The organism is Nocardioides sp. Soil805 (assembly GCF_001429625.1).
Taxonomy (GTDB): domain Bacteria; phylum Actinomycetota; class Actinomycetes; order Propionibacteriales; family Nocardioidaceae; genus Nocardioides.
Genome location: NZ_LMSU01000003.1, coordinates 399128 through 511558 on the forward strand (window position 1 = coordinate 399128; position 112431 = coordinate 511558).

General features: G+C 71.4%; 111 protein-coding genes, 1 tRNA gene, 1 pseudogene and 1 riboswitch (2 of these 114 only partly in view). Of the genes and pseudogenes, 47 read left to right on the forward strand and 66 right to left on the reverse strand.

Translation table 11 applies throughout. From position 1 onward, the window contains the following. On the reverse strand, window positions 1–1447 hold the 5' portion of the coding sequence (locus tag ASG94_RS16800; protein WP_056927612.1) for a DNA gyrase/topoisomerase IV subunit A. 1061 nt of this gene lie to the left of the window's left edge; the window shows 1447 of its 2508 coding nt (coding positions 1–1447); its start codon is at window positions 1445–1447; its stop codon lies beyond the left edge, outside the window. A gap of 88 nt (window positions 1448–1535) precedes the next feature. Here ASG94_RS16800 and ASG94_RS16805 point away from each other — a divergent pair, with 88 nt between their 5' ends. The 4 genes from ASG94_RS16805 (at window position 1536) to ASG94_RS16820 (ending at window position 7025) form a co-directional block, all read left to right on the forward strand. After that, window positions 1536–4241 carry a bifunctional acetate--CoA ligase family protein/GNAT family N-acetyltransferase gene (locus ASG94_RS16805; RefSeq protein ID WP_056927613.1) on the forward strand — a complete coding sequence of 902 codons (2706 nt, stop codon included), beginning with the start codon at window positions 1536–1538 and terminating at the stop codon, window positions 4239–4241. A gap of 26 nt (window positions 4242–4267) precedes the next feature. Beyond that, a complete protein-coding gene (locus tag ASG94_RS16810) occupies window positions 4268–4843 on the forward strand; it encodes a DUF5998 family protein (RefSeq protein WP_056927614.1) in 576 nt (191 codons plus the stop codon). Beyond that, entirely contained in the window at window positions 4840–5988 is a 1149-nt protein-coding gene (locus ASG94_RS16815; RefSeq protein WP_056927615.1) for an alkaline phosphatase family protein, read from the forward strand. The genes ASG94_RS16810 and ASG94_RS16815 overlap by 4 nt, the downstream gene beginning before the upstream one ends. Window positions 5989–6080: 92 nt before the next feature. Then, window positions 6081–7025, forward strand: coding sequence for a class I SAM-dependent methyltransferase (locus tag ASG94_RS16820; protein ID WP_056927616.1), 945 nt, complete (start codon window positions 6081–6083; stop codon window positions 7023–7025). On the opposite strand, the gene ASG94_RS16825 is transcribed toward ASG94_RS16820, so the two are convergent. Further along, a complete protein-coding gene (locus ASG94_RS16825; RefSeq protein WP_056927617.1) occupies window positions 7022–7675 on the reverse strand; it encodes a thymidine kinase in 654 nt (217 codons plus the stop codon). The genes ASG94_RS16820 and ASG94_RS16825 overlap by 4 nt on opposite strands. Window positions 7676–7729: 54 nt before the next feature. Here ASG94_RS16825 and ASG94_RS16830 point away from each other — a divergent pair, with 54 nt between their 5' ends. Then, window positions 7730–8554, forward strand: coding sequence for a sulfurtransferase (locus tag ASG94_RS16830; protein WP_156411646.1), 825 nt, complete (start codon window positions 7730–7732; stop codon window positions 8552–8554). 203 nt (window positions 8555–8757) lie between these two features. Beyond that, the gene (locus ASG94_RS16835) at window positions 8758–10125 is read left to right on the forward strand and encodes a carboxypeptidase-like regulatory domain-containing protein (protein WP_056927619.1); all 1368 of its coding nucleotides are present in this window, start codon (window positions 8758–8760) and stop codon (window positions 10123–10125) included. Between the two features lie 53 nt (window positions 10126–10178). On the opposite strand, the gene ASG94_RS16840 is transcribed toward ASG94_RS16835, so the two are convergent. From ASG94_RS16840 to sepH, 3 genes are read right to left on the reverse strand one after another with little or no spacing between them, the layout of a single operon-like run. Continuing rightward, on the reverse strand, window positions 10179–11021 hold the full coding sequence (locus ASG94_RS16840; protein WP_056927620.1) for an MOSC domain-containing protein: 843 nt from the start codon (window positions 11019–11021) through the stop codon (window positions 10179–10181). A 9-nt stretch (window positions 11022–11030) separates the two neighbouring features. Then, the gene (locus ASG94_RS16845; protein WP_056927621.1) at window positions 11031–13040 is read right to left on the reverse strand and encodes an SDR family oxidoreductase; all 2010 of its coding nucleotides are present in this window, start codon (window positions 13038–13040) and stop codon (window positions 11031–11033) included. A 19-nt stretch (window positions 13041–13059) separates the two neighbouring features. Further along, window positions 13060–14106 (reverse strand): septation protein SepH, encoded by a 1047-nt coding sequence (gene sepH / locus ASG94_RS16850; protein ID WP_056927622.1) that lies wholly within the window; start codon window positions 14104–14106, stop codon window positions 13060–13062. Window positions 14107–14237: 131 nt separating this feature from the next. Here sepH and ASG94_RS16855 point away from each other — a divergent pair, with 131 nt between their 5' ends. After that, window positions 14238–14873, forward strand: coding sequence for a trimeric intracellular cation channel family protein (locus tag ASG94_RS16855; RefSeq protein ID WP_056927623.1), 636 nt, complete (start codon window positions 14238–14240; stop codon window positions 14871–14873). A gap of 1 nt (window position 14874) precedes the next feature. Here the strand turns inward: ASG94_RS16855 and ASG94_RS16860 are convergent, their stop codons facing one another. The 6 genes from ASG94_RS16860 to ASG94_RS16885 all read right to left on the reverse strand — a co-directional run bounded on the left by ASG94_RS16860 (window position 14875) and on the right by ASG94_RS16885 (window position 22425). After that, window positions 14875–16188 carry a D-arabinono-1,4-lactone oxidase gene (locus ASG94_RS16860; RefSeq protein WP_056927624.1) on the reverse strand — a complete coding sequence of 438 codons (1314 nt, stop codon included), beginning with the start codon at window positions 16186–16188 and terminating at the stop codon, window positions 14875–14877. Window positions 16189–16344: 156 nt separating this feature from the next. After that, window positions 16345–17232, reverse strand: a complete 888-nt coding sequence (locus tag ASG94_RS16865) for an HNH endonuclease (RefSeq protein WP_162260829.1) — start codon at window positions 17230–17232, stop codon at window positions 16345–16347. Beyond that, the gene (locus tag ASG94_RS16870; protein ID WP_056927626.1) at window positions 17213–17800 is read right to left on the reverse strand and encodes a hypothetical protein; all 588 of its coding nucleotides are present in this window, start codon (window positions 17798–17800) and stop codon (window positions 17213–17215) included. Before ASG94_RS16870 ends, ASG94_RS16865 begins: the two co-directional genes overlap by 20 nt. Window positions 17801–18280: 480 nt before the next feature. After that, window positions 18281–18646: a cupin domain-containing protein gene (locus ASG94_RS16875; protein WP_056927627.1), complete on the reverse strand. Its 366-nt coding sequence runs from the start codon at window positions 18644–18646 to the stop codon at window positions 18281–18283. Beyond that, on the reverse strand, window positions 18647–21418 hold the full coding sequence (cphA, locus tag ASG94_RS16880) for a cyanophycin synthetase (protein WP_056927628.1): 2772 nt from the start codon (window positions 21416–21418) through the stop codon (window positions 18647–18649). Next, the gene (locus ASG94_RS16885; RefSeq protein ID WP_082624274.1) at window positions 21415–22425 is read right to left on the reverse strand and encodes a cyanophycinase; all 1011 of its coding nucleotides are present in this window, start codon (window positions 22423–22425) and stop codon (window positions 21415–21417) included. The genes cphA and ASG94_RS16885 overlap by 4 nt, the downstream gene beginning before the upstream one ends. Window positions 22426–22458: 33 nt before the next feature. On the opposite strand from ASG94_RS16885, the gene ASG94_RS16890 reads away from it, so the two are divergent. Next, window positions 22459–22998, forward strand: a complete 540-nt coding sequence (locus tag ASG94_RS16890; protein WP_235537304.1) for a SixA phosphatase family protein — start codon at window positions 22459–22461, stop codon at window positions 22996–22998. A 19-nt stretch (window positions 22999–23017) separates the two neighbouring features. Then, entirely contained in the window at window positions 23018–23770 is a 753-nt protein-coding gene (locus tag ASG94_RS16895; protein ID WP_235537305.1) for a putative protein N(5)-glutamine methyltransferase, read from the forward strand. On the opposite strand, the gene serB is transcribed toward ASG94_RS16895, so the two are convergent. Both serB and ASG94_RS16905 read right to left on the reverse strand, forming a co-directional pair. Continuing rightward, the gene (gene serB / locus ASG94_RS16900) at window positions 23748–24968 is read right to left on the reverse strand and encodes a phosphoserine phosphatase SerB (RefSeq protein WP_056927629.1); all 1221 of its coding nucleotides are present in this window, start codon (window positions 24966–24968) and stop codon (window positions 23748–23750) included. The two genes, ASG94_RS16895 and serB, sit on opposite strands and share 23 nt — an antisense overlap. A 35-nt stretch (window positions 24969–25003) precedes the next feature. After that, the gene (locus ASG94_RS16905) at window positions 25004–25738 is read right to left on the reverse strand and encodes a hypothetical protein (protein ID WP_056927630.1); all 735 of its coding nucleotides are present in this window, start codon (window positions 25736–25738) and stop codon (window positions 25004–25006) included. Window positions 25739–25799: 61 nt separating this feature from the next. Here ASG94_RS16905 and ASG94_RS16910 point away from each other — a divergent pair, with 61 nt between their 5' ends. From ASG94_RS16910 to ASG94_RS21825, 4 genes are read left to right on the forward strand one after another with little or no spacing between them, the layout of a single operon-like run. Continuing rightward, the gene (locus ASG94_RS16910) at window positions 25800–26600 is read left to right on the forward strand and encodes an ABC transporter ATP-binding protein (RefSeq protein ID WP_056927631.1); all 801 of its coding nucleotides are present in this window, start codon (window positions 25800–25802) and stop codon (window positions 26598–26600) included. Window positions 26601–26629: 29 nt separating this feature from the next. Next, entirely contained in the window at window positions 26630–27091 is a 462-nt protein-coding gene (locus ASG94_RS16915; protein WP_056927632.1) for an NfeD family protein, read from the forward strand. A 53-nt stretch (window positions 27092–27144) separates the two neighbouring features. Continuing rightward, window positions 27145–28329, forward strand: coding sequence for an SPFH domain-containing protein (locus ASG94_RS16920; RefSeq protein WP_056927633.1), 1185 nt, complete (start codon window positions 27145–27147; stop codon window positions 28327–28329). 7 nt (window positions 28330–28336) lie between these two features. Then, window positions 28337–29095 (forward strand): sulfite exporter TauE/SafE family protein, encoded by a 759-nt coding sequence (locus ASG94_RS21825; protein WP_056927634.1) that lies wholly within the window; start codon window positions 28337–28339, stop codon window positions 29093–29095. Window positions 29096–29116: 21 nt separating this feature from the next. On the opposite strand, the gene ASG94_RS16930 is transcribed toward ASG94_RS21825, so the two are convergent. Further along, complete coding sequence (locus ASG94_RS16930) at window positions 29117–30070, reverse strand: alpha/beta hydrolase (protein WP_056927635.1); 954 nt, start codon at window positions 30068–30070, stop codon at window positions 29117–29119. Window positions 30071–30173: 103 nt separating this feature from the next. Between ASG94_RS16930 and ASG94_RS16935 the strand changes: the two genes are divergently transcribed. Genes ASG94_RS16935 through ASG94_RS16955 form a run of 5 tightly spaced genes read left to right on the forward strand, consistent with a single transcriptional unit; the run spans window position 30174 to window position 32886 of the window. Beyond that, entirely contained in the window at window positions 30174–31016 is an 843-nt protein-coding gene (locus ASG94_RS16935; protein ID WP_056927636.1) for a YbaB/EbfC family nucleoid-associated protein, read from the forward strand. A 27-nt stretch (window positions 31017–31043) separates the two neighbouring features. Continuing rightward, window positions 31044–31352 (forward strand): hypothetical protein, encoded by a 309-nt coding sequence (locus ASG94_RS16940; RefSeq protein ID WP_056927637.1) that lies wholly within the window; start codon window positions 31044–31046, stop codon window positions 31350–31352. A gap of 31 nt (window positions 31353–31383) precedes the next feature. After that, on the forward strand, window positions 31384–32094 hold the full coding sequence (locus tag ASG94_RS16945; RefSeq protein WP_056927638.1) for a hypothetical protein: 711 nt from the start codon (window positions 31384–31386) through the stop codon (window positions 32092–32094). A gap of 1 nt (window position 32095) precedes the next feature. Further along, window positions 32096–32455 (forward strand): hypothetical protein, encoded by a 360-nt coding sequence (locus tag ASG94_RS16950; RefSeq protein ID WP_056927639.1) that lies wholly within the window; start codon window positions 32096–32098, stop codon window positions 32453–32455. Window positions 32456–32475: 20 nt separating this feature from the next. Beyond that, window positions 32476–32886 (forward strand): hypothetical protein, encoded by a 411-nt coding sequence (locus ASG94_RS16955; RefSeq protein ID WP_056927640.1) that lies wholly within the window; start codon window positions 32476–32478, stop codon window positions 32884–32886. 65 nt (window positions 32887–32951) lie between these two features. On the opposite strand, the gene ASG94_RS16960 is transcribed toward ASG94_RS16955, so the two are convergent. Continuing rightward, window positions 32952–34541 carry a catalase gene (locus tag ASG94_RS16960; RefSeq protein WP_082624275.1) on the reverse strand — a complete coding sequence of 530 codons (1590 nt, stop codon included), beginning with the start codon at window positions 34539–34541 and terminating at the stop codon, window positions 32952–32954. Window positions 34542–34659: 118 nt separating this feature from the next. Continuing rightward, window positions 34660–35076: an ankyrin repeat domain-containing protein gene (locus ASG94_RS16965; RefSeq protein WP_082624276.1), complete on the reverse strand. Its 417-nt coding sequence runs from the start codon at window positions 35074–35076 to the stop codon at window positions 34660–34662. 79 nt (window positions 35077–35155) lie between these two features. Between ASG94_RS16965 and ASG94_RS16970 the strand changes: the two genes are divergently transcribed. From ASG94_RS16970 to ASG94_RS16985, 4 genes are all read left to right on the forward strand, one after another. Beyond that, complete coding sequence (locus ASG94_RS16970; RefSeq protein WP_156411647.1) at window positions 35156–36259, forward strand: PP2C family protein-serine/threonine phosphatase; 1104 nt, start codon at window positions 35156–35158, stop codon at window positions 36257–36259. Between the two features lie 149 nt (window positions 36260–36408). Beyond that, the gene (locus tag ASG94_RS16975; protein WP_056927642.1) at window positions 36409–37788 is read left to right on the forward strand and encodes an NAD-dependent succinate-semialdehyde dehydrogenase; all 1380 of its coding nucleotides are present in this window, start codon (window positions 36409–36411) and stop codon (window positions 37786–37788) included. Between the two features lie 112 nt (window positions 37789–37900). Further along, window positions 37901–38491 carry a GNAT family N-acetyltransferase gene (locus ASG94_RS16980; protein ID WP_056927643.1) on the forward strand — a complete coding sequence of 197 codons (591 nt, stop codon included), beginning with the start codon at window positions 37901–37903 and terminating at the stop codon, window positions 38489–38491. Continuing rightward, entirely contained in the window at window positions 38488–39324 is an 837-nt protein-coding gene (locus tag ASG94_RS16985) for a phosphotransferase (RefSeq protein ID WP_056927644.1), read from the forward strand. The genes ASG94_RS16980 and ASG94_RS16985 overlap by 4 nt, the downstream gene beginning before the upstream one ends. A 15-nt stretch (window positions 39325–39339) precedes the next feature. Here ASG94_RS16985 and ASG94_RS16990 read toward each other — a convergent pair whose 3' ends face one another. The 3 genes from ASG94_RS16990 to ASG94_RS17000 are packed head-to-tail and all read right to left on the reverse strand — an operon-like array spanning window position 39340 to window position 41930. Then, complete coding sequence (locus ASG94_RS16990) at window positions 39340–40299, reverse strand: ABC transporter ATP-binding protein (protein ID WP_056927645.1); 960 nt, start codon at window positions 40297–40299, stop codon at window positions 39340–39342. A 1-nt stretch (window position 40300) separates the two neighbouring features. Beyond that, on the reverse strand, window positions 40301–41140 hold the full coding sequence (locus ASG94_RS16995) for an ABC transporter permease (RefSeq protein ID WP_235537306.1): 840 nt from the start codon (window positions 41138–41140) through the stop codon (window positions 40301–40303). Beyond that, the gene (locus ASG94_RS17000; RefSeq protein WP_056927646.1) at window positions 41133–41930 is read right to left on the reverse strand and encodes an ABC transporter permease; all 798 of its coding nucleotides are present in this window, start codon (window positions 41928–41930) and stop codon (window positions 41133–41135) included. The genes ASG94_RS16995 and ASG94_RS17000 overlap by 8 nt, the downstream gene beginning before the upstream one ends. A gap of 151 nt (window positions 41931–42081) precedes the next feature. Between ASG94_RS17000 and ASG94_RS17005 the strand changes: the two genes are divergently transcribed. Further along, window positions 42082–43779 carry a PQQ-binding-like beta-propeller repeat protein gene (locus ASG94_RS17005; protein ID WP_156411648.1) on the forward strand — a complete coding sequence of 566 codons (1698 nt, stop codon included), beginning with the start codon at window positions 42082–42084 and terminating at the stop codon, window positions 43777–43779. Between the two features lie 55 nt (window positions 43780–43834). On the opposite strand, the gene ASG94_RS17010 is transcribed toward ASG94_RS17005, so the two are convergent. Next, window positions 43835–44356 (reverse strand): YbhB/YbcL family Raf kinase inhibitor-like protein, encoded by a 522-nt coding sequence (locus ASG94_RS17010; protein ID WP_056927648.1) that lies wholly within the window; start codon window positions 44354–44356, stop codon window positions 43835–43837. A gap of 84 nt (window positions 44357–44440) precedes the next feature. On the opposite strand from ASG94_RS17010, the gene cobA reads away from it, so the two are divergent. Together cobA and ASG94_RS17020 are read left to right on the forward strand one after the other, a co-directional pair. Then, on the forward strand, window positions 44441–45679 hold the full coding sequence (cobA, locus tag ASG94_RS17015) for a uroporphyrinogen-III C-methyltransferase (protein ID WP_200958159.1): 1239 nt from the start codon (window positions 44441–44443) through the stop codon (window positions 45677–45679). Window positions 45680–45713: 34 nt separating this feature from the next. Further along, a complete protein-coding gene (locus tag ASG94_RS17020) occupies window positions 45714–46517 on the forward strand; it encodes a TrmH family RNA methyltransferase (protein WP_056927650.1) in 804 nt (267 codons plus the stop codon). A gap of 340 nt (window positions 46518–46857) precedes the next feature. Here the strand turns inward: ASG94_RS17020 and ASG94_RS17025 are convergent, their stop codons facing one another. The 3 genes from ASG94_RS17025 to def are packed head-to-tail and all read right to left on the reverse strand — an operon-like array spanning window position 46858 to window position 48711. Continuing rightward, window positions 46858–47262, reverse strand: a complete 405-nt coding sequence (locus tag ASG94_RS17025) for an NUDIX hydrolase (protein ID WP_056927651.1) — start codon at window positions 47260–47262, stop codon at window positions 46858–46860. Between the two features lie 55 nt (window positions 47263–47317). Beyond that, on the reverse strand, window positions 47318–48112 hold the full coding sequence (locus ASG94_RS17030) for a TrmH family RNA methyltransferase (RefSeq protein ID WP_056927652.1): 795 nt from the start codon (window positions 48110–48112) through the stop codon (window positions 47318–47320). Further along, window positions 48109–48711: a peptide deformylase gene (def, locus tag ASG94_RS17035; protein WP_056927752.1), complete on the reverse strand. Its 603-nt coding sequence runs from the start codon at window positions 48709–48711 to the stop codon at window positions 48109–48111. Before def ends, ASG94_RS17030 begins: the two co-directional genes overlap by 4 nt. 96 nt (window positions 48712–48807) lie before the next feature. Here def and ASG94_RS17040 point away from each other — a divergent pair, with 96 nt between their 5' ends. Beyond that, entirely contained in the window at window positions 48808–50187 is a 1380-nt protein-coding gene (locus ASG94_RS17040; RefSeq protein WP_156411649.1) for an acyl-CoA dehydrogenase family protein, read from the forward strand. Further along, window positions 50187–51401, forward strand: a complete 1215-nt coding sequence (locus ASG94_RS17045; RefSeq protein WP_056927653.1) for an acyl-CoA dehydrogenase family protein — start codon at window positions 50187–50189, stop codon at window positions 51399–51401. Before ASG94_RS17040 ends, ASG94_RS17045 begins: the two co-directional genes overlap by 1 nt. 106 nt (window positions 51402–51507) lie before the next feature. Here the strand turns inward: ASG94_RS17045 and ASG94_RS17050 are convergent, their stop codons facing one another. Continuing rightward, a complete protein-coding gene (locus ASG94_RS17050) occupies window positions 51508–51795 on the reverse strand; it encodes a YiaA/YiaB family inner membrane protein (RefSeq protein WP_056927654.1) in 288 nt (95 codons plus the stop codon). 97 nt (window positions 51796–51892) lie between these two features. Between ASG94_RS17050 and ASG94_RS17055 the strand changes: the two genes are divergently transcribed. From ASG94_RS17055 to ASG94_RS17065, 3 genes are read left to right on the forward strand one after another with little or no spacing between them, the layout of a single operon-like run. Further along, window positions 51893–53371 carry a pyridoxal phosphate-dependent decarboxylase family protein gene (locus ASG94_RS17055; RefSeq protein ID WP_200958160.1) on the forward strand — a complete coding sequence of 493 codons (1479 nt, stop codon included), beginning with the start codon at window positions 51893–51895 and terminating at the stop codon, window positions 53369–53371. Between the two features lie 15 nt (window positions 53372–53386). Next, window positions 53387–54001 carry a hypothetical protein gene (locus tag ASG94_RS17060; RefSeq protein ID WP_056927655.1) on the forward strand — a complete coding sequence of 205 codons (615 nt, stop codon included), beginning with the start codon at window positions 53387–53389 and terminating at the stop codon, window positions 53999–54001. Window positions 54002–54012: 11 nt separating this feature from the next. Beyond that, window positions 54013–55449 carry a GuaB1 family IMP dehydrogenase-related protein gene (locus ASG94_RS17065; RefSeq protein ID WP_056927656.1) on the forward strand — a complete coding sequence of 479 codons (1437 nt, stop codon included), beginning with the start codon at window positions 54013–54015 and terminating at the stop codon, window positions 55447–55449. 47 nt (window positions 55450–55496) lie between these two features. On the opposite strand, the gene ASG94_RS17070 is transcribed toward ASG94_RS17065, so the two are convergent. Then, window positions 55497–57326, reverse strand: a complete 1830-nt coding sequence (locus tag ASG94_RS17070) for a BCCT family transporter (protein ID WP_082624277.1) — start codon at window positions 57324–57326, stop codon at window positions 55497–55499. Window positions 57327–57426: 100 nt separating this feature from the next. Between ASG94_RS17070 and ASG94_RS17075 the strand changes: the two genes are divergently transcribed. Beyond that, a complete protein-coding gene (locus tag ASG94_RS17075) occupies window positions 57427–57981 on the forward strand; it encodes a nucleosidase (protein ID WP_056927755.1) in 555 nt (184 codons plus the stop codon). Here ASG94_RS17075 and ASG94_RS17080 read toward each other — a convergent pair. Continuing rightward, window positions 57965–58555 carry a LysR family substrate-binding domain-containing protein gene (locus tag ASG94_RS17080; RefSeq protein ID WP_235537307.1) on the reverse strand — a complete coding sequence of 197 codons (591 nt, stop codon included), beginning with the start codon at window positions 58553–58555 and terminating at the stop codon, window positions 57965–57967. The two genes, ASG94_RS17075 and ASG94_RS17080, sit on opposite strands and share 17 nt — an antisense overlap. Before the next feature lie 23 nt (window positions 58556–58578). On the opposite strand from ASG94_RS17080, the gene ASG94_RS17085 reads away from it, so the two are divergent. Genes ASG94_RS17085 through ASG94_RS17100 form a run of 4 tightly spaced genes read left to right on the forward strand, consistent with a single transcriptional unit; the run spans window position 58579 to window position 61840 of the window. Next, a complete protein-coding gene (locus ASG94_RS17085; RefSeq protein WP_056927657.1) occupies window positions 58579–59190 on the forward strand; it encodes an HAD family hydrolase in 612 nt (203 codons plus the stop codon). Window positions 59191–59208: 18 nt separating this feature from the next. Beyond that, window positions 59209–59400 (forward strand): hypothetical protein, encoded by a 192-nt coding sequence (locus ASG94_RS17090; protein WP_056927658.1) that lies wholly within the window; start codon window positions 59209–59211, stop codon window positions 59398–59400. Next, window positions 59321–61096 (forward strand): MFS transporter, encoded by a 1776-nt coding sequence (locus tag ASG94_RS17095; protein WP_056927659.1) that lies wholly within the window; start codon window positions 59321–59323, stop codon window positions 61094–61096. The genes ASG94_RS17090 and ASG94_RS17095 overlap by 80 nt, the downstream gene beginning before the upstream one ends. Before the next feature lie 30 nt (window positions 61097–61126). After that, on the forward strand, window positions 61127–61840 hold the full coding sequence (locus ASG94_RS17100) for a DUF2652 domain-containing protein (RefSeq protein ID WP_056927660.1): 714 nt from the start codon (window positions 61127–61129) through the stop codon (window positions 61838–61840). Window positions 61841–61873: 33 nt separating this feature from the next. On the opposite strand, the gene ASG94_RS17105 is transcribed toward ASG94_RS17100, so the two are convergent. Continuing rightward, window positions 61874–61959: transfer RNA gene (locus tag ASG94_RS17105), tRNA-Leu, on the reverse strand. Window positions 61960–62037: 78 nt separating this feature from the next. Here ASG94_RS17105 and ASG94_RS17110 point away from each other — a divergent pair. Then, complete coding sequence (locus ASG94_RS17110; protein ID WP_056927661.1) at window positions 62038–63372, forward strand: M20/M25/M40 family metallo-hydrolase; 1335 nt, start codon at window positions 62038–62040, stop codon at window positions 63370–63372. A gap of 105 nt (window positions 63373–63477) precedes the next feature. Here ASG94_RS17110 and ASG94_RS17115 read toward each other — a convergent pair whose 3' ends face one another. Then, entirely contained in the window at window positions 63478–63705 is a 228-nt protein-coding gene (locus ASG94_RS17115; RefSeq protein WP_056927662.1) for a DUF5703 family protein, read from the reverse strand. Next, window positions 63705–64652, reverse strand: coding sequence for an aldo/keto reductase (locus ASG94_RS17120; protein ID WP_056927663.1), 948 nt, complete (start codon window positions 64650–64652; stop codon window positions 63705–63707). The genes ASG94_RS17115 and ASG94_RS17120 overlap by 1 nt, the downstream gene beginning before the upstream one ends. Before the next feature lie 76 nt (window positions 64653–64728). On the opposite strand from ASG94_RS17120, the gene ASG94_RS17125 reads away from it, so the two are divergent. Then, the gene (locus tag ASG94_RS17125; RefSeq protein WP_056927664.1) at window positions 64729–65553 is read left to right on the forward strand and encodes an undecaprenyl-diphosphate phosphatase; all 825 of its coding nucleotides are present in this window, start codon (window positions 64729–64731) and stop codon (window positions 65551–65553) included. Here the strand turns inward: ASG94_RS17125 and ASG94_RS17130 are convergent. Together ASG94_RS17130 and corA are read right to left on the reverse strand one after the other, a co-directional pair. Next, window positions 65519–66775, reverse strand: a complete 1257-nt coding sequence (locus ASG94_RS17130; RefSeq protein ID WP_056927665.1) for an MFS transporter — start codon at window positions 66773–66775, stop codon at window positions 65519–65521. The two genes, ASG94_RS17125 and ASG94_RS17130, sit on opposite strands and share 35 nt — an antisense overlap. After that, entirely contained in the window at window positions 66766–67743 is a 978-nt protein-coding gene (gene corA / locus ASG94_RS17135; protein WP_056927666.1) for a magnesium/cobalt transporter CorA, read from the reverse strand. Before corA ends, ASG94_RS17130 begins: the two co-directional genes overlap by 10 nt. 32 nt (window positions 67744–67775) lie before the next feature. Between corA and ASG94_RS17140 the strand changes: the two genes are divergently transcribed. Genes ASG94_RS17140 through mshC form a run of 4 tightly spaced genes read left to right on the forward strand, consistent with a single transcriptional unit; the run spans window position 67776 to window position 71135 of the window. Next, window positions 67776–68504: a histidine phosphatase family protein gene (locus ASG94_RS17140; RefSeq protein WP_056927667.1), complete on the forward strand. Its 729-nt coding sequence runs from the start codon at window positions 67776–67778 to the stop codon at window positions 68502–68504. Between the two features lie 10 nt (window positions 68505–68514). Then, a complete protein-coding gene (locus ASG94_RS17145; RefSeq protein WP_056927668.1) occupies window positions 68515–69096 on the forward strand; it encodes a DUF3090 domain-containing protein in 582 nt (193 codons plus the stop codon). Between the two features lie 7 nt (window positions 69097–69103). After that, window positions 69104–69877: an SCO1664 family protein gene (locus ASG94_RS17150; RefSeq protein WP_056927669.1), complete on the forward strand. Its 774-nt coding sequence runs from the start codon at window positions 69104–69106 to the stop codon at window positions 69875–69877. Between the two features lie 19 nt (window positions 69878–69896). Continuing rightward, window positions 69897–71135, forward strand: a complete 1239-nt coding sequence (mshC, locus tag ASG94_RS17155; RefSeq protein WP_056927670.1) for a cysteine--1-D-myo-inosityl 2-amino-2-deoxy-alpha-D-glucopyranoside ligase — start codon at window positions 69897–69899, stop codon at window positions 71133–71135. Here mshC and ASG94_RS17160 read toward each other — a convergent pair whose 3' ends face one another. Next, window positions 71136–71981, reverse strand: a complete 846-nt coding sequence (locus tag ASG94_RS17160) for a PAC2 family protein (protein WP_056927671.1) — start codon at window positions 71979–71981, stop codon at window positions 71136–71138. A gap of 415 nt (window positions 71982–72396) precedes the next feature. Here ASG94_RS17160 and metH point away from each other — a divergent pair, with 415 nt between their 5' ends. Continuing rightward, entirely contained in the window at window positions 72397–76080 is a 3684-nt protein-coding gene (gene metH, locus ASG94_RS17165) for a methionine synthase (protein WP_235537314.1), read from the forward strand. Here the strand turns inward: metH and ASG94_RS17170 are convergent. From ASG94_RS17170 to ASG94_RS17180, 3 genes are all read right to left on the reverse strand, one after another. Beyond that, entirely contained in the window at window positions 76062–76751 is a 690-nt protein-coding gene (locus ASG94_RS17170; protein ID WP_056927673.1) for a histidine phosphatase family protein, read from the reverse strand. The genes metH and ASG94_RS17170 overlap by 19 nt on opposite strands. 23 nt (window positions 76752–76774) lie before the next feature. After that, complete coding sequence (locus tag ASG94_RS17175) at window positions 76775–77176, reverse strand: hypothetical protein (protein WP_056927674.1); 402 nt, start codon at window positions 77174–77176, stop codon at window positions 76775–76777. A gap of 81 nt (window positions 77177–77257) precedes the next feature. Continuing rightward, the gene (locus ASG94_RS17180) at window positions 77258–78091 is read right to left on the reverse strand and encodes an SGNH/GDSL hydrolase family protein (RefSeq protein ID WP_235537308.1); all 834 of its coding nucleotides are present in this window, start codon (window positions 78089–78091) and stop codon (window positions 77258–77260) included. 215 nt (window positions 78092–78306) lie between these two features. Between ASG94_RS17180 and mptB the strand changes: the two genes are divergently transcribed. Further along, window positions 78307–79740 carry a polyprenol phosphomannose-dependent alpha 1,6 mannosyltransferase MptB gene (mptB, locus tag ASG94_RS17185; protein ID WP_082624280.1) on the forward strand — a complete coding sequence of 478 codons (1434 nt, stop codon included), beginning with the start codon at window positions 78307–78309 and terminating at the stop codon, window positions 79738–79740. On the opposite strand, the gene ASG94_RS17190 is transcribed toward mptB, so the two are convergent. Together ASG94_RS17190 and ASG94_RS17195 are read right to left on the reverse strand one after the other, a co-directional pair. Further along, window positions 79689–80825 carry a glycosyltransferase gene (locus ASG94_RS17190; protein ID WP_082624281.1) on the reverse strand — a complete coding sequence of 379 codons (1137 nt, stop codon included), beginning with the start codon at window positions 80823–80825 and terminating at the stop codon, window positions 79689–79691. The two genes, mptB and ASG94_RS17190, sit on opposite strands and share 52 nt — an antisense overlap. A 4-nt stretch (window positions 80826–80829) precedes the next feature. Then, window positions 80830–81951, reverse strand: coding sequence for a glycosyltransferase family 4 protein (locus ASG94_RS17195; RefSeq protein WP_056927677.1), 1122 nt, complete (start codon window positions 81949–81951; stop codon window positions 80830–80832). A 322-nt stretch (window positions 81952–82273) separates the two neighbouring features. Here ASG94_RS17195 and ASG94_RS22465 point away from each other — a divergent pair. Further along, window positions 82274–82658, forward strand: a pseudogene (locus ASG94_RS22465) (IS1380 family transposase); the annotation flags it as partial. A gap of 43 nt (window positions 82659–82701) precedes the next feature. Here the strand turns inward: ASG94_RS22465 and ASG94_RS17205 are convergent. The 8 genes from ASG94_RS17205 to ASG94_RS17235 all read right to left on the reverse strand — a co-directional run bounded on the left by ASG94_RS17205 (window position 82702) and on the right by ASG94_RS17235 (window position 88701). After that, the gene (locus ASG94_RS17205) at window positions 82702–84012 is read right to left on the reverse strand and encodes a hypothetical protein (protein ID WP_156411651.1); all 1311 of its coding nucleotides are present in this window, start codon (window positions 84010–84012) and stop codon (window positions 82702–82704) included. Beyond that, window positions 84012–84311 carry a hypothetical protein gene (locus ASG94_RS17210; protein ID WP_056927680.1) on the reverse strand — a complete coding sequence of 100 codons (300 nt, stop codon included), beginning with the start codon at window positions 84309–84311 and terminating at the stop codon, window positions 84012–84014. Before ASG94_RS17210 ends, ASG94_RS17205 begins: the two co-directional genes overlap by 1 nt. A 116-nt stretch (window positions 84312–84427) precedes the next feature. Then, window positions 84428–84916 carry a hypothetical protein gene (locus tag ASG94_RS17215; RefSeq protein WP_235537309.1) on the reverse strand — a complete coding sequence of 163 codons (489 nt, stop codon included), beginning with the start codon at window positions 84914–84916 and terminating at the stop codon, window positions 84428–84430. Window positions 84917–84977: 61 nt separating this feature from the next. Continuing rightward, on the reverse strand, window positions 84978–85391 hold the full coding sequence (locus tag ASG94_RS17220; RefSeq protein WP_056927682.1) for a single-stranded DNA-binding protein: 414 nt from the start codon (window positions 85389–85391) through the stop codon (window positions 84978–84980). A 121-nt stretch (window positions 85392–85512) separates the two neighbouring features. Further along, entirely contained in the window at window positions 85513–85833 is a 321-nt protein-coding gene (locus ASG94_RS21410; protein ID WP_082624282.1) for a hypothetical protein, read from the reverse strand. A 122-nt stretch (window positions 85834–85955) separates the two neighbouring features. Next, entirely contained in the window at window positions 85956–86621 is a 666-nt protein-coding gene (locus ASG94_RS17225) for a hypothetical protein (protein WP_056927683.1), read from the reverse strand. A gap of 273 nt (window positions 86622–86894) precedes the next feature. Further along, window positions 86895–87935, reverse strand: a complete 1041-nt coding sequence (locus ASG94_RS17230) for a DNA polymerase III subunit beta family protein (protein ID WP_056927684.1) — start codon at window positions 87933–87935, stop codon at window positions 86895–86897. 442 nt (window positions 87936–88377) lie between these two features. Then, window positions 88378–88701, reverse strand: coding sequence for a GYD domain-containing protein (locus ASG94_RS17235; protein ID WP_200958161.1), 324 nt, complete (start codon window positions 88699–88701; stop codon window positions 88378–88380). A gap of 593 nt (window positions 88702–89294) precedes the next feature. On the opposite strand from ASG94_RS17235, the gene ASG94_RS17240 reads away from it, so the two are divergent. Continuing rightward, complete coding sequence (locus ASG94_RS17240; RefSeq protein WP_156411652.1) at window positions 89295–89903, forward strand: hypothetical protein; 609 nt, start codon at window positions 89295–89297, stop codon at window positions 89901–89903. Between the two features lie 211 nt (window positions 89904–90114). On the opposite strand, the gene ASG94_RS17245 is transcribed toward ASG94_RS17240, so the two are convergent. The 19 genes from ASG94_RS17245 to ASG94_RS17335 form a co-directional block, all read right to left on the reverse strand. Further along, a complete protein-coding gene (locus tag ASG94_RS17245) occupies window positions 90115–91833 on the reverse strand; it encodes a type IV secretory system conjugative DNA transfer family protein (protein WP_082624283.1) in 1719 nt (572 codons plus the stop codon). Next, on the reverse strand, window positions 91830–92294 hold the full coding sequence (locus ASG94_RS17250; RefSeq protein ID WP_056927687.1) for a hypothetical protein: 465 nt from the start codon (window positions 92292–92294) through the stop codon (window positions 91830–91832). The genes ASG94_RS17245 and ASG94_RS17250 overlap by 4 nt, the downstream gene beginning before the upstream one ends. Continuing rightward, entirely contained in the window at window positions 92291–93370 is a 1080-nt protein-coding gene (locus ASG94_RS17255; RefSeq protein ID WP_056927688.1) for an ArdC-like ssDNA-binding domain-containing protein, read from the reverse strand. Before ASG94_RS17255 ends, ASG94_RS17250 begins: the two co-directional genes overlap by 4 nt. After that, window positions 93367–94839, reverse strand: a complete 1473-nt coding sequence (locus ASG94_RS17260; protein ID WP_056927689.1) for an ATP-binding protein — start codon at window positions 94837–94839, stop codon at window positions 93367–93369. Before ASG94_RS17260 ends, ASG94_RS17255 begins: the two co-directional genes overlap by 4 nt. 23 nt (window positions 94840–94862) lie before the next feature. Next, entirely contained in the window at window positions 94863–95270 is a 408-nt protein-coding gene (locus ASG94_RS17265) for a hypothetical protein (RefSeq protein ID WP_156411653.1), read from the reverse strand. Window positions 95271–95584: 314 nt separating this feature from the next. Further along, the gene (locus ASG94_RS17270; RefSeq protein WP_056927758.1) at window positions 95585–97048 is read right to left on the reverse strand and encodes a DHA2 family efflux MFS transporter permease subunit; all 1464 of its coding nucleotides are present in this window, start codon (window positions 97046–97048) and stop codon (window positions 95585–95587) included. A gap of 107 nt (window positions 97049–97155) precedes the next feature. Next, window positions 97156–97701, reverse strand: coding sequence for a dihydrofolate reductase family protein (locus tag ASG94_RS17275; RefSeq protein ID WP_200958162.1), 546 nt, complete (start codon window positions 97699–97701; stop codon window positions 97156–97158). Then, window positions 97686–98261 (reverse strand): TetR/AcrR family transcriptional regulator, encoded by a 576-nt coding sequence (locus ASG94_RS17280; RefSeq protein ID WP_056927692.1) that lies wholly within the window; start codon window positions 98259–98261, stop codon window positions 97686–97688. The genes ASG94_RS17275 and ASG94_RS17280 overlap by 16 nt, the downstream gene beginning before the upstream one ends. A gap of 414 nt (window positions 98262–98675) precedes the next feature. Beyond that, entirely contained in the window at window positions 98676–99425 is a 750-nt protein-coding gene (cobS, locus tag ASG94_RS17285; RefSeq protein ID WP_056927693.1) for an adenosylcobinamide-GDP ribazoletransferase, read from the reverse strand. Beyond that, a complete protein-coding gene (gene cobT, locus ASG94_RS17290) occupies window positions 99426–100496 on the reverse strand; it encodes a nicotinate-nucleotide--dimethylbenzimidazole phosphoribosyltransferase (RefSeq protein WP_082624286.1) in 1071 nt (356 codons plus the stop codon). Continuing rightward, entirely contained in the window at window positions 100493–101038 is a 546-nt protein-coding gene (locus ASG94_RS17295) for a bifunctional adenosylcobinamide kinase/adenosylcobinamide-phosphate guanylyltransferase (RefSeq protein ID WP_056927694.1), read from the reverse strand. The genes cobT and ASG94_RS17295 overlap by 4 nt, the downstream gene beginning before the upstream one ends. Then, the gene (locus tag ASG94_RS17300; RefSeq protein WP_082624287.1) at window positions 101029–101982 is read right to left on the reverse strand and encodes a cobalamin biosynthesis protein CobD/CbiB; all 954 of its coding nucleotides are present in this window, start codon (window positions 101980–101982) and stop codon (window positions 101029–101031) included. Before ASG94_RS17300 ends, ASG94_RS17295 begins: the two co-directional genes overlap by 10 nt. Continuing rightward, window positions 101979–102617, reverse strand: a complete 639-nt coding sequence (locus ASG94_RS17305; protein ID WP_056927760.1) for an adenosylcobinamide amidohydrolase — start codon at window positions 102615–102617, stop codon at window positions 101979–101981. Before ASG94_RS17305 ends, ASG94_RS17300 begins: the two co-directional genes overlap by 4 nt. Beyond that, window positions 102614–104059: a cobyric acid synthase gene (locus ASG94_RS17310; RefSeq protein WP_056927696.1), complete on the reverse strand. Its 1446-nt coding sequence runs from the start codon at window positions 104057–104059 to the stop codon at window positions 102614–102616. The genes ASG94_RS17305 and ASG94_RS17310 overlap by 4 nt, the downstream gene beginning before the upstream one ends. Continuing rightward, entirely contained in the window at window positions 104056–104631 is a 576-nt protein-coding gene (gene cobO / locus ASG94_RS17315) for a cob(I)yrinic acid a,c-diamide adenosyltransferase (RefSeq protein ID WP_056927697.1), read from the reverse strand. Before cobO ends, ASG94_RS17310 begins: the two co-directional genes overlap by 4 nt. Continuing rightward, window positions 104628–105395, reverse strand: coding sequence for an ABC transporter ATP-binding protein (locus ASG94_RS17320; protein ID WP_056927761.1), 768 nt, complete (start codon window positions 105393–105395; stop codon window positions 104628–104630). The genes cobO and ASG94_RS17320 overlap by 4 nt, the downstream gene beginning before the upstream one ends. Continuing rightward, on the reverse strand, window positions 105392–106441 hold the full coding sequence (locus ASG94_RS17325; protein ID WP_200958163.1) for a FecCD family ABC transporter permease: 1050 nt from the start codon (window positions 106439–106441) through the stop codon (window positions 105392–105394). The genes ASG94_RS17320 and ASG94_RS17325 overlap by 4 nt, the downstream gene beginning before the upstream one ends. A 64-nt stretch (window positions 106442–106505) precedes the next feature. Then, the gene (locus ASG94_RS17330) at window positions 106506–107456 is read right to left on the reverse strand and encodes an ABC transporter substrate-binding protein (protein WP_056927698.1); all 951 of its coding nucleotides are present in this window, start codon (window positions 107454–107456) and stop codon (window positions 106506–106508) included. 49 nt (window positions 107457–107505) lie between these two features. Then, window positions 107506–107651, reverse strand: a riboswitch (adenosylcobalamin (AdoCbl) riboswitch). Between the two features lie 15 nt (window positions 107652–107666). Next, complete coding sequence (locus ASG94_RS17335) at window positions 107667–108524, reverse strand: aminotransferase class I/II-fold pyridoxal phosphate-dependent enzyme (RefSeq protein ID WP_056927699.1); 858 nt, start codon at window positions 108522–108524, stop codon at window positions 107667–107669. Window positions 108525–108660: 136 nt separating this feature from the next. On the opposite strand from ASG94_RS17335, the gene ASG94_RS17340 reads away from it, so the two are divergent. Further along, entirely contained in the window at window positions 108661–109236 is a 576-nt protein-coding gene (locus ASG94_RS17340; protein WP_056927700.1) for a histidine phosphatase family protein, read from the forward strand. 54 nt (window positions 109237–109290) lie between these two features. Here ASG94_RS17340 and ASG94_RS17345 read toward each other — a convergent pair whose 3' ends face one another. Further along, window positions 109291–110253 (reverse strand): GlxA family transcriptional regulator, encoded by a 963-nt coding sequence (locus ASG94_RS17345; protein ID WP_056927763.1) that lies wholly within the window; start codon window positions 110251–110253, stop codon window positions 109291–109293. 111 nt (window positions 110254–110364) lie between these two features. On the opposite strand from ASG94_RS17345, the gene ASG94_RS17350 reads away from it, so the two are divergent. Next, the gene (locus ASG94_RS17350; RefSeq protein WP_235537310.1) at window positions 110365–110964 is read left to right on the forward strand and encodes a DJ-1/PfpI family protein; all 600 of its coding nucleotides are present in this window, start codon (window positions 110365–110367) and stop codon (window positions 110962–110964) included. A 148-nt stretch (window positions 110965–111112) separates the two neighbouring features. On the opposite strand, the gene ASG94_RS17355 is transcribed toward ASG94_RS17350, so the two are convergent. Further along, window positions 111113–112431: the 3' portion of an FtsX-like permease family protein gene (locus ASG94_RS17355; protein ID WP_156411655.1), read on the reverse strand. Its footprint extends 1855 nt past the window's final position; the window shows 1319 of its 3174 coding nt (coding positions 1856–3174); its start codon lies off the right edge, out of view; its stop codon occupies window positions 111113–111115.

The following is a 112431-nucleotide window of genomic DNA, read 5'->3' on the forward strand; positions in this document are numbered from 1 at the left end:
CGGCCAGCTCGTCGGAGACGACCTTGCGGAGCATCTTCTCGTCGGCCAGGATCGCGTCGAGCTGCTCGATGGTGCGCAGCAGCTCGTCGCGCTCCTTGTCGAGCTCGAGCTTGCTGAACTTCGTGAGCCGGCGCAGCGGCATGTCGAGGATGTAGTCGGCCTGGATCTCCGAGAGCTCGAAGATGTCGATGAGGCGCTCCTTGGCCGCCGCGGCGTTGTCGGAGGACCGGATCACCTGGATGACCTCGTCGATGTCGAGGATCGCCAGCAGGAGGCCGTCGACGAGGTGGAGGCGGTCGGCGGCCTTAGTGCGGCGGAACGCCGAGCGGCGGCGTACGACGTCGAAGCGGTGGCCGAGGAAGACCTCCAGCAGCTCCTTGAGCCCCAGCGTGCGCGGCTGGCCGTCGACGAGCGCGACGGTGTTGATGCCGAAGGAGTCCTCCATCGGGGTCAGCTTGTAGAGCTGCTCGAGCAGGGCCTCGGGGACGAAGCCGTTCTTGACCTCGATGACCAGTCGCAGTCCGTGGCTGCGGTCGGTGAGGTCCTTGATGTCGGAGATGCCCTGCAGCTTCTTGGACAGCACGAGCGCCTTGATCCGCTCGATGACCCGCTCGGTGCCGACGCCGTAGGGCAGCTCGGTGACGACGATGCCCTTCTTGCGGGGCGTCACGGCCTCGACCCGGGCGGTGGCGCGCATCTTGAACACGCCGCGACCCGTCTCGTAGGCGTCGCGGATCCCGTCGAGGCCGACGATCTTGCCGCCGGTGGGCAGGTCGGGGCCCGGGATGAAGCGCATCAGGTCGTCCAGCGACGCCTTCGGGGAGGTGATCATGTGGCGCAGCGCCTGCACGACCTCGACGAGGTTGTGGGGGGCGATGTTGGTGGCCATCCCGACCGCGATGCCGGTGGTGCCGTTGACGATGAGGTTGGGGATCGCCGACGGCAGGACGACCGGCTCGGTCTCGCGGGAGTCGTAGTTGGGCTTGAAGTCGACGGTGTCCTCGTCGATGGAGGCGGTCATCGCGGCGGCCGCGGGCGCCATCCGGCACTCGGTGTAGCGCATCGCGGCGGGGGAGTCGTCGGGCGAGCCGAAGTTGCCGTGCCCGTCGATCATCGGCAGCCGCATCGACCACGGCTGGGCCATCCGGACCAGGGCGTCGTAGATCGCGCCGTCGCCGTGCGGGTGCAGCTTGCCCATCACCTCGCCGACGACGCGAGCGCTCTTGACGTGGCCGCGGTCGGGGCGCACACCCATCTCGTCCATCGTGTAGAGGATGCGCCGCTGGACGGGCTTGAGGCCGTCGCGGGCGTCCGGGAGCGCGCGGGAGTAGATGACCGAGTAGGCGTACTCCAGGAAGGAGGACTGCATCTCGTCACCGATGTTGGTGTCGAGGATGTGCTCCTCGAAGTCGTCGGGCGGGGGTGGTGTCGTGGTACGCCGTGCCATGACGCCATTGTCCCCGTACGGCGTCCCCGGGCCACGCGGGGCGCGCCGCGTGGAGGTCTCGGGCTGGCGGGACCGGTAGATTTCAGGTGTGACCGAGACGCAGGCCCAGCAGGCCACCCCTCCGCCGCGTCACTGGGAGGCCGACGTCCTGCTGCGTGACGGGCGGACAGCGCACATCCGCCCGATCCAGCCGGGCGACGCCGAGCTGCTGGTGGAGTTCTACGCCCGGGTCTCCGACGAGTCGAAGTACTACCGCTTCTTCTCCCCGATGCCCCAGCTGTCCGATCGGGACGTCAAGCGCTTCACCGAGGTCGACTACGTCACCCGGGTCGCCTTCATCCTCACCGTCGCCGGCGAGATGATCGCGGTCGGGCGCTACGACACGATCGAGGCGGGCAAGGCCGAGGTGGCCTTCCTCGTCGAGGACCGGCACCAGGGCCGCGGGATCGGCCAGCTCCTGCTCGAGCACCTCGCCCAGGCCGGCCGCGAGCGCGGCATCGACCGCTTCGTCGCCGAGGTCCTGCCCGACAACCAGGCGATGATCCACACGTTCAAGGACGCCGGCTACCAGGTCAAGAGCGCCTACGACGAGGGCGTCATGGAGCTCGAGTTCCGCATCGACCCCACCGACACGGCGCTCGGGGTGATGGAGCAGCGCGAGCACCGCGCCGAGTCCGCCTCCATCGAGAGCTTCTTCCGGCCCAGGTCGGTGGCGGTCATCGGGGCCAGCCGGCGCCAGGACACCATCGGTCGCGCGCTGGTGCGCAACCTCGTCCTCGGGGACTTCACCGGGCGCGTCCACGTCGTCAACCCGAGCGCCGACTCGGTGGCCGGGATGCCGGCGTACAAGACGGTCGGGGAGATCCCCGGCCAGGTCGACGTGGCGATCGTGGCCGTGCCGGCCGAGGCGGTGCAGGACGTCGTCCTGGACTGCGCCGCCAAGGGCGTGCACGGTCTGGTCGTCATCTCGTCGGGCTTCGCCGAGACCGGCGAGGAGGGCCGCCACCGCCAGCGCCGCCTGGTCGGGCTGTCCCGCTCCTACGGCCTGCGGCTCATCGGCCCCAACGCGCTGGGCATCATCAACACCGACCCCGACGTCTCGCTCAACGCCTCGCTGTCGACGCTCATGCCGCCACGGGGTCGCGCCGGCTTCTTCTGCCAGTCCGGCGCCCTCGGCTCGGCCATCCTGGAGAAGGTCAACAACCGGGGCCTGGGCCTGTCGACCTTCGTCAGCGCCGGCAACCGCGCCGACGTCTCGGGCAACGACCTCCTGCAGTACTGGGAGGAGGACGACGCGACCGAGGTCGTCCTGCTCTACCTCGAGTCGATCGGCAACCCGCGGAAGTTCTCCCGCATCGCCCGCCGGGTGAGCCGTCGCAAGCCGATCATCGCCGTCCGCTCCGGACGCAGCACCCAGGGCGTCCCGATGGGCCACGCCGTGCGCAAGATCGCGGCTCCCTCCCAGGCCGTCGACGCGATGTTCCGCCAGGCCGGCGTCATCCAGGTCGACACCCTGGAGGAGATGTTCGACGTCGCCCAGCTGCTCGCGCACCAGCCGCTGCCCCGCGGTCGCCGGGTGGCCGTCGTCGGCAACTCCGACGCGCTCGGCCTGCTCGCCGCCGACGCGGCCACCAGCGTGGGCCTCGTGGTCAACAAGCAGGTCGCGCTCGGGGCCGACGCCGGCGCCGAGGACTTCGAGGACGCCCTCGACGCCGCCATCGACGACCCCGAGGTCGACGCCGTGGCCGCGATCTACATCCCGCCCCTCAACATCTCGGGCGAGGACGTGGCCAACGTGCTCGCCGCCGTGGGCGAGCAGTCCGACAAGCCGATCGTCTCCACCTTCCTCGGCGCCGAGGGCGTGCCGGAGCTGCTGCGTGTCCCGGACGTCGCGGGCTCCAGCGCGGGTCGCGGCTCCGTCCCGTCGTACCCCGCCGTCGAGGCCGCGGTGCGGGCGCTGGCACGCGTCGTCGAGTACGCCGTGTGGCTGCGCACCCCGGACCGCGCCCACTCCGACGAGGCACTGGTCGACCGCGCGGCCGCCCGCCGGTTCGTCAACGAGCTGCTGATGCACCACCCCGACGGCAAGGACCTGTCCTTCGGCGAGCTGCGCGACCTGCTCGCCTGCTACGGCATCGACCTGTGGGACACCCGCTCCGTGGCCACCCTGGAGGAGGCGCTCGCGGCCGGGGAGGACCTCGGCTTCGACGTGGTCCTCAAGGCGACCGCCGACCACCTGCGGCACCGCCCCGACCTCGCGCACGTGTGGCGCAACATCGACAACGCCGCGGAGATGCGCGACGCCTGGGAGACCCTGAGCCGGGTCATCGACTCCCCGGAGCGGGCCGGCTTCGTGGTCCAGAAGAACGCGCCCCCCGGAGTCCCGGTGGGGATCTCCTCGATGGAGGACCCGCTCTTCGGCCCGGTGCTGTCCTTCGGCATCGGTGGCCCGCTCACCGAGCTGCTGGGGGACCGGTCGTTCCGCATCCCGCCGCTCGCCGAGCACGACGCCCAGGACATGGTGCGCGAGATCAAGGCGTCGCCGATCCTGTTCGGCTACCGCGGATCGGAGATCGTCGACGTCGTCGAGATCGAGCGGCTCGTACGCCGCGTGGCCCAGGTCCAGAACGACCTGCCCGAGGTCCGCGCCCTCGAGCTGCCCCTCGTGCTGGCCGGCGCCTCGGGAGCCTCGGTGCTCGGCGGCTCGGCACGGATCGAGCCGGTGCTCGACCCGCGCTCCGACTGGTTCGTGCGCCGGCTGTCCACACCGCCGGGCGACACCATGCCCGACTGAGGGACCCGCGTGACAGGATGCGTCGCATGCGCACCACCAGGCGAGACGCGGGAGCGCTCCGCGTCGCCATCGACCACACCGGCTACTACCCCGAGGTCGTGACCGACGGGGTCTTCGCGGCCGTCGCCGGCGAGGACGTGCTGTCGTTCTACGTGCACCACGAGCCGACCTTCGACCGCGACGAGGTGCGCCGCCACCTCACCGTCGTGGTGCTGACGCCGTCGCGGCTGATCCTGGCCCACACCGACGAGCACCCCGGCGACGACCTGCTGCCCGACCCCTACACGTCGACCTCGACCGAGGCGATCGCCCTCGTGTCGGTGCGGTCAGTCGTGGTGACCCGGATGATCAGCAACCCGACGTCGGGGCCCACGCCGCCGGCGGAGGCGGTGCTGACGATCGGGTGGGGCGGTGTCGGCCGGGTCGACCTCGAGCCCGCCTCCTGCTCCGACCCCGAGTGCGACGCCGACCACGGCTACACGGGTGTCATCGCCGGTGACGACTTCTCGCTGCGCGTCTCCGCGGTGGCCGAGGGCACCGACGCCGTCACCGGCCTGCTCGAGTTCGCCGAGGCACTCTCCTCGCGCACCCGCGGCGCGTGACGTCCGTCGGGGCGTCCGCGGAGGCCTTCACCGAGCCGGCGTACGGCGACCGCTCGCTGGGTGACGTCGTCCCCGCCGTGGCGCGCGCGCTGGGGGTCGGTCCGGACGTCGTCGGACCGGCGCCGACCGGGCTGCTGCTCCCCGACGCGGGCTCGTGGGTGGTCTTCCTCGTCGACGGGCTGGGCGCCGAGCTGCTGCGCCGCCACGCCCACGCCGCGCCGTACCTCTCCTCGCTCGTCGGCGGCCATGCCGCCGGCACGGCGGGAGTCCCCTCGACGACCGCCACCAGCCTCACGTCGCTGGGGACCGGCCTGACGCCCGGCACGCACGGGCTGGTGGGCTTCACCGCGCGCGTGCCGGGGACGGACCGGCTGCTCAACCACCTCTGGTGGGACAAGCGCGTCGACCCTCTCGAGTGGCAGCCGCACCCGACGGCGTTCGCCCGGCTCGCCGGAGCCGGCGTGCGGGTGACGGTGGTCAACAAGCGTGAGTTCGAGGGATCCGGCCTCACCGTCGCCGCACACCGTGGAGCGGCGTACGTCGGGGCGGACCGGGTCGGCGAGCGGATCGCCGGCGTGGTGGCCGCGGCCGCCACGTCGCCCTCCCTCACCTACGTCTACGACTCCGACCTCGACTGGACCGGCCACAAGTTCGGGGTCGCATCGACCCAGTGGCTGCAGCAGCTGGCGATGGTCGACGCCGAGGCCGAGCAGCTGCGCGAGGCGCTGCCCGCCTCCACCCGGCTGCTCGTCGTCGCCGACCACGGGATGGTCGACAGCGCACCCGGCGCCCGCGTGGACGTCGACGAGCGCACCGAGCTCCGCGACGGCGTGGCCCTGATGGGTGGTGAGGCCCGCTTCCGGCACCTCTACTGCTCGCAGCGCGCGGTGCCCTCGGTCGTCGCCACCTGGCGCGAGGTGCTGGGGGACCGGGCCACGGTGCTCACCCGTGACGAGGCCGTGGAGCGCGGCTGGTTCGGGGCCTCCGCCCCCCACGTGATGTCGCGGATCGGTGACGTGCTGGTGGCGTGCCGCGGCGACCTGGCGATCGTGTCGAGCCGGGACTTCGGCTACGAGATGTCCCTCGTGGGGCTGCACGGCTCGCTCACCGCCGACGAGATGCTGATCCCGATCCTCGTCGGCTGACGCCACGCCACGCCACGCCCGGACCGGACCGCGCAGCGGCGACGGAGCGGACTACGCTCGCCACCGGCACCGCAGACCGACCAGGGGGAGCCGTGGACGACGACGCCGCACGCGTGCGAGCACGCTTGGAGCACTACCGCCGGGAGGGACTGCCCGCGGTCCGCGGGTGGTTCGAGCCCGAGTCGGCCGAGGTCATGGCGAAGCTGTTGGCCCGGCAGGTCGCGGACGGCGTCCGGGGTGGTGTCGCCGAGATCGGGGTGCACCACGGGCGTTCCTTCCTGCTGCTGGCCAACGGCCTGGCGCCGGGGGAGCTCGGCGTCGCGCTCGACGTCTTCGAGCGCCAGGACCTCAACCAGGACGGCTCCGGCCGGGGGGACCGCCGCGTCTTCGAGGACCACCTGCGCCGGTGGGCACCGGACGCGGACGTCACGGTGGTGTCGCGCTCGAGCCTGGAGGTGTCCACGGCGGACGCCTTCGACGTCTTCGGCCGCACGCGGATGTTCTCCGTCGACGGCGGCCACACCGCGGAGATCACCCGCCACGACCTCGAGCTGGCCGAGGCGTGCCTGGTCGAGGGAGGCGTCGTCGTGCTCGACGACGTGCTCAACGGGCACTGGCTGGGCGTCTTCACCGGGATGGCGGCCTACCTGCTGGACCGTCCCGGACTGGTGCCCTTCGCGCTGTCGCCCAACAAGCTCTACCTGGCCGGCTCCCGCGACGACGCCGCGTCGTACGCCGCGTTCCTGCGCGAGGTCGTCCCGGACCTGATGTCCAAGCCGGACGTGGAGTTCTTCGGGACCACCATCGACGTCTACGAGCGGCGTGCGCCGACGGCCGCAGCGACCCCGTCGGGTCCGCCCGCCGGCCCACCCGGCGGGCCCGGGCCTCCCCTGCGGCGCGAGCGGGCCGCGCGGAAGGCGGCCGAGCACCGCGTGGCGGCGCTCGAGCAGCGGCTCGCCGAGGTCGAGGGCTCGCGCTCGTGGCGGCTGACCCGACCGGTGCGCTGGGCGTCGGCCCGCGCGCGTCGCCGGGGCTAGCCGAAGGGCAACGGCTCGGGGGCCAGGCTGACCGCCTTGGCGCGGGCGGCGGTGAGCCGGCGGCGGTGGTGCTGGCGGCACAGGACCTCGTAGGCGACCTCGGCCGGCGGCTCGTCCACCGTCTCGACGTCGCCCACCACCACGACCTCGCCCTCGACCACCATCACGCCGTTCTCGGTGCGCGCGTTGTGGGTGGCGCGCTTGCCGCACCAGCACAGCGCCTCGACCTGGAGGACGTTCATCCGGTCCGCGAGCTCCACGAGGCGCGCGGAGCCGGGGAACAGCGACGAGCGGAAGTCGGTGAGGATGCCGAAGGCGAACACGTCGATCTGCAGCTCGTCGACGACCTTGGCCAGCTGGTCGATCTGGGCGGTCGTGTAGAACTGCGCCTCGTCGCAGATGAGGTAGTCGATGCGCCCGCCCGCGGTGAGGGTGCTGACGACGTACTGCCAGAAGTCGAAGTCGATCGGCACCTCGAGCGCGTCGTGGGTCAGTCCCAGCCTGCTGGACAGCACTGCCTCCCCGGCGCGGTCGTGGGAGGTGAAGATCCTGCCCACCCGCCCACGCGCGGCGTGGTTGTGGTTGGTCTGGAGCGCCAGGGTCGACTTGCCGGAGTCCATGGTGCCGGTGAAGAAGTGCAGTTCAGCCACGAGGAGCGATCTTGTCACAGCCGCGGCGGACCGCAGGAGTGCAGGATGGGTGTCATGGCCGACACTCCGCTGATCTCGGCCGACGAGCTCCGCCACGGGCTCGCCGGCGTGACCGTCCTCGACGTCCGCTACCGGATGGGCGGGCCGCCTGGTCTCGACGAGTACCTCGCCGGTCACGTCCCCTCGGCGGCGTACGTCGATCTCGAGGTCGAGCTCTCCGACCCACCGGCCGACCCGGTCGACGAGCGCGGCCGGCACCCGCTGCCGAGCAGCGAGCGCTTCATCGACGCGATGCAACGGGCCGGGGTCGACCTGGACGCGTCGGTGGTCGTGTACGACGACTGGCAGGGCCGCGCCGCCGCACGCGCGTGGTGGCTGCTGCGCCACCACGGGCACCGCGACGTCCGGGTCCTCGACGGCGGCTGGGCCGCGTGGCTGGCCGCCGGGGGAGAGTCGGAGGCCGGGCGGCACGAGCCGCGGCGTGGGACGTTCCACGGGAGCCCGGGCGCGATGCCGGTGGTGGCCGCGGACGACGTGCTCGACGTACCGGTGCTCGTCGACGCCCGCGCCCCGGAGCGCTACCGCGGCGAGGTGGAGCCGGTGGACCCGGTCGCCGGACGCATCCCGGGTGCCGTCAGCGTCGACACCGGCCGCAACCTCGACAACCACGGCCGCTTCCGGGCCGCAGGGGAGCTGCGCGCGCTCTACGCCGGGGTGGGTGTGACCGCCGGCACGGACGTGGCGGCGTACTGCGGGTCGGGGGTGACGGCGACCCACGACATCCTGGCCCTGGAGGTTTGCGGGATCCCGGCCGCGCTCTACGCGGCGAGCTGGAGCGGGTGGGTCGCGGACCCGCAGCGGCCGGTCGAGCGCGGCTGAAGGTCCGTCCACGCCCACACGGAGACCCGCCGTGTCCGGCGAAGACCGTGAAGCCCCGCCCCAGGGGTGGGCGCTGGACTAGACCGTTCGGACTGGTCTGGACAAGCTTCTCCGAAGTCGCCACGCCGAGCCCGCCGGCGCTCCTAGGTTCCCCGCTGTGACCCGCCGACTCGCGGCCCGGGCATCCTTCTTCGGAGCACTTCATGACTTCTCGACTGCGCCGGCCTGCCGGCGCGCTGATCGCCACTGCCCTGGTCGGCGGCATCCTCGCCATTGCACCGCTGGCCCAGGCCGCCGTGGGCTCCGGCACCATCGCCGGCACCGTGACCGCGCCGGGCGGACCGGACCTCTCCGACGTCATCGACGTGGCCGCCCTGCAGGAGGTCCCCAACGGAGACGACGACTCGTACTGGGAGACCGTCGCCTTCGGCGAGATGGACGGCGCCGGCCACTACTCGATCACCGGGCTGCCCGCCGGCACCTACCGGGTCGAGTTCGGCGACCGGCTGAACCCGAACCCGTGGGCCGCGGAGTTCTACGACGACCAGCCCACGGCCTACACGGCCGACGACATCGTCGTGCCGGACGGTGGGACCGTCTCGGGCATCGACGCCGTGCTGGCGCCCGAGTCGACGATCAGCGGGAAGGTCACGGGAGCCGAGGGCCAGGCCCTGTCGGGTGCCGGCGTGTACGTCTACGAGTACGCGGGCGGGCGGTGGGGCTACGTCGACGAGACCACCACCGCCGCCGACGGCACCTATCTCCTGCGTGCCCTGCCCCGGGGCACCTACCGGGTGTCCTTCGGCTACGAGACGCCCGAGGGCGGCTACCTCGGCGAGGCGTTCAACAACGTCCACTTCCTCGACCAGGGCGACGACATCGTCATCTCCGAGGACGGCTCGGACACGACGCACGTCGACGCCCAGCTCGTCCCGGGCGAGTTCGACCCGGTCCCGTTCACGCTCGACGGCGCCCCCTTCATCAGCGGGACCCAGCAGGTCGGCAACACGCTGACGGTCACGACCGGCTCCTGGACGCCCGCGCCGCAGCGCACCGAGGTCTACTGGTTCCGCGGTGACACCTACACCGAGGTCAGCGGGACGTCCTACCAGCTGACCGCGGCCGACGCCGGTCAGGTCATGACCGTCCTCGTCCAGGTCTACGGCTCGGAGGACGAGTACGACTACGCCAACGCGACCACGGGCGCGATCGCGCCGGCGGGTGCTCCCGCCCCGGCCCCGGCTCCCGCTCCCGCCCCCGCGCCCGCTCCGGCACCGGTGCCTGCGCCGGCTCCCGCGCCGTCCATCTCGTTCCCGTCGTCGATCGACGTCAAGGGCGCCCTCACGGTCGGCTCGACCCTGAAGCTGAAGAACTACAAGGCCCTCGTCGCGCGCTCGACGGTGTCCTACAAGATCCAGTGGTTCGCAGGCAGCAAGAAGATCAAGAAGGCGACCAGGCCCCAGCTCAAGGTCACCCGCGCCCTCAAGGGCACGAAGATCTCGGTGAAGATCACGGCCACGGCGGGCTCCACCACCAAGACCGTCAAGGTCAAGGTCGGCAGGATCCGCTGACCGCGGCCCAGCAGTGACCCGGGACGGGGGTGGCCGGTGGCCACCCCCGTCCGTCACGTCCGGACGGTGACCGGGTCGCCCACGGCGATGGTCCCGGTCGTCTCCGGGATCAGGCTGATGGCGAAGAGCGTCTTGTGGTCGACGAGCCGGTGCCGCGCGAGGGTGCGGATCGGCTCCTTGCCGGTGGCCAGCGAGTCGAGGTCGAGGGTCGTCATCACGCACCGGTCGGTCGGCTTGGCCACGCGGAAGCGCACGTCCCCCACGCTGACGCCCGTCCAGCGGTCCTCGGCGAACGCCTCGTCCCCGTCGATGACGAGGTTGGGCCGGAAGCGCTCCATCGGCAGCGGGTCGGCCGGTTCCTCGCCCCGCGCGAGTGCCTCCTCGGTGATCCAGTCGTTCAACCGCCGCAGCGACGCCTCGCTGGCCAGCGTGACCGGATAGCCGTCGGCGTACGCCGTGTGGTCACCGGGGCGGGAGAACGCCGGGTTGAGTCGGCGGCGGGCCGGCTCGTCGCACCAGACCAGCCGCACGTCGTCGCGGCCCAGCGCCTCGCGGACCCACGCGTCGGCCACGTCCCCGGCCGGGACGCCCTGCAGCTCCTGGGAGAACAGCCTCACCCTGACGAGGTCGCCCTCGGGCAGGTCCAGCGCCAGGTCGGGCAGCAGCCCCGGTGCCCTGAGTCGCAGTGCCCGGTCGAGCCGGGGATCGGTGCGCGGGGTGTCCGCGGTGAGGGAGAACAGCCCGTGCTGCTCGCGCGCCGTGACGATCACCCCGCCGTCGTCCACCACGACCCAGGAGCGGTCGTCGACGAGCCCGCGCGGCAGCACCTCTGCGTGGGGCACCGGACGGATCGCGGTGCTCTTGACGGGATGGACGGCCAGGCGGGTGATCTGCACAGCGGATGTCTACCAGTGGACGCCCTTGAACACCTTCGCCAGCATGATCTGCTCGGACTCCCGGCTGCCGGCTTCGGGGACCTCGCCCTTCGCCGCCGCAGAGTCCGGGAACACGTGGTAGGCCATGTTGAGCAGCCGGAAGGTCGCCTTCGGCGCCACCGTGTGCGCGACGGCCCCGACGTTGCCGAGCGCCGTGTTGATCTCGTGTGGTCGCTCCACCATCGCCCGGACGAGGACGTCGGCGGCCTGGGCGGGGCTGATGGTGGGGAACTTGTCGTAGAGCTTGGTGGGGGCGATCATCGGCGTCCGCACCAGCGGCATGTGGATGTTGGTGAAGGTGATCCCGTTGCCCACGACCTCGCTGGCCACCACGTTGGACCACGAGTCGAGCGCGGCCTTGGACGCGACGTACGCCGAGAACCGTGGCGGGTTGGTCTGCACGCCGATCGAGCTGACGTTGACGACGTGACCGGACTTCTGCCGCTGCATCACCGGCATCAGCCCCATCACGAGCCGCACGGCGCCGAAGTAGTTGAGCTGCATGGTGCGCTCGAAGTCGTGGAAGCGGTCGTGCGAGAGCCGCACCGACCGGCGGATCGACCGGCCGGCGTTGTTGACGACGAAGTCGATCGAGGGCAGGTCGGCGCCCAGCTGCTCGCAGAGCCGGTCGATGGCCTCGAGGTCGGAGAGGTCGCAGGTGTAGACGTGGGCCCGGCCGCCGCGCATCTCGATCATCGCCCGGGTCTCCTCGAGCTTGTCCTTGCCGCGGGCGACGAGCACGGGGATGCCGCCGGCCTGCGCGACCTTGAGGGCGGTGACCTGGCCGATGCCGGACGAGGCGCCCGTGATGACGACGTGCTTGTCCTGCAGCGCGGCCCGGGTCGCACGGTCGCGTCCCGTGGTCTGGTCGAGGTGGTCCTCCCAGTAGGTCCACAAGGTGCGGGCGTAGGACTCCAGGTCCGGCACCGCGATGCCGGAGCCTGCCAGCGCCTTCTCGGTACGCCGGGAGTCGAAGACCGCGGTGAAGCTGGTGTGGCCGAGCACCTCCGCCGGGATGCCCGCGCGCCCCAGCGTCTGGTCGAGCAGCAACCGTCCCGGGGCCGAGCGGACGGCGGCCCCGACCAGGGTCGAGGGGCGCAGGGCACGGGGGACCAGGCCGAGCAGCCCCGCCGAGGTGACGCGGCGGTCGATCGGGGTCGCGAACCGCGGAGCACCGGCGGCCGCACAGATGAGGTTGATGACGTCCACGACCGGCTGGGGCTCGGGGTTGACGAGGTGGAACGCCTCGCCGTCGCGGCCGGGGAGGTGCGCGAGGTGGTCCATCGCCGACGCGACGTAGTCGACGGGGACGACGTTGGTGTCGCCGAGGTCGACGCCCACCAGGGGCAGCCAGGCAGGCAGGGCGTCGCGCAGCAGCTTGAGCAGGGGGAAGAAGTAGTAGGGGCCGTCGATCTTGTCCATCGCCCCCGTCTGGGAGTGCCCGACCACGATGGCTGGCCGGTAGACCCGCCAGGGGACCGTGGCCTCCTCGCGCACGATCCGCTCGGACTCGTGCTTGGTGCGGTGGTACGGCGAGGGCAGGTGCTGGCCCTCGGCGAACATCGTCTCGTCGAAGACCCCGCGGAAGTCGCCGGCGGCCGCGACGCTGGAGACCTGGTGGAAGCAGCCCGCGTCGAGCGCCTCGGCCAGGGCGAGCGCGTGCCGGGTGCCGTCGACGTTCATCGCGTCGTTGGTCGCGTCGTCCGCGGTCATGTCGTAGATCGCGGCGAGGTGGAAGACGTGGTCGACCTGGCCGGCGTGCTCGCGCACCCACCCGGGGTCGACGCCCAGGTCCGGCTGGGAGAGGTCCCCGGTGACGGGCACCACGCGAGGACTGTCCCAGTGCCGCATGAGGGCTTCGATCCGCGCACGTGACCCCTCGCGGACCAGGACGAAGACATCGCCCTCGCGATGCTCGAGGAGCTCCTCGACGAGGTGGCGTCCGATGAACCCTGTGGCGCCGGTCACGAAGTACGACATGCCAGCGGAGACTACTCGGTCAGTCGGACTTGCCCCCGCCGAACATGATCTCGTCCCAGCTCGGCACCGAGGCGCGGCCGCGGCCCTTGCGGGCGGGGCGCCGGGCGGGGCGCTCCTCCTCGGCGGCGGGCTGCTCGGGCTGCTCGGGCTGCTCGGCGCTGCCGGCCGTGTCGACGTCCCCGGACGTGTCGGACCCCGCGGTGTCCGTCCCCTCCGCCGGGGCGGCGGGCGCGGCCGGGTCGAGGACGGGCTCGTCGAGGAACGCCTCCAGCGGCTGCTCGGCGCCGAGACCCGCGTCGGAGAGGTCCATCGTGGTCTCCGCGGCGGACGGGGCGTCGTCGTCGGCGACGAGCTCCATCGCGTCCTCGCCGAGGGGGAGCTCGTCGGCGGGCACCGAGGAGAGCCGGCGCTGGCGCGCCTGGCGCAGGTCGTCGCGGCTCGGCCCGGTGGTGGGGTCGGCCGTGGGTTCGGACGCGGCCGGGGCAGGCGTGGTGGGCTGCTCGCCGACCAGCCAGCGCGCGTGGTCGTCCTCGAGGGTCACGAAGTTGCCGCGGACGTCGAAGGCGAAGGTGGCCGTGCCGGTGCGCTTGGGGGCGGTGAACTCACCGATCAGGGTCCAGCGGCCGTCCTCGCGGCGCCAGGCGTCCCACTCCACCGCGGAGGGGTCGACGTTGACCGCGCGCAGCTGGGCGGCCACCGCCTCGCCGAGGGTGCGCGCCCCGGTCTCGCCGGAGCGGCGTCGTACGGACGAGAGCTGGGCGCGCTGCGCCACGTGCGCCCGCTCGGCCAGCACCGGCGCGGCGAACGGCATGATCTTCTCGAGCGTGGTCTGGGCAGCCTCGGCCACGGCCTCGGCGGACTCGCCGGCCCGGATGCGGGCCTGGATGTCGCGGGGGCGAAGGGCTGAGTCCATGGTGATCTCCAACTGGCCGAGGCGGGCGTGCTCGCCGCGGAGCGCGGCGCGAAGAGCGGTGTCGACGTCGAGGGTGTGCTCGTCGCCGTTGTCGCCCACCAGGAGCAGCCGCTTGCCGTCCTCGCTCAGTCCCGCGAGCGTGAGGTGGGCCATCGGTGCTGGACTCCTTGAAGCGGTGGGTTTGTCCGGTCCGCCCGAGCCTACGCCAGCAGGGCGCGCCGTACGGCCAGCCGGGCGGCGCGCCCACCGGATACCTCCCGTCGCGCTGTCGATAGCCTGCAGCCGTGCCCGTCAGCGACCCGCCCGACATCCTCGTGGCCGTCGACCTGGTGGGCATCTTCGTCTTCGCGATCTCCGGCGCCCTGGTGGCGGTGCGACGGGGCTTCGACCTCTTCGGCGCCCTCGTGATGGCCGGTACGACGGGGCTGGGCGGCGGGTTCCTGCGCGACGTCCTCATCGACGCGACGCCGCCCGCGGCGCTGGCGGACTGGCGCTACCTGGTTGTGCCGCTGCTGGCCGGCCTGCTCACCTTCGCCTTCCACCCCGCCGTGGGACGGCTCGAGCGGGTCGTCGACGTCTTCGACGCGTTCGGCCTGTCGCTGTTCTGCGTCACCGGGGCGCTCAAGGCCGTCGAGTTCGGCCTCGGCCCGGTCCCGGCGGCCCTGATGGGGATGGTCACCGGCATCGGCGGCGGGATGGTGCGGGACCTGCTCGCGAACCGGCCCCCGGTCGTCTTCAACGGCACCCTGTACGCCACGCCGGCCCTCGTCGGGGCGACCGTGGCCGTGCTCCTGGACCGGGTGTCGCTCTCGCTGGGCCTGGTCGTGCTCGCCGCGTCGGGCGTCTGCCTGGTGCTGCGGTTGCTGGCCATGGTCCTCGACTGGCGGGCCCCGCTGCCGCACGGGCCGGCCAACGTGTGAGTCAGCGGAGGACTCGCTCGAGGTGGTCGTTGGTGAGGACGCGGTCCGGGTCGAGCCGGTCCCGCAGCGCGGCGAACTCGTCCCACCGCGGGTAGACGGACGCCAGGTCGGAGGCGGCGAGCGTGTGCATCTTGCCCCAGTGGGGTCGCCCGCCGGCCGCGCGCAGCACCTGCTCGACGCCGGAGAAGTAGGCGCGGTGGTCGGCGCCGGCGTGCACGTGGAAGGCCAGGTAGAGCGAGTCGCGGGCCGAGGCCGTGGAGAGCGTGATGTCGTCGGCGGGCGCGGTCCTGATCTCCACCGGGAAGCTCACCCGCCACTCCGAGGCGTCGACCTCGCGGCGTACCTCCCGCAGGACGTCGAGGCCCACCTCGCGGGGGACGGCGTACTCCATCTCCTTGAAGCGGACCGTGCGCGGGGTCGTGAAGACGCGGTGGGCGACGTCGGAGTAGCGGCGTTCGGACAGGGCCACGGCGCTGAAGCGGTTGAGGCGCGGGATCACCCGCGGCGCCTGGTTCGCGGCGGCGGTGAGGGCTCCGAAGACGGTGTTGGAGAGCAGCTCGTCGTCCAGCCAGCCCCGCCAGCGAGGGAGCGGCTCGGCGTCTCCGAGGTCGGCGAGGCGGTCGTTGGTCTTGGTCATCATCCGGTCGGTGTGGGGGAACCAGTACATGTCCACGTGGTGGTGCGTCGCGACCATCTCGTCGTACGACGACAGCGCCTCGTCCCACGACATCGGCCGCTCGTGGGCCTCGAGGGCGAACAGGGGCTCGACCCGGAAGGTGATGGAGGTGAGCACGCCGAGGGCGCCGAGCCCCACCCTGCCGGCGGCGAACACGTCGGGGTTCTCCGTGCTGCTGGCCCGCAGCACCTCGCCGGTGCCCGTCACCATCTCGAAGCCCTCGATCTGGGCGGCCAGCGAGGCCACCACGCCGCCGGTCCCGTGCGTGCCGGTGGACGTCGCGCCCGCGACGGTCTGGGCGTCGATGTCGCCCATGTTGTGCAGCGACAGGCCCAGGCCGGCGAGACGGGCGTTGAGCTCGTGGAGGGGCGTGCCGGCGGCGACGGTCACGGTCATCGCCTCGCGGTCGACCGAGAAGACGCCGGTGAGCCCGTCGGGGCGCAGGTGGGTGTCCTCGGCCACGGCGATGCCGGTGAAGCTGTGGCCGCTGCCGACCATCTTGACCCGGCCACGACGCTCGCGGGCGGCGAGCACCTCGCGGACCACGGCGGCGCTGTCGGCGGGCGAGGTCACCCGGGTGGGGGCGGCCGACTCGGTGCGTGCCCAGTTGCGCCAGGTGGGCGTGGTCGCGGTGTTCATCGGTCCTCCAGGGGCGGGGCTGCTCGCACGCCGAACGCTAGACGGTGGTGGCCTGCGTGTCGCGTCGGCGGGCTGCGCCGATCTCCGCGGGGGTGGGCGCTGGACGCGCCGAGGCCCCCGCCGGGTGTTGCTCGGGCGGGGTGTGGGGCGTGGTGGTCAGGAGTCCGGCGGGTGCGAGGTCGGCTGGACGGAGCGGGCGTCGGCACCGGGGTCGGGCCGGGCGCGGCCAACCGGCCGGCTGCCGGTGTGGTCGCGCAGGTAGTTGTACCCGAGCGGGCTGGTCCAGGTGAAGACGCCGGGGTCGGTCATCTTGTAGCGCCACCGGCCGTGGGTCTTGAGCCGGTGGTGCCTACGGCACAGGGCAGCGAGGTTGTCGAGGCTGGTCGAGCCGCCGAGCTCGGGATGGTCGTGGTCGTAGGGGACGATGTGGTCGAGATCGCCGTGCCGGGCGTTGCGTCCGCACCACGGGAACACGCACGTCCCGTCGCGGACGATCACGTGCTCGCGGATCTTCTCGGTCGGCTCATATCCGCGGCACTCGAGCCGTTCACGCAGGTCGATGACCGGCTTGACGACCACGGTGACGTCGGGGCGTCCGCACCAGGCCCGGATCTGCTCCACCGACAACACCCGCTGGCCGCCCTGCTCGATCCGCCCGACCAGCTCCTGGCCGTTCGGCACGTCGTGGTGGGTGATCGCGTCGGCGGACAGGTGGGCGTGGAGCACGATCTGGGTGACGGGTGTCGAGACTCGCTGCGCTGGCGCCTCGCTCACCGGGGTGTCCTGGTCGAAGCCGATGGTGAGCTGGTGACGCGCGAGGTCACCCAGGGCGGTCGCACGGCGGCCGTCCGCAGTGTCGGTGGACCCGAGGCGGGCGAGGTGCTCGGCACCGGACTTCACTGCGGCAGCGAGGGCGAGGGCGTCGGGGATCTCCAGGCTGGCCTCGAGTCCCATGGTCCCGTCGTAGGAGGCCTGCTGGGTGTCGAAGGTGACGTGCCGCTTGTCCGCACTCTTCTCCAGGGCATCAGCCACCTGATCGGGCATGAACCGCGGTGTCGAAGGTGACGTGCCGCTTGTCCGCACTCTTCTCCAGGGCATCAGCCACCTGATCGGGCATGAACCGCACCTTCGCCTCGTCCACCACCCGCCCCAGCTGAGCGGGCGTCAGCCGCGACGCGCACCAGAAGACCTGCCCGTCGACGTACGTCGCCGCCTCGAGAGACAGGTCGATGGTCGTGTCGGCGACCAGCCGGGCCCGCCACCCCGCGACCAGCCCGGCTTGGACGGCACCCCACAGCTTCGGGAGGCGGTAGGCGAGCTCGACGCACTGCGACAGGAAGTGGCCGGCGGAGTCGTTGGTGCGACCCAGCATCGTCGCGAACTCCGGGACGCAGAACTCGTCGATCGCCGGCGAACCCTCACCCGCGAACGTCTTGGGCGAGGTGAAGCACGCCTCGGCGAACTCCGGGTCCGCCAGGTGCAGGTCGGCCCAGTGGACACCGAGGCGCATCATCTCCACGTCGGCCCGGTCGGCCGCCTTCTTCTGGTCACGCACCGCGCGCAGCAGCGCGGCCGGGGTCTCCGGCAGCGCGGGTGCGGCGGTCGTTGTCATGGCCCAAGCCAAGCAGGGACCACCGACAACGAACCCTCGGAAATGGCCCGATCGACCGGCATGTGGACACGACTTTCGAACAGTTCTCGTCGATCCCGAGAGCGGGGCAAGACGTGCGCCGGACGTCGTACTCACGTGCGCGGAAGGGGGAGGTCGGCGTACCGGAGTGCACGGAACTGCCCGGTCGGCGGGTCTCAGGTGCCAGGAAGTGCCCGGTCGGCGGGTCTCAGGTGACAGGAAGTGCCCGGTCGGGGCGATCCAGGTGACAGGAAGTGCCCGGTCGGCGGGTCTCAGGTGACAGGAAGTGCCCGGTCGGCGCCTCCCACGCGCACGAAAGTGCCCGGTCGGCGGGTCTCAGGTGACAGGAAGTGCCCGGTCGGCGCCTCCCACGCGCACGAAAGTGCCCGGTCGGCAGCTCCCACTTGTCAGGAAGTGCCCGGTCGGCGGGTCTCAGGTGACAGGAAATGCCCGGTCGGCAGGTCAGGTGTCGCCGGGGTCGACCTGCTCCCCGGGAGCCCCGATGTCCAGGTCGCCCTCGACGATCATGGCGGTCATCCCGCCCGGCGAGCGCGTCTCGTGCACCTCGCCGGGTTCCCAGACCGCAGCGGTGCCCGCGGTGAGTCGGCGTACGACGCCCTCCGCGCCGGCGACCTCGGCCTCACCCGCCAGCACGACGAGCAGCTGCCGCCCGCCGGCCGGGTGGCGTCCGATGACCCCACCCGGGGCGAGGGAGACCGCGACGAGGTGGGCGTCCGCGCTGATCCCGAAGGCACCCACCGAGAAGCCGCGGCTCCCGTGCGCCTCGACCGGCCGGTGCGGCAGGTCGCTCAGCGCGAGGATCCGCACTCAGGACTCCGTCGGCGCCGTGTAGTCGGGGTCGGCGGCCGGGGTGTCCGACGACGCGCCCGCGCCGGCCTGGGCCTGGGAGGACCAGTTCTCCAGCTCGGTCATCACCTCGGCGTGCTTGTCGACGCACACGACCACCAGGTCGCCCTTGTTGGCGCGGTTGAGCGCGTGACGGACCGCCGAGATCTCGTCGAGGACCTCCTCGGCCTGCTTGCACCGCGACCCCTCGGCCATGGCGTTGCGGACGCCCTCGAGCACCAGTCCGGCGACCTCGCCGCGCTCGCGGCCACGCAGGGCCACGTCCTCGCGCACGATGCAGACGTCGAAGTGCTGGGCCGCGATGTGCCCGAGCTCGCGCATGTCCTCGTCGCGCCGGTCGCCGGCGGTCGCGATGATGCCGATGCGCGACGGCCGGGCCAGGTCGTGGGAGGACTCCAGCGAGTCACCGACGCGGTCGACGAAGTCGCCCAGCATCTTCATGCCCGGCGCGTTGTGGCAGTAGTCGACGATCACGTTGACGCCGTTGACCTCGACCTCGTTGAGGCGGCCGGGGGAGAGGTAGTAGTTGGTCGAGAAGCTCCGCAGGCCCTGCCGGATGTCGTGGAGCGGGGCGCCGGCGGCGAACGCCGCGGCGGCCGCGGCCAGGGCGTTCTGGACGTTCATCCGCGCCTTGCCGCCGAAGGTCGCAGGCAGGAGGTGGGTCCAGGCGAGCTGCATCTCCCGGCGTCCGTGGCGTACGACGATCATCTCGCCGCGCTCTGACGGGTCGAGGACCAGCGCCTTGCCGCCGCGGCGGCAGTGCGCGTCGATCATGTCGCGGGCCTCGGACCCGGGCTCGTCCATGGAGAACCACACGACCTGGCCGGAGCACCGCCGGCGCATCTCGCGCACCAGCGGGTCGTCGGCGTTGAGGACCGCGTGGCCGTCGCGGGGGACGGCCTCCACGATGACCGCCTTGACGTCGGCGAGCTGCTCGACGGTGTCGATGCCGCGCAGTCCGAGGTGGTCGGGCTGCACGTTGAGCACCACGGCGACGTCGTTGCGCTCGTAGCCGAGGCCCTCGCGCAGGATGCCGCCGCGGGCGACCTCGAAGACGGCCGTGTCCACGCGCGGGTTCTGCAGGACCATCCGGGCCGACCGCGGACCGCTGGCGTCGGCGCGGATCACCAGGCGCTCGTCGATGACGACGCCGTCGGTGGAGGTCATGCCGACCTTGCGGCCCATCCCCTTGAAGATGTGGCTGATCATCCGGCTGGTCGTCGTCTTCCCGTTGGTGCCGGTCACCGCGATGATCGGGATCCGCGACGTGGCGCCCGGCGGGAACAGCATGTCGACGACGGGCTTGGCGATGAACTGGGGCTCGCCGATCGTCGGGTGGGTGTGCATCCGGAATCCCGGTGCGGCGTTGACCTCGCAGATCGCACCGCCGGCCTCGCGGACGGGCTCGGTGATGTCGGGGCAGATGAAGTCGATGCCCGCGATGTCGAGGCCGACCATCCGGGCGGCCTCCTCGGCGATCTCGACGTTCTCGGGGTGCGCCTCGAAGGTGCGGTCGATCGAGATGCCACCGGTCGACATGTTGCCGGTGAGCGCGAGCTTGACCATCTCGCCCTCGGCGGGCACGGACTGCAGCGAGTGGCCCTGGCCGGCCAGCACCTCGAGCGCGGCCTCGTCCACCTTGATCCGGGTGAGGACCTTCTCGTGGCCGACGCCGCGACGCGGGTCGGCGTTGGTCAGGTCGACGAGCTGCTCGACGGTCGAGGTGCCGTCACCGGTGACCGACGCCGGCACCCGCTCGGCGATCGCGACCATCCGCCCGTCGATGATCAGGCAGCGGTAGTCCTTGCCCGTCACGAACGACTCCACGATGACGGTGCCGCGCCGCGACTGCTCGCGGGCGACCTCGAAGGCCCCGCGGACGTCCTCCTCGGACCGCAGGTCCAGGCAGACGCCGCGCCCGTGGTTGCCGTCCAGCGGCTTGACCACGACGGGGTAGCCGATCCGGCGGGCCGCGGCCACGGCGGCGTCGGCCGAGCGCACCGACTCCTGCTTGGGGACCGGCAGGCCGGCCGCACCGAGGAGCTTGGTCGTGAGGTCCTTGTCGGAGGCGATGTCGACGGCGATCGACGACGTCTCCGACGTCATGGTGGCCCGGATGCGCTTGGCGTGCACGCCCTGCCCGAGCTGGACGAGGGAGTACTGGTTGAGGCGGATCCACGGGATGTCCCGGGAGACCGCCTCGTCCACGATCGCCTGCGTGGAGGGCCCGAACGCGGTCCGCTCGGCGCGCCGGATGAAGGCGTCGCGCTCGGCCTCCCACTCGAAGTCGGGGTCGCCCTGGACGAGGTGGTTGACGAGCCGCACCGCGAGCTTGCCGGCCTCGAGGCCGACCTGCTCGTCGACGTACCCGTAGATGATGTTGTAGCGGCCCGGCTGCCCCTTGACCGACCGCGTCTTGCCGCGCCGGATGTCGTGGCCGACGACCTGCTGCAGCGACAGGGCGACGTGCTCGGCGACGTGGCCCAGCCAGGTCCCCTCCTGCAGCCGCTCGAGGAAGCCGCCGCGGCGACCGCGCGAGCAGGAGTGCTCGCGCAGCCCCGGCAGCATCGCCACCAGCTCGTCGGTGAAGCCCGGCAGGGTGTTGGTCGGGAAGTCCTCCAACGAGCCGAGGTCGACGACGAGGTGCACCGACTTGTCGTACGACCAGACGTTGGCGCCGCGGTAGACGCGGGTCTCGAGGATCGTCAGGTCGGGCGTGGGACGCTCGCTCATGCAGTCTCTCCGTCCGGAGCAGGGGTGGGGGTGGTGACGGGGGCGGTGGTCGGTGGGGAGGTCGCGGTGACCCGGCGGGCGCGCGCCAGCCGGCGGCGCAGGTTGGTGGGGGAGACGTCGCCGGCGGCGATGTCGCGGGCCAGCTTGCGCAGGTCGCGCCCGGCCTCGGCGATCTCCTCGGCCTCGCTGTCGTCGATCACCGGCTCGCGGGGCACCAGGGCGCGCGCCGTCAGGTCGTACGACGACCCGGCCGGCAGCACGTGGAGGGTCAGGCCGCTGGCCAGCAGCGGTGCCGAGCGGTGCGCCTCGTGGGCGTTGGAGACCATCCGGGCCGGGTCGAGGATGGTCACGGCCCCCTTGCCCGCGACACGCAGCACCTCGTGGCCGTCGATGACGTCCACGATGGCGGCGGTGTCCTCGTCGACGCCGATCCCCAGCAGCTGGGGGCTCTGCGCGACGATCATCAGCAGCCGGCCGTAGCGGTTGCGCTGGTCGAAGTGCTGGTCGATGACGGTCGAGCCCACCAGGCCGAGCCCGGCGGCGACCTGCGTCATCCGCTGCTTGGGCGTGGCGCCGCCCGAGCCGAAGGCGACCATGTGCGAGGACTGGATGCTGGCGCCGGCCGAGGTGCCCGCGACGACCGCGCCGCGCTCGTGGGCCGCGACGATCGCGTCGCCGAACGGCGTGCCGCACACGACCCCGGACAGCTTGAGCTGGTTGCCGCCGGTCATGAAGATCCCGGTCGCGTCGTCGATGGCGGCGACCAGGTCGGGGTCGTGCGCCTCGTCGCGGCTCTCGGGACGGGCTGCGCGCACCTGCCCGGCGCCGAGCTTGGTGAAGAGCGCCTCGTAGACCTCGACGATCTCGGGACCGAGGGAGGAGGCGGTGGGGATCACCACGATGCGGGCGTCGTGGCCGCCGCTGGCGACCACGAACTCCTTGAGGATCGTGCGCTTGCGCAGCTTGTCCTCGGCGCCGCCGATGATCATGAGGGGTCCTGAGGGCATGACAGGCAGGCTATCGGCTGGGACAGTGTGCCCGTGCACGAGACGCCCGCCGCCCAGACGACACCCGCCCGACGGCTGGTGGTCATGCGCCACTCCAAGTCCGAGTCGTGGGGGGAGTCCGACCAGGGACGCGCTCTCGAGCCCCGCGGGCGGGACGACGCGACGGCCACCGGGCGGTGGTTGGCCGAGCGGGGCTTCGTGCCGGACCACGCCCTGGTCTCGACCGCGGTCCGCACCCGCGAGACCTGGGAGGCCGTCGCGGAGGCCGCAGGGTGGGACGTCGAGCCCGACTTCGACACCGGCCTCTACGCCGCTGGCCCGGAGGCCGCCCTCGACCTGATCCGCGAGGTCCCGCCGACCGCCACCGACGTGATCGTCATCGGCCACAACCCCACGGTGGCCTACCTCGCCCAGCTCCTCGACGACGGCGCCGGTGACGCCGACGCGGGTGCGGCGATGGCCGGCGGCTACCCGACGTCCGCGGTCACGGTGCTGGAGTACGACGGTGCCTGGGTCGAGCTGGACATGGCCTCCGCCTCGGTGGTGGCCTTCCACGTCGCCCGGTCCGAGTGAGCTGGGGCTGAGCGCCCCGGTGTCCCTCGTCACCCGGCTGCGGGCCGCGGGGTGCGTCTTCGCCGAGGACGAGGCGCGGCTGCTCCTGGGCACCGGCCTCACCGGCGCGGCCCTGGAGGTCCTGGTGCTGCGACGGCTCTCGGGCGAGCCGCTGGAGACCGTGCTGGGCTGGGTCGACTTCGCCGGTCACCGGCTGGTCGTCGCGCCGGGTGTCTTCGTGCCCCGGCGCCGTACCGAGCTGTTGGCGCGCGTCGCGGCGTCGTACGCCGGTCCTGCGAGCACGCTGCTCGAGCTGTGCTGCGGGGTCGCCCCGGTCGCCGCGGTGGTCACGGCGGGCGAGGTGCACGCCAGCGACGTCGACCCCGTCGCACTGGAGTGCGCGCGGCGCAACGTCGCGCACGGCAGCCTGCACCTCTCCGACCTGTACGACGCCCTCCCGGACGCCCTGCGCGGGCGCGTCGACGTGCTCGTGGCCAACGCGCCGTACGTGCCCACGGACCGGATCGCGCTGATGCCGCCCGAGGCACGCGACCACGAGCCGGCCGTCGCGCTCGACGGCGGGGCCGACGGCGTCGACCTGCACCGCCGGATCGCCGCGGGCGCGCCCGCGTGGCTGGCGCCCGGCGGGGTGCTGCTCGTCGAGACGAGCCCCGACCAGGCGCCGCTCACCGCGACCGCGATGCGCGACGCCGGGCTCGACCCGCGTGTCGAGCGCGACGACGAGGTCGGCGGCTGCGTCGCGGTGGGTCTCAGACCGGCGGGGACGGGGTGACGATCCCGTCGGCGGCGTCCGCGGCCTCGATCTCCTCGCGGGAGATGCCGAGCAGGTAGAGGATCGTGTCCAGGTAGGGCACGTTGACGGAGGCGTCGGCCGCGTCGCGCACCACCGGCTTGGCGTTGTAGGCGATGCCGAGGCCGGCGGCGTTGAGCATGTCGAGGTCGTTGGCCCCGTCGCCGATGGCGATGGTCGCGTCGACCGGCACCCCGATGTCCGCGGCGAACTCCCGCAGCGCGGTGGCCTTGCCGGCCCGGTCGACGACCTCGCCGACCACCTGCCCGGTGAGGCGTCCGTCGACGATCTCGAGCTCGTTGGCCCGGGAGTAGTGGATGCCGAGGTCGGCGGCCAGCCTGCGGGTGATGTGGGTGAAGCCGCCCGAGACGATCGCGAAGCGGTAGCCCAGGCGCCGCAGCACCCGGACCATGGTGCGCGCGCCGGGCGCCAGCTCGATGGAGTCGTAGACCTCGTCCAGCGCCGACTCCGGGACCCCCTCGAGCAGGGCGACCCGCTCGCGCAGCGACTCCTCGAAGTCGATCTCGCCGCGCATCGCGCGCTCGGTGACCGCGGCGACCTCCGCCTCGCAGCCCGCGTGGGCGGCGATCATCTCGATGACCTCGCCCTGGATGAGGGTGGAGTCGACGTCCATGACGATGAGCCGCATCGACCGGCGCAGCAGGCTGGCCGGCTGCACGGCGATGTCGATGCCCTGGGCGGCGGCCTCGACGGCCAGGAGCGGGCGCAGCACCTCCGGCTCCACGCCCGAGATCGCCAGGTCGATGGCCGTGACGGGGTAGCGCGCCATCCGCTCGATGCGGTCGATGTTGGCGCCGCAGTCGGCGATCCGGCCCGCGATCGCGGACATCGCCGCGGCCCGGAGCGGGGCGCCGAGCACGGTGACGTGGGAGCGCCCCGACCCACGCTCGCGGTTGTCGCCCACACCACGGTCGACGTCGACCTGCATGCCCAGCGAGGACGCGGTCTCCTCGATGGCGTCCCGGAGCTTCTTCCAGTCCCGCGGGGCGGTGATGAGCACCCCGAGCACGAGGCGGCGGCGCAGCACGATCTGCTCGATGTCGACGACCTCGACACCGGCGGCCGACAGCGTCGCGAACATCGCGGACGTGACGCCGGGCCGGTCCTTGCCGGTCAGGGTCACCAGGAGGGTCTTGGGCTGCTCGTCCACGTCGCTCATCTCGGGCCCGAGGCTATCCCCGCCGGAGGGGGTGCTCAGGACTCCGGCCACACCTCGGGCGAGCACGCCGCGACGACCGCACGGCGCGAGGCCCGCTCCAGCGGCGCGAGGGCGTCGCGCCGGCGCGCGATCTCGTACGACGACAGGGCCCCGCCGTCGTCCTCGAGCGCCAGGTCGACGATCGCCCACCCCTGGAGCCCGCGGGCGGCCAGGTCGGTGCAGCGCGACGGCACGCCGAGCGGTGCGTCCAGCTCGGCCCGGTGCCGCAGGTTCATCAGCCGGTCGGCCACCTCGGGCCGCCACCTGGCGACGTCGAGCTCGGCGAGCAGGTTGGCCGAGTCGACGAGCGCGGCCCGCAGGGCCCGGTCGGCCTCGCCCACGTCGGGCAGCTGTCGCGGCGCCGACGGCAGCACCTGCCAGCGCACCACCTCGCCCACGACGCTGGGCACCAGCGCGAAGGACGCGAGCACCACGGCCTCGCCGGACTCCACGGCCCGGTCGTTGAGCGCGCGCGGACCGCCGAGCCCGAGCAGGTCGCCCTCCACGGGAAGGGCGAGCCCCGCGCGGTCGGCGCCGCTGCGTCGGGCCGCGACGAAGGCGTCGAGCAGCGTCGTACCGGACCCGTCGGTGAGCTCGGCCAACCCCTCGACGACGTGCCCGAGGTCGCCGTGGGTGACGGCGTCGAGGACGTGGTCGGTGACCTCGTCGCCGCGCAGCCAGGCGGTCAGCCACCAGGCGAGGCGGCCGGAGAGGGGGAGTTCGAGTGACACGGCTGGTGAGGATACGTCGGTACCGCCGGGAGCGGGGTCGCCGCTGGATAGGGTGAGCCGCATGAGCGCCGTGATCGAGTGTGCAGGTCTCACGGTGCGCCGTGGTGGGGCAACGCTCCTCGAGGACGTCGACTGGACGGTCGAGGAGGACGAGCGCTGGGTCCTCATCGGCCCCAACGGCGCCGGCAAGACCACCCTGCTCCAGGTCGCCTCGGCGCAGATCCATCCCACCTCCGGTGTCGCCGGCATCCTCGGCGAGGTGCTCGGCACCGTCGACGTGTTCGACCTGCGCCCGCGGATCGGGCTCACCAGCGCCGCACTCGCGGACCGCATCCCGCGCAGCGAGCTCGTGCAGGACGTCGTCGTCTCCGCGTCGTACGGCGTGCTGGGTCGCTGGCGCGAGGAGTACGACACCCTCGACCACGACCGGGCCGCCGACCTGCTCCGCGAGATCGGCGCCGCGCACCTCGTCGACCGCACCTTCGGCACCCTCAGCGAGGGGGAGCGCAAGCGCGTCCAGATCGCGCGCGCCCTGATGACCGACCCCGAGCTGCTGCTGCTCGACGAGCCCGCCGCAGGTCTCGACCTCGGCGGTCGGGAGGACCTCGTCTCGACGCTGAGCGTGCTCGCGCTGGACCCGGACTCGCCCGCGACGGTCCTGGTCTCCCACCACGTCGAGGAGATCCCGCCGGGCTTCACCCACGCGATGATGCTGCGCCACGGCCGGGTGGTCGCGCAGGGCCCGCTGGAGCGCGTCGTGACCGAGGAGGCGCTGTCCGAGACCTTCCAGATGCCGCTGCGGCTGAGCGTCGAGGACGGCCGGTACGCCGCCCGGCGACGCACCCGTCGCAGCGCCGTTTGACGCTCGACCCCACCGGATAGGGTCTGGTCATGGACTGGCTGCTGCGACACCTGTGGGAGGCCTGGTTGGGCCTGGCCATCGTGCTCGGGGTGGTTGAGATGTTCAGCCTCGACCTGATCGTGGGCATGCTCGCGATCGGTGCCGTCGTCGGCATGGTGCTCGCGCTCGTCGACGCCCCCGTCGCCCTGCAGGTCCTCGGCGCGGCCGGCGCCTCGGTGGCGATGCTGGCCCTGGTGCGGCCCTCCATGATCAAGAACCTGCGCGCCGGGCCTGAGCTCTCGCTCGGCCACGACAAGCTCGTCGGCACCCAGGGCGTCGTGATCGCCGAGATGAGCGGGCTCTCCACCGGCCGCATCAAGATCGGCGGGGAGGACTGGTCCGCGCGTCCCTACGACGAGACGATGACCATCCCCGCGGGCGAGACCGTCGAGGTCCTCGCCATCCGGGGAGCGACGGCCTTCGTGCACCCGGTGGCCCGACTCGAGTCCTGACCGCACCACCTATTGTCTGCACCCATCACCACCACTCCACGGGGGAGACCCACATGACCACAGCACTACTGATCCTGTTCGTGCTGCTCGTCCTGTTCATCGTCGTGCTGCTCGCCAAGACCGTCCGGATCGTGCCGCAGGCACGCGCCGGGATCGTCGAGCGCTTCGGCAAGTACAAGGGCACGCTGCCCGCCGGCCTCAACATCCTGGTGCCGTTCATCGACAGGTTGCGCTACCTCATCGACCTGCGTGAGCAGGTGGTGAGCTTCCCGCCGCAGCCGGTGATCACCGAGGACAACCTCGTGGTCTCCATCGACACCGTCATCTACTTCCAGGTGACCGACCCGGTCGCCGCGACGTACGAGATCGCCAACTACATCCAGGCCATCGAGCAGCTCACCATGACCACGCTGCGCAACATCGTCGGTGGCATGGACCTCGAGGAGACGCTCACCAGCCGCGACTCGATCAACTCCGGCCTGCGGGGCGTGCTCGACGAGGCGACCGGAAAGTGGGGCATCCGGGTCAACCGGGTCGAGCTCAAGGGCATCGACCCGCCGCCCTCCATCAAGGACTCGATGGAGAAGCAGATGCGCGCCGACCGCGAGAAGCGCGCCGTCATCCTCACCGCCGAGGGCCAGCGCCAGGCCGCGATCCTCACCGCCGAGGGTTCCAAGCAGTCGCAGATCCTCAACGCCCAGGGTGACCGCGAGTCGCAGATCCTCCGCGCCCAGGCCGACCGCGAGGCCTCGATCCTGCGTGCCCAGGGTGAGGGACAGGCCATCCAGACGGTCTTCCAGGCCATCCACGACGGCCAGCCCGACCAGTCGCTGCTGGCCTACCAGTACCTCCAGATGATGCCCAAGATCGCCGAGGGCAGCGCCAACAAGGTGTGGGTCATCCCCTCCGAGATCACCAAGGCGATGGAGGGCCTCGGCTCCTCGATCCACGAGATCGCCGGCATCCCCAAGGACGCGACGCCGCGCACCCGCGTCGACATGGGCCCCAGCGAGCCGCAGGGCGGCGTCAGCGCGTCCGGTGACGCCGAGCTGAGCGACGCGAGCAAGGCCGTCCAGGAGGCCATCGCGGCCGCCGAGTCGGCCGCCCGGCCGGGCCGCGCCAGCCTCACCCCCGACGCCCTCGGCGGCACGACGCCGCCGGTCTCCTCCGAGCCCGTCGACCCGTCCGCGGGCGAGGGCCCGGTCGACCCGAGCGCCCCGGGGGCAGCCGGCCAGTGAGTGACGCGTGACCTGGGTCGAAGCCGTCCTCATCGCCCTCGCGGGCGTGGCGGCCGGCACCATCAACACGGTGGTGGGGTCGGGGACGTTGATCACGTTCCCGACCCTGCTGGCGTTCGGCGTACCACCGGTGACGGCCAACGTCTCCAACTCGATCGGTCTGGTGCCGGGCTCGGTCACCGGGGCCGTCGGCTACCGGCGAGAGCTGCGCGGGCAGCGTTCTCGCCTCCTGCACCTGGCGAGCGCCTCGGGCCTCGGCGGCCTCCTCGGCGGGGTGCTGCTGCTGTGGCAGCCCGGCGCCTTCGAGGTCGTCGTGCCGGCGCTCATCCTGCTCGGCCTGCTCCTGGTGCTGGCCGGTCCCCGCATCTCGGCGTACGTCGCCCGCCGTCACGAGGCCAGCGGCGGCCTGCCCGAGCGCGGCGCGTGGTGGGTGTGGCCCGGGATGTTCGCGTGCGGGGTGTACGGCGGCTACTTCGGTGCCGCCCAGGGCGTGCTGATGATGGCGGTGCTCGGCATCGGGGTCGACGAGACCCTCCAGCGGCTCAACGGCGCCAAGAACGTCCTCGCCGCGCTGGTCAACGGCATCTCCGGGGTGCTCTTCGTCCTGGTGGCCGACGTGGACTGGCGCATCGTCGGGCTGATCGGGGTCGGCGCCGTGGTCGGCGGGGTGATCGGCTCCTCGGTCGGGCGTCGCCTGCCGGCAGCGGTGCTGCGCGCCTTCATCGTCGTGGTGGGCGTGGTGGCGCTGGTCGCCTTCCTCGTCTGAGGTCGCGAGACCGGTCCCGCGTCAGGCGGGCACCCAGGCCTGCAGCCAGGTGTCGAGCTCGTCGTACACCTTCGCCCGCACCTCCGGCAGGGACAGCACCACGTCGTGCCGCGCGCCGTCGACGGCGATGCTGGTGACGTGTCGCCCCAGGCTGGAGGCCCAGCGGCGGATCTGCTCGACGTCGAGGACCACGTCGTTGCGGTGCACGGCGTCGCCCATCGTCGTGGGCCACGCGGACGTGGTCGACGAGAGCACCAGGCACGGCGCCGGCACGTCGAGCCCGCGGTGCAGCTCGGCGTGGCCGCGGCGCACGGCGCGCAACCACCCGACGTACACGGGATAGGACTCGACGGGCTTCCAGTCGAGGTTGAAGTCGAACTCGCCGTGGTGGTCGCGGTGCAGGGACTGGGTGTAGACGCCGCTGACCTTGCGGGGGATGAGTCGCCGCGGCTGCCGTGAGCCCATCCGGTCGAGCGCGATCCGGGCGGCGGGCGTGCGCAGCCAGGCCGAGCCCTGCAGGTCGAACCACGGCGAGTTGAGGAAGACCCCCGCGAGCCCCTCCGGTCGACGCTCGTGCAGCCACAGCGGCAGGGTCAGCCCGCCGGTGGAGTGGGCGGTGGCCACCACCGTCGTGTGGTCGCGCGCGACCCGCTCCCACGCGGCGTCGAGGTCGGGGAAGTACTCCCGCAGGTCCTCGACGTAGTTGGGGGTCTGGTGCTGGAGGAGGGAGCGGCCGTACTTGCGCAGGTCGAGGGCGTAGAAGTCGTGGCCCCGCGCGTTCCACCACTCGGCGTACTCGGTGTGGAAGAAGTAGTCGGCGAAGCCGTGGACGTGCAGCACGGCGCGGTGCGTCGGCTCCGGCGCCGGGCGGTGGACGAGGGTCGCGACGACCGGTCCCTCCGCGTCCTCGCCGAGGTCCAGCGTCTCCACGGTGTACGGCGCGCCGAGGACGTCGTACGTCGGGTCGCTGGGCATGGGCCCGACGATATCGGCCCACCGCCGCAGATGCCGGTCGGCTGCTGGTTTCGGGGCGCACCGGATGGGCATGGTCGTGCTGACACACGACCGAGGGAGAGACATGGCACTGAGCGACGCCGAGCAGCTGGCGAACATCCAACGCGGGTTCGAGGCCGATGCCCAGCCCTTCGTGGACGCGGGCCGGCAGGTGACGAGCCGTGAGGCCGAGGACGTCGACGGCATCGTGAAGGTGACGATCAACAAGCGCGGGCAGCTGACGGCCGTGCTCATCGACAACGGCTGGGAGGCTGCCCTCGGCACCGGCGGGCTCGGCCCGGCGGTCGTCTCGGCCTACCAGCGGGCGGTCACCGACCGCGCCGAGGCCTTCACGACGCAGGTGACCGAGCCCCGGCCCGACGGCGCGAGCGGCACGACGACGCCGGCCGGGGGCGCGTCGGCCGGGACGACGGCGGGGGACTCCGAGGCCGAGGAGGTCTCCGGCGTTCCCGGCATGGCGGCGCCCGGCGAGGCCGCCGAGCAGGCCATGCAGGACTCGGTGCAGATGCAGGAGGCGGTCCGGGATGCGCTGCGAGGTCGCGGCAGCACCCTGAGCGACGACGCCGTGACCGCCGGGCTGTTCAGCTACATGGAGGCCGTCGAGTCGGCCCTCGACCGGGCGCTGGGCCAGGTGGAGGCGGTCGCGACCACGACGGTCGAGGGGGCCAGCGGCTCCGGCCGTGTCCGGGCGACGGTGACGATGGCCGGCGACCTGCAGGGCCTCGAGCTCGACCCGTCGTGGGCCCCTTCCGCCCACCCGTTCAACCTCTCGCGCGAGACGGTCGAGGCGGTCAACGACGCCCTGCGCCGCGCGGCGCTGCGCAGTGCCGAGAGCACCGACCTGGCCGACATCAAGCGGCTGACGTCCGACCCGCAGCTGCTGCTCGAGCACCTGCGCCTGACCTGACCCGGCACTTCCCCGAAAGGACCGCCCATGAACCTCAAGGCCGATCTCGACGCCCTGACAGCCGACGCCAACCTCTGGTCGGCCTCCTCCGACACGCTCAGCTCGGCGTCGACCTCCGCCAGCGGCCTGACGATCCCGGCGTACGCCTTCTCCTTCGCCGGCGGGGACGTCCACGCCAAGTACGAGGAGGTCCGCGCGTGGGTGGAGAAGTACCTCTCCGAGGGCAGCAAGGAGCAGGAGGGCGCCTCCAAGGCGCTCATCAAGATCCGCGACGACTTCACGAGCACCGACGAGGCACAGCGCGACCAGTACCAGGGCATGTGGGACCCCCAGTAATCCCGCACCGACGACTTCGAAGGAGACTCCCATGAGCTGGGACGCGATCATCGCCAAGATCAACGAGTGGATCGACAAGATCCAGAACAAGTTCCAGGAGCTGGTGGACAAGGTCCAGAGCATCCTGAGCAAGATCCCCGGCTGGGCCGAGCGGCTCATCGACGGCTTCATCGACCTGTGGAACAAGATGCTCGACAAGGTCCAGGAGTTCTGGGACTGGCTGTACGGCAAGCTGCAGTACGCCGGCAACCTGCCCTGGCTCAGCGAGACCAAGGACGCGTGGCACACCTCGGTCGGCAAGCCCGTCTACGACGAGTCCAAGAAGGTCGAGGACGACGACCTCGCCGTCGACGACCCGGACAAGTGGCAGGGCCAGGCGGCCCAGGCGTACGCCGGCAAGGTCGGCGACCAGCACTCGGCGATGCAGTCGGTGGGCCAGACCTACGTCACCGCCATCACCGCGGCCCTGGACGCCGCCCACGACGGGATCCGGGACTTCTGGATCGGCATCGTGGCCGGCCTGGCCGTCCTCTACGGCTGCTTCGTCGCCGCGGTGATCTCCGCGGCGACGATCGTGGGGGCGATCGCCTCGCCGGAGTTCCTGATCGGTGGTGTCGGCGGCTTCCTGATCGGGGCCGGCATCGGGATCCACCAGCTCACGAGCGGGATGGACAACGCGCAGGAGTCGCTCGACACCATGGCGATGTACAACACCGATCCCTGGCCCGAGTTCGCTGTCTGACGTGACCCTGGCCCTGGTGCTGCTCCTCGTAGCCGTCGGCTTCGCGACTTCCGGGACGTGGCTCGTCACCCACGGTGACGGCCTCGTCCACCGGGAGCGGTTCTGGGTGCTGCACTACGCGTGGGGCGCCCTGCCGTTCCTGCTGCTCGGCGTCGCCGCGGCGCTGCTCGCGACCGGGGACGACTACCAGTCCTGGCTCGTCGCCGTGGCCGCGCTGTTCTTCGTCTGGGCGGCGGCCGCGCTCGTCGCCTGGATCCGCGTGGGGGGCCGCACGATCGTCGTCGTGGCCCACCTCGCTGCGGGGTGGGCCGCCCTGGCGACCATGGCCCTAGGGTTGCCGCCGACGGCCCGCTCGGGATGACCACGATGAGGAGTGACCACATGTCGAACGCCACGACCAGCAATGCCACCACCGGCTCGACCCGCAACGCCACGCTGGGGTCGGTGCTCTTCGCGACCTTCGCGCTCGGGTTCGTCGTCGCGACGCTGGTCCAGCTCTCCGGCGGGGAGCGCGACACCGCTCACGTGCTGGCGTACGCCGCCTCGCCCATCCCGTTCCTCGTCCTCGGCGCCGTCGCGTGCCGGGTCGTCCAACCGGCGTCGTACCAGCGGCTGATGCTCCTCTTCGGCGTCCTGCTGCTCGTGTGGATGGCCTGCTCGGCATGGGCGCTGGCGACGGTCGGCGGAGATGCCGGAGCCGTCGTGCTCATCCACATGCTGTGTGCGGGTGCCGGCGCGGTCAACGTGCTGTTCATCCGCGCTGCCGCGCGGGATCGCGGACTCACGATCTGACCGCTCCACCGACGAAGGGCCCCGGGCGTCGCCCGGGGCCCTTCGCTGTCGTGCGTGCGGTGCGATCAGCTCGACGCGTGGGTCTCGCTCTCCACCACCGGCGAGGACGCGTCGTCCTGGGCGTCGTCCGGCTGCCCGCCGGGGTTGTCGTTGGGTCCGTCGGCGCGCACGAGTTCCTCGATCTGCTTGCCGCAGTCGGCGTCGACGGCCTTCCAGTAGGCGAAGGCCCGCTCCAGGACGTCGCCCTCGACACCGCCGAGCAGGTGCCCGGCGACGGTCTTGACGAAGTTGGCCCGGATCTCGTCGTCCCACACCTCGCGCACGAGGGTGCCGGCCTGGCCGAAGTCGTCGTCGTCGCTGCGCAGCGTGTAGGCCTGGCGGACCATCGCGCCGTCGGCCTCCCAGCCGTCGCTCACCTCGCCGACCTCGTCGGCGTACCCGCGACCGAAGGAGTTGGGCGCGTAGACGGGGTCATCGGCACGGTGCTCGTAGGCCATCGGGCCGTCCTGCGTGTAGGTGTTGATCTCCACGCGGGGCCGGTTGACCGGCAGCTGCAGGTAGTTGGGGCCGATGCGGTAGCGGTGCGTGTCGGAGTAGGCGAAGGCCCGCCCGAGCAGCATCTTGTCGGGGGAGAAGCCGATGCCCGGCACGGTGGCCGACGGCTCGAAGGCGGCCTGCTCGATCTCGGCGAAGAAGTTCTCCGGGTTGCGGTCCAGCGTCATGGTGCCGACCTCGATGAGCGGGTAGTCGCTGTGCGGCCACACCTTGGTGAGGTCGAACGGGTTGAAGCGGTAGGTCCGGGCGTCCTCGTAGGGCATCGCCTGGATCGACAGCGTCCACGACGGGTGGTCACCGGCCGCGATGGAGTCGTAGAGGTCGCGACGGTGGAAGTCGGCGTCCTCGCCGGCGATGCGGGTGGCGTCGGCGTCGGCGAGGCCCTCGACCCCCTGGTTGCTGTGGAAGTGGTACTTCACCCAGTGCTTCTCACCGGCGGCGTTGATCCACAGGTAGGTGTGCGATCCGTAGCCGTTCATGTGGCGGTAGGACTTCGGGATGCCGCGATCGCCCATGAGGTAGGTGACCTGGTGGGCCGACTCGGGGTTGAGCGACCAGAAGTCCCACTGCATGTTGTTGTCGCGCAGGCCGTTGCCACCGCGGCGCTTCTGCGAGCGGATGAAGTGCGGGAACTTCATGGTGTCGCGGATGAAGAAGACGGGCGTGTTGTTGCCGACGAGGTCGTAGTTGCCCTCGCTGGTGTAGAACTTCAGCGCGAAGCCGCGGGGGTCGCGCCAGGTGTCGGGGGAGCCCTGCTCGCCGGCGACGGTGGAGAAGCGCGCGAGCATCTCGGTCTCCACACCGGGCTGGAAGAGCGCGGCCTTGGTGTAGGCGCTGACGTCCTGGGTGGTCTCGAAGCGACCGAAGGCGCCGGAGCCCTTCGCGTGCACGTTGCGCTCGGGGATGCGCTCGCGGTTGAAGTGCGCCATCTGGCTCAGGAAGTGGACGTCGTGGAGCAGGATCGGTCCGTCGGCGCCCAGCGTGAGCGAGTTGCGGTCGCTCGGAGCGGGAGACCCGGTGTCGGTCGTCGAGCCGAGGTGGGCCTCCGACGAGGGGGCCGTGGCGATCGAGCTGTCCGTGGGCTGGGGCAGGTCGGGCATGTCACTCCTGGGGTGGTGGGTGTGGGTCGCGCGCCGAGGTCGCGGGCCGCGTCCGAACCTCTCCAACGTCCCACCCACTCTGGAACGGGTCAAGAAAACACGCCCGCGGGGGTGGTGGTCATCCGAGGAGGTCGGCGCGCCCGAACATCTCCGCGGTGGCGCGGGCGCTCGGGGTGCCTACGTCGGGGTCGGCCCCGGCGTGGAGCAGGGCGGCCACGACGGCGTCCTCGCCCTTGAAGACCGCACCGGCGAGCGGTGACTGGCCACGCGCGTTGAGGCGGTCCGGATCGGCGCCGCGGCCCAGCAGCATGGCGACGGTGTCGACGTGCCCGTGGTAGGCCGCCAGCATCACCACGGTGTTGCCGTCGGCGTCCGGGTGGTTGGCGGGGAAGCCACCGTCGAGGTAGCGCGTCAGCAGGTCGGTCTCGCCCTGGCGCGCACAGTCCATGGCGAAGGCGACGATGCCGGCGAGCTCGCTGTCGGTGTCCTCGTCCGCAGGCGCTGCGGGCACGGGCTGGTCGCGGTCTGGCGTCATGGTCCTGAGAGCGTAGGGGGCACCTCCGACATCGGGCGATCGCCCTCGGCCGCGGGGTCCTGCGGACTATTCTCTGGAGGTGTCGACGACCCTCGGAACCGTGCCCCGCCGGGTGGCGACGCACGTGCACCACCGGGTCGAGGGCTGGCGCACCGGGTCCCGCGCGAGCCAGGTCTACGTGCTGGGCATCCTGCTCGGCGTCTCCGCCGCGTCCTTCGTCGCCTCGTGGGTGGCCTACGACGCGGTGCCGCTGACGCTGTGGTTCGTGTGGCTGCTGCTCGGCGTGCTGCTCCTGCGGACCGTGCCGCTGCTCGTGCTCTCCGGGGCCGTCCTCCTCGCGGCCACGGCCGCGACGCTGCACGACGGCCTCGACGGATCGTCCGCCGCCGCCCTGGTCACGCTGGCGGTGTCGGTGGGCCTGGTGGTCGGCCAGTCGAGCCGGCAGCGCTCCGGGTTGCCGGTCGCGCTCAGCGAGCCGATGCTCGCCCAGCTGCGTGACCGCCTGCAGCGGCAGGGCGTCGTACCCGACCTGCCGGGTCCGTGGCGGTCCCAGTCGGCGATGCTGAGCGCCCACGGCACGGGGTACGCCGGGGACTTCCTGGTGGCCGACCTGCGGGAGGGACGGCACCTGGAGATGGTCCTGGTCGACGTGTGCGGCAAGGGCGCCTCGGTCGGACCGCAGGCCCTGCAGTTCGCCGGGGCGCTGGGTGGCCTGCTCGGCGCGCTGCCGCCCGACGCGCTGATGCGCGCGGCCAACGCCTTCCTGCTGCGCCAGGACTCCGACGAGTCCTTCGCGACGGCCGTGCACGTGCTGGTCGACCTGGAGACGGGGGACTACACGATCACCAGCGCCGGCCACCCTCCGGTGCTGCACTGGCACCCCGCCCACCGCGAGTGGGGCGTCGACAACGCGCGAGGGACGGCGCTCGGCGTGGTGCCCGACCCGGAGCTGCACGCCAGCGAGGGACGCCTCGGCGAGGGCGAGGCGCTGATGTTCTACACCGACGGGGTGATCGAGACCCGCGGCCGCGACCTCGACGACGGGCTGGCGTGGCTGCGCGGGGTGGCCCGCAGTGCCGTGCTCACCCACGGCTTCGCCGGTGTCGCGCGAGCCGTCCTGCGCGAGGTGCCGCGCGGCAACGACGACCGGGCCGTGCTGGTGCTCGACCTGCGTGCCGGCTGATCCGGCGCCCCGGGGTGCACCGCGCCCGCTGCCCCGGCCGATGGTGGGACTCGTCACGGCGGCCGGCCCTTGTGCAGCCGAGTGCCGAGCGTACGTTCGAGGACGGACGAGCACCTTCGTGCTCACCCCCACGTTCGAGAGGTTCCAGCATGAGCGACTACCAGGTTGTCAATCCGTCCACCGGCACGGTCGAGAAGGAGTACCCCACCGCGACCGACGCCGAGGTGCAGGAGGCCTTGACGCGCACCCACGCGGCGTACGCCGAGTGGCGGACCACCGACAAGGACGAGCGATCCCGGGTGCTGCGCCGCGTCGCCGACCTGTACGACGAGCGGTCGGACGAGCTCGCCGCGATCATCGCGCGGGAGATGGGCAAGCCGGTGCGCGAGGGCAAGGGCGAGCTCCAGCTCGTCGCCTCGATCTACCGCTACTACGCCGACCAGGGCCCGGGCCTGCTGGCCGACACTCCGCTCGACCCGGCGATGGGCGGCACGGCGCTGGTCCGCAAGGAGCCGATCGGGCCCCTGCTCGGGATCATGCCGTGGAACTTCCCGTACTACCAGGTGGCCCGTTTCGCCGCGCCCAACCTGATGATCGGCAACACGATCCTGCTCAAGCACGCTCCGCAGTGCCCCGAGTCGGCGCTCGCGATCGAGCGGATCTTCGCCGACGCGGGACTGCCCGCTGACGCCTACATCAACCTCTTCGCCACCAATGAGCAGTCGGCCGACATCATCGCCGACCCGCGCGTGGTCGGCGTCTCGGTGACCGGCTCCGAGCGGGCCGGGTCCGCCGTGGCCGAGGTGGCGGGGCGCAACCTCAAGAAGGTCGTGCTGGAGCTCGGCGGCTCCGACCCGTTCATCCTGCTGGACGCCGACGACCTCGGGGCCGCGGTGAAGTCAGCGGTGCGTGGCCGGATGGGCAACGCCGGCCAGGCCTGCAACGGCGCCAAGCGGATGATCGTCGTCGACGAGATGTACGACGCCTTCGTCGAGCAGTTCAGCGCCGCGATGGCGGCGTTGACCCCCGGCGACCCGTTCGACGAAGCAGCCGGATTCGGTCCGCTCTCCTCCGAGGGCGCAGCGAACAACCTCCTCGAGCAGCTCCACGACGCCGTGGCGAAGGGTGCGGTCGTGCGCACCGGCGGCTCGCGGGTCGACCGCCCGGGGGCGTTCGTCGAGGCCACCGTGCTGACCGACGTCACGCCCGACATGCGCGCCTACCGCGAGGAGCTCTTCGGCCCCGCGGCCGTCGTCTACCGGGTGGCCGACGCCGCGGAGGCCGTCGCGCTGGCCAACGACTCGGCCTTCGGGCTCGGCGGGGTGGTCTGGAGCGCCGACCCCGACAAGGCCCAGCAGGTCGCCGACCAGCTCGACACCGGCATGGTCTGGATCAACAGCTCCCAGGGCTCGTTCGCCGACCTCCCGTTCGGCGGGACGAAGCGCTCCGGTGTCGGCCGCGAGCTCGGGCCCTACGGGATCGACGAGTTCGTCAACAAGAAGCTGATCTACACCCCGGCGGCTCGCTGAGCCTGCGTCGGACCCCCGGGCGCCTGAGGGCGCCCGGGGCTGCTCGTCGGACTCCGCGACGTCCCGGCCGCCCATGCAGACACGGGCGCGTCGTCACCGCTACCGTGCCGCCATGGGGGAGACATCCGAGGGACTCGAGGTCGTCGCGCTCACACCCGAGACCTGGGCGATGTTCGACGACATGGTCGTCCGCCACCACGGGATCTTCGGCGGCTGCTGGTGCATCTGGTTCCACCCCGACAGCGACGAGCGCGGCCAGGGCGCGGAGGCCAACCGGGCGCTGAAGAAGCGTTACGTCGAGCAGTGTGCCGCCCACGCGGCGCTCGTCGTCGACGGCGACGAGGCGGTGGCCTGGGCGGAGTACGGCACGCCGGCCGAGCTGCCCAACATCCATCACCGCAAGCAGTACGACGCCGAGGCCGACCTCGTCCCCGACTACCGGGTGACGTGCATCTTCGTCGACAAGCGCTACCGTCGGCGCGGGCTCGCCGAGGTCGCGCTGCTCGGCGCGGTCGACCTGATCGCGCAGGCAGGCGGCGGCGTCGTCGAGGGCTACCCGCACGTGCCGGGTGAGAAGAAGATGTCGTCCTCGTTCCTCTACAACGGCACGCGGGCGATGTACGAGCGGTGCGGCTTCGAGTTCGTGCGCCCCAAGGGGATGAAGAACACGGTCATGCGGCGCACCGTCGCTGCCGCCGGGTGACCGCGGACCGTCCCCGTCCGGGGACCGTGGTCCCCAGCACGGCCGACGCCGTGTCGGCGTCCGTCGCGTGCGCCCGGGCCGTCGGACTCCCCGGCGACGACCCCCAGGTCATCGCCGAGGGCTACAGCGTCCGTGTGAGGCTCCTGCCCGCACCGGTGGTCACCCGGGTCGTGACCCTCGGCCGGCAGCTGCGCCCGGGCCCTCGTCCGTGGCTCGAACGAGAGGTCTCGGTGGCCCGTTTCCTCGCCACGTCGGGGGTTCCGATCGTCCCCGCGTGGGAGGACCCCGGGCCGCACACCGCCGAGGGGCTGGAGGTCTCCCTGTGGCAGTGGGCCGACCACGATGCCGGCGAGGTGCCGGCCGCTCGGTTCGGCGCGATGCTCGGCGTGCTGCACGAGGCGTTGTCCGTGTACCCCCACGACCTGCCCACGCTGGTCGGTCCCGTCACCGACATCTCGACGGCACTGGAGGTCTCCTCGCATCCGACCCTCCACCGAGCCGCGTCGGTGCTGCTTCCCCTGGCCATGTCCTGGCCGCGCCGTCCCCTGCACGGTGACGCCCACACGGGCAACGTGCTCCTGACGCCGGGCGGACCGCTGTGGACCGACTTCGAGGACGTGTGCGTGGGGCCGGTGGAGTGGGACCTGTCCTCGATGACGGTCACGGAGGAGGCACTGGCCGCCTACCCCGGGTCGATCGACCGTGCCCGTCTCGCGGACTGCCGTGACCTGCGGCGTCTGCAGGTCCTCGCCAGCCTCCTCGTCGGTGGCTACGACGATGCTCCGCTGCTCGAGTCCCTGGTCACCCACCTCGACCGGCGCACGCGCGACTGATGCGTCCGTCCGTGCTCAGACGCCCCCGCGGGAGTAGAGGTCGCGGATGACCTCCTCGATGTCCGGCTCCTGGATGGACAGGTCTGCGACGTCGTACGACGCCGCGACGGCCGCGACGATCGGCGCCGCGCTGGCCTCGGCCGGGAAGGACAGCCACTGGCGCGGCCCCTCGACCCGGCGTACGACCGCGCCCGGCACCTCGATGGCGGGTGCCTCGTCGACGAGGTCGACGACGAGGGTGCGGGTCGACCCGCCCTGGGCCTGGAGCGCGGGGAGGGGGCCGTCGAAGACCGCGGTGCCGTGGTCGATGACGAGCACGCGGTCGCACAGCGCCTCGATGTCCTGGAGGTCATGGGTGGTGAGGACCAGGGTGGTGCCCCGCTCGGCGTTGAGCGCGCGCAGGAACTCCCGCAACCGTCCCTTGCTCACCACGTCGAGCCCGATGGTCGGCTCGTCGAGGTAGAGGATCTCGGGGTCGTGGAGCAGGGCGGCGGTGATGTCACCGCGCATCCGCTGGCCGAGCGAGAGCTGGCGCACGGGGGTGTCGAGCTGGTCGCGGAGGTCGAGCAGCTCCACGAAGCGCTCGAGGTTGGCACGGAATCGGGCCGGCGGGATCCGGTACATCTTCTGCAGCAGCTCGAAGGAGTCGCGCAGCGGCAGGTCCCACCACAAGGTGGTGCGCTGGCCGAAGACGACGCCGATGCGGCGCGCGAGTGCGACCCGGTCGCGACTCGGGTCGAGGCCGGCGACCCGCAGGTGCCCGCCGGTCGGGACCAGGATGCCGGTCAGCATCTTGATCGTCGTGGACTTCCCGGCGCCGTTGGGGCCGATGTAGCCGACCATCTCCCCGGGCTCGATCGCGAACGTCAGGTCGTGGACGGCGCGCACCTCGTCGCGCACCCGACGGCGGCCGCCGTCGACCTTGCGGCGCACGACGAAGGTGCGCTCGAGGTCACGCACGTCGATCAACGACATCTCAGCTCCCGGTGGAGGTGTAGTGACGCACCCCGGTGCGCCAGACGAGCAGGGCCAGCACGAGGGTCACCAGGGCGGCGACCGGCGAGGCGAACTGGAGCCACGAGGGCATCCCGAACGGGTCCTCGCGACCCAGGATGAACAGCACCGGGTACCAGTTGGCGAAGGCGACCGGGACGACGAGCGTCAGCGCGACCACCACCTCGCGGGTGAAGATGCTGAGCGGGTACTGCGTGACGGTGGCGCCGCCGTAGGTGAAGGCGTTGGCGAACTCGGTGGCGTCGGTCGTCCAGAACTGGATGCAGGAGAAGCCGACGAAGAGGCCGAAGAAGATCACGGCCCCGCTCAGCACCATCGACACCGCGACCAGGGCCCGCAGCGGCGTCCACTCGACGTACGTGCAGGCCCAGCCGAACACGATCGTGGCCTGGGTGATCCGCCCGAGGCGGCGCAGCGTGAACTGGTCGGCGCAGACCTGGACGAGCAGCGGCACCGGCTTGGTCATCATCTGGTCGAGGCGGCCGGTGCGCACGTAGGTGCCGATGCGCTCGACGCTGCCGATCGCGGTGTCCGCGATGCCCAGCGCCAGCGACCCCGCGCCGTACAGCAGGGCGACCTCGGGCAGCGTGAAGCCGGCGAGGTCGTCGAGGTGGGCGAACATGATCCACAGCCCGACGAAGTCGAGGCCGGTGATGAGGCCGTTGCCGATCGCGAGCAGCACGAAGGAGAGCGGGTACTGCCAGGCGGCACGGATCCACAGCCAGGCGATCTGCCCGTAGGTGCGCAGGTGTCCCAGCGCGGGGGAGCGGGACGTCTCGGCCACCCGGGAGACCTCAGCCACCCTGGACCACCACCTTGCGGGTCGCCGCACGCAGCACGGCGTGGCAGCAGCCGAGCAGCACCACGATCCAGAACACCTGGAAGCCCAGCGCCGCCAGCAGGTCCCCGCCGGTGTGCTTGCCGAGCCAGATGTCGGCCGGCACCTGGATGTAGGACGCCCAGGGCAGCGCGTTGGCCAGCGTTCCGAGCCACCCGGGGAAGAGCACGAGCGGCAGCATCATCCCGCTGAAGAAGATCGCGAAGGCGCCGCTCATCACCTTGACGCCCGACTGGTCGAGCAGCCAGAACGCCGAGCTGGCCACGAGGAAGCGGATGGTGAAGCTCACCACGACGGCCAGGACCAGCGACACCGCGAAGCCGGCCGCGGCGGCGGGCCCGGCCGGCAGGCGGATGTCGAAGACCACGAGCCCGATCACGGTGGGCCCGATGCCGCGGGTGAGGAAGTGGTACGCCGCACGGCCCAGGTCGGAGGCGAGGTACCAGCCGACCAGGCCCACCGGGCGGTACAGGTCGATCGCCACGTCGCCGGTGCGGATCCGCTCCGCCAGGTCGTCGGTGGTGCCCCCGCCCCACAGGGCGATGGTCATCAGCAGCGCCTGGCCGAGCCAGACGTAGGTCACCGCGTCGGTCGCGTCGTAGCCGCCGGCCGTGGGGTTCTCGTCCCACAGCGCCAGGTAGGCGTAGGAGTAGATGACGCCGAAGACCGAGTTGGTGAAGATCCCGGCGATCGTGGCGGCGCGGTACGTCGAGTACCGACGGAACGCGCGCGTCGCGATGGCGACGTAGAGCATCCCGGCCTCCCGAATTCGAGCGACGGGGATCGTCTCACACGTCGTGGCCGAGGCCCCGCCGGACCGCGCGACGGCACCGGGGCCGTACCGAAATTTCGGTAATTCCCTGCACCACCCCGGGGGTGTCCGCCCGTCCGCCTAACGTGGCGCCATGCGCGCGAGGCGTCTCACCCGTCCGGGCGAGGATCGTGCGCCCGGACGCCGATTGCTGACGACCTGCCGCTCCGGGCTCCTCCTGGTCGTCGTGTCCGTGCTCGTCGCCCTGCTGCCCGCCGCTCCGGCCCTCGCCGACTACGCGTCGCGACCGGTGCGGGCCACCTGGGTGCCGAACGCTGCGGTGTACGCCGTCGCGGTGCAGGGCGACAGCGTCTACCTCGGAGGTGACTTCACGTCCCTGCGCGACGCGCGGACGGGAGAGACGGTGGCGCGCGCACGGGTGGCGCGCATCAGCCTGTCGACCGGTGAGCTGGACCGTGGCTGGGCCGCGAACGTCAACAACACCGTCCGGAGCATGGCGGTCGCCGGTGACGGCACGAAGGTGTTCGCCGGCGGCAGCTTCACGAGCGTCAACGGACAGGCACGCGGCCGGGTGGTCGCCCTGACAACCGGGTCCGGGGCGCTCGCCGCAGGGTGGAACGCGTCGGCCAACGACACCGTCCGCTCGGTCGTCGTGCACCGGGGGATGGTCTACCTGGGCGGCTTCTTCACCTCGATCAGCGGCGTGTCCCGTCAGCGGGCCGCCGCCGTCTCGGAGGCCAACGGGGCGCTGTCGGGGTTCGACCCGCGCGCCGACAGTGCTGTCTGGGCCATCACCCCCTCGGTGGACGGCGACACGATGATGCTCGGGGGACGCTTCACCACGCTGAGGGGCGTCGCCCGAGGCTTCCTGGGCTCGGTGGACGCGGCGTCCGGTGCCGTCACGTCGTGGGCGCCCCCGCGGGCCTGCACCAGCACGTCGCAGCCGTGCTTCGTGCTCGACCTCGTTGCGAGGGACGACTCGGTGTACGCCGCCGTGGCCGGGCCCGGAGGCAGGGTCACGGCGTTCAGCGCGTCCACCGGGGCCATCAGGTGGCAGCGGACCGGCGACGGGGACGTGCAGTCGGTGGCGGTCGACGACCGGTTGGTCTACGCGGGCGGTCACTTCGGGCCGGGCTACGGCGGCGCCACCCGCTACAACCTCGCCGCGGTGGCGCAGACCAACGGAGCCCTCGACCCCGACTTCGCCCCGGTCGTCTCGAACCTCTATCCCGGCGTCTGGGACCTGGTCGCGACCCCGTCGCACCTCGTGGCGGGCGGCGGCTTCACCGACATCGGCGGCACCGGCCAGTCCCGCATCGCCCTGCTCCCGGTCATCGCCGACACCACCGAGAGGGTCCTCGCCCGCGGGAGCACGTGGCGGTACTCGACCACGGCCCCGCCCGCCGGCTGGGCGGCGTCCGGCTTCGACGACTCCGGATGGGCGTCGGGCGCCACCGAGATCGGCTACGGCGACGGGGACGAGGCCACCGACGTCCCGCGGGTCTTCACCCTCTACGCGCGGCGCGCGTTCACGATCACCTCCGCCGGTGCGGTCACCGGCGCGACCCTGCGCCTGCTGCGCGACGACGGGGCAGTGGTGTACCTCAACGGCACCGAGGTGGTCAGGTCCAACATGCCCGCCGGCGACGTCACGCCGACGACCGCGGCGAGCACGACGGTCGCGGACGCGGCCGAGTCGACGTACTACTCCTTCGCGCTGCCGACCGGACTGCTGCGCGAGGGCACCAACCTGCTCGCCGTCGAGGTCCACCAGCAGTCCGTCTCCAGCAGCGACCTCTCGCTCGACGCCGAGGTGGTCGTGACGCGGTGACCCGCACCGGCGGACGACGGACCGTGGTCGGTCGGTCGTCCGCGGGTCACGTGCGTCAGTGCTGGTAGGTGCCGTGGACGATGGCGCGCCCGAGGGTCTTGAAGGCCAGGTTGAAGGACACCACCGCGTTGGAGGCGTCGGGGTCGACCCCCAGGGTCTCCTCGCCGACGGCGTGGACGACGAAGAAGTAGCGGTGCGGGTGGTCGCCCTGCGGGGGAGCGGCCCCCATGAAGCCCGCCTCGCCCCCGTCGTTGCGGACGTGGAACGCCGTGCCGGGCAGCTCGCCGGACGCGGCGCCGCTCTCGAGGGAGGTCACCTCGGCCGGGAGGTCGACCAGCGACCAGTGCCAGAAGCCGCTCGGGGTCGGGGCGTCGGGGTCGAAGCAGGTGACGACGAAGCTCTTGGTGCCCTCGGGCGCGCCCTCCCAGCTCAGCTGGGGGGAGGTGTTGCCGTGCGCGGCGACCTGGTCGTCCTGGAGGGGCTGGCCGTCGGTGACGTCGGTGCTCGTGACCGTGAACGACGAGACGGTCGGGAGGTAGTCGTAGGGATTGGGCGCGATGGGGCGTTCGAGGCTCATACCCCGAACCTAGGAGTCGCGTGGTTGCCGCTTCAAGGGTGGACTCCTGCGCCCGTGCGTCGGCGACGCGGGAGGATGGACGCCATGAGCGACCCCACGCCGTACCTCTCGGGACTGATCCTGCGCGACCGCCGGGTCGTCGTGGTGGGCGGCGGGCACGTCGCCCAACGCAGGGTCCCGGTGCTCATCGCCGCGGGAGCCCGCGTCACCGTGGTCTCGCCCGTCGTCACCCCGGCCCTGGAGGGGATGGGCGGGGAGATCACGCTCGAGCTGCGCCGCTTCGAGCCGGCCGACCTCGACGGGGCGTGGTACGTCATCGCGGCCACCAACGACCCCCACGCCAACGCCCTGGTCTCCGAGGCCGCGGAGGAGCGCCGGATCTTCTGCGTGCGCAGCGACGACGCCACCGCCGCGACCGCCTGGACGCCCGCGGTCGGCCGGCACGGCACGGCCACCATCGGCGTGCTCGGCAACCGTGAGCCGCACCAGTCCGCGACGCTGCGCAACGACATCCTGACCGCGCTCCGCGACGGACACCTGACGGCGTCCGGTGCCCTGGACCGAACCCCCGGCGTCGTCCTGGTGGGTGGCGGACCGGGGGACCCGGAGCTGGTCACCGTGGCCGCCCGCCACGCCCTCGCCTCCGCCGACGTGGTGGTGGCCGACCGGCTGGCACCCCGCGAGCTCCTCGACGAGCTCGGTCCGGGCGTGGAGCTGATCGACGTGGCCAAGCTGCCACGGGGCCGCTCGGCGCTCCAGGAGCACATCAACGGCCTCCTGGTGTCCCGGGCGCAGGCGGGCAAGCGGGTCGTGCGCTTCAAGGGCGGCGACAACTTCGTCTTCGGCCGGGGCTACGAGGAGGTCATCGCCTGCGAGGCCGCCGGAGTCCCGGTGACCGTCATCCCCGGGCTGTCCTCCTCCGTCGCCGTGCCCGGCGTGGCGCAGATCCCGGTGACGCACCGAGGTATCACCCACGAGTTCACCGTCGTCTCCGGCCACCTGCCGCCCGGCCACCCCGAGTCGCTGGTCGTGTGGCCGGCGATCGCGCAGCTGCGCGGCACCGTCGTGCTGATGATGGCCGTGGAGAACGCGCCGCACATCGCGCAGGCGCTCGTCGAGGGCGGTCGTCCCGCCGACACCCCGGTGGCCGTCGTGGTCGAGGGCACGATGCCCGAGGAGCGCACCGTGCTGGCCACCCTCGGCACCCTGGCCGACGAGCTCGAGGCCCACCGCGTGCGACCGCCCGCGATCATCGTGGTCGGCGAGGTCGTCGCGGTCGCGCACCCCGGGCACTACGGGCGGGACGCCGCTGCCCCATCATGAGCACCGTGCCGATGACGAGCGTGGACCGTGTGCCGTGGCTGAGCTGATCGAGATCTCCGACCCCACCGACCCGCGGCTGGGCGACTACCGCGACCTGCGCGACGTCGAGCTCCGCAAGCACCTCGAGGCCGAGCACGGCCTGTTCCTGGCCGAGGGGGAGAAGGTCGTACGTCGCGCGGTCGAGGCCGGCTTCGTCCCGCGGTCGCTGCTCATGGCACCGCGGTGGCTCGACGGGCTCTCCGACGTGCTGGCGACGACGGACGCCCCCTGCTACGTGCTGTCGGAGGCGCTGGCCGAGCAGGTCACGGGCTTCCACGTGCACCGCGGCGCGCTCGCCTCGCTGGAGCGCCGGCCGCTGCTCCCGGTGGCCGACGTGCTGGCCGGGGCCCGGTCGGTGCTGGTGCTCGAGGACATCGTCGACCACACCAACGTCGGCGCGATCCTGCGCTCAGGGGCCGCCCTGGGCTTCGACGCGGTGCTGCTCTCGCCGCGCTGCGCGGACCCGCTCTACCGACGCGCGATCAAGGTCGCGATGGGGGCGGTCTTCACGATGCCGTGGACGCGCCTCCCCGACTGGTACGACGCCCTGCCGGACCTCTCGGCGGCCGGCTTCACCACCGTCGCGCTGACCCTGGCCCCGGACTCGACCCCGATCGAGGAGGCCGTGGCCGGGGTCGACCGGCTCGCCCTGGTGCTCGGCTCGGAGGGACACGGGCTGTCCGCACGCTGGGAGCAGTCGGCCGACCGACGCGCGATCATCCCGATGCGCGAGGGGATCGACTCCCTCAACGTCGCGGCCGCCACCGCGGTCGCCTGCTACATCGCCGCCCGCCGCTGACGTGCGGCCTCGTCCAGCACGTCGCGGGCCGCCGATCCCAACAGATGCAACGCGCTGTTGCACGAGGATGACCCCCCACCGGTGGGGGGTCATGCCTGCGTGACAGCGCGTTGCAGCCGGCGTCGGGCGTCAGGCAGCACGGCACTCACCGATCCATCCCCCGGTGGTCGTCACGCCACACGATCACGAGCGGCACGACAGCCGCGATCGAGATCAGAGCGCACACTCCGATCACCAGGGCCTCGCGGACCACGTCCACATCTTCCAGTGTGCGTCTGCCCGCGGTAGCGCGGAAGGGCGTGGGCGGACCCCGCCGCGACCGCCCCCGGCCGGGTCCGACTCAGTCGACGTCGAGACGGACGGCGCTGCGGATGGTCGCGACGAGGCCGGGATGGGCCAGCTCCGCGACAGGAAGCTCGTCGGGCCGGAACCAGCGGAGCTCGTCGTGCTCCTCGGGCGCGACGTTGACGATCTCCCCGTCCCAGTGCGTGACGACGAACGCGTGCACGTCGAGGGCAGGGTCGGCGATCGTCATCGGGACGGGGCGAGGGTCCTGGACGTGGACACCGACTTCCTCCAGACACTCCCGGCTGACGGCCTGCCGGGGGAGCTCTCCCGGCTCCACGTGTCCGCCGACGAGGTCCCAGCAGTCCGGGTACCACCGGCGGGCCGGATGGCGGTGCCCCAGCAGCACCCGGCCGTCGCGCACCAGCGCGGCGACTGCGATCGCGATGGTGGCCGGCATGGCGGCACTGTAGGCGCAGACGCCCCCGGAGAGCGCGGCTGCTCCAGCACCGCCGTCAGGGCGCCCCGCGACGCTGACGCGCGGCCTCGTCGAGGACGACCGACCCGGCGACGGCGGCGTTGAGCGAGCTGGCCGAGCCGGCCATCGGGATGGACACCAGCTCGTCGCAGGCCTCGCGCCACGCGGCGGTCATGCCGGTGGTCTCGTTGCCGACCACCACCACCAGGGGTCCGGTGAGGTCGGCGGCCCGCAGGTCCACCGTGCCCGACTCGTCGGTGCCGACGACGCGCACGCCGGCCGGTCGCGCCCAGTCCAGCACCTCGCGGTGCGAGGGGGCGCGGACGACGGTCAGGGCGAACAGCGACCCGGTGCTGGCCCGCACGGACCGGGGGTCGTAGGGGTCCGCCGCGTGACCGGTGACGACCAGCCCGGTCGCCCCGAACGCGTCGGCAGAGCGCGCCAGGGTGCCGATGTTGCCCGGTTGGGTGGGACGGTCGAAGACGACGGTGAGGCCGGTCGCGTCGAGGCGCGCGAGGTCGTCGTGGGGCATCCCGACCACGGCCAGCAGCTCGGCCGGCTCGTCCTTCTCGCTCAGCTCGGCGACGAGCTCGGGGGCCATCACGACCCGCTCGGCGTCGGTCGATCCCCAGACCCCGGTCGCCCACGCCGACATCCGCGGGCGCCCGTCGGAGACCAGCGCCCGGACGGTCCACCCGTGCTCGATCGCCAGGCTGATGGGCCGCACCCCCTGCACGAGGAACTCACCGAGGCGGTGCCGCTTGGTGCGGTTGTGCAGCAGCGACTCCCACTGCTGGAAGCGGGCGTTGCGGGTCGTGACGCGGACGGTCACGACCCGGCCGGCCAGTCCAGCGGGTAGTCGTCGGCCGCCTTGTCGTGCTGCTTCTGGAGCTTCTTGCGGGCCTTGGTGGGCAACCGGTCCCCGAAGACCGTCCCCAGCGTGTGGTCGGTCTCGTGCTGCAGGCAGCGCGCCAGCAGTCCGTCGCCCTCGAAGTGGACGGGCTCGCCGTCGAGCCCGGTGCCGTCGACCGCGGCCCAGTCGGGGCGCGCGCACTCGACGAACGCGCCGGGGAACGACAGGCAGCCCTCCTCGCCGTCGTCGAGGCTGCGGTCGCGGCCCTCGGGCAGCGTCACCACCGGGTTGCAGACCACGCCCACCGTGTGCTCGCCGCTCTCGTCGGGGCAGTCGAAGACGAACATCGCCACGTCCTCACCGACCTGGCAGGCCGCGAGGCCGACGCCGTCGGCGGCGTACATCGTGGCGACCATGTCGGCGGCCAGCGAGCGCAGCGCGTCGTCGTACGCCGTCACCTGCTGCTGCGGGGAGTGCATCACCGGGGTTCCCCAGCGGGTGACCGGACGGGCGGTGCCGCCGGTGGGGAGCGGGCCGTGCGGAGCGTGGACGGTACTGCCCGTGGGTTCTGCTGGCATGGCGAGGATCCTAGTGAGGTGCTCCGCGACGGCCGACACCGAGACGCGTCCGGGCACGCCGTGGCGTCATGTGTAACTCAGAGTTACATTAGAGCCATGTACCTCACCGCAGACTTCCTCAAACGGGGATTCAGGCCGGGCGGCAGGCACGGCCTGTCCTCCACGGAGAGCCGTGACCCGATCGGCCTGGCCGTGGCCGGGCTCAACCGGCTGGCGCGCAGCGAGGTGATCGACCGGCTGGGGCTGCGCAGGCAGGCCGAGCAGGCGGTCTTCACCGTCACCCGCAACGGGTTCCGCACCGCCACCGCCGCCGGCCGGCAGTTCGCCCGGCTCGGCAAGCGCGGTGCCCCCGGCACCCATCCCGCGGCCACCCGGACCAGCGGTCTCTTCGACCTGACGCCCACCGAGGACGAGCAGATGCTCGTCGACGTGGTGGGGGAGTTCGCCGCGGAGGTCGTGCGTCCTGCCGCCGCGGAGGCCGACGCGGCCTGTGCCGCACCGGAGGCGCTCCTGCGGGCCAGCCTGGAGATCGGGCTGCCGATCCTCGGCGTCCCCGAGGCGCTGGGCGGCATCTCCGAGGACCGCTCGGCCATGGCCGGCACCCTCGTCGCCGAGGCGCTGGCCCGGGGCGACATGGGCCTGGCCGTCGCGGCCCTCGCGCCCGGTTCGGTGGCGACCGCCCTCGGCCTGTGGGGCACCGACGCCCAGCAGCAGACCTACCTGCCCGCGTTCACCGGGGACGACGTACCCGCTGCTGCGCTGGCGCTCACCGAGCCCACGGTGCTCTTCGACCCGCTCTCGCCGGCCACCACGGCGCGACGCGACGGCGACGGCTACGTGCTCGACGGCCTCAAGTCGGCGGTCGTCCGTGGCGCCGAGGCCGAGCTCTTCGTCGTCGGCGCCCAGCTCGACGGCCGGCCAGTCCTCTTCCTCGTCGAGTCCTCCACCGAGGGACTGAGCGTCGAGGCCGACCCGTCGATGGGCGTCCGCGCCGCGTCGCTGACCCGGCTCGGCCTCACGGGGGTGCGCGTCCCGGCCGATGCCGTCCTGGGCGACACCGACGGGACGGCGTACGCCGAGTGCGTGCGCCTGTCCCGCCTCGCCTGGTGCGCCCTGGCGCTCGGCACCGGACAGGCCGTCCTGGACTACGTCACGGCGTACGTCAACGAGCGCGAGGCCTTCGGAGAGCCGATCAGCCACCGCCAGGCGGTCGCCTTCATGGTGGCCGACATCGCCATCGAGCTGCAGGCGATGCGGCTCGTGACCTACAAGGCGGCGTCGCGCGCCGCCCGGGGCGAGGACTTCGCCCGCGAGGTCGCCCTCGCCAGGTCGCTGTGCGCCGAGAAGGGCATGCGGATCGGCCTCGACGGCGTCCAGCTGCTCGGGGGCCACGGCTTCGTCAAGGAGCACCCGGTCGAGCGGTGGTACCGCGACCTGCGTGCCGTCGGCATCATGGAAGGCACGGTCCTCGTCTGATGATCAACCTCGAGACCCCTCGCAAGCACCGCACGCTCATCGACCAGGCCCACCAGGTCGCGATGAACATGCTGCGGCCCATCTCGCGCACCTACGACCGCGACGAGCACTCCTACCCCAAGGAGCTCGACATGCTCGCGGCGATGATCGACGGGCTCGCCGAGTCCGGGTCGGCGGAGGGTGCCGGTGCCTCCGGCGTACGCCGCGACGACCGCGACGACGACTCCGGCGGTGTGCGCAACGGCGCCAACCTCGCCTCGGTCATGTCGGTGGCCGAGATGTGCTGGGGCGACACCGGCCTGCTGCTCTCCATGCCCCGCCAGGGCCTGGGCAACTCCGCCATCGCCTCGGTCGCGACGCCCGAGCAGCAGGAGCGGTACGCCGGCACGTGGGCGGCGATGGCCATCACCGAGCCGAGCACCGGATCAGACTCCGCCAGCATCTCCACCACCGCCCGCCTCGACGGCGACGAGTACGTCATCAACGGCGAGAAGATCTACGTCACCTCCGGCGAGCGGGCCGACAGCGTGGTGGTGTGGGCGACGCTGGACAAGTCGCTGGGCCGGGCGGCGATCAAGTCGTTCGTGGTCCGCAAGGACAACCCCGGGATGAAGGTCGAGCGGCTCGAGCACAAGCTCGGCATCCGGGCCTCCGACACCGCCGCGATCACCTTCACCGACTGCCGGGTGCCCGCCGAGGACCTCCTCGGCTCGCCGGAGATCGACGTCAAGCAGGGCTTCGCCGGCGCGATGGCGACCTTCGACAACACCCGGCCGCTGGTGGCGGCGATGGCCGTGGGCTGCGCCCGCGCCTCCCTCGACCTCACCCGGGACCTGCTCGCGCAGGCTGGCGTGACGGTCGACTACGACCGGCCCGCCCAGGTGCAGTCCGCCGCCGCGGCCACGCTCCTGCGGCTCGAGGCCGACTGGGAGGGCGCCCAGCTGCTCACCATGCAGGCCGCCTGGATGGCCGACAACCGCAAGCCCAACTCGCTCGAGGCGTCGATGGCCAAGGCCAAGGCCGGCCGGGTGGGCTCGGCGATCACGCTGGCCTGCGTCGAGCTGGCCGGATCGCTGGGCTACAGCGAGGTCGAGCTGCTGGAGAAGTGGTCGCGGGACTCCAAGATCCTCGACATCTTCGAGGGCACCCAGCAGATCCAGCTGCTCATCGTGGCCCGTCGGCTGCTCGGGCTGACGAGCGCCGAGCTGCGCTGAGGGGCGTTGCGAGACGTCGTGGGAGAGTCCCCGCCTGAGCGGGGACCCTGTCACCGTGTGACCGTTGCAACGGTCACACGGTGACCGACTCGCCGACACGGTTGCGTCAGGAGACCGAGCGGAACGGGTCGTGCTCGGCCAGGATCTTGTCGACCCGCGCCTGGTCGATGCGGCTGATGACGGTCAGGTTCTCCTGGGCGTCGCGCACGCACTTGGCGAGCGTGAAGGCCGAGGTCGTGACGTACATGAGGCCCAGGCCGAGGAAGGCCCGGATCCAGGGGTCGACGGGCAGGTAGAGGATCGCGAAGACCATGGCGACCAGGGCGACGCCGAAGGAGATGGCGGCCTGGGCGAAGAAGGCGTTGGTGTTCTTTGACTGTGTCGGAGTGCTCATGGGCCAACCCTCGCCGCCGACGGGACGGCCGGGACCCGGTCGGCTACCCGATGTGCCCTGAGTACGACGGCTCATCCGCGCCCAGTACCTTCGGGTCATGCCCGACAACGCCAGCTCCGAGAACGCCGGCTCCGAGCACAGCGCCCACATGTCCCCCGAGGAGTTCCGCCGCCAGGGGCACGCGGCGATCGACTGGATCGCCGACTACTGGGCCTCGCTCGACGACCTGCCGGTCCTCGCCCGGGTCGCTCCCGGCGACGTACGCCGCGCGCTCCCGGCGGCTCCGCCCGAGCAGGCCGAGGGGTTCGAGGCGCTGCTCGCCGACCTCGACGAGGTGGTGGTGCCCGGGCTGACGCACTGGCAGCACCCGCGCTACTTCGCCTACTTCCCGGCCAACTCGTCGCCCGCCGCGATCCTCGGCGACCTGCTCTCCAGCGGCATCGGCGCGCAGGGGATGATCTGGGCGACCAGCCCGGCGGTGACCGAGGTCGAGCAGGTGGTCGTCGACTGGCTGGCCCAGGCCCTCGGCCTGCCCGAGCAGTTCCGCCACGGCGCCCCTGGCCCGGGCGGCGGCGTCATCCAGGACACCGCGTCCACCGCCACGTTCACGGCGCTGCTCGCCGCGCTGCACGCCGCGAGCGGCGGCCGGGCGCGCGACGCCGGCCTCGGCGACACCCGCTGGACGCTCTACGGCTCCTCCCAGGCCCACTCGTCACTGGTCAAGGCGGCGATGATGGCCGGTCTCGGCTCCGAGTCGGTGCGGATGGTCGACGTGGACCCGGCGACCCAGGCCATGGACGTGCGCAGCCTCGAGCGGATGCTGGCCGAGGACATCGACGACGGCTGCCGCCCGGTGTTCGTCCAGGCCTGCGTCGGCACCACCTCCACGGGAGCGGTCGACGACGTCCAGGCCATCGCGGAGGCCCTCGACGGCGTGGGCGCCTGGCTGCACGTCGACGCCGCGTGGGCGGGCGTGGCGGCCGTCTGCCCGGAGCACCGCGACACCCTGACCCGCGGCCTGCACCTCGCGCAGTCGCTGGTCACCAACCCGCACAAGTGGCTGCTCACCACCTTCGACTGCAGCGTCCTGTGGGTCCCGGACCGGGAGTCGCTCACCGGCGCGCTGTCCCTGACCCCCGAGTACCTGCGCAACGCGGCGTCCGAGTCCGGCGAGGTCGTGGACTACCGCGACTGGCACCCGCAGCTCGGCCGTCGCTTCCGCTCCCTCAAGCTGTGGGCCGTGCTGCGCACCTACGGCCTGGAGGGCCTGCGCGCGCACATTCGCGAGGGCGTCGAGCTGGCCCGCCGGGTCGAGGAGCACGTGCTCGACGACGACCGCTTCGAGCTCGTCACCCCGCGCAGCCTCAGCCTCGTGGTGTTCCGGGCGCTGGCCGGCGACGAGGAGACGATGGCCATCATGGAGCGGGTCAACGCCTCCGGGGTCGCCTATCTCAGCCACACCCGGGTCGAGGGCCGGGCGGCCATCCGCTGGGCGGTCGGCAGCTGGCGCACCACTGCCGCGGACATCGACCGCACCTGGGCTGCCCTCACGGAGGTGGCCGCGCGGCCCGAGTGATGCTCGGATGGGGGCATGAAGCTCTACGCCGACAGCCCCGGCCGCCGTACCGCCCAGATCGTCGCCGACCTGCTCGTGGTCGCCTGGATCGTCCTGTGGGTCTGGGTGGGGATGGCGGTGCACGACGGCACCACGGCACTGGCCGGCCCCGGCCGGCAGACCGACGAGTCGGCCACGGCCATGGCCGGGCAGCTGCGCGACGCGGGTGGACGCCTCGACGACGCGCCGCTGATCGGTGACGAGCTGGCGACGCCCTTCGACAAGGCGGCCGAGGCCTCCGACGGGATCGCGGCGGCGGGCCGGTCCTCCGTGGAGGCGGTCGAGCAGCTGGCCGTCGTGCTGGGCCTCGCGATCGCCCTCATCCCGATCCTGGTGATCCTGGCTGTCCACCTGCCGCGCCGCTGGCGCTTCGTGCGCGAGGCGACGGCGGGGGCGCGCTTCATCGACTCCGTCGACGACCTCGACCTCTTCGCCCTGCGGGCGCTCGCGAACCAGCCGATGCGGGTGCTGGCGCGGGTGAGTGATGACCCGGCCGGCGACTGGCGCCGCAAGGACCCGGACGTCGTACGCCGTCTCGCCGACCTCGAGCTCCGGGACGTCGGACTGCGCCCGCGTGGCGCCCTCACGTAGATTCCCGACACGTGCGTTTCCTCCACGACGCGGCCCCGCCGCACGACCTGACCTACGACGACGTCTTCATGGTCCCGCGCGCCTCGTCCGTGGCCAGCCGGTACGACGTCGACCTCGCCACCCACGACGGCACCGGCGCGACCCTGCCGCTGGTGGTCGCCAACATGACGGCCATCGCCGGCAAGCGGATGGCCGAGACGACCGCGCGGCGGGGCGGGCTCACCGTGATCCCGCAGGACATCCCGATCGAGGTCGTCACCGACGTCGTCCGGTGGGTCAAGGCCCGCCACCACGTCTTCGACACCCCGATCGAGCTCGCGCCCACCCAGACCGTGGCGGAGGCGCTGTCCCTGATCCCCAAGCGCTCCCACCGCGCCGCAGTGGTCGTCGAGGACGGCCGCCCCGTCGGGGTCGTGTCCGAGGCCGACTGCGCCGAGGTCGACCGGTTCGCCCAGGTGGGCGCCGTGATGCGTCGTGACCTGGTCACGGTGGCCGCCGACGCCGACCCACGCGTCGTCTTCGACCGGCTGGACGCGGCCAAGGCGCCACTCGCCGTCGCGGTCGGCGACGACGGGTCGCTGGTCGGGGTCCTCACCCGGCTCGGCGCCCTGCGCGCCACGCTCTACACGCCGGCCGTCGACGCCACCGGCGGCCTGCGCGTCGCGGCGGCCGTGGGCGTCAACGGCGAGGTCGCCGACAAGGCCGCTGCGCTGCTGGACGCCGGGGTCGACTGCCTCGTCGTGGACACCGCGCACGGCCACCAGGACCGCATGGTCGAGGCGCTGCGCGCGGTGCGCGCGTTGTCGCCCGGTGTGCCGGTGGCCGCGGGCAACGTCGTGTCCGCCGAGGGCACCCGAGCGCTCGTCGAGGCCGGCGCCGACATCGTCAAGGTCGGTGTCGGGCCCGGCGCCATGTGCACGACCCGGATGATGACCGGTGTCGGGCGTCCGCAGTTCAGCGCGGTGCTGGAGTGCGCGGCCGCGGCCCGCGAGCTGGGCAAGCACGTGTGGGCCGACGGGGGAGTGCGCCACCCGCGCGACGTCGCCCTCGCGCTGGCGGCCGGCGCCAGCGCGGTGATGATCGGCTCGTGGTTCGCCGGCACGCACGAGTCGCCGGGCGACCTGATGCACGACGCGGACGGGCGGGCGTTCAAGGTGTCCTTCGGGATGGCGTCGGCGCGCGCCGTGGCCAACCGGACGTCGACCGAGTCGGCGTACGACCGGGCCCGCAAGGGCCTGTACGAGGAGGGCATCTCCTCGTCGCGGATGTACCTCGAGCCGGCCCGGCCCGGCGTCGAGGACCTCATCGACCAGATCTGCTCGGGACTGCGGTCCTCGTGCACGTACGCCGGCGCCACGACGCTCGAGGAGCTCCACGAGCGGGCGGTGGTCGGGCTGCAGTCGGCGGCCGGCTTCCACGAAGGACGGCCGCTGAGCACCTCCTGGTGAGGAGGCGCCCAGCGGCCGCCGGGGTCATGCTGGGGTCAAGCCCCGACTCACGGGTGCGAGGCGGCTGACGTCCCGTTGGTGGAGCCGTTGCTGGAACCGCTCGTCGTGCCGTTGCCGGTGCCGTTGCTCGAGGCGGACGTCGACGTCCCCTCCGTGCCCGGCTCCTGCTCGAACGACAGGCGGAAGTCGTCACCGTGCTCGGTGACACCCGCGATCACGGCCTCGTGCACGGCCTCGCGAGCCACGCGCGTGCGCACGATCATCGAGTCCTGGCTCAGGTCCTTCACCAGGGACACGCACAGGCCGATCATCACGATCACGAACGGGACCGCGGCGACGATGGTGATCGTCTTGAGCCCGTCGAGGGCCGTGTCACCGCCGACCAGGAGCATGACCGCGGCCACGCCACCGGTGGCGACGCCCCAGAAGATGACCGGGGCCTTGCTCGGCTCGATGGCGCCGTTCTGCGACAGCGAGCCCATCACGATGGACGCCGCGTCCGCGCCGGAGACGAAGAAGATCGCCACCAGCACCATCACCAGCACGCTGGAGACGGCGGCCAGCGGGAACTGGTCCAGCATGGTGAACAGCTGGTCCTCGAGCGCGCCGGCGCCGTAGATGTCGGTTCCGTCCATCTGGAGCTTGATCGCCGAGCCACCGAAGATGGCGAACCAGATCAGGCTGACGAGGCTCGGCACCAGCAGGACGCCGGAGACGAACTGGCGGATCGTGCGGCCCCGCGAGATGCGGGCGATGAACATGCCGACGAAGGGGGTCCAGGAGATCCACCAGGCCCAGTAGAAGACCGTGTAGCTGCTCAGCCACGCGGCCGCCTCCTCGCCGTCGGCGTTGGTGCGACCGGCCATCGTCGGCAGCTCGCGGACGTAGGAGGCGATCGACGTCGGGATGATGTCCAGGATGAACATCGTCGGGCCGACGACGAACACGAAGACCGCGAGCAGCAGCGCCAGCACCATGTTGATGTTGGAGAGCCACTGGATGCCCTTGGCGACACCGGAGACGGCCGAGAGGATGAAGCAGACGGTCAGCACGGCGATGATGCCGACGAGCACGCCGTTGCCGACCTCGCCGAGGCCGGTGACGATGCGCAGGCCGCTGGCGATCTGGATGGCACCGAGGCCCAGGGAGGCCGCCGAGCCGAACAGCGTGGCGAAGATCGCCAGGATGTCGATGACCTTGCCGGCCGGGCCGTTGGCGTGCTTGCCGAGCAGCGGCTCGAAGGCCGCGCTGATGAGCTGCAGGCGACCCTTGCGGTAGACGCCGTACGCGATGGCGAGACCCACGACCGCGTAGATGGCCCACGGGTGCAGGGTCCAGTGGAACAGGGTGTGGGCCATGGCGCTCTCGGCCCGCTGCGGGTCGGAGAGACCCTCGGAGCCGGGCGGTGCGAAGCCGTCGGTGTCGGCGAAGAACGTGAGCGGCTCGTTGACCCCGTAGAACATGAGCCCGATGCCCATGCCGGCGGAGAACATCATGGCGACCCACGACGTCGTGGAGAACTCCGGCTCGTCCCCGTCGCGACCGAGGGGGATGTTGCCGTACTTGCCGAGGGCCAGCCACAGGGCGAAGACCACGAAGCCGGACGCGGTGAGCACGAACAGCCAGCCGAGGTACTTCATCGTGCCGGTGAGGGCGGTGCCCGAGGCGCTCGCCAGCGACGCCGTGTCGAGGAACCCCCAGAGCAGGAAGGCGACGGCGATCGCAGCGGTGACCCCGAAGACGACCTTGTCGAGGACCTGGGGGCGCTCGGACTCGGCGGTCGGTTCGACGTCCAGCGCCGGGTGCGGGATCACCGAGTCGGTGGGTGACTTGAGGGAGTCGGAGAGCTGTCGCTCCGACGTCTTTTCCTGGGTCACTGGGGGGTGACACCTCCTGGGGTTACTCGTGTGAACGGGCCCATCGACACTAGGGGCTGGGGTGTGCAAAGGCGAACCGGCAGCGGGTTAGCGTGACGTGGTGCACACCCTCGTCGTGGCCGCCACCGCCGCCGAAGCAGCCCACGTCCCCGCCCACCTGCCGCTCGTCGTCACCGGTCTCGGCAAGACCGCCGCGGCCGTCGCGACGACGCGTGCGCTGGCGGCGTACGACGACGTCTCGGGCCTGACCGTGGTCAACATCGGCACCGCCGGCGCCCTGCGCCCGGGGCTCAGCGGCCTCCACGAGCCGGGCACGGTGCTCAACCACGACATCAACGCCGACATCGTCCGCTCGCTCGGCTACGACCCCGAGGAACGGCTGGAGGTGGGGGAGTCGGAGGTCGTGCTCGCCACCGGCGACGTCTTCGTCAACGACCCGCTGGTGCGCGACCGCCTCGCGCTCACCGCGCACCTCGTCGACATGGAGGGCTACGCCGTCGCGTTCGCGGCCCGCTCCTTCGGCGTGCGGGTCCGGCTGGTCAAGCACGTGAGCGACGCGGCCGACGAGTCGGCGATGGACTGGCCGGCGCAGGTGGAGGCCAGCGCCCTCGTGCTCGGCGCGTGGCTGGAGGACCGGCTCAGCGCGAGCTCGTGACGCGGCGCCCGCGGACGACGCCCACGAAGGCCTGGGTCACGTCGTCGTCGCGGTCCCGCAGCCAGACCAGGGCGATCGTGGTGGGCTCCAGGTCGCTCACGGGCCGGCTCACGACGTCCTTGCGCTGGAAGAGCCGGGCGACGCTCATCGGCACGATCACCACCCCGGTGCCGGCCGCCACGGTCTCGATGGCGTCCTTCTCCGACATCGGTGGCCAGTCGAGCTGCTCGGCCGCGGGTGTCCAGCCGCTCGCGTGCGGGCGCACCAGCTGATCGTCGGCGAGGTCCTCGAGGGTGACCTCGTCGACGGCCGCGACGACGTGCTCGACGCCGGCGACGGCGACCGGCACCTCGTCGTACAGACGGATGCAGTGGAGGTCCGCGGTGTCGACGGGCAGTCGGACGAGGGCCATGTCGAGGCTGCCGTCGCGGATCCCCTCCAGCTGCTCCTCCTCGGTGACCGGCACCAGGTCGAGCGGCTCGCGACGACGCTCGCGCCAGGCACGCGCCCACTTGTCGGGGGTAGCGCCGGTCACGAAGCCGATGCGCAGGGTCGGTCGGCGGGGGTCACTCACCCGGCGAGCCTAGGGTGACGGGTGTGATCACGCACGTGCTGCTCGACGCCGACGGCGTCCTCCAGGACCTGCCCGGCGGCTGGTACGCCGCGATGGAGCCGTTCCTCGGCGACCGCGCCCGCGAGTTCCTGCACCGGACGTGGGCCGACGAGCTGCCGACGCTCAGCGGCCAGGGCGACTACCTGCCCATGCTGGAGGCGACGCTGCGCGAGTACGGCGTCACCACGCCGGTCGCCGAGGTCTACGCCGCCGTGTGGCACCGCATCGAGGAGGTCTCGACGTCCTTCGAGGTCGTCGCCGCGCTGCGGCGGGCCGGCTACGGCGTGCACCTGGCCACCAACCAGGAGCGCCACCGGGGCGCCTACATGCACGACGTCCTCGGCTACCGCGACCGCTTCGACGTCAGCGCCTACTCGTGGGAGGTGGGGGCCGCGAAGCCGGACCCGGAGTTCTTCCACCGGGTCGTCGAGAGGATCGCGGTGCCGGCCGGTGAGGTGCTCTTCGTCGACGACAACGAGGCCAACGTCGAGGGTGCACGGGCCGCGGGGCTCGTCGCCGAGCACTGGCACTTCGAGCGGGGACCCGGGTCCCTCGTGTCGGTTCTGGCAGCGCACGGGGTATCCACGGGGCGCTAGGCGGCGTACGGTGCCCGCATGACGTGGCTGCTGCTCGGCGCCCTGGTGGTGTTCTTCGTCGTGTGCAACATCGTGCTCGAGCGCCGGTGGCGCAACGACCCGGACGGGCTGATGCAGACCGACGCGCCGGGTGTGCCCGGCCTCGGCGAGGCACCGATCCGCGTCCACCACCGCATGGGCCCCTCGGCCCGCCCCCGCCGGGCGCGCTGACCGGACGCTCGCGACGCGCACCCACTGGCTGGCCGACGCCGGCGCCGCGTTCACCAGCAACGCCCGCAACCCCGACCTCCGCCGGGCCCAGCTGAGCTTCCTCGGCGCATGGACGGCCGAGTGGGCGTTCACCGTCGCGCTGGGCATCGTGGCCTATCGCGACGGTGGCGCGGCGGCCCTCGGGCTGGTGGGGCTGCTGCGGATGGTCCCGTCGGCCATCTGCGCACCGCTGCTCTCGCCCTTCGCCGACCGCGGACGCCGGGAGCGCGTCCTGGTGGTCGTGTCCACGGTGCGCGGCGCCGCGACCGCCGCGGCCGCCGTCGTCGCCGCGGTGGGGGGCGCGCCGGTCGCGATCTACGCCCTGGCCGTGGTGTCGACGATCGCGGCGACGCTCTTCCGACCGGCGCACTCCGCGTTGCTGCCCTCGCTGTGCCGGACGGGGCACGAGCTGATCAGCGCCAACGTCGTGCGCGGGATGCTCGACTCCCTCGCCACCCTCGTCGGTCCCCTCATCGCTGCGGTGCTCCTCGAGGTCGCCGACGTGGAGGTCGTCTTCGCCGTGGCCGCCGCCGCGTCCCTGTGGTCGGCCGGGCTCCTGCTCCGCCTGCGGTACGACGCCCCGCCCCGCCCGTCCGCGACGTCCCGACGCCGCCTGGTGCACGAGGCGGTCGAGGGCCTCGGCGTCGTCGTCCACCACCGCGACCTGGTCCTCGTGCTCGGTCTGGCGGCGGCACAGTCCTTCACGCGCGGCGCGCTGACCGTGTTCTCGGTCGTCGTCTCCATCGAGCTGCTCGGTCGGGGGGAGCCGGGCGCCGGCACCCTCATGACCGCCGTCGGCGTGGGCGCCGTCCTGGGCTCGCTCGCGGCGTCGCTCCTCGTCGGCACGCGACGGCTCGGCGCATGGTTCGCCGTCGGGGTCGCCCTCTGGGGCCTGCCGCTGGTGCTCGTCGGCCTCGTGCCACGAGACGTCGCGGCACTGGGCTTCCTGGCCCTGGTCGGCGTCGGCAACGCGCTGATCGACGTGGCCGGCTTCACCCTCCTGGGCCGGATGGCACCCGACGAGGTGCTGGCCCGGGTGTTCGGGGTGCTCGAGAGCCTCGTGGCGCTGTCCATCGGGGTCGGGGCCGTGGTCGCGTCGTGGGCGGTCGAGGTGGCGGGCGTGCGTGCAGCGCTGGTGGGGATCGGACTCGTGTGCCCCGTCCTGGCGGTGGCGTCCTGGTGGCGGCTGCGAGCGCTCGATCGCACCGTGGTCGTGCACGACGCGGACGTCAGCCTGCTCCAGCGGGTGCCCATGCTGCGCACGCTGCCGCTGCCGTCGGTGGAGCAGCTGGCCCGGGGCCTGGAGGCGGTCGAGGTCGCGGCCGGCGCCGTGGTCTTCAGCCAGGGCAACGCCGGGGACCGCTTCTACGTGGTCGAGTCGGGTGAGGTCGAGGTGGTGGGGGACGGACGGGTGGTGGCCACCCTCGGGCCCGGCGAGGGCTTCGGGGAGATCGCCCTGCTGCGGCGTACCCCTCGGACGGCCACGGTGCTGGCGCGCAGCGACGTACGACTGCGGGCGCTGCTCTCGGACCGGTTCCTGCCCGTGGTCCTGGGCTACGTCCCGAGCGCGCGGGAGGCCGGACGCGGTGTCGACGCACTGCTGGACCGCTACGACCCGGATCGCCCGTCGGAGAACCCGCCGCCGTCGCGCCCTTGAGGGTGGCGTCCGGGTCTGCGACTGTGAGGCATGTCGTCGGTCCGCGCCCTCATGCTCATCGCGGACATCGGCGGCTACACCGAGTACATGAGCACCCACCGGATGAGCCTCGCGCACGCGCAGGTCAACACCGGTCGCCTCCTGGAGCGGGTGATCGACGCGGCGCCCGGCCTCGAGCTGATCGAGATCGAGGGCGATGCCGCGTTCCTGTACCGCGAGGCCGGCTCGACGGCCCCGGACCTGCTGGTCCGCGAGGTCACGGACCTGGCCGCGGCCATGCACCGGGCCTTCCACCTCGAGCGTGAGTACGTCGCGCGCAACCTCTGCCCGTGCTCCGGGTGCAAGCAGGCGGCCAACCTCACGCTCAAGTTCGTGGCCCACGTCGGCGACGTCGCCACCCAGACCATCCGCCAGCGCCGCAAGCTCGTCGGCATCGACGTCATCCTGGTCCACCGGCTGCTGAAGAACACGGTCCCGGTGCGGGAGTACGTGCTGCTCACCGACGACCTCCTGCACGACTCGTCCAGCCTCCGCGACTCGACGAGGGAGATCTCGCCGGACGTCGAGGGCTTCGGGCCGGTCCGGGCCCACTACGTCGACGTGATGTCCCTGGACCCAGCCGCAGCGCCGCTCCCGGGCCCTACGTGGCGGGGACGCCTGGCGCGCACGGCGTACGCCGCGGGTGCCGGCCTGCCGTACATGCTCGGCCGCCGGCGCCGGCACCCCGTGGGGGCGGCCAAATGAAGAAAAGGCCCCGTGGAGCCGGGGCCTTCTCAGTGTCCGAGGGGGGACTTGAACCCCCACGCCCTAATACGGGCACTAGCACCTCAAGCTAGCGCGTCTGCCAATTCCGCCACCCGGACGAGTGCTGGAGAACCGTAGCAAAGCGCCGACCCAATGCTCGAATCGGGGTCGCCCGTCCTCTGGGGCAGGATGGGGCCATGGCTGACGAGACCTCGGTGACCTCGATCGATCCCGCCCACGACCCCGCCGCGGAGGTGGTCGAGCTGTGCCGGGAGCTGATCCGGATCGACACCTCCAACTACGGCGACGAGGAGGGCCCGGGGGAGCGCAAGGCCGCGGAGTACGTCGCCACCCTGCTCGACGAGGTGGGCATCGAGTCGCGCCTCTACGAGTCCGAGCCGGGGCGCACGTCCCTGGTCGCCCGCTGGGGCGGGTCGTCGTCGGGCAAGCCTCCGCTGCTGGTGCACGGCCACCTCGACGTCGTGCCCGCGGCGGCCGAGGACTGGCAGGTCGACCCGTTCTCCGGCGAGGTGCAGGACGGGTTCGTCTGGGGCCGCGGGGCCGTGGACATGAAGGACTTCGACGCGATGCTGCTCAGCACCGTCCGGGCGCGTGCCCGCGCCGGCCGGCTGCCCGACCGCGAGCTGGTGCTGTGCCTGACCGCCGACGAGGAGGCCGGGGGTCACAAGGGTGCCGAGGTCATCGTCGAGCAGCACCCGGACGAGATCGCCGACTGCACCGAGGCGATCGGCGAGGTCGGCGGCTTCAGCGCCACCGTCCGCGGCCGTCGGATCTACCTCATCGAGGCGGCCGAGAAGGGCATGGCCTGGATGAAGCTCACCGCCCGCGGGCGTGCCGGCCACGGCTCGATGATCAACACCGACAACGCGGTCACCCGGCTCAGCGGCGCCGTCGCCCGCATCGGGGCGCACGAGTGGCCGGTGCGGCTCACGCCCACGATGGAGGTGCTGCTCGCCACCGTCGCGGACATCGCCGGCACCGAGGCGACGCCGGAGAACGCCCCGGCGCTGATCGAGGAGTTCGGCAGCGCCGCCCGGATGCTCGGCGCGGTGATCCGCAACACCGCCAACCCGACGATGCTCGGCGCGGGCTACAAGGTCAACGTGATCCCCACGGAGGCCACGGCCCACGTCGACGGCCGCTTCCTGCCCGGCTACGAGGACGAGTTCTTCGACACCCTGCGCGAGCTGTGCGGCGAGGGCGTGGACATCGACTTCCTGTCGCACCAGCAGCCGTGGGAGATGCCCTACGAGGGCCACCTCGTCGACGCGATGACCCGGTCCCTGCTGGCCGAGGACCCCGACGCCGTGGTCGCGCCGTACCTCATGAGCGGCGGCACCGACGCCAAGCACTTCACCAAGCTGGGGATGACGTCGTACGGCTTCGCGCCGCTGCGGCTGCCTGCGGACCTCGACTTCACCGCGCTCTTCCACGGGGTCGACGAGCGGGTGCCGGTCGACGCGCTGGAGTTCGGCGCGCGGGTGTTCGACCGGTTCCTCGACGAGCTCTGATCCCGCACCCGAGCGCGCGTGGTTGGGGACGATCCGGTGGGTGAACCGGCCGATCCACCCACCAGGTCGTCCCGAACTACGCAGGCGGGGGCGACCTACGAGGGCTCAGCCGGCGAAGAGGGTCAGCCGCTGGCGGATGATCTTGCGGCGCAGCACGACGCGGCGTACGCCGTCGTTGCCGATCCGCAGCCGATCGAGCTCCCAGCCGCCGTGCTCGGCACGCTCGACGAGCATCCGGGTGACGACGTTGCGCGAGAAGTCGCGGGGGAGCGTCATCGTCTCGAACTCCCACTCCACCCCGGCCCGCGGCGGGCGCCGGTGCGCGCGAGCCATCAGTCCCCGCTCACGTCGTCGAGGGCGTCCACGATCTCCCGCGGCAGGCTCAGCTCCTCGATCCCGAGGGCGCCGCGCAGCTGGGAGGCGGTCCGCGCGCCCACGATCGGGGAGGTGACGCCCGGCCGGTCCCGGACCCACACCAGCGCCACCTCGAGCGGCGACCAGCCCAGCCCGTCGGCCGCCCGCGCGACGCCCTCCACGATCGAGCGGCCCCGCTCGTCGAGGTAGACGCCCACGAACCCGCCGAAGTGCTCGGTGGCGCCGCGCGAGTCCGACGGCGTGCCCGATCGGTACTTGCCGGTCAGCACCCCGCGTCCGAGCGGCGACCAGGGGAGCACCCCGAGCCCGAGGGCACGGGCCGCGGGCACGACCTCGTGCTCGATCCCGCGGTTGAGCAGCGAGTACTCGACCTGGGTGGAGGCCAGCGTCGCGCGGCCCGGCACGGCGCGCTGCCAGGTGGCCGCCTGGGCGGTCTGCCAGCCGCTGTAGTTCGAGACCCCGACGTACGACGCCCTCCCGGACGTGATCGCCAGGTCCAGCGCGGTGAGCGTCTCCTCGAGCGGCGTGTCGTCGGTCCACACGTGCACCTGCCACAGGTCCACGTGGTCGACACCGAGCCGCTTCAGCGACGCGTCGAGGGAGGTGAGCAGGTGGCCGCGGGAGGTGTCGGTGACGCGCTGGCCGGTGCGGCGCGAGATGCCGGCCTTGGTCGCCAGCACGATCTCGTCACGACCCACGACGTCGCCGATGAGAGTGCCGATGAGCTCCTCGCTGGCCCCGTCGCCGTACCCGGCCGCGGTGTCGAGCAGGGTGCCGCCCGCCTCGGCGAACGCGATGAGCTGGTCGCGGGCCTCGTGCTCGTCGGTGTCGCGGCCCCACGTCATGGTGCCGAGGCCGAGCCGGGACACCTTGAGGCCGGTCGAGCCGAGAGAGCGCTGCTGCATGCGGCAGAGATTAGTCATGCACGCCACGGCGGGCCCTCCGGCTCGCCGCAATCGCCTCCCCGTAGGCTCCTGCGGCGTGTGGGATCTCCTTCAGGCCATCGTCCTCGGCACCATCCAGGGACTCACCGAGTTCCTGCCGATCTCCAGCAGTGCGCACCTGCGGATCTTCCCGGAGCTCTTCGGTTGGGGCGACCCGGGCGCCGCGTTCACGGCGGTCATCCAGATCGGCACCGAGCTGGCGGTCCTCATCTACTTCCGTCACGACATCTGGCGCATCGGCAAGGCGTGGGTGCTCTCGCTGTTCAAGCCGGAGTGGCGCGGACAGTTCGACGCCCGGATGGGCTGGTTCATCATCATCGGCTCGCTGCCGATCGTGGTGCTGGGCGTGCTGCTCAAGGACGTCATCGAGGAGGACTTCCGCAACCTGTGGATCGTCGGCACCACGCTCATCGTCATGGGCATCGTGCTCGGTCTCGCCGACCGCTTCAGCACCGACGACCGCGAGATCAAGCAGATCACCCTGCGCGACGCGCTCCTGATGGGGCTCGCGCAGGCGATGGCGCTCATCCCGGGCGTCTCGCGCAGCGGTGCGACGATCTCCATGGGCCGGGTGCTGGGCTTTCAGCGCGAGGCCGCCACCCGCTACGCGTTCCTGCTCGCCATCCCCGCGGTCGTCGGGGCCGGCCTCTTCGAGCTCAAGGAGATCCCGCACGGCGACAACACCTACGGCTGGGGCCCGACGATCGTGGCGACCGTCGTCTCCTTCGTCGTCGGGTACGCCGCGATCGCCTGGCTGCTGCGCTACGTCTCGACCAACTCCTACACGCCGTTCGTGATCTACCGCGTCGTGCTCGGTGCCGCGACCCTCATCCTGCTCGCGACCGGCGTGCTGTCCGCCTGAACGTCTGCAGCAGCAGGGCCAGCGCCACCACCTGGCTGAGGACGACCACGACGACCAGCGACGTCAGCGACCGCTCGTAGAGCCACCCCGCCCCGGCGCCGCCGATAATCGCGAGCAGCCCCTGGATGCCCGCGAACACGCCGTACGCCGTGGCCCGTCGCGGCGCCTCGACCAGGTCGGCGACGGCGGCCTTGATCGTGGAGTCCTGCACTCCGTGGGCGAAGCCCCACACGACCACGCCGGCGACGACCACGGCGAGAGTGGGGCCGAGCGCCAGGGCCGGCACCACGGCGACCAGCACCGGCACGACGAGCAGGATGCGGGCCCCGACGCGGTCGTAGGCCCAGCCGACGAGCAGGGCGGCGACCGCCTCGACCGCCATCGCGGTGGCGTAGACGAGAGAGACGGCGGCGACCGGGACGATCCCCTCCACGGTGAGGTGGTAGCCGATGATCCCGAAGGTCACCAGGGCGCCGGTGGTGAGCGAGGCGGCGACGGCGTAGCGGAAGAAGTCGCCGGGCAGGCCGGCGCCCGCGGCCTCCGCCCACCACCCGCGCTGGGGGGTCGCCTCGGCGCTGTCAGGCGCGGCCGGCGCGGCCGACGGGTCGTAGACGCTCGGGTCGGGCACCCGGTGGCGCAGGGTCAGGAGCAGCACCATGGCGATCGCCCCGGGGATCGCGAGCACGGCCATCCCCGCCCAGAGAGTGGAGGCGGCCACCACGGCGGCCACCAGCAGCGGGCCGGCGAAGGCGCCCACCTGGTCGAGGGCCTTGTGCACCCCGAAGCCGCGGCCGCGACCGACGGCGCCCGCCACGTGGGCCAGCAGGGCCGACTTGGAGGGTGAGCGCACCGCCTTGCCGAGGCGCTCCAGCAGGATCATGGTGACCGCGAACGCCAGCCCGGCGGACCCCAGCCGCGGGGCGACGAAGAGCAGCGGCACGCAGACCGCGGTGAGCCCGTAGCCGACGATGGTGAGCGTCCAGTAGCGCCCGGTCCGGTCGGCCACGGGGCCGAACACCAGGCGCAGCACCAGCGCCATCGCCTCGCCCGCGCCCGTCACCACCCCGACGACCACCGCCGAGGCGCCCAGCGCCGCCAGCACCGGGCCGTACATCGACCGGGCGCCCTCGTAGACCATGTCGGCCGCCAGGCTGACGAAGCCGAACCACCACACGACCCGCCAGGCGCTCAACCGGGGAACGGGGGCCTCGCTCAGAGCCATCCAGACCTCTTGAAGAACCACAGCAGGAACGCCGAGGCCCCCACCATCAGCGCGATGGCGAAGGCGTAGCCGTAGTCCCAGTGCAGCTCGGGCATGTGGTCGAAGTTCATCCCGTAGACCCCCGCGATGAGGGTGGGTACGACGACGAGCGCGGCGCCGGCGGAGATCTTGCGCATGTCCTCGTTCTGCTGGACCGAAATGCGCGCGAGATGGGCGTCGAAGGCCGTGGACAGCAGCCCGTCGAGGTTGTCGATGACCTCCGAGACGCGCTGGAGGTGGTCGGAAACGTCGCGGAAGTAGGTGGCGGTCTTCTCGTCGATCCCGCCCAGCTCCGCCAGGGCGAAGCGGCGCATGGGGTCGCGGAGCGGCATGACCGCGCGGCGTACCTCGGCGATCTCGCGCTTGAGGGTGTAGATGCGCACCGAGTCGTCGGTGCGGGCGGGGGAGAAGACGGACGCCTCGACCTCGTCGACGTCGATCTCCAGGGCGGCGCCGACCTTCTCGTACTCGTCCACCACGCGGTCGCAGATCGCGTACATCACCGCCATCGGCCCGTGCTCGAGCACCTGGGCCCGCTGCTCCAGGTCGCGCCGCGACGTGGCCAGGTCGATGCCCTGGCCGTGCCGGACGGTGACCACGAAGTCGCGCCCGATGAAGAGGTTGATCTCCCCGGTCTCCACGGCGTCGTGCTCGTCGACGTACCAGAGGGTCTTGAGGACGAGGAAGATCGTGTCGCCGTACCGCTCGACCTTGGGACGCTGGTGGGAGTCGCCGGCATCCTCCACGGCCAGCGGGTGCAGGTCGAAGGTGGCGGCGATCTGCTGCAGCTCCTCCCGGGACGGGTCGTGGATGCCCACCCACTGGAAGTCGCCGGTCCCGCACGGGACGCGTGCGTGCCCGAGGCTCGGGTCCCCGTCGTCGAGGGGGACGCGCACGCCGTCGTGGTACAGCGCGTTGTCGACGATCACCCTGTCAGGCTAGTGCCATTAGGGTCACCGGCATGGCAACCGTGATCCTCGTGCGACACGGCCGCACCACCGCCAACGCCACCGGCGTGCTGGCGGGTCGGCTCGCCGGCGTCCGGCTCGACGAGCGCGGCACCGAGCAGGCCGCAGCGACCGGTGCGCGGCTCGCGCCGGTGCGGCTGGCGGCCGCCGTGTCCAGTCCCCTCGAGCGCTGCAAGCAGACGACGCGCGCCGTGCTGGCCGCCCAGTCCGGCGACGTGGCCGTCACCACCGAGCGCCGCCTCAGCGAGTGCGACTACGGCGAGTGGCAGGGCCGCGCCCTCAAGGACCTCGCCAAGGAGCCGTTGTGGAAGGTCGTTCAGTCGCAGCCGTCTGCGGTCACCTTCCCGGGCGGGGAGTCGATGCGGGCGATGCAGGACCGCGCCGTCGAGGCCGTCCGCCGCCACGACCGGCTCGTCGAGGAGCAGCACGGCCCCGGGGCGGTGTGGCTGGCGGTGAGCCACGGCGACGTGATCAAGGCGATCCTGGCCGACGCCCTCGGCACCCACCTCGACCTCTTCCAGCGCATCCAGGTCGACCCGGCGTCGGTGTCGATCGTGCGCTACACCGAGTCGCGGCCCTACGTCCTGGGCACCAACACGTCCGCGGGCGACCTGTCGTGGCTGAGCCCGCCGGCGAAGAAGCGGGCCGGCAGCCGTCGTCGTACGGCGGACGCACCGGTCGGCGGCGGAGCCGGGCCGGAGTCGTCCCCGGCAGGGTCCTAGGGTGAGTGGCATGCCTCTCGTCCACGCCTTCGACCCGCCCGAGCGCTTCGTCGCCGGCACCGTCGGCGAGCCCGGTCACCGGACCTTCTTCCTGCAGGCCCGAGACGGGGCCCGCGTCACCAGCGTCGCCCTGGAGAAGCAGCAGGTCGAGGCGCTGGCCGAGCGCGTCGACGAGCTGCTCGACGAGGTGATGCAGGCCGCCGGCGGCAGTGCCCTCGTGCCGGCCGTCGCGCCGTTCGACCTCGTCGACAACGAGCCGCTGGAGCAGCCGATCGAGGAGGAGTTCCGAGCCGGCACGATGACGCTGTCCTGGGACTCCTCGACCGAGCGCATCGTCATCGAGGTCTTCCCCTTCACCGAGGCGGCCGTGGTCTCCCCGGAGCAGGTCGACGAGGACCTCGAGGAGCCGGAGCCGGACGAGATCTTCCTGGTCCGCCTGACCGCCGGCGCCGCCCGCGCGTTCGTCGGCCGGGCCCGCACCGTGATCGGCGCCGGGCGCCCCGACTGCCCGTTCTGCGGCAACCCCGTGGACCCCGACGGCCACCTGTGCGTCCGGGCCAACGGCTTCAAGCGCCGAGACCCGCAGGCCTGACCCGGACGTGGCCGAGCCCACCGGTGGCGACGTCCTGGCCGGGGAGATCACCCTCCACGGCCGGGTGATGCCCGCCTCCAACGCCACCTTCGTCGGCGAGATCGACGGCGTGCGGTGCGTCTACAAGCCGATCCGCGGCGAGCGCCCGCTGTGGGACTTCCCGGACGGCACGCTCGCGGCGCGCGAGGTGGCGTCGTACGCCGTGTCCGAGGCCTTCGGCTGGGACGTCGTCCCGCTCACCGTCCTCCGTGAGGGGCCGCACGGCCCCGGCATGGTCCAGCTCTGGCGCGAGCCCGACCCGGCCCAGGACGCCGTCGACCTCGTCCCCGAGGGACGGGTCCCGGCGGGCTTCCGGCACGTCTTCGACGGCCTCGACGAGTCCGACCGGCCGATCGCGCTCGTCCACGAGGACTCCGACGCGCTGCGGCGGATGGCCGTGTTCGACGTCGTGGTCAACAACGCCGACCGCAAGGGCGGCCACGTGCTGGCCATGCCCGACGGGCACCGCTACGGCGTCGACCACGGGGTGACCTTCCACGTCGAGCACAAGCTGCGCACCGTCCTGTGGGGCTGGGCGGGGGAGCCGCTCACCGAGGAGGAGGTCGCCGGCGTCGAGAAGGTGCTCGACGCGCTGCGCGGCGACCTGGGTGAGCTGCTCGAGGACATGCTCGCCGTCGACGAGGTGGAGGCCACCCGCCGGCGCGCCGAGCGCCTGCTGCGCACCGGCGTGCTGCCGGACCCGCAGGGGTCGTGGCCGGTCATCCCCTGGCCGCCGTTCTAGGCCGGATAGGCTGCCCGGCATGCGCAGCTGGTCTGATCCCGACGTCCCGACCCTCCCCGTCAGCGGCCCCGTCGTGCGGGTCCACGACACCGCCACGAGGGAGCTCGTCGAGACCCGCCCCGAGGGTCCGGCCCGGCTCTACGTCTGCGGCATCACGCCGTACGACGCCACCCACATCGGCCACGCCGCGACGTACGTCGCCTTCGACCTGCTCAACCGCGCGTGGCGCACCGCCGGCCACGAGGTGACCTACGTCCAGAACGTCACGGACGTCGACGACCCGCTGCTGGAGCGGGCCACCAAGGTCGGTGTGGACTGGGTCGAGCTGGCCGAGCGGGAGACCGAGCTCTTCCGCCACGACATGGAGGCCCTGCGGGTCCTGCCCCCGGCCGAGTACGTGGGTGCGGTGGAGTCGATCCCGCTCGTCATCGACCTCATCCAGCGGCTCCAGGAGGTTGGCGCCGTCTACCAGGTCGAGACCGACCTCTACTTCTCCGTCACCGCCGACCCGGCCTTCGGCGACGTGTCCGGCTGGGACCGCGAGACCATGCTGCGCGTCTTCCCCGACCGCGGCGGCGACCCCGACCGGCCCGGCAAGAAGGACCCGCTCGACTGCATCGTGTGGCGCGGCGAGCGCGAGGGCGAGCCGTCCTGGGCCAGCCCGTTCGGCCCCGGCCGGCCCGGCTGGCACATCGAGTGCACCGCCATCGCCCTGGAGCACCTCGGCACGGCCTTCGACGTCCAGGGCGGCGGCAGCGACCTCGTCTTCCCGCACCACGAGATGAGCGCCGGCGAGGCCCAGGTGGCCGGCTCCGGCGAGCGCTTCGCGCGGGCCTACCTCCACGCCGGGATGGTCGCCTACGACGGCGAGAAGATGTCGAAGTCCCGGGGCAACCTCGTCTTCGTGTCGGCGCTGCGCAACAGCGACGTCGACCCGATGGCCATCAGGCTGGTGCTGCTGCGCCACCACTACCGCAGCGACTGGGAGTGGACCGACGCCCAGCTCTGGGACGCCGTGGAGACCCTCGACTCGTGGCGCAAGGCCTTCTCGCTCGGCGCCGGGGCCCCCGCGGGGCCGGTCGTCGACGCCGTGCTCACCGCGCTGGCCGACGACCTCGACGCGCCCACGGCCGTCGCGGCGGTCGAGGGCTGGGTGGCCGCGACCCTCGGGGACCACGGGCTCGCCGACACCAGCGACCGGGACGCGGCCGCGACCCTGCTGCCGGTGCTCGACGCGGCGCTCGGTCTCGCCCTCTGATCAGTCCTGGTCGCGGCGCTTGAGGTAGCGCTCGAACTCCCGGGCGATCGCCTCGCCGCTGGCCTCGGGCAGGTCGGCGGTGTCCCGGGTCTCCTCGAGGGCGCGGATGTAGTCGGCGACGTCCTCGTCCTCCTCGGCGAGCTCGTCGACCCCCCGCTCCCACGCCTTGGAGTCCTCGGGCAGGTCGCCGAGCGGGATGCTGCACTCCAGCAGGTCCTCGAGGGCCCCGATGAGGGCGAGCGTGGCCTTGGGGCACGGCGGCTGGGCGACGTAGTGGGGCACGGCCGCCCAGTAGGACGCCGAGGGGATGTCGAGCTGGACGCAGGCGTCGGAGAAGACGCCCACGATCCCGGTGGGACCCTCGTACGTCGACTGCTCGAGCTTGAGGCGGTCCACCAGCTCGGGCTCGGTGGCGGTGCCGGTGACGGGGATGGGCCGGGTGTGGGGCGCGTCCGCGAGCAGCGCTCCCAGGGTCACCACCAGCTCGCCGCCGAGGTCGTCGCAGGCCGCCAGCAGCTCGGCGCAGAACTGGCGCCAGCGCATGTTGGGCTCGATCCCGCGGACGAGGATGACGTCGCGGTGCAGGCCCGGGGGAGAGGCGATGGCGATGCGCGTGGTCGGCCAGGTGAGCCTGCGGTGGCCGTGGTCGTCGGTGCCGACCATGGGCCGGTTGACCTGGAAGTCGTAGAACTCCTCGGGATCGATCGCCCCGATCACCGTGGCGTCCCACACGGCCATGAGGTGGTCGACGACCGCGGAGGCCGCGTCGGCCGCGTCGTTCCAGCCCTCGAAGGCCGCGATCACCACGGGGGACACCAGGTCCTGGACATCGTCGAACTCGATCACCGTTCCAGCGTAGTCCGCGAGGAGCGCCGGGCGAGGGAGAGCGGCGGGTCCGGGACCGAGCGTCGCCGCCCCCGTCACGGCGACGATCGCTCCCCTCCAGGCCCCCCACCCCCTGATCGGATGCCCGTCGGCCCACGGTAGGTCGCTCCCCGGCGGATCGGAATCACCCGTCCGGGTGGACGAGGAGACCCGGGCGGGCCATGCACGGATGCCGTCCGGCAGCCGTCGGGCGTCCGGGTGGGGGTCCCGGGGATTTAGGGGCCGGACCGGGGCGGTGTCACGATCTGGGAAGGGTGTCCACCCCGTGGACGCCGAACCTAGGCTGGCACCCCAGCCGAGAGGAGCCGAGAGGCCTGTGAGTCCCGAGCCCACGATCCAGCACCGTCCCGATGCCACCGAGGAGCTCGCCGCCGCCATGCGCGAGCGCATCCTGGTCATCGACGGCGCCATGGGCACGGCGATCCAGCGCGACCGGCCCGACGAGGCCGGCTACCGGGGCGAGCGCTTCGCCGACTGGGACAGCGACCTCGTCGGCAACAACGACCTCCTGACGCTCACGCAGCCGCACATCATCGAGGGCATCCACCGCGAGTACCTCGAGGCCGGCGCGGACATCATCGAGACCAACACGTTCAACGCCAACGCGATCTCGCTGTCCGACTACGGCATGGCCGAGCTGGCCTACGAGCTCAACCTCGAGGCTGCCCGCCTGGCCCGCCGGGTCTGCGACGAGGTCGGCGCGCAGACCCCCGACCGGGTCCGGTACGTCGCCGGCGCGCTGGGGCCGACGACCCGGACCGCGTCCATCTCCCCGGACGTCAACGACCCCGGCGCCCGCAACGTCACCTACGACCAGCTCGTGGCGGCGTACTCCGAGGCGACCCGCGGCCTGCTCGACGGCGGCGCCGACCTGATCATCATCGAGACGATCTTCGACACGCTCAACGCCAAGGCGGCGATCTCCGCGGTCGACCAGGTCTTCACCGACCTGGGCCGCCGCTGGCCCGTCGTGGTCAGCGGCACCATCACCGACGCCTCCGGTCGCACGCTGTCGGGGCAGACCACCGAGGCGTTCTGGAACTCCGTGCGGCACGCCCGGCCGCTGCTGGTCGGGCTCAACTGCGCGCTCGGGGCCCGGGAGATGCGCCCGTACGTCGCAGAGCTGTCGCGGATCGCCGACGTCTTCGTCTCGGCGTACCCCAACGCCGGGCTGCCCAACGCCTTCGGTGAGTACGACGAGGCGGCCGAGGAGACCGCGGCCGTCGTCTCGGAGTTCGCCGCGAGCGGTCTGGTCAACCTCGTCGGCGGCTGCTGCGGGACGACTCCCGCCCACATCCGCGCCATCGCGGAGGCGGTGGCCGACAAGGCGCCGCGGGTGCCGGCGGAGGTGGCCCCGGCCATGCGCCTGTCCGGCCTGGAGCCGTTCACGGTCACTCCGGACAGCCTGTTCGTCAACGTCGGCGAACGCACCAACATCACCGGCTCCGCGCGGTTCCGGACCCTGATCAAGGACGGCGACTACGACACCGCCCTGTCGGTCGCCGCGCAGCAGGTGGAGAACGGCGCGCAGGTCATCGACGTGAACATGGACGAGGGGATGATCGACGGGGTCGCGGCCATGGACCGCTTCCTCAAGCTGATCGCCTCCGAGCCCGACATCAGCCGGGTGCCGGTGATGGTCGACTCCTCCAAGTGGGAGGTCATCGAGGCCGGCCTCAAGTGCGTGCAGGGCAAGGCCATCGTCAACTCGATCTCCATGAAGGAGGGCGAGGAGAAGTTCCGCGAGCAGGCCCGGCTGTGCCGCCAGTACGGCGCGGCCGCGGTCGTCATGGCCTTCGACGAGGACGGCCAGGCCGACAACCTCGAGCGTCGCAAGCAGATCTGCGAGCGGGCGTACCGGATCCTGGTCGACGAGGTCGACTTCCCGGCCGAGGACATCATCTTCGACCCCAACGTCTTCGCCGTGGCGACCGGCATCGAGGAGCACGCGTCGTACGGCCTCGACTTCATCGAGGCCACCCGGTGGATCAAGCAGAACCTGCCGGGCGCGAAGGTCAGCGGCGGCATCTCCAACGTGTCCTTCTCGTTCCGCGGCAACAACCCGGTGCGCGAGGCGATCCACGCCGTCTTCCTGTTCCACGCCATCGAGGCGGGGCTCGACATGGGCATCGTCAACGCCGGCGCGCTGACCGTCTACGACGAGGTCGACCCCGCGCTGCGGGAGCGGATCGAGGACGTCGTCCTCAACCGACGCCCCGACGCCGCCGAGCGGCTGCTGGAGATCGCGGAGGAGCACAACCGCACCGGCGAGGCCGCCGAGGTCGCCGAGGACGAGTGGCGCAGCCTGCCGATCGGGGAGCGGATCACCCACGCGCTGGTCAAGGGCATCGACGCCCACGTCGAGGCCGACACCGAGATCCTGCGGGCCGAGATCGCCGAGCGCGGCGGTCGTCCGATCGAGGTGATCGAGGGACCGCTGATGGACGGGATGAACGTCGTCGGCGACCTGTTCGGCGCCGGCAAGATGTTCCTGCCGCAGGTCGTCAAGAGCGCCCGGGTGATGAAGAAGGCAGTCGCCTACCTCATCCCGTACATCGAGCAGGAGAAGCTCGACAACCCCGAGTACGCCACGGCCAAGGACACCAACGGCACGATCGTGATGGCCACCGTCAAGGGCGACGTCCACGACATCGGCAAGAACATCGTCGGCGTGGTGCTGCAGTGCAACAACTACGAGGTCATCGACCTCGGGGTGATGGTGCCTGCGCAGAAGATCCTCGACACCGCGGCCGAGGTGGGTGCCGACATCATCGGCCTGTCCGGGCTCATCACGCCCTCGCTCGACGAGATGGTCACCTTCGCGACCGAGATGCAGCGCCAGGGCCTCGAGATCCCGCTCATGATCGGCGGCGCCACGACGTCGCGCGCGCACACGGCCGTCAAGGTCGACCCGCGGTACGACGGCCCGGTGGTCTGGGTCAAGGACGCCTCGCGCTCGGTGCCCACCGCCGCCGCGCTGTTGCACCCCGAGCAGCGGACGCGGCTGCTGGCCGACGTCAAGGCCGACTACGACTCGCTGCGCACCCGGCACTCGGCCAAGCACGACCGGCCGATGCTCACCCTCGACGCCGCCCGTGACAACGCGACGCCGGTCGACTGGAGCGACTACGCGCCGCCGGCACCCCGCCAGTCCGGCGTGCACGTCCTCGACGACTACGACCTCGGCGAGCTGCGCGACTACATCGACTGGCAGCCGTTCTTCAACGCCTGGGAGATGAAGGGGCGCTTCCCCGACATCCTCAACAACCCGACCACCGGTGAGGTGGCCCGCAAGCTGTACGACGACGCGCAGGCCATGCTCGACCGGGTCGTCGAGGAGGGGTGGCTGACCGCCCGCGGGGTCTACGGGTTCTTCCCGGCCGGGGGCGTGGGCGACGACGTCGAGGTCTACACCGACGACACCCGCACGGAGGTGCTCACCACGCTCCACCACCTGCGCCAGCAGGGGGAGCACCGCTCGGGCGTCCCCAACCGGTCGCTCAGCGACTTCGTGGCGCCGCGGGAGACCGGGCTGGCGGACCACGTCGGCGGCTTCGCCGTCACGGCCGGGCACGGCATCCGCGAGCGGATCGAGAAGTTCAGGGCCGAGCACGACGACTACTCCGCGATCCTGCTGGAGTCGCTGGCCGACCGGCTGGCCGAGGCCTTCGCCGAGCGCCTCCACCAGCGGGTGCGCACCGAGTTCTGGGGGCACGCGGCCGACGAGACGCTCGGCAACGACGACCTCATCGCCGAGCGCTACACCGGCATCCGCCCGGCGCCCGGCTATCCCGCGTGCCCGGACCACACCGAGAAGCTGACCCTGTGGGAGCTCCTCGACGTCGAGACGCGCGCGGGCATCGAGCTGACCGAGTCGATGGCGATGTGGCCCGGAGCGGCCGTGTCGGGCTGGTACTTCTCCCACCCGCAGTCGCAGTACTTCGTGGTGGGCCGGCTCGGTCGCGACCAGGTCGCCGACTACGCCGAGCGCAAGGGCTGGACGCTGGCCGAGGCGGAGCGCTGGCTCTCGCCCAACCTGGGCTACGACCCGGAGGACTGAGCGGGCTCGTCGTCCTCGGGGTCGAGGTCGCCCCCGGTCGGGTCCGGGGCGGCCCGGTCCTCGAGCCACGCGCCGCCGATCGGCTCGCGGTCCCACGACGTGATGACCCAGCCGTCGGCGGGGCTGCCGTCGAGGACGATGCAGCCGGTGTTGTGCAGGCCCTCGTGGACCGGGGCGTGGTCGCCGCTCGCGCGGTGGGTCACCCACGTGCGGATCGCGGCGCCGTGGCTGACGACGAGGGTCACGTCGGCGCCGCCGGCGCAGACCCGCTCGATGGCCTCGTCGTACCGGGCCAGGAACTCCGCGCCCGTCTCGCCGCCGGGCATCCGGCGCTCGAGGTCGCCGTCGAGCCACCCGCCGATGGTGCCGAGGAAGCCCTCGATCGCGGGGTGGTCGTTGCGCATCTCGAACTCGCCGGCCGCGATCTCGCGGAGCCCGTCGTGGACGACGGGCTCGAGGCCGATGGCCGCGGCGATCGGCGACGCCGTCTGGGTGGTCCGCACGGCGGTGGACACGGCGACGTGGCCGATGCCCTCGGATGCCAGCGCCTGCGCGGCCGCCTGCGCCTGGCGCAGGCCCAGCTCGGTGAGCGGGTGCCCGGGGGCCGCGGTGTCGAGCGCCGCGGTCGTGTTGGCGGACGTCTGGCCGTGGCGGAGGAGCAGCAGGCGCATGGGGGCAAGGCTAGGGGTGGGACCTACCGGCCGCGCTCGCGGTCCGACGACCGTGCCGACTCCCTCGCCGGCGTCCAGGCCACGACCAGCGCGCCGGTGACGAGGTAGACCACCTGCAGGACGTGGAACCCGCGGATGGAGGCGATCTCCCCGACGATCCAGAACACCATGACGGTTCCCGCCGTGATGCTGGCGAGCTGCCATCCGTCGCTGCCTTTCAACATCGCGGCCGCGGCGACCAGGGAGCTGCCACCGACGACAGCCATCAGGACGACGCCGGGGAGGTAGTTGCTGCGGAAGTCGGTGTGGCGGACCCAGGACTCCTGCTCGGGGATCCACTCCGTCATCAGGGCGAGCCCGCCGACCGCGGCGGTGACGCCGTTGAAGAGGAGCAGGCCGACGAGTGCCTTGCTCCTGCCCGTCATCGCTCCCCCTCCGGAGGTGCCCACGCTAGGCACAGCCCGATGCGCCCGGCAGTGCCGAAGGTCCCACGTCGCCCGGACCGGTCAGGGGGCGCCGTGCTGGTCCGCAGTCGCTGCGGGGGGATCCGGCGGGTGGTGGCCGAAGGGGAGCTGTCCGGGAGAGCCGAGCGCGGCGAGCACGCTGGGGAGCAGGGCCTTGGCCGTCCGGCGGTAGCCCGCCGCTGACGGGTGGAACCGGTCGACCGCGAACATCTGGTCGGGCTGCGTGACGAAGAAGGGGCCGACCACGTCGGCCAGGGAGACGGCATGGGCGCCCAGGCTCGTCGCGGTCACGCGCTGGGCCGCCGCGAGCTGGCGCGAGGCCAGGCGCCCGACCGCCCGGAGGGGCTGCGGCACTGCGGCCAGTGCCCCGAGGTCGGGGCAGGTGCCGACGACGACCGGCACGCCCTGCTCGTGGAGCGCTGCGACGACCTCGCTGAGGTGCCGCGTGGACACCGCGGTGCGCACCCGGTGGATGACGTCGTTGCCTCCCACGACGATGACTGCCACGTCGGCCCGGTAGCCCGCCGGGAGCGCCGCCAGCTGCGCCCGGACCATCGAGGTCTCCGCCCCCACGCACGCCCCGGTGCGCAGTCGCACCGCGCGCCGACTGGCCTTCGCGAGCCGGGTGGACAGCTGTCCGCCCAGGGTGTGCTCCGGCAGGTCGGCCCCGAGGCCGGCGGCGATCGAGTCGCCCAGCACGAGCAGGTCGAGGGGGTCGCCGTACTTCTTCTTGTAGGTGCGGTCCGCGGACGGGGCCTCCTCCCCGAGCGGCTTGCCGATGAGTCGACGTGCGACGCGGGCCTGGAGGAGGAAGGTCCGGTGACCGACCGCGCCCAGCGCCAGCAGGCCTGCGATCCCGACGGCACTCCGGGTCACCTTTGGACGCTTCGGGGGTAGCTCCAGCAGGTTCGGCGGCGAGGACATGCGCCCAGAGGACCACCGTCTCGTGTCCGGCCGGCCGACGCGCGGTGAGCGGCTGGTGTACGTCCGCCGCCACCGTCCACCACCGTCCACCACCCGCCACCGCCCCGACCCCGGCGGTTCACCCGGTCGTCGCGCCGCCTCGGCCTGCCGTCCCTAGCGTGCCGCGCATGGTCCATCGCGGGTTGGCGGGTTACGTGCTGGTGTTCGTCGGGGGACTCGTCATCTCGGTGCTCCCCTCCTCCAGTGGGGTCGCAGCACTCCCGTGGCTCTCGGACCTGAGGTCGGCGACGAGTGGTCGGATGCTCGCGATGGCGATCGTCGTGATCGGGCTCGGCCTCGCATCGTCCGCCTGGTTGCAGCTGGTCCGGGTCTCCGGTGACCGGCGGCTGGAGGAGGGCGACCGACTCGCGCTGGTTCGCCGTGCGAGCGCCTGCTGGGTCGTGCCGCTCCTGCTGGCGCCACCCATGTTCTCGCGTGACGGGTGGAGCTACGGGGCGCAGGGGGTGATGACCCACCTCGGCCTCTCGCCGTACGTCTGGGCACCGAACATCCTCGACGGGGAGATCGTCGAGGCGGTGGATCCGATGTGGCGGAGCACCCTGACGCCGTACGGACCGGTGCCCTTGATCTGGGGCTCGGCGGCCGCCGGTGTCACCGTCGACCCCTGGCTGCTCGCGGTCGCCCATCGGCTGCTGTCCCTGGTGGGCCTGGTCCTGCTCGCCTGGGCCGTCCCACGACTGGCGAGGTGGTCCGGTGTGGACGCCGCGCGCTCCTCCGCGCTGGTGCTGGCCAGCCCGCTGATGGTGGCCCACGGCGTGGCGGGGCTGCACAACGACGTGCTGATGGTGGCCGTCGGGGCGGTGGCGCTGGTGGTCGCCGTCGAGCACGGGTGGGTGCCGGGTGCGGTGCTGGTGGGCGTCGCGGCGGCGGTCAAGCTGCCGGCGGGCCTGTTCGGCATCGGCGTGGTCCTCCTCTCGCTGCCGCTGGTGGCCACGCATGCCCAACGCACCTGGCGTACGGCGGCGGTCGCCCTCGTCGCCGTCGGGACGCTCGCGGGCATCGGTGCCGTGAGCGGGCTGGGCGTCGGTTGGGTGCACGCCCTCGGGGTGCCGGGCGAGGTGCTCACCCCCATGTCGGTCTCCACCCAGCTGGGCCGCCTGGTCGAGCTGATGACCGGGCTCGACGCGGTGGCGACGGTCCGCGGTCTCGGCTCGGCGCTCCTGCTGGCGATCGCTGTCGGCGTCGCCCTGCGGGCGCGGACGGGATGTCCGCGAGCAGCGGTGCGGGCGACCGCCGGGGTGGCGCTCGCCGCCGTCGTGCTCAGTCCGGTGGTGCACCACTGGTACCTGCTGTGGTGCCTGCCCCTGCTCGCCGTCTGCCACCTGCCGCGTCGGGGCGAGCGCGTCCTGCTGCACGTGTCGTGGCTGGGCGGACTCGTGGCGCCCCTGGACTCCTCACTGGCGGGGGCGGACGGGATCATCGCCCTGGCCGTCGCCCTGGTGGCCGGGACGGCGCTGGTGCAGTCACTGGCGCACCGTCGCCACGAGGCTCAGGCGGAGGTGCGCGTCGAACCTTCGCGAGCGCCGCAGGCCGCGCGGTGAAGCGCCAGCATCGCCCGGAGCGTACGGTCCCAGCCGAAGAGCTCGGCGCGGCGCCGGGCCGCCGCGCGCCGGGTCCCGGCGGGACGGGCCACCACCCGAAGCACCGCGTCGGCGAGCGACTCGGCGTCGGGCGCAGCCCACGCACCTGAGTGCTGGTCGACGAGCTCGCGTGCACCACCGACGTCGGCCGTGACCACCGGGGTGCCCGACGCGAGGGCCTCCAGGACGGCGAGCCCGAACGTCTCGCCGGGACACACGGACAGCGCGACGTCCGCGCGCGACACCAGGCGGCTCAAGGTTGCGCGGTCGGCGACGTGCCCGTAGAAGGTGACGGCGCCCGTTCCTGCGGCGCACCGTTCCAGCTCGTCGCGCTGCGGGCCGTCGCCGTAGACGTCGAGGTGCACCGGGAGACCGCGACGGTGCAGGGCGAGGGCCGTGGCGACCGCCAGGTGGGGACTCTTCTCGCGCGAGAGCCGGCCGAAGTGCACCAGCCTGAGCCGGTCGTCGTCGGTCCGTACGGAGGAGGACGAGGGCCGGAACGTCTCGAGGTCCACACCCAGGGCGACCTGGTGGACGGGAGTGCCCGCCGCAGCGGCGAGGTCGTGGAACTCGCGCCGGGCGAAGTCGGAGGTGACGACGATGCCGTCGAAGCGGCGTACGAGCGTGCGGTTGAGCGCACCGAGGGGTGGGGCGACGCCGACGGTCCAGCCGGTGCGCAGCTCCACCATCGCGTCGAGCCGCTCGTGGGAGAACAGCAGGGACGGCACTCCCCGGCGTCGGGCCCAGCCGGTGACCGGGAGGAGGGTCGACTTGTCGGACACCTCCACGGAGGTGGGCGCGAACGCCTCCAGGGCCTCCACCACGCGCCACGGCTCCAGGATCAACCGGTAGCCGCCACCGACGCGCGGTGCGCGCACCTGGACGACGTCCCCGTTCTCGGTGGTGGTGCGGGCGTCCCGTGGTCCCGGGACGACGAGCAGCCGTTCGGCCCCGGCCGCGGCGTAGCCGGCACCGAGGGCCTCGACGGCCGTCTTCATGCCGCCGGAGGAAGGACCGATGAAGTTGGCGAGCTGGGCGATGCGCACGTGGTCAGGCCGCCGCTCCGTCGGAGCGCCGCACCAGGGCGGCGTAGTGCTGATCGACCAGCTGGTCGACGACCGCCTCCCAGCTGCGACCGGCGACCGTGCGGACCGCGTCGGCGGCCATCCGCGCCCGCAGGCCGTCGTCACGGACGAGCGTCTCGACACCACGACGCAGGGCACCGGGGTCGGTGGGGTCGTAGAGGAGGCCGGTCCGTCCGGGGGCCACCAGGTCCACGGGTCCGCCGACCGCGGGCGCGAGGACGGGGACGCCACTGGCCTGGGCCTCCTGGACGGTCTGGCAGAAGGTCTCGGACTCGCCGGTGTGCACGAACGCGTCCAGGGAGGCGAAGGCACGGGCGAGCTCGTCGCCGCGCAGCATCCCGGTGAAGGTCGCGTGCGGGAGGTGCCGCTCCAGCCACCCGCGCGCGGGTCCGTCGCCGACCACGACCAGGCGCGTCCCCGGTGTGGCGGCGACCTCGACGAGCCGTCGTACCTGCTTCTCGGGAGCCAGGCGGCCGACGTACCCGACGACGAGGGCGTCCGGATCCCCGGACGTCCAGGTCCGGCGCAGGTCCTCGCTGCGCCGGCGCGGTGAGAAGAGGTCGAGGGCGATCCCACGCCGCCACAGGTGCAGGTCGGGGACCCCGAGTGCGGCGAGCTGGTCGTGGGCGGCGGTGGAGGGCACGAGCGTCCGGTCCGCACGGCGGTGGATCCGGCCCACCCAGCGGGAGATGGCCGCGTCCGCGCGGATGCCGTACTGACGGGCGAAGCCGGCGATGTCGGTCTGGTAGACGGCCAGGGTCGGCAGGCCCAGCCGGTTGGCCGCGCGCATCCCGACCGCACCCAGGGCGAACGGTGAGGCGAGGTGCACTACGTCGGGCCGGTAGATCTCCAGCGTCCGCTGGAGGAGAGCGTCGGGGAGGCCGACCGAGAACGAGCGGTAGCCGGGGAGGCCCACGGAGCGGACCCGGACCACCGGTGCCCCGCGGTACTCCCGGGGGCCGGGCCCGGGAGCGATGACGAGGGCCTCGTGGCCGCGGTCGACCAGGCGGTCGACCGTGTGCCGGACCGTGTTGGTCACACCGTTGACCTGGGGCAGGAAGGACTCGGTGACGATGGCGATGCGCATGTCCTCACGCTCGCGTCGGGCGGTGAACGAAGGGTGATGCGGACGGCGGTGTCGGGTGAAGGGCGAGCGGCGCGTGTGCTGGCTGGATGCCGACGATGCAGGGGTGCCCCGGTCCCACGGATAGCCTCGACGACCGTGAACGCACTCCCCGCAGCAGTCCTCTGGGACATGGACGACGTAGACCCAGGATTCACGGGCATCGAGAAGCGTTGAGGTTCACGTTACCGCAGGTCAGCGTGCTGATCGACCGATTGTGACCGCATCCGCGAGCATCTGGATGCACTGAGATTCCGGGCACTCCGTTGCATGAAACGTTGCATGGCCACGCCGCGTCGTGGTCCGCCGGATCCCCGACCTCAAACCAGGCCACAAGAGCGGTCAAGAGGCGCTGTTCGACATCGGGGGTTTCCACGCGGGCCCCGCGGCCACGGTGACGCCGGACAAGACCCCCCGCGGGCACCCGATCATCGAGCAGATCCACGCCGACCTCGAGAGTTCCGCGCTGGCGCAAGACGTGCCCCCGGGCACGCTCGCTACGAACGGAGCCTGGCTCGTGCTGGCAGTGACGCGTTCACCCTGACCCGTGCCGGCGCGCCACCACCGGCTGCGGACTCGCCAGGGCCGCCACTGAGACCATCCGCCGCAAGCTCATCGCCGTACCCGCCCGAGTGGCGTCCTCAGCACGAAGAGTGACTCTGCATCTTCCCGCCGTTCATCTCTTGCCTGGGCCGGGGAACGGACGCCTGCGCACTAGAGACCGGGGACATCGGACTGCGTTCCCTTCTCGGGTGGACGGTGGATTAGGGCGGCATGGAGATCGGCCCGGCTCGCGTCTGGCGACGCCGCGGCACGCTCGGCCTGAGGCCGCAGCTGCTCACGTGCGGTTCTGATGACGTCCAGGTCGGCCGCGCGGCCGACGGGCACGAAGCGCTCGCGAACCGGATGGACCAGCCGCCCCTCGCAGTTCACCAGTCGAGGGACGGTCACGCGCTGGACGAACGCGCCGCGCTCGACACCGGTTTCGAGGACATCGCTGATGCGTTCGTCGATGCGGCGGAAGAGGGTGTTGAAGCCGCCGAGCATCCGCGGCTCGATCACGGTGGCGGACGGCAACGCCTTCATTCGGCTGACCGCGTTCGCGGCCTCTGCTGTGGCGCCGGCGCCATTGCCGAGTCTTCCCTCGACGTTGCGGAGCTCTCGCTGGATCCGCGAGTACGTCGCGGTGCGGGCTCGCCATTTCTCGGCCAGATGGGGATCGACACGCTCGGCGAACGGAATGAGTTGCGAGGTGAGCAGGCGCTGAGAGTCGACGATCAGGCGCAGGTTCATGGCGTTCGGGAACGATTTCAGTCGAACCAGGAGATTGTGCTCGGCCTGGAGCACTCCGAGGACTCCCGGCTTGCCCGGTCCGCGGATCGGCTTGACCCGCGGGCGCCAGCCGGTCTGGTCGACGCTGTAGTCGGGCTGCCCGAGACTCACGTCGAGCGCCGTTGCGAGTGCCGCCCAGCCGAGTCGGTTGCAGCCCGCGAGCGACTCCCAGTCGGGCGTGTTCCGATAGCGGCGATCGAGCACAACCAGCGCTTGGCTGATCGCCGCGACGTCACCTGCGATGGTTCGAGCCTGGGCTGCCGTGAGGTGGACGGCCAGATCGGGAGCGGTGTCGTGCTCGGCGAGTGCCGCGGCCTGTGCCGCCAGGCGCCAGTGCTCGACGGCGTCGTGCAAGCTCGGCGTCGCGATCTCCGTGCTGGATGCGGCCGGCGTAGTTGCCTGATCGCGAGCGAGCTCCAGGGCGCGGGCCAGCTCACTCAGTGCCGCGCCACGCTCGTTCGTCGCGCGGAAGGGGTCTGCGGGTCTGGGCGGGATGTTCGGGAACGTGAGCGGCTGTGCCACACGGATGGCTTGCGCGCACCAGACGACGAGCGTGCGCCTGAAGCGAAGGATCTGTTGCCCGACTTCGGCCCGCTCGGCGGACGAGTCTGCGGCGAGGCGGTGCATCACCCGGTGCTGGCGCAGCAGCGCTGCCAGCTCCGTGCGCATCTGGGCGCCGTCCTCGCCGTACATCACCCAACGTCCAGATCGTGCGCGTCGATGAGCATCGCCAAGAGGAGTTCGACCGACAGGGGGTCGACTCCGCAGTTCTCGAGCTGCCCCACGGCGTTGTTCGCGACGGCAAGCAGGATGTCGCGATCGTCTGAAAGGTCCTCAGTGTCGAGTGCCGGGCAGTCGTCGCCGTGGACGCGGTCGAGTTCCAGCAGCACCCGCTCGTACGCAGACGACGCATCGATGGTCAGTGCCCGGTCGGCGAGGGCGGCGACGTACGACCTGGCTTGCGCGAGGGTCTGTGCGTGGGGGAGAAGCATGTTCCCTCCTTCGGGGGTCGGGTGTCGACCGTGCGCCGGTGATCGCAGACGGGCGTTCGGCGGAGCGGATGCTGTGGACGAAAAGGTCGTGCAACTCGGCCACGGCACGGATCCGGTCACCCCATGAGTTGCTGGTTCGCGATTGCCTCAATCCGGCGACGCCGCAGAACGTCTTGGCGGACGAAGCCGGCGAAGTCCTTGTTCCGGTCGCGGATCTCGATTTCTCCGCCGGCGTCAGTCCCGAGCTCGCCGGGCCAGGTGGTCTGCCGAGTCGGGCGGTCGCGGTCGAGTCGAGTGCCGCAGATCGAGACCCAGTCCCGCAGCCTGCTGCGAGCTTCGGCGAACTCTCGCATCCAGTTGATGGGTGCCGACGGCGACGCCGAATCGTGATAGCAACTGAGCCAATGGCAGTGCAGTGCCGAGAGTTCCCAGACGAGTTCGTCGTGCCGATGCCAGTACGGCGGCACGATGTTGGGTGGGAGCCCGAACGTGCTCTTGAGCCACCTGACCCACTGGTCAAGGTCGCGCCACTCGATCTCGGCCTGCTCCGCGTCCAGCAGGTTCCAGTTGATCGGAACCGGCGGTCGTTCCAGGAGATCGCTCACGCTGGGGTAGCCGTCAGGGTCGTCGGCTTCTTCCGGATATGGAGTCATTGCCGCGAGTCGTTCAGAGGCCGACGGCGGGCGGCTGGGGGACAGCTGTCAGGGACCGGTCAGCAGCGTGCCGGCCGCGTTGGACGACGTAGTCGGTCTTGTTGACGTTGTGGCCGATCTTGCGGGCGACGAACTCATCCTTGATGACGCTGCCCTGGCGGCCGTCGATCTCGAACTCGTGAACGTAGCCACTGGCCACGAACGAGTCGCCCTTGCGGAAGCGGGCGTAGGTCTCGCGGGCAGTGCTCTCGAAGGTGACCATGTCGTGGAAGGTCGGGTCGAGCTTCGTGAAGCTGCCGTCGACCTCCTTGCGCCACTGCTCGATGCCGACGCGCATGCGGCAGTATTCGGCGCCGGCCCGGGTGAAGTGCAATTCGGGTGCGGAGGCGATGAAGCCCACGAGGCTCATTTGGGTGGGGATGGACATCCTGGCTCCCGATTCCGGCTGCGCCCGTTGCGCCGCGCTCAGGAGATAGGTGCGCTGGCCGCGTCAGCAGGTTCCATCGCGGCCAGCGCGGCGGAATGTCGCACGTTCGGCCGCCTGGCTGTCACTCAAGTTCGCTGGTCGGTACTCCATCGACGGGACGTCTTGCGCCTCTCGGCGTCCCGCGGTCCCACCAGTCGACCGGCGGAGCTCCGTGCAGTTGGCCCGCGGTCACCTGGACATTGCCGATGTTGCAGAACTTCCAGAGTTCTTTCGCGGCACGTGAGTAATGGAACAAGACCTCGTCGACGTCGAACGCCTTGAGTTCGCCGCTTCGGAAACGGTCAATCGCCTCGGCTACGCGCGCGACGAGCTCGGCGAGCTCCGCCTCGTGGTAGGCCGCCACCGCCTCGCGAGCTTGCTGACGATCTGACTTCTGGGACACGAACTGAGGCTAGTGCGCATCGCCGAACGAGAGAATGCGTGCGCTCGTCGCGGCAGATGAGCGTTTGCCGACGACACGCGTCGCGCGCAATGGAACGGGCCAGAAGCTTGGCGGCTCCACTCTTACCCGTTGCCAGAGTCGCCTGCAGCAAACTCGCGGATCCGAGCCGCTACCTCATCGTCGAGGGCCGGCTGGCCGGTGAGTAGCAACTCGATGGTCGGGGCCGAGAAGGACTGGGCGCCGCACCAGTCAGACTTGACCACCTCGCCGTCCGCGGACCAGTGCGTGTTGGTCGGCTGGTCGTCGATCAAGACGACGATCCGGTCGGCCTCGACCGTGGTTCCGTCTGCCAGTTCGGTCGGCTCCCGTCCGTCACGGCGTATCTCCACCGACTCCGTGCCGTCTTGTGGGGCGCCCTCCGCGAACTGGGTGTACGCCGCACCGGGACCGCCGCTGGTCAGAAGGTGGGTCAGCACTAGGTGCTCGGCGTACGCGGGAAGAGCGCCGTCCAGTGCGGGTGCCGGTTCCTTGTCGATGTGCACGCTGCCGTCGGCGGCACGGTTACCTTCGTGGCGGGTGATCTCGGCGGTGGGGCACTCGTAGGTGAACCGGGTCCACTGGTGGACGCCGCCGCTGTATTCAACGAGATGGTCGACGAAGTAGACAGGAGCGTCGTCGCCCATCTTGAAGACCGTACGGGTGCGCAGCATTCCGGACTCGACCTGCCGCAGGATCGCCCCGCAGGGACCGACGTCACCGTCGACGAAGATCTGGTACTCGAAAGTCATGGATGCATGTCTCCCATGCGCTGGTCTTGGAAAAAGAGGGTGTATCAACCGCCCACACCCCAGCGGGATCCGTCCCGCCGGTCTGGGTCCTAACACATCTCGAAAGCACCCTGGCGCAACCGCTCATCGGCATGAGCGGAAACTCGGGTCGCGGCAGATCCGGATGTTCCGAAAGGCAATCGGCTGGCGGAGTAGATCCGTTGCATGCGACGCGTTGGGCGGTCGCCGCCCAACGCGTCCGCGCCGGGATGCCCAGTAGACGTGGAGCCCTGGTCAGGCCGGCTGGTCCAGACGGACCGGCATCAGGATGGAGAGTGCGCCGTCATGTTCGGGGTTGCGGATCGCCAGTGGCGCGATCGGGTCGTCCAGCCCGAGGGTCAGTTGTTCACCTGCCTCGAGCGCCTGTAGCAGGAACTCGCGGTTCACCCCGATCACCAGTGCATCAGGATCTTCGGATGCGCCGACGTCTGCTCCGCGGGCGGTGACACTCAGCCGACTGACCTGATAGGCGACGCCGTCGTCGTCCCGGGTCAAGGTTTCGGTCGTGCCGGCGTCGAGTGCCGCCCGCAACGCCACCGCGTCTACGGGGACTTCGCGCCGACCCAGGCCGAGCCAGCTGCGGTAGGGCGGGAAGTCCACGTCCGGCACCCGTGCCCGGACGGTGACGCTCTCGCCGGACACGGTGATCGTGCCGTCGGCCACGATGACGTCGAGTGTGCCGGTCTGATCAGCGGCGAGCAGTTCATCGACTGCCGCCGTGGGCAGCAGACAATGGAGCTCGTACGGCTCCGTCGTAGGCACGGTGCTGGTGACCAGTCGGTAACGGTCGGTCGCAACCACACGTAACCGGTCGGGCTCGCTGTCGAGGAAGACTCCGTTCAGCGCCGGCTGGCTCGGGTCGCTACTCATCGCGTATCGAACCTCGCTGAGGGCTCGTTTCAGTTCAGCGGCGGGCAGGGTGCAGCGGGTCATGGTGATCTCCGGGTTGTCGAGTAGTTGATGAACGATGGAGATCTCTCTGCGGGCATCAGCCAGACCTGCTTCCAGCCGGCTGAGGTGGGTGGCCAGGATCGATGTGGCGTGACCCGGTTCGGCCAGGACCCTCCGGATGTCGTCCAGCGCTAGCCCGACCCGGCGCAGATGCGCGACCAGCCGTGCCTGAACCACCTGGCTCGGTTGGTAGAACCGGTATCCGGAAGCCGGATCGACCCTGGCCGGCTGCAACACCTCAGCACCGTCGTAGAAACGAAGCGCGCTGACAGGCAGCCCGCTCAGTGACGCCAGCCGGCCGATGCCCAGCATTTCGTTCTCCATGAGGTGAACCTCCCGTCTCAACCTGCTCGAGGGTCAAGCCCGAACATTCTGTCCCCCAAAGATCGCTGAGCTGCCGACCCAACGCACTCCTCGCCCTGGGATTCTGCAGGTTCCGGGTCACCGAAAGCGGAACCTCCTGCGGGGACACCGCTGGTCATCCACCCGCTCGACCCGATCTCGTCCCGCAAGACCCCACCGGCGAAGCCTCCGGTGGAGGGGCGTCAACCGACCAGCGCGATGGCGCACTCCTCTCGGCAGATCCCGATGTGCGGGCGCGCGCCGACAGGCGGCGGAACGACGCACTCATCGCGGCATGTGACTGCGCGCGAGGACGTCGCCCTGCACGGTACCTACGGCACCTACGCCAGCGGCGCCCAAGCTGTCTACGACCGCGAGACCGGCGAGGCGGCGTCGGGGACTCGCCGCACGTTCGCCCTGGAGGTCAACTTCCCGGCGGCGTGTAGTCGATCGTCATGTTCGCTGCCTCGTCAATCTGGGCGGGTGTCAACAGAATGACGGTCTCGTACTTGCTGAGCGCACCGGTCTGGCAGACGGTGCCGGCGATGGCTGCCATCGCCTCATGACTCGGCGCATCGATGATGGCGAACAGGTCATCAGAACCGAACGAAAAGTAGACACTTTCTACGGAGCCGCCTACGCCAGAGGCCAACTTCTCGATGGCCTCCGCGCGAGCGGAGCCACCCTTCGCCATGACGCCTTTGATGCCTTCGGGCGAGTACGAAGCTTTGATCATGTACTTGGCCATGTTGTGCTCTCTCTGGGGATGGCGGGCGACGACGAAACACCCGAGCGGGCGTCTCCTCCGAGCCATCAAGAGCCGAGTCCTCGACGACGGTCACACGGACCGGGAGCCAATCTGACCGTACGCTCCCGACCGTGAATGCGAAAGGCGCTTGGTGCGCTCATCGGCACATTCGGATGTTTCTCAGGGCGCCGATAGGCGGCGGATTAACGCACCTGCTCGGGCGACCTACTCGCGGCACGTGCGGATATGAGGCGCCCGGGATCTGTCAGGACCGCGCGTCCCACTCTTCGTCGAGCAGCGCGTACCCCACTCCGTCCAACCACCCAGGTTCTAGCTGCCACAACGCCTTGCGCCCGATGCGCGCCCGGCGCGTCCCCGCGTGCTCGAGCCAACCAACGGAGGCCACGTTTTCGGCATTTCGAGTCCCCTGTCACCGGGCGCAATCCGAGGCCGTCGAAGGGCGCTCGCAGGAGCGAGCGCACAGGCAGTGGCGGTCCCGAGGCCTGTCCCGCCACAGCCGGCGGATCGACGATGTAGCCGATGCGGCCCTCGTCGTGACCCCACCCCGGTCCCGCACTTCCCCGATATATGGCGTGTACAACGCGTCGTCCGAGGCGTTGTATGGAGGCAGCACCACCGCTCGTGCCAACAGTGTCGTGCCCTTGTCGACGGGAAGAGACATGTTTGGACGAACCCTGAAGACCCTCACCGCGGCAACCGCAACCGTCGCCCTGCTGAGCACCGGGGCCGCCGCTGCTTCAGGACATGAAGCCACCGGCCCGGAGTCGTTCAACGGGTTCCTCGTGAAGACGAACGGCAGCATCGACATCACCCGCATCGCCTTTCACGGAGCATTCGATGGCGTCGGCCGCATCATCGAGACGGGAGCCAGACCCGGCGACCCCGACAACGTCAACCGAGACAACCTGGTCTTCGCCGACGGAACCATGCACCTGCTCAGCACCAACAACGACGTGAAGTTTCACCTCAACCCCACAACGTGCCGGCTGAGCGCCTGGGTCCAACAAACCAACCAGATCACTGGCGGCACAGGAATCTTCCGGAACTCCTCAGGAACGTTCAAAGGCACGGTGCGTGCGTTCGGAGTCTTCCCCCGCAAGGCAAACGGCAGATGCAAACAAACCGGTGAACTCCTGCACGAAGTCGACCTGGTGGACGGCCACGGACACTTCACGTTCTGAACAGGCCGCGTGCCCCCGGCATCCTCTGCGCCCGGCTGGGCGTCCGGCGCGATGACCGCGCAGACGTCGCGCAGGCACACTCAGTGGCCTCAGTAATGGTCGGCGCGAGTGCGCGTTGACCGCGCCACAACTGTCGGCGACGACTCCGCATCTCGACAGATCCGGAAACCGCTTGGCGCCGATTGGCGGCGGTTGGTGCCGGACAGCTGGCTCACTGCCGGCTTGTCCACCTGCGGAGTCCCGTCACGATGGGCGGGGCGCTCCGGAGCAGGATCAGGGCAATACCGAAGGGGAGCGTGCGGATGCGCTCGGGCGGCATGACCGCCGCGCGCCGGTTCGACCGTTGGAGAGAGCGGCCGCCGTAGTCGCTGATCGTCACGGTGTCTGAACGTTCGTCCCGCTCTCCGATCAGCACAGAGAGCTCCTGGAGGTCCTTGGACGCCGATGCTCCGCCAAGGATGACCTTGACGATCGAGGCGTCCCAGATCGTGCTGGCGGCGTGGTCACCCCACTTGCTCCGCGCCTGCGAGAGCGACTGGAGGACTGGCATCGTCGTGATGCCGGTGCCACCGCCCTCAGCCATAAGAACCGGCAGGGAGGGGAGCGGCGCGAGGTTTCCGATCTCGTCGAGCGCTAGCAGGAGCGGGGGATCGAGCCGAGCGCCGGTGGAGCCCGCCGCGAGGTGCCGAGCGACTTCGGTGAGGTCCTCCATGAAGGCCGCCACGAGGGGCCACGAAGCGCCAGCACCTGCGCCGGTGGCGAGCAAGTACAGCGTGCCGTTCTCCACAAGGAAGTCGTGAGGATCGAAGGCGTCGCCCGGATCGGGACTGACGGCCTCGAGGACGGCCGGATCCGCCAGGCACGCGAGAGCTTGGCTTACCGCCATCCAGATCGAGTCTCGGGTGCGCGGGTCGGCATTGATCATCCCGTCGAGAGCGTCCGCCCAACCTGGCGCGGCTTGGGGTCGGCTGGCAAGGATGCCGACCGCGTCGGCCGCAGCAGAGGGCGACAGGGACCACTCGAAGAGTGTCCGGGTGGGTAGACGTTCGATCGCGGCCGCGTGGAGCAGCGACTGGAGTGCTGACCGGGCCTTGCCCTCCCAGAAGCCACCTGACTCCACCCCGCCGGACGAGAGCCCGGTCGTCGATGCCAAGCCGGCTGCTCGGATCATCGCGGTGAGAGGTTGCTCGCAGCCTCGGATTGGGGACCAGCGAACGCCGCTCCCATCGACGTGCGGGAGTACTGCGGTCAGGTGCTGCGGGTCGAAAACCGCCACAGGTCCGCGTTCCTTACGGGCCGCAATGGTGGCCACGACGTTGTCCGGCCGGGTGGATGTCGTGACGACGGCACCAGGGGCGTCGAGGATCGCGTTGATAAGGAGGTGCAAGCCCTTGCCGGACCGAGGCGGTCCGATGACCAGAATCGAGTCCTCGACCGAGGCCCAGATCTCCCGACCGCAGCTGCGCCCGAGCAGGTAGCCGACGTCCTCCGCCTGCGGGCGGCTGATCGAGGGCCGGAGGGACTCGCCTCGGCGTACGAGCGCTCGCTTCGACGCAGCAAGGTCGATGTCTCGTCGGGTGGCGATGCCCTCGATCTTGTGAGGGTCATGCTTGGTGCGGTGGCGTAGTCGGGCGACGACGGTCCAGGTGACCCACGCAGCGCTGCCGATCAGCGTGAGCATGGCTGCGACGACGAGCCAGTACGGCGAGGCCGACAGACCAGGTGTGCCGAGCGCCGTACCCGGGTCCCCGGGGTCAGTGAGGACCCGAAGCCCGCCTGCGACACCTCCGCGGGGACCCGGCTGGCCGGCCAGGAAGGCGGCGACCTCTCCAGCGCCCCCGAGGGCGAGCCCAAAGCCGAAGAGGGCGATCAGGACCATCAGTGCGAGGTTGACGAGCTCGTCGTTCGCGCTGCGCGGACTCGGGTTCATGCCTGCGCCTCGACTGGCGCGACTGTCTGCGAGGTCAGGCCGAGGAGAATGAGCCCGTGGCGTTTTGCGGTCAACAGCGCCGGTGGGAGGTTGATGGCGACATCGCCATTGGCATCGGCTTCCTGGCGTGCCACGACGTAGGCGAGAGCGACCTGTTCGCCGGGCTGGAAGCCGGCGCCGGCAAGTGTCGGTGTTGCTGTCTCTGACTCGGGCTCCATGGCATCCGGAGCCGCAGCTCCCGCGGGAGTCTCGATGTCCGAGTACGTCGTGCCGTCAGCCTCGTGGACTTCGACGCGCACCGCAGTGCCGAGGCTCGCAGTGATCTCGTCGAGGACCGAGCGAAGGTCGTCGCGAGACAACCTTCGATCTTCGGCGTGCGGCTGGCCGTCGATGCTGATCTCGAGCCGGCCATCGGAGTCGACGTCGAAGCGGACGGTGGCGAGGACGACTGGGACCTTCATAGCCCGAGGACCGATCCGTCGTGACGCGTGCCGGTGATAGCAGGCGCCACCCCGGCTCTGCGGCTGATCGCCTCTCGTTCGAGACCCGACGGGGTGCCGTCGCCGACCTTCTGGGTGTCGAGGTCCTCGAGGACGCTGAGCGCCGTGTTCCTGACCCGCTCGGCCGTCGACTGGATGACCTCGACCGGCGTCTTGCCGGGAACGCTCGCCGCCCATGTCGAGACGTAGGGGACGGTGTACGACGAGGTGTCGAGCCCGTGAGCCGCTCCAACCATCAGTGCGATCGACTCCGCTTCGACCTCCGCGATGCCGCGGTGCAAGGTCGCGTCAGTGGCGAGATTCGTGGACACGACATTGTCGCGAGGAGCGTGGAGGAGGACATGTCCGAGCTCGTGGGCGAGCGTCTTCATCTGGGCGGCGTCGTCCATGTCCATCCGAATCGAGACCTCGCGGGCGAGGAAGTCGGTCAGTCCATTGGCGCCGCCGATCGCGGCCGCGGACGACACCAGTCGAAGCTCGAACCCAAGCCCGGTGATCTGGTCGGCGAGACCGTCCCAGAGGCCGGCTGGAGCTTCGCCGTGCAGCAGATTCGGGCGGGGCAACTCGGGCACAGGATCGCCAGCCGTCTGTGAGACGTCCCAGACGTGCGTGGGCTTCAGGCCGATGAGCTTCGACTTGACCGACTCCCTGGGACCGGGCTTCTCGCCTCTGCCGAGGGGATGCCACGATGCCGGATCCGCTGGACTGGATGACGCGAACCTGGCGGTGACCGGCGCGAGGATGCCGTACCCGTGCTGACCCTTCTCGACATGGCGTCCAAGGGAGAGCCACTGGTGGAACCCCGCGACGTACGTCGGTGTCGGGTTCGGCACGCGCCCTTCGTTGTACGCCGCGAGGTGCTGGGTGTAGATCAGCATCGTGTTGTTGAAGCTCCGCGAACGGAACTGTGCGGCGAAGCTCAACGCACGTTTCCAGTCCTCGCCGGTCACCAGCGCTGCGACGGCCTCGGACAACTGTCCCTGTAGGGCGTCGAGCCTGGTTTCGCGGTCGGCTCGTGCTCGAACTCGCGTGGTCATGACGCTGGCGCTCCCGTCATGCGGCCGGCTGTGTCGAATAGTGCGAGCTCGGCGGGGTGCATCTGGTGCTGTACGACGAAGGAGCGGTGCTTGATCCGCCACAGGCCCTGGCCGGTGCCAAGGGTCGGGATGAGCGACTGCTCCGTTCCGGTCAGCCCGAGAGCGGCTGAGGTCGCTCCAAGCTGGTCAGGCTCCTGGCGGTAGACGATCCGCGTCTCCGCATTGGCAAGGAGTGAAGAGGCGAGAGCACGCATCGCCGAGCCTTGATCGCCGACGTTGTCGAGGTCGGTGAGTTTGTGGAAGATCAACATGTTCGCGATGCCGTAGTGCCGAGCGAGGCGCCAGTGAGCGTCCATGCGGCGAAGCAGGGCAGGGTGGGACATCAATCGCCAGGCTTCGTCGTACACGACCCAGCGCTGCTCGCCTGCGGGGTCGAGCAACGCAGACTCCATCCACGCCGACGCGCAGGTCATGAGGACGGAGATCAGGGTGGCGTTCTCGGTCACGCGGGACAGGTCGAGGGAGATCATCGGGAGCTTCGGGTCGAAGGCAACCGTGGACGGCCCGTCGAAGAGACCGGCCAGGTCGCCCGCCACGAGCCGCCGCAGTGCGTGCCCAACCAGGCGACCGTCTTCGGTGAGCCGTCCGTCGGGATCGTCGATTCGGTCCGGTGCCAGCAGCCGGTCGACGACCATCGGGAGCACAGGTACGTCGGCCCCACGGACCGTTCGGTCGATCGCGATGTCAACGGCGGTGTGCTCGAGCGGGCTCAGGCGTCGGTCCAGGACCGTCTCGGCGAGCGCTCCGATGAGGTCGCGCCGCCGCGAGGCGATCTGGCTTGCCCACTGCGCGTCGTCGAAGCCGGACGGGCGGTGACCTTCGTCCAGAGGGTTCAGGCGGTTCGGCATTCCGTGGCCCAGTGCGATTGCGCGGCCTCCGACGGCCTCGGCAACGGCGGTGTGCTCGCCCTTCGGGTCACCGGGCACGTATACGCGGCGGCCGAATGGGATCGACCGGGTGTAGAGACTCTTGGCGAGACAGGACTTGCCGGAGCCGACGATGCCGGCGAGAACGAGATTGGGTGCGGTGATCAGGCCGCGGGCGTAGAGGATCCACGGGTCGTAGACGAATGAGCTTCCGGAGTAGAGGTCCTGGCCGACGAAGACGCCCTCGCTGCCCAGGCCGCCTTCGGCGAGGAACGGGTAGGCGCCCGCGAGAGTTGCGGAGGTGTCCTGGTGGCGGGGGATACGGAAACGCCCTGGGGTCCGGAGCGCGGCTGTGCCGGACTCGCCGGCGTGCGGCAGGAGCTCGGTGGCGCGCTTCTCAGCAGCGAGTTCTGCCGCCACTTGTTTCGCCGTCGAGCGTCGGGCCTCCCGATCTTCAACCATCAATGCTCGCGCCGACGCGTTCCGGAGTCTGCGGTCGGCCAACTTCTCACGCCCGGGCGACACAAGCACGGTCGAGTGCACGCGATGATCGTCGCGTCGGTTGGTCACAGCGACGGCCCATGTTCGTTCAACTGTTGCGGTACTGCTTCGACATGAAGCAGGTCGAGGGCGTCGTACGCGATCGTCGCCTCGACCCCATGAGCCCGGTCGAGGCCGTTCGCCACCTGATGAACGATCTCGCCCGCGCGGTGTAGTTCCCAAGCGACCTGGTACGAGGCGGCGCATCCCGCACGCGTGTCGCCTCTCACCCACGCGCGCTGGCGGGCAAGGCCCTCATGGAACTCGGCGATCTGGTGCAGCGACTGCGCCAGTGAGGCGACACCGCTCGTGAGCTCGCCCAGGACGGAGTAGATCTCCGTCGGGTCCTCGACGTGACGAATCGCGTGGACGAGGTGTCGGAGGGCCTCACGCGCCTCATCTGCATGGGCACGAGGGCGGTTGAACGCGGCCATCAGTTCCTCCTCGATGAGTGGTTCATCTAGGAGGTGCGCGTGGTGCTCCGTCGTGTAGGTCCAGCGGTACACCCCGGCCCTCGGAAGCGCCGGATCCGACGCCTCATTGCCTACCTGGGAGCCGCGACGGAACGGACTGCCTCCCAAGAACCGATTAGCAGACGCAGCCGCTCACCACTGCTCGTGGTGCGCCGTCAAAATGGACGCCCGTTAGCGGCGGCCGAGCAGGCGGCCCCTGCTCGGTAACCCCACCAATGTTGTGAGTGAGGGCCCGGCCCGCAACCCCGGTCAGACGACCGGTTCACTCATGCCGTCTAGGGTTTCGCCACAGCAGGCGGTTCTGCCCGACGTGGTAGCAGCATCGCTGCAGCCACCACGATCGTCCCCATGCCTGCGGCCGCGGCAAACGCCCACTGCAAGCCGCCGATGACTGCCTCGGTCGGGGGTGCGCCGGATTGGGCGAGCTGTTCCGATCGGCTGTCGAGAATCACGATGAGAAGCGCCGTGCCCACTGCGCCCGCGACTTGCTGGAGTGCGCCGAGCAGGGAGCTTCCGTGGGAGTACAGCGAGGCGGGCAGGTCGCCCATGCCGACCGTGAAGACGGGCGTGAAGATCGTGGCTAGGCTCGCCATGAGCGCGACGTGCAGGCCGAGCAGAAGGCCGTAGGAGGTGTCGGCGTCGACTCGGCTCAAGGCGGCGAGCAGGGCGACCATGGCGAGAGACCCGGGAATGACCAATGGTCGCGCCCCGAGGCGGTCGTACAGCCCCCCTACTACTGGCCCAAGGGCACCCATCGCCAGACCGCCCGGCATGACGAGGAGTCCTGCCTGCAGCTCGCTCAGTCCACGGAGGTTCTGCAGATAGAGAGGCAGCAGGATCATGGACCCGAGGAAGGCCATGAAGCCCGCGGACATCAGGACCAGCGACACCGCGAAGGACCGGTGACGTACGGTGCGAAGGTCGAGCAGCGGGCCGCCCAAGCGTTGCAGGCGTATCTGCTGGAGCACGAAGAGCGCGATGAGCAGCGCACCGGTGGCGATCAGGACCGCCGTCTCGACGACGGTTGCGGCACCGACTCGGCTGAGCCCGAGGACGAGACCGCCAAAACCGCCGGCGGCTAGAGCCACGCTCACCCAGTTCGCCGGTCCGGCTTGCTTCTCGCCGACGTCCACGAGGTGGCGTGAGCCAAGTACCGTGACCGCCGCAGCAACAGGCAGGACTGCGGCGAAGATGAGCCGCCACGACCCCAACTCGAGCAGGACCCCGGAGACAGCAGGCCCAAGCGCTGGGGCGCACGACATCGCAAGGGTGACCTGACCCATGACCCGGCCGCGATCGGCGTCCGGCACGAGCGTTAGCAGCGTCGTCATCAGCAACGGGGTCATGACCGCCGTCCCGGCTGCCTGCACCACTCGGCCGACGAGCAGGATCTCGAAGGTCGGGGCGACGGCGGCCAGAGCGGTGCCGGCCGTGAACGTCCACATCGCAGTGGCGTACGCCGCTCGCGTGCCGACGCGCTGGAGGAACCAGCCTGTGACCGGAATGACGATGGCCATGGTGAGCATGAAGATCGTCGAGAGCCACTGCGCGGTCCGCTCGGCGATGGCGAAGTCCGCCATCAGTCGTGGTATCGCGTTGATCATGACTGTCTCGTTGAGGATGACGATGAATGTCGAGACGACGAGGAACTTGACTGCGAAAGGCGTGCGACTTTGCGGCCGATGGCGGAGTCTGGGCGCAGTCTCGTCGGTGTGCTGTACGTCGGTGGACGACGACATCTGGAAGGCTCTTTCGAGGGGGGAGGGGGCGGGTGAGGGGGCGACGGCATGCGCCACCCGCGCCGTCGAGCGCGGCGGGGTCGCGCAGCACGTCCGGCGGCAAGACGTCAGCTGTGCTGCACGCGGTAGGTCGTCTGAACCATTCCGCCGCCGAGCACGACGCTCCTCTCAAGGACGAGGTCGACGTCGTGCGGGAGCATCCGGAAGAGAGGGATGCCCGCGCCGATGAGGACTGGGACCTGGGAGATGGTGAGCTCGTCGACCCAGCCTGCCGCCAGGCAAGACTGGATCGTCGACGCGCCGTCGACGTAGACGCCGCCGGCCCTCATGCTGTGGAACAGGTCTGATGCTTCCTCAAGGCTGCGGACGACACGCACCCGGTCGTCTTGGCCGTCGGTGAGCGTGGTGCTGAGGACCACGACGGGCGTCTCGGCGTAGGGCCAGGGTTCGAAGCCGCTGACCACCTCGTAGGTCGCCCGACCCATGAGGATGACATCGACGCGCTCCATGAACGTCGAATAGCCAGCGTCGCCCGCGGCCTCGCCGCGGCTCAACAGCCAGTCGAGCGACCCATCGGGTCGAGCCACTTGGCCGTCGACGCTCGTCCCGATGTAAACCAGTCCGTCCCATGCCTTTGTCATTGTTCTCTCCATCTGTTCATGTCGTTGTCGATGGAGGCGAGCGCACGTCTCGCCGCCTGTTCGGTCCTTTCGATGGCGCTCGCGATTACGGCGCCAGCGAGCACATCTAGCCAGCGCTCCGCTGTGTCCTCGGGGGGTTCTTCAAGCAGCTGGCCGCGGTTGTGCGCGTCCCGCAGCGCGGACCGCAGGTAGGCGGCCTGGCTCTGTCGGCCACGGCCGAGCAAGGAACGCGTGTCGTCGTCGACGATCTCATCGAGGAGCAGCGTCAGGTGGCCCACTGTGCGGTCCGGCTCGCCCGTTGCGGCCAGCCACTCGCTCGCCCATTCCCGGACGTGTCCGAGCGGGTCGTCGACCGACGCCGGGGCGTATTCGGGCAGGTCGCGGACCCATTTCGTCGCCACGGCCACGAGCAGTCCGCGCTTCGAACCGAACCGCTTGACGACGGCCGCCGGCGTCACACCGACTTCGGAGGCGACCTCGGTCAGCGACCAGGAACCGTCGCTCCGGCGTGCGGCGACCGTGGCGGCAGCCCGGACGAAGTCGTCGTCGGACACGGTGCGGGGGCGAGCCATGAGAGTTAGTGTACGCAGATTTACTAACTCCGCAAATCGGTACATATGACCCGCCGCGAGGCGCACGGCCCGATTCGGCAAGGTCCAGACGGCGGCACGCCGATTCGACGCTGCATACGCCAGCTTGCACTTCGCAGCGTCCCCGGGCAGCCACGTCAGCCGGTCCGACGGGTCGACTGGTCGGTGCTCAGGCCGACGCTGCCGGACATGTTCGCGGAACCACGTGATCGACCCAGTCCGTCCGACACGCCTGGCGATCACCGTGGCCGGCATGTCCAGGGTGGACCCAGTCCGCCCGACACGTGGTGACGCTCGGGCATGGCCGCACGGTGGGTCGAATTCGGCAAGACGAGCATTGGGCGGTGTCTGCAGGAGTTGCTGTTCGACTGTGGGTCCTGATGGGCGTGGGTCGAATCAGGTGAGCGAGGCGACCCCGGCCAACAGCATGACGACCAGGGTCAGCTCCGCACAGGCGCCGAGCACGTCGCCGGTCACGCCGCCGATCCGGCGATGCGCCAGCACCCCAACCGCCAGCGTGACCATTGCAGCGGCGAGTGCCATCAGCAGTGCGGTGCACAGATGCACCGGGACCACCGCGGCCAACGCGCCGAGCGCCAGGGCGAGTCCGGTCACCGTTTGCCTCGTGCTCAGCTCCTGGACCACGCCCCGGCCGGTCCCCTCCGCCCGGGCATAGGGAAGGAACCGCGCCAGCGGGAGCATCGCTCCGCGGGAAGCGGCGTACCCGCCGATGAGGAGCAGCAGCAGGTCCAGGGGTCGAAGGGCCGCGAGCAGGGTCGACAGGGCAGCGACCTTCATCAGCAGGTGCAGTGCCAGGGTCGCTGCGGCGTACACACCGATGACGTGGTCCTTCATGATCTGCAGCCGGTGCTCGCGGTCCCGGCCGGCCAACCCGTCAGCGCAGTCGGCGAGCCCGTCCAGGTGCAGGGCACCTGTGAGGGCCGTCTCGGCGGCGACGGCCACCGTGGCCGCGATGAGCACTGGCCAGAGCTGTCCGGCTCCCACGGCGACGCCCGCCACAATGGCCCCGATCGCGGCCCCGACCGCGGGGTAGAGCACGGCGGCGCGAGCGGGAGCGACGGTGCCCGCCGATGCCGGCACCGGCACCCGGGTGAGCAGCATCGTGGCCGCAGCCAGCGGGCGCACTCACACCACCGGGCTGGTCTGGTCGAGACCGAGGCTGGCGAACGTCGCCATCTCGTTGAGCACCGCGATCGATGAGCGCACGAGGTTGATGGCGAGTGCCGCGCCGCTGCCCTCGCCCAATCGCATCTGCAGGTCGAGCAGGGGGCGCAGGCCGAGGGCGGCCAGCTGCAGGGCGTGGCCGGGCTCGGGGGACAGGTGTGCCGCGATCATCGCGTCGGTGCTCGCGGGGGCGAGGCGCGCGGCCACCAGGGCAGCGGCTCCGGTGATGAATCCGTCCAGAAGCACCGGGACCTGCCGCTCCGCGGCGCCGAGGACGACGCCGGCAAGAGCCGCCACCTCGAGCCCACCCACCGCAGCCAGGGTTGCCAGCGGGTCGTCGAACACCGCGGCGTGTCGCGCCAGGACCTGGTCGACGACCGAGATCTTGTGGGTCACCTGGACATCGTCGAGGCCGGTGCCGCGGCCGCACGTGGATGCGGCGTCGCAACCGAGGAGGGCGGCCGTCAGTGCGCTGGCGGTGGTGGTGTTGCCGATACCCATCTCGCCCAGCGCCACCAGGTCGACCCCCTCGTCGACCAGCTCGTGTGCGAGGTCGATTCCGTGGCGCAGCGCCAAGGTGGCCTCGGCCACGGTCATGGCAGCCCCGTGCGCGCTGTTCTTCGTGCCCGCACGGACGCTGCGGTCCAGTAGGCCGGGGACCGCCGGTGGGTCGATCACGCCCAGGTCAGCCACCACGAGCCGGGCGCCGGAGGCTCTGGCGAGCACCGCCACGGCGGCCCCGCCGGTGCCGAAGGCGGTGAGCATGAGCCCGGTGACTGCTTGGGGGAAGGCGCTCACGCCTTCCTCGGCCACGCCGTGGTCGGCGGCACAGACCACCACGGCGGCGGCAGGGTCGGGCAGGTCGACGCGGCCACGGAGGGCCGCGATTCGGGTCGCGAGGTCCTCCATGAGGCCGAGGCTGCCGACCGGCTTGACCTTGTCGGCCATGGCCGAGGTGGCCTCCCGCAGGGCCTGGGCCGAGGCGGGTCGGATCGCCTGGATGGTGCTCTGCAGCACCGACAGGTCACTCATGGGTTTTCCTCCTGGAGGTCGAGGTTGTGGTCGCCGAGCGTGAGGGCGCGGCCGGCGACCATGAGCTGTGCGAGCGATGCCCGGGCGGAGAAGGTGGCGTTGACCCGGCCCAGCCGGTCGCGGTAGTCGCGGCCGAGGGGGTGCATGGGCACCAGTCCCATGCCGACCTCGTTGCTGACCACGAACCAGTCCGTGGTGCTGGTGGCGCAGGCGGCGGCGGCGCGCTCGGCCGCCTCGTCGATCTGGGAGGCCGAGTCGCCGCGCTCGAGCAGGTTGGCGACCCACAGCGAGAGGCAGTCGATGATCCCGACGGATCCGGCTCCGACCCCGACGATCGCCGGTTCGATGTCGAGGGGCGCCTCGACGGTCGTCCATCGAGCAGGGCGCTCTGCGCGGTGCAGCCGGATCCGGTCCGTCATCTCTGCGTCGCGAGCCTGGGCGGTCGCGACGAACGTGACGTGGCGGCCGCTCGCGGCCGCCATCAGCACGGCGCGAGCCGACTTGCCGCTGCGGGCTCCGCCGGTCAGGAAGGTCAGTGGCATCGGGTGGATCTCCTCGTGTCCATGACTGCGACCAGGCAGGGGCCGAGTCGGCGGTCTGCCCACCACAGCAGCACGAGTGCCCCGATTAGAGCCCACTCGACCCGGCTCGTCAGCTCCCGTGCTCTCGCGATGTCCCCGGCCTCGGGGCGCGGGCCGTCACCGAGTCGTGGCCGGTCCTCGTGGCGTTCGCCGTACTGCAGCGGCCCGCCGAGCTCACGACCGAGCACGGCTGCGGCCGCGGCTTCTGCGACTCCGGCATTCGGGGACGGGTGCAGGTGGGCGTCACGTCGTACGACGGCGCGCACGGCGCCTGCCCGGGCGGGTGCGACGGTCATGGCCATCACCGCGAAGAGCCGGGCCGGGAGCCAGTTGACGCCGTCGTCGAGCCGGGCCGCGGCCCAACCGTAGTTCTCGTAGTGAGGGTTGTGGTGACCGATCATGGCGTCCATCGTGTTGATCGCGCGGTGCGCCCACACGCCAGGGGCTCCGGCGAGCACGCCCCAGACGGCGGGGGCGATCACGGCGTCGACGGAGTTCTCGGCCAGGGACTCGATCACGGCCGCAGCGATCGACGAGGCGTCGAGTCGGCTCGGGTCACGACCGACCAGTGAGGGGAGGCCGGTGCGAGCGCCCGCGAGGTCGCCGTCGAGCAGGGGGGCCTCGACCAGCCGTGCCGCCCGGCGCAGCTCGCGGCCGGCCGCGCAGAGCCCGACCGCCAGGGCCGTGGACCGTGTCACCCGGCCGGCCAGCGCCCCCAGCGCGACACCGGTGAGCGCGTGCTGCACCCCGGCGGAGCGGCTGTCGGCGTAGCCGACCGCCTCGACCCTCTGCATCGTCGTGCCGAACCAGGCCACCGGGTGACAGCGACCTGGCGGCTCCGGCAGTGCCTTCTGCAGCAACAACCCGCCGGCGACGCCGAGGGCACGCCGCCCCGGCCGGCTCATCGAGGACGCCCCGGGTGCGCGGCCAACCCTCGGTGGACGGCGGCATGCGTGGCCATGGCCACGCGGTGACCCCAGGTGGACCGCACACCTCCGAAGCGTTCCGTGCTGGCCGCGACGGGGCAGACCAGGGTGATCGCGTCGCTCGCCGTCCCTGTGCCGGGCACCTGCGCCTCCAGGAGTGCCTGGGTCTTGGCCTCCGTCATGGCGAGCAGAGCCTGGACCATCGCGGCCGGCTCCAGGGCCACCGGCAGCTGCGCGACCAGGTTGATCGTGCCCGGCCAGAGGGCATGCCCGGCCTCTGGGTCGGCGGCCCACGTCGGCCTGGTGACGCCGACGGTCGCGCACACCGACGCCCTCTCGACGAGAACGTGCTCCGCACGGGTGACATCGACGGCGGTGAACATCGCGATGCCCGGCCCGCGCAGGTCCCGGCCGGTGGCGATCGTGGCTGCGTGCTGGTCGAGATCGATCCGCGAGTAGTCGTGGGGGACGCCGATGTTGAGCAGCCAGGAAGGCGTGGTGAAGCCACCGCCGACGGAGGCCGACGACAGTGCCTGCACGGGTTCGCCGAACCTCCAGACCAGGACGTGCCGGTGGTCGGGTCCCGGCGGCAGGATGGTGGCGCCGGCCGTCATCGGACCCACCCCGGGGCAGCGTCGACCGGCAGGGCCGAGGTCGCGATCTTGTCCACGGCGTCGAGGTCGAGGTGCTCGCCGAGCCAACTCGCCAAGTGATCGAGGTGCTGGTCCACGGCCGTTGCGAAGGAAACGGGGGAGGGGTCGTAGCGCCGTCCACGTGACCGGGCCACCTCACCCAGGAAGGAGTGTCGGAAGGCGTCGTCGTCGAAGAGTCCGTGGACGCTGGTCCCGTGCACCGAACCCCGGCGACTGCCCTCGACGGCTACGTCCCAGGGTTCGTCGCTGACCGGGCGACCCCAGCGGATCTCGTAACCCGGGCCGGTCCGGCGCACGATCTTCGGCGTGGCGAAGGTCGTCTCGACGCCCAGGAGGTCCAGCCCGGGCACCCGGCCCGCTCCGGACTCGATCCGGTCGTCGATCCAGCGCCCGAGCATCTGGTACCCGGCGCAGATCCCGAGCACGACTGCACCGGTGCGGGCCACCGCGTCGGCCAGGCCGCGTTCGCGGATCCAGGCCAGGTCGGCGACGGTGGCGCGACTTCCCGGAAGGATCACCAGGTCCGCGTCGTCGAGGTCGTCGGGATGGGCGGCCCAGCGCAGGCTGACCGACGGTTCCATCACGAGCGGGTCGAAGTCGGCGGGGTTGGCCAGGTGCGGCAGTCGCAGGAGCGCCACCCGAAGCGGGGAGGGCGAGCCGCCCGGGCGCGTGGTCGTCGCCAGGTCGAGGCTGTCCTCCACGCCGAGCATCGGATGCTGACCCAGGTGCGGGAGGACGCCGAGCACCGGCAGTCCGGTGCGATCGGTCAGCTCCGCATGACCTGGCTCCAGCAGGGAGGCGTCGCCGCGGAACTGGTTGAACACGAATCCGCGCACCTGACGGCGCAGGTGGTCCGGCAGCAGCGCCCAGGTCCCGTACGCCGAGGCGAAGGCCCCGCCGCGGTCGATGTCGACCACCACGATCGCAGGTATCCCCGCGGCGGCCGCGAGCGGCAGGTTGACCAGGTCGCGGTCGAGCAGGTTGATCTCTGCTGCTCCGCCGGCGCCCTCCGCGACCACCCAGTCGTGCTCCGCACGCAGCGACGTGAACGCCTCGAGGACCACGTCCCGCAGGCCGCGCGCGACCTCTCCGTAACCGGCGGCATCCGTGACCGTGACCTCGTCGCCGAGCACCACGAGGTGGCTGGTGCGAGCCGCGGACGGCTTGAGCAGGATCGGGTTCATGCGGCGGTCCGGAGCCACCCGTGCCGCCCACGCCTGCATCGCCTGGGCACGTCCGATCTCACCCCCGTCGGCCGTGACCGCGGCGTGGTTGGACATGTTCTGCGCCTTGAACGGCGCGACGTCGCGGCCCGCGTCGGACCAGACCCGGCACAGGGCAGAGGTGACGGTGGACTTGCCGGCACCACTGGTGGCACCGCAGACCAGCAGGGCGCCGCTCAATAGTCGATCCCCTTGCGTGCCCTGATGCCTTGTTCGAAGGCATGCTTGACCTTCACCATCTCCGTGACGGTGTCCGCGACGTCGATGACGGGTTGCGGCATCTCGCGTCCGGTGAGGAAGACGCTGGTGTCCCTGGGTCGGTCGCGCAGGGTCTCGGTGACCTCCTCGGTGTCGATCCACCCCCAGTTCATCGGATAGCTGACCTCGTCGAGCAGGACCATGCGGTGCTCGCCCCGGTGGATGAGGTCCCGCGCGAACGCCCAGGCGGCCACCGCCTTGGCCCGGCTCTCGTCGAGGTCGCTGGAGTCCCAGCTGAAACCGTCTCCGGCGGTGAACCAGTCCACGCCGATCTGACGGCTGATCTTCTCCTCGCCGGTGTGCCAGGCCCCGCTCTTGATGAACTGCACCACCGCGGTCGGCCACCCTCGCGCCACTGATCGCATCACGGTGCCGAACGCGGCCGTCGACTTGCCCTTGCCGTGCCCGGTGTTGACCAGCACCACCGACGGCGCGGAGCGCAGCTCGCGTTTGTCGTAGGGGCGCTTGGTGCGCGGCTCTGCGTGGTCGCTCATGCGGTGTTCCTTCGGGTCGTGGTCGTGCGGCGGGGGAGGACGACGAGCTCGTCTGCGAGCCGGTGCACGTCGAGCGGGGTGCGATAGACGCGGCTCAGGACGACGGGGTCCAGCACCTGCCTCGGCGTGCCCACCGCCTCGGTCGACCCGGCTGCGAGGAGCTGCAACCGGTCGGCGTGACGTGCGGCGGAGCCGAGGTCGTGCATGGCGGCGATCACGCTGATGCCGTCTTGCCGGCGCAGGTCGTCGACCAGGCTCAGCACCTCCACCTGGTGGCCCGGGTCGAGGGCGCTGGTGGGTTCGTCGAGCAGCAGGATCCGGGTCTGCTGGGCGAGGGCCCGGGCCACGACTGCTCGTTGGGCCTCCCCGCCGGAGAGGGAGGTGACGGGCCGGTCGGCGAGCTCGTCCAGCCCCAGCCTGCCGATCACCTCGGCCGCGATCCTGCGGTCCCGGCGTGTCTCGCCCCGCAGCCAGCCGAGGTGGACGGTGCGCCCGAGCAGGACGTACTCGACGACCGACATGCCCTCGGGCAGCAGCGGTGCCTGCGGCATCAGCGCGATCCGGGTGGCGCGGGGACCGGAGCCGACCCGGAGGGTGCCGGTGTGGCGCAGCACTCCGGCCAGTGCCTTGAGAAGGGTCGACTTGCCAGCGCCGTTGGGCCCGATCACGCCGAGCCACTCGCCTGCCTCCAGCTGGAGGTCGATGCCGTGCAGGACCTCCGTACGGCGAAGTCGGACCCGCAGGTCGGTGGCGCGAAGCCTCATCGGGATCCGCCCCGCCGCCACAGCACGAACGCGAAGAACGGAGCGCCCACGAACGCCGTGAGCACGCCGACTGGAAGCTCCGCGGGCGCGACCAGCGTGCGCGCGCCGACGTCGACGCTGGAGAGGAAGGCGCCACCGAGCACACCCGAGAGCGGCAGCACCACCCGATAGCTGTGACTGGTGAGCATCCGCACCACGTGCGGCACCACCAGCCCGACGAAGGCGATCAAGCCGCTGACCGACACCGCGGCAGCTGTCACCAGGGTGGCCGCGGCGATCACCACCAACCGCACGCGTGCAGGCCTGAGGCCCAGCGCGGTGGCCTCGTCGTCACCCAGGCGCAGCACGTCGAGGTGTCGGGCGTAGACGCAGAGCACCACACTGGAGACGGCGACGTAGGGGAGCAGGAGCAGGACCTCGTCCCAGCCGTGGGCGGTGAGCTGGCCGAAGAGCCAGCTCAGCGCCTCTCGCGCCCTGGTCTCGTCCAGCTGCTGCAACGCGTAGGTCTGGGCCGCCGAGAAGAGCGCCGCCATCGCCACGCCCGAGAGCAACAGGGTGGCGGTGGAGGCGAACGAGCCACGGGCGATGAGGGCCGAGCCGCTGACTGCCAGCAGCGCGCCCGTGAACGCTGCTGCGGGGACCGCGCTGAAGGGCCCGAAGCCCAGGTCCAGGTCGAAGCCGAGGGCGAGCACGGCTCCGAGCCCCGCACCGGCCGAGACCCCGAGCAGGTAGGGGTCCGCGAGTGGGTTGCGAAACACGCCCTGGTAGGCCGCCCCGGCGATACCGAGAGCCGCACCGACCAGCATGCTCAGCGCCGTCCGGGGTAGCCGGATCGACCACAGGATCGCCTCCTGCGACGTGGTCAGGTCGGAGTCGACGGTGACCCACGGCACGGCGTCGAGGAGCGCCGACACCACTCCGCCCACCGGGAGTCCGGCGGCGCCCCGGGTCGCGCTGACCAGGCCCGCGATCACGAGCAGGGCCAGCGTGACCAGCAGCGCGGGCAGGGAGACCCGGTAGGCCCGATCGGCCGCGCGGACCACCACGGTGGATGGCTCGTGGCGTGGCCGTGAGTCCGCCGGTGCGGGAGGAGTGTCGGTCGCCATGTGCTCAGCCGACTGGTGCCTTCACCGAGGCGATGGCGTCGGCGATGGACTCGATGAGCTGCGGCAGTCGCGGTCCCCAGCGCGAGGAGATGTCGGCATCGACGGTGACGATGTTGCCGTTGCGGACCGCACTCACGTTCTCCCAACCGGGTCGGGTCGCCACGTCGTCAGCGGTGTAGCTCACCTGGTCGGTGATCACGATCAGCTCGGGATCGGCGGCGATCACTGCCTCCTCGGTCAGCTGTGGATAGCCGCTCTTCTGCGTGTCGGCCGCGTCGGCGACGTTGGTAGCGCCGAGCGCGTCGTACACCGAACCGATGAAGCTGTGCGAGCTGGCGGCATAGAGGTTCTCGTCGAGCTCGTGGTAGACGCGCAGGCTCCCGCGAGGAGCAGCCGTCAGCGCCTCGTCGACCTGCGCCCGCATGTCGGCGACGACCTCCGCGGTCTCGTCGACGTGACCGGTGGCCAGGCCGAGGGCGGCGACGCCGTCGTAGCCCTCCTCGATGGTGGCGGGAGCCGGGTTGACGATGGTCGGGATGTCCAGCTCGGCCAGCGCCGCGACGATGCCGTCGGTGTCGTTGGCGACGACCACCAGGTCGGGTTCGTAGCCGGCGATGGCCTCGACGTTCGGGTCGTACGCCGACAGGTCGGTGGTCGGTGCCGATGCCGGGTAGGTCGAGTACTCGTCGGCGGCGATGACCTGGTCGGCCGCGCCGATCGCGAAGAGGATCTCCGTGGCGGAGGGGGACAGGGAGACGATGCGCTCGGGCTGTTCGTCGAGGGTGACCTCGCCGTTGCCGGTGTCGACGGTCACGGGGTAGTCGGCCGGTGAGGCACTCGGGCTGGTGTCCTCGGCTGAGCCGGTGTCCTCGGCCGAGCCGGTCCCGCCGCAACCGGTGAGGGTGAGCGAGGTCGCCAGGACCAGGGCGAGCGGCAGGTGACGGAGCTGTTTCAACGTTCCTCCTGGTAGTGAGAGGAGGAAGCAGTCGCACGACGTCATCGCCGGACGAACCCACCCCTGTCCTCGAGGGTGATGCGGTTCAGGTCGTGAAGTTCGACCGGACTCGTCCACCAGGGTGCGATGGCTTGACCGTTGCGGGACAGTGCCGGACTCTCACCGGACTTCGTCTTCACGACGCTCGCGAAAGTTACACCCGGCCGGGAGTCACCGTGCGATGGGGTCCAGGGTGTGGGAGAAGGCCCGGTCGAGCCGGGCCAGCTGTTCGGGGTGTGGCACGGCGATGCGCGCGACACCCGGCATGCCGAAGCTCGTGCAGTCGCGCACGAGGGCTCCGTGCGGCGCGAGGGCCTCGCGAAGTCCCGGCCGGTCGACCAGCACCCAGGGGGCCGCACCGTGGGTCACGTCGAGGTCGTAGCCCTCCAGCAGCGCCACCAGGTGCTGTCGTGCGTCGCTGATCTGCATCGACCACAGGGGGAGGTCCGCAGACTCGAGCAGGTCCGGCAGCACCGCCAGCGCTAGTGCACTGGTCGACCAGTGCGGCTGGTGGCGACGGACCCCGGCCACGTCTGCCGGGTCCTCGACGAGCACGTACCCGAGCCGCAGCCCCGGGCAGGCGAACGTCTTGGTGAGTGAACCGACCACCATGCCCTCACGCCCTGCACTCCAGCGGCCGGTGGCCAGCGCATGGAATGCCTCGTCCCAGATGTCGGCGTGCTCGTCGGCGCCGGCCAGCCGACCAGTCGGGCTGTGCGGGTTGCTGCGCCACACCGGTCCGTGATCACCCCGCGGGTGAAGGGCGAACTCCGGCTCGGTGAGCACCCGCCCGCCGTGCTCGGCGACGAGCAGCGCGATCGCCTCGCTGCCGCCGTTGGTCACCAGCAGCCGGGTCGGGTCCACGTCCAACGCCTCGGCCAGGAGCCGGGTCGCCGGACGGTCGTCGGGGTAGTGGCCGAGCGTGTCCAGGTGCCGGGTGACCAGTGAGGAGACGTCCACCGCGAACGGATTCAGGTTCTGCGAGAGGTCCAGCAGCTCGGCGGGATCGAGACCCAACGCACGGGCCACTGCCGGACCGTCACCGCCGTGCGTCCCGGCGGTCGGTAGTACACGCGCAGACTCGGGCACCCGCCGAGAGTACTCACACGGACTCGGAATGGGCTGTGCGTGTCTGTGGGCGGTTCCCTACGAAAGAATCAGCGCCGTGACTCACCCCGTCTACCTCGTCCGCCACGGCCAGTCGGAGTGGAATGTCCTGCGGCTCACCCAAGGACAGACCTCCCACCCGCGGCTGACGTCGCTGGGACGCCGCCAGGCACAGCGGGCCGCATCGCTGATCGGCGAGGACCTGGCGGGCCGACCGGTCACCCGCATCCTCACCAGCGACCTGGTGCGCGCCGTGGAGACCGCTGAGGTCGTCAGCCGAGCGCTGCAGGCTCCGGTGGCGCTCGACACCCGCCTTCGTGAGCAGCACCTCGGCGAGCTCGAGGGACGCGGGTACGACGAGACCTGGGCGGCTGGGGAGGCTCACGACTGGTCCGATCCCGCGCTCCCGCTGGCCGGTGGGGAGTCACTCCTGGAGGTGCACGATCGGCTGGGCGCCGTGCTCGCAGAGGTGGCGGAGCACGACGGTGGCGTGACGGTGCTGGTCTCGCACGGCGACGCCATCCGGGCAGCGATCGCCCGCCTGACAGGCGTGGCTCCGCACGAGGCGCCGTGGGTCGAGGTCGCCAATGGTGCGGTGGCGCGTGTCGAGAGGGCGATCACATGGCTGGGCTGACGGTCGATTCCGGCGCCTTCCGGCAGGGCCAGGAAGCCTACGTCCGCGTCGCGGTCACTCGGCTGCGCGGAAGGCGCTGCGGTAGGCGGTAGGCGAGATGCCGGTGGTCGATCGCAGGTGAGCACGGAACGACGCCGCACTGAATCCGACCCGCGCGGCAACCTCGTCCACGGTGAGGTCGCTGCTCTCGAGCAGTCGTTGAGCTTGACGGAGCCGTTGCTGGATCAGCCAAGAACCGGGGGTGGTGCCCGTATCGGCCCGGAAGTGCCGGTTGAACGTCCGCACGCTCATGCAGGCGCGGTCGGCGAGTCCTTGAAGCGTGATGCGCTCGCCGAGGTGCTCCAGTGCCCACGTGCGAGCGCCGCTGGTCGACTGGTCGGGTGCGTGAGGTAGGGGGGACTCGATGAACTGGGCTTGGCCGCCGTCGCGCCACGGCGCGACCACCATGTGACGGGCCGCCTGGTTGGCGATCTCGATGCCGTGATCGCTGCGGATCAGGTGGAGGCACAGATCGACTCCGGCGCTGAGCCCCGCGGAGGTCAGGACGTCGCCGTCGTCGACATAGAGCACGCGTGGATCGAGGTTCACCCGCGGGTACAGACGCCGAAACTCCTCCGCCGCGCTCCAGTGCGTCGTTGCGGGTCTTCCGTCCAGCATCCCCACCGCTGCAAGGACGAAGGCGCCAGTACAGATGGAAGCCACCCGAGCGTCGGCACGCCGGCGGTCCAGCGCCGTCCGCAGTCCTTCCGGGGCCAGGCCCTCGCGTCGAGGACCCGGACTGTGCGTTCCAGGGATGACGATGAGGTCCGCCCCTTCGATGAGGCCCTGATCCCCATGGGGAGCCATATCGAATCCGTGCGTTGTCACCGCCGGGTTGCCATCCAAGGTGGCGAGCACGACGTCGTACAGCCCTTGGCCCTCCCCGTCCACGGCCTGGCCCAGCACTTGCATGGGAATGACAGCGTCATAGGCCACCACGGGTCCCAGCGCCAGAACGACCACGCGGTTGGGCGTCATGGCCAGATTCTTGCAGAACGCGGCATTCTTGCCACTCGCGCTGGTGGGGTCGTTATTCGAGAGTGAGGCCTCAGCCGCTTCGAGCGGGTACCCGGCCATCAAGGACCGCACGTGGACATCACTGGCAACCCCTTCCGCTCCGTGGGCATCATGGCGTTCGACTCGATGGAAGTCCTCGACTACGCGGGGCCGTATGAGGTCTTCAACGTTGCCAACGAGGTCGACCCGACATCGCCGTTCGAAGTGAGTGCAATCGGCGTCCGCGCTGGCGCGCTCACCGGGCGAGGCGGATTCACGGTCCTTCCTTCCGCCACCATCGCAGAGGCAACGGCCCCCGACATCCTCATCGTTCCTGGAGGCTCCGGGACGCGACCTCTGTTGCATGAGCCGAACGTGATCGACTGGATTCGCTCCTGCGCCGAGCACTCGGAACTGGTTCTATCCGTGTGCACGGGTGCGTTGGTACTCGCGGCGGCCGGGATGCTCGACGGCTGCTCTGCGACCACACACCACGGGGCGTTCGACGAGCTCCTTGCCACGAGCCCCACGACTCGGGTCGTCCGGGACCAACGGTTCGTGCAGTGCTCAGAGCGAGTGTGGACCTCGGGCGGCATCTCTGCCGGCATCGACCTGTCACTGCACATCGTCGGCTTGCTGTCGGGAGCGCGGGTCCGCGACCTGGTCGTCGCCGAGATGGAGTGGGGATGGTGAGCACGGTCATGCCTCCCTGTGCTGCAACGAGACGGATCGCGAGTCAGAACGCCTCGCCCCCCGTTCGGTGTCCGGCGGTACACGCGCGTGGCGACGTGGGTCAGGATCCGGTCGGCCGAGGTTTCGACAACCGCATGAAGTGCATCGACTAGCGTCCGCGCTCACGCAGGGTGCCGCCGGTGGCGCCGCGAACGGTCAGCATCGCGCCAGCGACGGCCGTCAAGCCCAGGATTGCCACCATCCCAGCGGCGTAGGTCACCACGTATCCGAGGTCGACAACGGCGAGGACCCGGGGGTAAGTGGCCTCCGCCAGGGTGCCAAGGGTCAGAGTGCGGAGCACCAGGACCTGGCTGCCGACTCCGGCGACCAGTCCGGCGGCTCCGCCGGCAAGCAGGATGACTGCCGTCTCGAGCGCGATCGCGACCAGCACCACTCGCCGTCGCACGCCAACCACCCTCATGGACGCTGCATCCGTGCGGCGCCCGGGCAGTTGAGTGGCGGTGGCTACGACGAGGCCCGCGAAGGCCATCAGCAGGACGGTGGCGGCGGAGATGGCGTACAGGCGGGTGGCGAGGGCGTAGGCGGTGGCATTGAGCCTGCTCCGGGACGCCTCGAGCGACCCTGAGACGGAGATGCCTTGCGACGCCAGGCTTGCCGCGATGTCGGCTGGCAGGTCCACGTTGGCGAGGAGGTAGACGTCCCAGTCGCGTTCGTCGAGGGGGTGGGCGAGGGTGGTCATCGTGTAGTCCGCAAGAACGCCCCGAGGGCCGAGGAACGGCACGCTCTCCGACGTTGCTATCGGCGCAGCAGACGGGGGGAGCAGCGCCTCCGGCGTGCCGGGGCGTGGTCTGTTGAGACCGTCGGTGGCTCCTCGACCGACGACCACGGGGCGTTGCTTCGGCACCGGAACCGACACCAGTGAGATGCGCCGTGCTCCGCCGGCCGGGTCGGTTGTCACTGTCACGGTGTGGCCGTCGGCTTCGGTTGTCGAGGCACCTTGGGCGCCGGTTCCGCCCAGATGTGTTGGCGCCGCAGACCATCCGGGGGCGAAGAGGTTCTCGGCGGGTTGGCCGTCGACGAGCATCGGTCCGACGTCGTACTGCCCTGCGAGGTTCGTGGGCGAGGCAGCGCTGCCACCGATGTTCAGTCCCAGCAACTCACACCCGCGTCCGCAGGGCACGTCGGCGGTGGCGGAACGGGTGTCGGTGTCGAAGGGGCCGAGGTAGACCCCGAGAGGGTCCTTGCCGTTCGGCCGTACCCGCAGCTCGACTGTCGTTGAGGCCGCCGCAGCGACGCCCCGAGCGTCGACGCGAACGTCGAGGGTGACGTTGTTGCCGGTGAAGCTCGGGAGGGGTGCGGCGGCGATCTGCTGGCTCAGGTCGAATGAGGACGCGTTCGTCCACTGGGATGGCCAGGTCGCCACTGCCGGCATGCGGCTGGTGTCGGCGACGACCCATGGGTACCTGC

Coding starts and splice junctions, on each gene's coding strand:
- ASG94_RS16810 (WP_056927614.1), top strand. CDS start 4,268: ATGCGCACCACCAGGCGAGACGCGGGAGCGCTCCGCGTCGCCATCGAC.
- ASG94_RS16830 (WP_156411646.1), top strand. CDS start 7,730: ATGGCCGACACTCCGCTGATCTCGGCCGACGAGCTCCGCCACGGGCTC.
- ASG94_RS16835 (WP_056927619.1), top strand. CDS start 8,758: ATGACTTCTCGACTGCGCCGGCCTGCCGGCGCGCTGATCGCCACTGCC.
- ASG94_RS16845 (WP_056927621.1), bottom strand. CDS start 13,040: ATGTCGTACTTCGTGACCGGCGCCACAGGGTTCATCGGACGCCACCTC.
- sepH (WP_056927622.1), bottom strand. CDS start 14,106: ATGGCCCACCTCACGCTCGCGGGACTGAGCGAGGACGGCAAGCGGCTG.
- ASG94_RS16860 (WP_056927624.1), bottom strand. CDS start 16,188: ATGAACACCGCGACCACGCCCACCTGGCGCAACTGGGCACGCACCGAG.
- ASG94_RS16865 (WP_162260829.1), bottom strand. CDS start 17,232: ATGCCCGATCAGGTGGCTGATGCCCTGGAGAAGAGTGCGGACAAGCGG.
- ASG94_RS16870 (WP_056927626.1), bottom strand. CDS start 17,800: ATGACAACGACCGCCGCACCCGCGCTGCCGGAGACCCCGGCCGCGCTG.
- cphA (WP_056927628.1), bottom strand. CDS start 21,418: ATGAGCGAGCGTCCCACGCCCGACCTGACGATCCTCGAGACCCGCGTC.
- ASG94_RS16885 (WP_082624274.1), bottom strand. CDS start 22,425: ATGCCCTCAGGACCCCTCATGATCATCGGCGGCGCCGAGGACAAGCTG.
- serB (WP_056927629.1), bottom strand. CDS start 24,968: ATGAGCGACGTGGACGAGCAGCCCAAGACCCTCCTGGTGACCCTGACC.
- ASG94_RS16910 (WP_056927631.1), top strand. CDS start 25,800: ATGAGCGCCGTGATCGAGTGTGCAGGTCTCACGGTGCGCCGTGGTGGG.
- ASG94_RS16915 (WP_056927632.1), top strand. CDS start 26,630: ATGGACTGGCTGCTGCGACACCTGTGGGAGGCCTGGTTGGGCCTGGCC.
- ASG94_RS16920 (WP_056927633.1), top strand. CDS start 27,145: ATGACCACAGCACTACTGATCCTGTTCGTGCTGCTCGTCCTGTTCATC.
- ASG94_RS16930 (WP_056927635.1), bottom strand. CDS start 30,070: ATGCCCAGCGACCCGACGTACGACGTCCTCGGCGCGCCGTACACCGTG.
- ASG94_RS16935 (WP_056927636.1), top strand. CDS start 30,174: ATGGCACTGAGCGACGCCGAGCAGCTGGCGAACATCCAACGCGGGTTC.
- ASG94_RS16940 (WP_056927637.1), top strand. CDS start 31,044: ATGAACCTCAAGGCCGATCTCGACGCCCTGACAGCCGACGCCAACCTC.
- ASG94_RS16945 (WP_056927638.1), top strand. CDS start 31,384: ATGAGCTGGGACGCGATCATCGCCAAGATCAACGAGTGGATCGACAAG.
- ASG94_RS16955 (WP_056927640.1), top strand. CDS start 32,476: ATGTCGAACGCCACGACCAGCAATGCCACCACCGGCTCGACCCGCAAC.
- ASG94_RS16960 (WP_082624275.1), bottom strand. CDS start 34,541: ATGCCCGACCTGCCCCAGCCCACGGACAGCTCGATCGCCACGGCCCCC.
- ASG94_RS16965 (WP_082624276.1), bottom strand. CDS start 35,076: ATGACGCCAGACCGCGACCAGCCCGTGCCCGCAGCGCCTGCGGACGAG.
- ASG94_RS16975 (WP_056927642.1), top strand. CDS start 36,409: ATGAGCGACTACCAGGTTGTCAATCCGTCCACCGGCACGGTCGAGAAG.
- ASG94_RS16980 (WP_056927643.1), top strand. CDS start 37,901: ATGGGGGAGACATCCGAGGGACTCGAGGTCGTCGCGCTCACACCCGAG.
- ASG94_RS16990 (WP_056927645.1), bottom strand. CDS start 40,299: ATGTCGTTGATCGACGTGCGTGACCTCGAGCGCACCTTCGTCGTGCGC.
- ASG94_RS17000 (WP_056927646.1), bottom strand. CDS start 41,930: ATGCTCTACGTCGCCATCGCGACGCGCGCGTTCCGTCGGTACTCGACG.
- ASG94_RS17005 (WP_156411648.1), top strand. CDS start 42,082: ATGCGCGCGAGGCGTCTCACCCGTCCGGGCGAGGATCGTGCGCCCGGA.
- ASG94_RS17010 (WP_056927648.1), bottom strand. CDS start 44,356: ATGAGCCTCGAACGCCCCATCGCGCCCAATCCCTACGACTACCTCCCG.
- cobA (WP_200958159.1), top strand. CDS start 44,441: ATGAGCGACCCCACGCCGTACCTCTCGGGACTGATCCTGCGCGACCGC.
- ASG94_RS17025 (WP_056927651.1), bottom strand. CDS start 47,262: ATGCCGGCCACCATCGCGATCGCAGTCGCCGCGCTGGTGCGCGACGGC.
- def (WP_056927752.1), bottom strand. CDS start 48,711: ATGCCAGCAGAACCCACGGGCAGTACCGTCCACGCTCCGCACGGCCCG.
- ASG94_RS17040 (WP_156411649.1), top strand. CDS start 48,808: ATGTACCTCACCGCAGACTTCCTCAAACGGGGATTCAGGCCGGGCGGC.
- ASG94_RS17045 (WP_056927653.1), top strand. CDS start 50,187: ATGATCAACCTCGAGACCCCTCGCAAGCACCGCACGCTCATCGACCAG.
- ASG94_RS17050 (WP_056927654.1), bottom strand. CDS start 51,795: ATGAGCACTCCGACACAGTCAAAGAACACCAACGCCTTCTTCGCCCAG.
- ASG94_RS17055 (WP_200958160.1), top strand. CDS start 51,893: ATGCCCGACAACGCCAGCTCCGAGAACGCCGGCTCCGAGCACAGCGCC.
- ASG94_RS17060 (WP_056927655.1), top strand. CDS start 53,387: ATGAAGCTCTACGCCGACAGCCCCGGCCGCCGTACCGCCCAGATCGTC.
- ASG94_RS17090 (WP_056927658.1), top strand. CDS start 59,209: ATGACGTGGCTGCTGCTCGGCGCCCTGGTGGTGTTCTTCGTCGTGTGC.
- ASG94_RS17100 (WP_056927660.1), top strand. CDS start 61,127: ATGTCGTCGGTCCGCGCCCTCATGCTCATCGCGGACATCGGCGGCTAC.
- ASG94_RS17110 (WP_056927661.1), top strand. CDS start 62,038: ATGGCTGACGAGACCTCGGTGACCTCGATCGATCCCGCCCACGACCCC.
- ASG94_RS17115 (WP_056927662.1), bottom strand. CDS start 63,705: ATGGCTCGCGCGCACCGGCGCCCGCCGCGGGCCGGGGTGGAGTGGGAG.
- ASG94_RS17120 (WP_056927663.1), bottom strand. CDS start 64,652: ATGCAGCAGCGCTCTCTCGGCTCGACCGGCCTCAAGGTGTCCCGGCTC.
- ASG94_RS17130 (WP_056927665.1), bottom strand. CDS start 66,775: ATGGCTCTGAGCGAGGCCCCCGTTCCCCGGTTGAGCGCCTGGCGGGTC.
- ASG94_RS17140 (WP_056927667.1), top strand. CDS start 67,776: ATGGCAACCGTGATCCTCGTGCGACACGGCCGCACCACCGCCAACGCC.
- ASG94_RS17145 (WP_056927668.1), top strand. CDS start 68,515: ATGCCTCTCGTCCACGCCTTCGACCCGCCCGAGCGCTTCGTCGCCGGC.
- mshC (WP_056927670.1), top strand. CDS start 69,897: ATGCGCAGCTGGTCTGATCCCGACGTCCCGACCCTCCCCGTCAGCGGC.
- metH (WP_235537314.1), top strand. CDS start 72,397: ATGCGCGAGCGCATCCTGGTCATCGACGGCGCCATGGGCACGGCGATC.
- ASG94_RS17170 (WP_056927673.1), bottom strand. CDS start 76,751: ATGCGCCTGCTGCTCCTCCGCCACGGCCAGACGTCCGCCAACACGACC.
- ASG94_RS17175 (WP_056927674.1), bottom strand. CDS start 77,176: ATGACGGGCAGGAGCAAGGCACTCGTCGGCCTGCTCCTCTTCAACGGC.
- mptB (WP_082624280.1), top strand. CDS start 78,307: ATGGTCCATCGCGGGTTGGCGGGTTACGTGCTGGTGTTCGTCGGGGGA.
- ASG94_RS17195 (WP_056927677.1), bottom strand. CDS start 81,951: ATGCGCATCGCCATCGTCACCGAGTCCTTCCTGCCCCAGGTCAACGGT.
- ASG94_RS17205 (WP_156411651.1), bottom strand. CDS start 84,012: ATGTACGGCGAGGACGGCGCCCAGATGCGCACGGAGCTGGCAGCGCTG.
- ASG94_RS17210 (WP_056927680.1), bottom strand. CDS start 84,311: ATGCTTCTCCCCCACGCACAGACCCTCGCGCAAGCCAGGTCGTACGTC.
- ASG94_RS17220 (WP_056927682.1), bottom strand. CDS start 85,391: ATGTCCATCCCCACCCAAATGAGCCTCGTGGGCTTCATCGCCTCCGCA.
- ASG94_RS17225 (WP_056927683.1), bottom strand. CDS start 86,621: ATGACTTTCGAGTACCAGATCTTCGTCGACGGTGACGTCGGTCCCTGC.
- ASG94_RS17230 (WP_056927684.1), bottom strand. CDS start 87,935: ATGGAGAACGAAATGCTGGGCATCGGCCGGCTGGCGTCACTGAGCGGG.
- ASG94_RS17235 (WP_200958161.1), bottom strand. CDS start 88,701: ATGGCCAAGTACATGATCAAAGCTTCGTACTCGCCCGAAGGCATCAAA.
- ASG94_RS17245 (WP_082624283.1), bottom strand. CDS start 91,833: ATGAACCCGAGTCCGCGCAGCGCGAACGACGAGCTCGTCAACCTCGCA.
- ASG94_RS17250 (WP_056927687.1), bottom strand. CDS start 92,294: ATGAAGGTCCCAGTCGTCCTCGCCACCGTCCGCTTCGACGTCGACTCC.
- ASG94_RS17255 (WP_056927688.1), bottom strand. CDS start 93,370: ATGACCACGCGAGTTCGAGCACGAGCCGACCGCGAAACCAGGCTCGAC.
- ASG94_RS17265 (WP_156411653.1), bottom strand. CDS start 95,270: ATGGCCGCGTTCAACCGCCCTCGTGCCCATGCAGATGAGGCGCGTGAG.
- ASG94_RS17270 (WP_056927758.1), bottom strand. CDS start 97,048: ATGTCGTCGTCCACCGACGTACAGCACACCGACGAGACTGCGCCCAGA.
- ASG94_RS17275 (WP_200958162.1), bottom strand. CDS start 97,701: ATGGAGAGAACAATGACAAAGGCATGGGACGGACTGGTTTACATCGGG.
- ASG94_RS17280 (WP_056927692.1), bottom strand. CDS start 98,261: ATGGCTCGCCCCCGCACCGTGTCCGACGACGACTTCGTCCGGGCTGCC.
- cobT (WP_082624286.1), bottom strand. CDS start 100,496: ATGAGTGACCTGTCGGTGCTGCAGAGCACCATCCAGGCGATCCGACCC.
- ASG94_RS17295 (WP_056927694.1), bottom strand. CDS start 101,038: ATGCCACTGACCTTCCTGACCGGCGGAGCCCGCAGCGGCAAGTCGGCT.
- ASG94_RS17300 (WP_082624287.1), bottom strand. CDS start 101,982: ATGAGCCGGCCGGGGCGGCGTGCCCTCGGCGTCGCCGGCGGGTTGTTG.
- ASG94_RS17305 (WP_056927760.1), bottom strand. CDS start 102,617: ATGACGGCCGGCGCCACCATCCTGCCGCCGGGACCCGACCACCGGCAC.
- cobO (WP_056927697.1), bottom strand. CDS start 104,631: ATGAGCGACCACGCAGAGCCGCGCACCAAGCGCCCCTACGACAAACGC.
- ASG94_RS17320 (WP_056927761.1), bottom strand. CDS start 105,395: ATGAGGCTTCGCGCCACCGACCTGCGGGTCCGACTTCGCCGTACGGAG.
- ASG94_RS17345 (WP_056927763.1), bottom strand. CDS start 110,253: ATGACGCCCAACCGCGTGGTCGTTCTGGCGCTGGGACCCGTGGTGGCC.